Genomic DNA, 102,943 nt, shown 5'->3' on the forward strand with positions numbered 1-102,943 from the left:
ACGCGCAGTCTTGGAAATATGGTGATTGTCGCCGTTGATGACGACCTCACCCTCAGGAGCGGCGAAACTGACACCACCAGCAGCATCCTGAATATCCGCCACCGCAAACGAATCAGCCTTCTCGACCGTGTTCTTCCACAGGTACACCGACGTGTAGGCGGCTTCCATCGGGTCCGAGGTGGGCTTGTCGGCACCGTACTTGGCCTTGTAGTCCGCCACGAACTTGGTGTTCTCGGGGGAATCGACCGTCTGGTAGTAGTTCCACGAGGTCAGCTGACCCGCGATGTTCTGAGCGCCGATGCCGGCGACCTCTTCCTCGGCAATGGACACCGACATCACCGGCATGTCGGCAGCTTTGAGGCCGGCATTGGTGTACTCGCGGAAGAAGGCGACGTTGGAATCGCCGTTGAGGGTGTTGAACACCGCATCGGCATTGGCGGTGCGGACCTTGTTGACGATGGTGGAGAAGTCCGTCGAACCCAGCGGGGTGTAATCCTCACCGAGAATCTCGATACCGTTCGCGGCCGCGTAGGCCTTGATCTCTCGGTTCGCGGTCTGCGGGAACACGTAGTCGCTACCGACCAGGTAGAGGGACTTCACGCCCTGCTCCTTGAGATAATCCAGAGCCGGGACGATCTGCTGGTTGGTGGTGGCACCGGTGTAGAAGATGTTCTTCGAAGCCTCGAGGCCCTCGTACTGGACGGGGTAATAGAGCAGCGCGTCGTTGTCCTCGAACACCGGCAGCATGGCTTTGCGGCTCGACGAGGTCCAACCGCCGAAAACGGCTGCGACACAGTCGCTGCTGATCAGCTTCTCGGCCTTCTCCGCGAACACGGTCGGCTCGGACGCCCCGTCCTCGGCGACGATCTCGATCTGCTTGCCGTTGACTCCGCCTGCCGCATTGATCTCTTCGACGGCCAGTGCGATCGAATCACGCACCGTCACCTCGCTGATCGCCATGGTGCCGGACAGGGAGTTGAGCGAGCCGACCTTGATGGTGTCACCCGAGGTGTCCACACACGAGGTGGTAGAGCCGCCGCCGTCGGCAGAGGTGGTGTCGCCGGCCTTGCTGCCGCAGGCAGTGGCCACCAGGCTCAATGCAGCCAGCGCGGCGGGAACGACCATCAGGCGTCTGGCTGATTTGCTCTTCGAGACAACAGGCATCTACGACCCTTTCGGAGTTTTGTATACGGAGCTGTATTCGCGATTGCGAACAGTAAAGGGCAGTTATTGCGTAGGTATGTTGCCCGGTGACGAGTCTGTTTCCCGCGTTACGCCGACGTAAATGCACGGAAATGACAATCCTGCTTGACATCTAATGACAAGTGGAGTTGACTTTTCCTCATGCCGGGATCCAACAACGTTCGCGAGCATCGCAAACGGGCGCGCATAACCCAGGCCGAACTCGGCACCATCTGCGGGGTCAGCAGACAGAGCATCGTCTCGGTCGAAGGTGGCGACTATGCACCCAGCGTCTATCTGGCGCTGCGATTGGCCCGCGCACTCGACACAACGGTGGAAACACTGTTCGGAGACCAAGGAGAGTCCGCACCATGAGCGCATTCGTCAAAGCTGCCCGGTTCGTCGGAGACCTCGACGACGAGTTCTACGCCGACGAGCTGCAACGCGACATCTGGAACGAGGCCTCGGCCGTCGGATTCCAGGCACTGCTGTGGATCGGATTGATCACCGGTGCGATCCTGCCTTTCGCGGCGGGTGTCACCGGGGCCTGGGTGGCGCTGGGTATCTACTTGGCGATCTTCGCCTGTGCCTATGTCGCGATCGGGTACGCCCGGGCCCGGGGGGTCGACGCCCATGCGGTTCAGGAGTGGCGACGCCCGAGGGCTGCGGTGTTGGCCGTTGTGTATCTGCTGGGTGCGGGCGGGACGTTGGTTCGATTGGTTGCCACGTACCTCGGGGGTAGCACCTCGATGTGGGTTTCGATGGCTGTTGCGGCGGTTGTAGGAGCTGCAGCCGCTGCGGTGGGCGTCAACGCCAAGAAGCGGAAACTGCGCGAGACCGAGCGCGCTGCGGAAGAGGCCGAGGCACTCGGCTTCGAGTCGAACGAATGAACTGCGCGCCGAATGCGGGTAGTGCCATTTACAGCGTGTGAGAATACGTAACGGTCTCGGTTCCATCAGTTGGTTCGCAGATTCGGACCTCGGGAGGTATGTTCTGACCGGTGACATCGAGATCGTGCGGTGTCTGTGCTGTTGGCGGGCAGTTCGGACGCGTGGTTCGTAACGCGACCGACGATGCGCCCGAAGAAGAGAGAGGCTCGGTTCGAGGCCGATGACGACGTGCATCACCAATCCGTCCACCGTCGTGCCACGAAGTACAACTGAGACCACGTCGGGCGTTCACCTCAGGGTGGAGCAAGCTAACAGGGAAGTCGAGGCCGTGCGCAGAGACAAGAGTTACCTCAGACTCGTCGGGTCGAGCACGCCGGAACCTACCATCGAGGTTGTCGGCGGACCCAAGACCATCACCGTTCACGTCGACAACGTTCTGCCAGGTCAGACATGCGAGATTCTGCACAACGGCATGCTGTCGCTGAGCCACCGCATCGTCGTCGGCGACAACACCTCGAGCATCGATATCATCACCTTCGCCCTCAAGCCCGGTGAGTACCACGTGTCGTTGCGGCTCGACGGCCGAGTCGAGTGTGTCACCGAGGCACAGACCGTCACCGTCGGAGAGCAGCTCGAAGTTCGGCGTAGCTCCTAGAGCCCAGCAAGCACCGTCAGCCGAGCTTCAGAGCCGACGGTTGATGCTGGGTGATGCAGTGGATGCCACCGCCCCGCTCGAAGAGCGGCCTCGCGTCCACCGTGACCACTTTTCGGCCCGGGTAGGCGTCGCGCAAAATGGCTGTCGCCTCCTCGTCCATCGGGTCGCCATAGCTGCAGGCGATCACGCCGCCGTTGACGACGAGATGATTGATGTAGCTGTAATCGACGAATCCGTCGTCATCGCGCAGGGTCTGTGGAGCCGGCACCTCGACGATGTTCCAGTCGCCACCCGAGCCGTTGTGGCTGGCGCGGAAAGTGTCGATGATCAGCGCGCTGACCTCGTGATCGGGGTGAGACGCATCACGTTGTCGGTGCACCAGAACAGTTCCGGGTGACGGTATTGCCGCCACGATGTCCACGTGGCCGCGCGTGCCGAACCGCATCGAATCTCGAGTCAGCCCCCGCGGAAGCCAGATGACGTGCTGTGCACCGATGGTCCGCGTCAGCTCTGCCTCGATGTCGGCCTTCGACAGGGTCGGGTTGCGGCCGGGATCGAGTTGCACGGTCTCGGTGACCAGCACGGTGCCCGCGCCGTCGACCGCGATGCCGCCGCCCTCGTTGACGATGGGGGACGTAATCCGCTGTACTGCAGCCTGATCGGCGACGAATTCACCGATCTTGCAGTCCCTGTCCCATTGCGCCCAGTCCTGCGCGCCCCAACCGTTGAAGATCCAGTCGACGGCAGCGATCGAGCCGTCCTCTGCGTGAACGAAGGTGGGGCCGATATCGCGCATCCAGGCGTCGTTCAGCGGTGCCTCCACGACGTCGATGTCGCGCGAGAGGTACGTCGCTGCGATGCCGCGCTCGGCTGGATCGACGACGACGGTCACCGGCTCGAACTCGGCGACTGCATGCGCGACGGCTGCCCAGGTGGAGCGGGCCTCGTGCTTGGCCTGTTCGCTCACGCCGAGTGAATACCCCTCACAGGGAAATGCCATCCACACCTTGTCCTGCGGAGCCGTCTCTGACGGCATCGTCAATGCCGTTGCTGCCGTGCTCATTTGATCACCGGCGTCGCCGCATGTCCGTCACCGTACGGAGCGTCTGTGCGCACCGGCTCGGTCAGGCGGGCATAGGTGTCCGGTCTGCGGGTGAGCAGAAACGGGAACAGCTCCAACCACTCCCGCCGCTGATCGAGGTCGAGATCGGCGACGAGGACGGCTGGTTCGTCTCGGGGTGCCTGAACCAGGATGCGGCCGTAGGGATCGGAGATGAACGATGAGCCGTAGAAGGTGATCTCACCTTCGTTGCCGCAGCGGTTGGGTACCACCATGAACAGGCCATTCGAGATGCCATGGCCGACGATGACGTGCTGCCAGAGCGGTTGGGTGTCGAATGCCGGGAACGAGGGTTCGGAGCCGATGGCCGTCGGGTAGGCGAGAATCTCTGCACCGCCGAGTGCATAGCTGCGCGCGACCTCCGGGAACCACTCGTCCCAGCACGTGGGCAGCCCCACCCGGGCACCGCCGAGGTGCTCCGGTGCGTAGACGGGATATGGGTCGTCGGCGGGGCCGGCGCGGAAGTAGGTGTCCTCGTAGTAACCCGCCGAAATGGGGATGTGCAGTTTGCGGGTTCTGGCCAGCAGTTCGCCGGACGGGGAGACCATGATGGCGCTGTTGTAGCCCAATCCGTCTGCCGCCTCGGACTTCTCGTAGAGGGAGGCATGAACGACGATGCCGTTCGCGGTCGCTGCCTCCGCGGCGAGGGCGAATGTGGGCCCGGTCAGCAAGTCCTCCGCTTCGCTGCCCGGGTTCTCCCCGGCGCGGGTGTCGGCGGGGTAGCGCAGTAGGGCGATCTCGGGCAGGAAGACGACCTGCGCCCCCTGTTCGGCCGCAATGGAGATGGCCCCCTGCAGCTCGGCTTTCAGTGCGGCGGCATCGGGATTCCAACGATGTTGCACCAGTGCGACACGCAGGGGAGTGCGGGCGCTCGGATCGACCCGCAGTGGCGCAGTGGGGGCGGTGAGGCTGGTGATCGTCAGCATGGGACCTCCGTTAAAACGAATGTGATTCGTTAAGTATTGTCGATGACGATCGGAACCGCAAGAGGATGAGGAGTGCGCACCGTGGGGAGACCGTCCGCGCCACTGTTGGACACCGGGAGGATCACCACAGCCGCCCTCGCGCTGGTGGGTGATTCCGGCGGCTTCACCATCCCGCTTCTGGCCAAGAAACTCGGTGTCAGTCCGTCGTCCCTGTACAACCACGTGTCCGGTCGCGACGAGATAGTCGAATTGTTGCGCGAGCGCGCCATGTCCGAGGTCGAGCTCCCTCCACACGGGCTCGACTGGCGCGAAACCGTCGCGCAGATCGCCCGTGCCTACCGCGACAGCTATGCCCGCTACCCACGTCTGATTCCACTGCTCACCGAGCACGCGGTGAACAGTGCACATGCGTTCGGGATGTACAACGCGCTCGCAGATGCGCTGTCGGAGGCCGATTTCGGCCCCACGGACGTGCTCAACATCATCACCGTTCTCGACAGCTTCGTGCTTGGCTCGGCGCTGGACCTGGCGGCACCCGAGGCCCCATGGCGTCCCAGCGTGGAGGTCGGCACCGCCCTCCGCGCCGCCCTGGACACCGCATCCTCTAAGGCTTCTCGATCCGACGAGGCCTTCGAGTACGGACTGCGCGCACTACTGGCCGGATTCGATCCTCTGCTCGATCGCTGACCTGTCAGCAGAAGAATCTGCAGCACAGACGAATTCGACGTGGTAGGGCCACCGGTCTCGATTCGGCCTTGACCTTGACGCAACGTCAATCGCGATCATCGAACCATGAATCGCATCCGTGTTGCTGTCCCTCTGTACATCGGTGGCGCGTCGTTCTCGCTGTTCGGCAACTCGGCCATCACCATCGTCCTGCCATGGTTGGTGCTGGCCACGACCGGAAGCCTGGCGTCGGCAGGTCTGATCGCTGCGGCAGCAGGCATCGCAGCGGTGCCGGCAACCTTCGCCGGTGGTCGACTGATCGACCGATTCGGGGCACGCACCGTGGCCGTCGTCTCCGATCTCGGTAGCGCGACTGCGGTATTCGGCCTGATCGTGGTGAGTGCGACCGTGGGGTTGTCGGTGCCATGGTTCGTGGTATTGGGAGTGGCAGGCGCCGTCTTCGACGTGCCGGGGATGACGGCTCGTCAGGCGATGCTCGCCGACGTCGCGTCGATCTCGGGGACGTCGGTCACGGCTGTGGCCGGTCTCTTTCAGACCGGTTTCTCGCTGGCGTTCCTGGCCGGACCGGCTCTGGCGGGTCTGCTGTTGAGCATGTTCGATCCGATCGAGGTCGTTGCCGTTACCGCCGCCTCGTCGGCGGCCGCTGCGGTGCTGACGGCGTTGGTTCCGGTCGTGGGGCAGGCGTTCGCGTCCGGTGCCGCGGGGTCGGGGAGTGCGCTGGATCTGATCCGTCGCACGCCCGCGCTGCGCGCGATGTTGCTGTTCGCGTTCCTCGCGAGCCTGGTCACCCCGCCGATGATCAGCCTGCTGCTGCCCGGCCACTTCAACGAGATCGGCGAACCCGGACAGCTCGGGCTTGCCATGTCGGCGTTTGCACTCGGTGCCCTGGCGGGGTCGGCACTGTTTGCTGTGGTGGCCGCCCGATCGCGACGAGCCACCTTCGTGACGGGAATGGCAGCGATGACGATCGGGATCTGGCTGTTCGCACAGCTCCACGGGTTCTGGATCGTCGCGGCCGGGATGCTGGTGATGGGTCTCGGATCCGGGCTGTTCGGTCCGATCTGGAATGTCTACGTGGCCGAACAGGTCCCGGCGGATGTTCGGGGGCGCGTCCTCGGCTGGCTGAACATGAGCGGGCTCGTGGCCGGTCCAATGGGGTTGGGACTGATGTCGGTGGTGCTCCTCGGCGGCGATCTCGGTCTCGGGGCCGTCGTGATGGGAGTCGGATGGACCGCTGTCGCTGCCTACGCAGTGCTGAGTCCGGGTGCGCGTGAACTGACCGAATCGGTGCCGCACACTGCCGGAGTGGACGGTTGATCGGCAAGAATGGTCGCCATGCTGCGTATCGGTGAGCTGGCTTCCTATGTGGGAGTGACGACCCGAACCGTGCGGTTCTACCACCAGCAGGGGCTGTTGGACGAGCCACGGCGCGACACGTCGGGCTACCGTCTCTACGACGGGGAGGCCGTGTTGCGGCTGTCACGTGTAGTTGCTCTTGCCTCGGCCGGTGTGCCACTGGCGCGCGTCCACGAGCTGCTCGACGCCTCGCAGGAAACACTCGACCGTGCCTTGGTCGAGATCCATGCCGACCTGAACAGCAGGATCGAACGTCTGGAGAAGGATCGCGACAGACTCGGACTGTTGCGTGCAGGCGACGCGTTGGTCCTGCCCGAGGTGATCGTCGGCCTGATCGAGCATTTGCGCGAAGCGGGTATCGACTCCGGACTGGTCGATCACTATCGCGACGCCTGGGTACTGACGTATGCCGTCTACCGGTCGCGGCTCGATCCCTGGCTGGAAACGGTAGGCGGCGGCATGCTCGGAGACCCGGGCTATCTGGCACTGATGGTGCGCTCTTTTCGAGCAGCCGAGCTCGAACCGGACGACCCACAGCTCCAGGAGATCGCCGACGACACGGTCGAATGGATGATCGACACCTGGGCCGGTGACGCCCGCGAGTGGTCCTTCGAGCGCGGTCTCGACGACCCTGCGGCCAACGAACTGCTCGCGGAGCAGTGGGCCGACCGGCCTGCCTGGGTGCGCGTCACCGAGCTGATCATGCAAGGCCTGCAGGAGCGCGGTATCGAGCATGCCCCACCCTGACGAAGGCCAGAGGATCGTCAGTCTTCGACGATCAGCGGCGGAGTATCGCGGCGAAGGATGTCGCCCTTGAAGAACTCGGGCTTGCGCAGCGCCACCACCAACATGATCACGAGACCGAGAGCGATGATGCCGACTCCGATGAGAAACACCATTCCGATGCCGAAAAGTGATGAGCCACTACCGAACTCGGGATCCCAGGCGTCGATCGAAGTTTGGATGAACACCACGGCCATGCCGACACCGCCGAGCAGCGGCGCGAGGAACTTGAAAAAGAAGTTGCGGGTGCTGGTGAACAAATCCTCGCGGAAGTACCAGACGCAGGCGAAGGCGGTGATGCCGTAGTAGAAGCAGATCATCAGGCCCAGCGCGGCGATGGTGTCGGTGAGTACGTTGTCGCTCACCACCCGCATCACGGCGTAGAAGGCTGCCGAGGACCCGCCTGCCACCAGCGTCGCGAAGCCTGGGGTGCTGAATCGCGGTGTGATGGAGGCGAACCGCGTCGGAAGCGCTTGGTAGTGGCCCATGGCCAACAAGGTGCGCGCCGGTGAGATGAACGTGGCCTGCAGTGAACTGGCCGAACTGCTCAGCACAGCGAGGGAGAGCAGAATCGCGAACGGTCCCATCACCGGACCGGCCAGTGCGGCGAACACATTGTCGGTGGTGTCGGGATTCTGCAGCCCGTTGCCGGTATCGCCGGTGCCGGCGAACAGCAGCGTGGCCACGGCAGTGAGCAAGTACAGAACGATGATGCAGAACACCGTGACCAGAGCGGCCCTGCCGGGAATCTTGGCGCTGCCCGCAGTCTCCTCGTTGACCGTCAGGCACACGTCCCAGCCCCAGTACATGAAGATCGACAGCGACAGGCCTGCAGTGAAGGCGGAGAACGTGGGAATGCCGAAGGGATCGAACCAATCCAGGCTGAAGGAGATGCCCTCGGCACCCTCACCGGCACCGACCTTGACGAATGCAGCAACGATGAACCATGCCATCACCAGCAATTGGAACGTGAGCATCGTGTACTGGACGCGCTTGGTCTCCTGCATTCCCCGGTAACACAGCCACGCGGAGAGCGCCATGAACACCAGGCAGGTCACGATGTTGAGAGGCTTGTCGGCGGTCAGATCAGCCAGCGAGTCGTTGCCGGTGACCTGTGCGAGAAAGAGATAGAAGAAGTCGACGGCCACTCCCGCCAGGTTGGAGAGCACGATGATGGTGGCCGCGATCAGGCCCCATCCGCCCATCCAGCCGACATACGGACCGAATGCTTTCGACGCCCACGTGAACGACGTGCCGCTGTCGGGTTCGGCGGCATTGAGCTCTCGATAGCCCAACGCCACCAACAACATCGGAATGAAGCCGACGATGAAGATCGCGGGCAGATGCACACCGACCTCGGTGACCGTCGGCCCCAACGAGGCCGTCAGCGCATAGGCGGGCGCGATGGTCGAGATGCCGAGCACCACGCTCGCGAGAAGCCCGAGTTGGCCGGCCGACAGGCCCTTGGACTCGACATCCACTGCCGCACGCTCGTTCATTTACCGGCCTCTCTCGGAACAACGATCATCGGAACGGGTACGACCCGAAGCATCTTTGCGGCAACCGATCCCAGAAACAGGCGGTGAGGTTGCGCGAGTCGGGACGAACCCACCATCAACACATCACCGGAGTGCCAGTCCAGTGAGGACGCGGCCTTCTCGATGCCCGAGCCCTCGGCCACCTGCAACTGCACGTCCGATCCCGCGGGCAGTTCCGCCTTGACGGTGCGCAGCACGTCCTCGGCCTTGGCGAGACCGTTCGACCCCGGGGCCTGTATGGATTCCGCTTCGGCGGAGACGAGGGAGAGCAAGCGCAGCGGCAACTCGGCCGACGTGGAGAGGTCGGTGGCTGCCTCGACGAGTTCGGCAGCTCCCGGACGGCTTCCGATGGCGCAGGTGAGTTCGCGAATGCGCTGCGGGGGAGAGTGCCGATACCCGCGCGGTGCCAGGGCGACGGGTACGTGTGCCACGTGCAACAGATCGCTGGTGACGGTCCCGATCGAGTGGCGTCCGAGCAGACCGTCTCCGGCAGCGCCGACGACGATCATGTAGGCATCGCAGTGCTCTGCACAGTCGATCAGACCTCGAGCGAACGACTCGTCGAACAGCAGATGAGTGCGCGCCTCGACATCCTCCGGCACCAGCGTCAGTGCCTCGGTCAGCCAGTCGGCGGCCTGATCGACCAGAATATCGTCGTATCCGGCCTCGACGGGTGCTTTGGACGGCACCGGACGCTCCCGAGGCAGAACAAGGCAGATGTCCAGCGAGGCCTGCAACGAGCGGGCGAGGGTTGCGCCCAGGGCGATTCCGTCCGCGCCACTCGGTGTTGCCTGGTATCCGACGATCAGACGCATGGGCGGACCTTCCCTGAAGTTGGTCGAATCAATGACAGGTACTGCCGGGCTCTGTGTGGCACGAACTCGACTCCGACGCCGCAACGTCGAGGGCGGGGTTACGGTCGAAGAATCCGAACGGCTCGAGCCGGAACGAGACCGTGTCCGCGGGCATCACCGGCCAGTCCTCCGGCCGAGTGATGTGGTGGATACCGAACGTGTACCAGACGACGACATCGGTGTTCTCGATGCTGCGATCCGCCTCGGTCCACTCGGGAAGCCCATGGTCGATACCGCTCTGGTTGACGAACTCGCCACTGGGCCAACGCTCGTCGGGCGAGTTGGGGGTGACCCACACGGTGTGACCGATCACCTGGGCCCGTTGGAAGATCGGCGAAGCAGGATCGAACATCGACGGGATCGCCGCTCCCGGCACCAACTTGTATGCAGGACGGGTGCCGAGACCGTTGGTGACGTTGTCGTTGACGACTTTCCACGCTCTCTGGGTGTTCCAGTCGTAATCCTGCTTGCCCTCCGACTCGGTGGTGAGCGGGGTGTTGACCTGAGTCAGCGCAAGACCGTAAGGATTGTTCGGGCCCATCGGAACACGTTGCGTCTCACTGGCGTACACCGTGTTCTCGGTGCCGTCGATGTCGAGATCGAGCCGGGCGACGAGGAAGTGCTGGTGATAGGGCGCGTAGGTGCGATTGTCGACGAGTGTGCCCGACGGGTGCGTGCCGCCCTCGGCGAGGTGGGTGACCACCATGATCCCGGTCGCGCGGACCTCGCACTCGATGTTGCCGTCCTGGTAGAACCGCCAGTAGACGAGATACTCGTAGTTCGCCACGGTGGCATGGAAGCTGACCGTGAGGCGACGCATGCGCCGTACCTCGGCTCCGGCGTCGTGATCGACGTGCTTCCACAGCACGGCGTTGTCTTCCTCGTGGATGCAGATCGCGTTCGTGATGGTGTACGGCTCGCCCTTGCTGTTGTGCAACACAGCGTCCAGGTAGCGGATCTCACCGAGACAATCGCAACCGAGTTCGAGTGAGGTGGTCATGAATCCCAGGCCCCACTCGCCTATATCGAACGCAGTACGTCGGTAGTGATCCTCGGTGTGATCACGGTACGGAACGACCATCTCCGCGAACGACATTCGGTTCGCGATCGACCGCACGTTCCCGTTGTCGTCGTACGTCACCGCGTGCAGCGTCATGCCCTCGCGGTAGTTGAACCCGACCCGCAGTGACCAGTTCTGCCACGTCAACTTGTTGCCGTCGAGCTGGAACGACGGACCGGACGGTTGAGTGATCTCGAGCGGCTTCAGCGGCGGACGGCTGCTGGCGGAACGGATACGCTCTGGAATGTGACGGGGGACGTACTCGCCCATGATCTCCGGACGCTCGACCCGGTACGTGTCCTCGATCTCGAGCAGTTCCATCGTATTGACGTCGATGACGCAGTGGAATCCGCCGACCGGCCCGGCGTACGGATTGGCACCCTCGGCAGCCTTGACCCACGTGTCCGACCAGCCGAGGCGTCGACCCTTGTACTTCTCCGGCGTCACCGCATCGCCGTAGGTCCAGGTGTCCATGAACACCAGATCCAGATCGGTGATACCGCGATCGGCAAGGGCAGCAATCACATCGGGATAGGCACGCAGGGCGGCGTCGGCCTCTTCCCACTCGTCGACCGTGAAATTCGGCTGCACACCCGGTACGTGCGTCCACGATTCGGTGGTGCGATCGTCCAAGGAGACAACGGCCTTGAAGGTGGTGTTCTCGGCACGGTTGAGCACCACCGACACGGCCCGACGCGCAGGCACGGTACCGGCTGCATCGAACGCGACGATCTCGGCCTTGGTCGGTTCGATCATCTCGATGGAGGCGTAGCGCCAGCCGTCGCCGACGCCGTGATCGCGGCCGAGGACCTCGGCCACGGTGGCGAATTCCGCCTCGGAGAGGGGATCGAGAGGATGGAATGTCATCCGATGGACTCCGTCGAGCTCATGACGTGCTTGATGCGGGTGTAGTCCTCGACGCCGTAGGCCGAGAGGTCCTTGCCGTAGCCCGAGTACTTGAAGCCGCCATGCGGCATCTCGGCCACCAGTGGGATGTGGCAGTTGACCCAGACGGCACCGAAGTCGAGAGCAGCCGAGATGCGCAGTGTTCGAGCATGATCGGAGGTCCAGACGCTCGACGCGAGACCGAAGTCGACATCGTTGGCGAGCGCGATCGCCTCCGCTTCGTCGGTGAACTTCTGCACGGTGAGTACCGGGCCGAACGTCTCTTCCTGCACGATCGGATCGGACTGCCGGACACCGGTGACGACGGTCGGCTCGTAGAAGAAGCCCTTGTCGCCGATGCGCTTGCCGCCGGTGACGATGGTGGCGTGCGCGCCGATGCCGTCGACCTTGGCGCTGACCTGTCCGAAGTGGTTGACGTTGTTCAGCGGCCCGAGGAAGGTATCGGGATCGTCTGGTAGGCCGACTTTCAACGTCTTCGCCTTGGCGACCAGGGCATCGACGAGAGTGTCGTGCACCGATTCGTGTACCAGAACGCGGGTGACGGCCGTGCAGTCCTGGCCTGCGTTGAAGAACGCGGCCTCGGCGATACCGTCGGCGGCCTTACTGATGTCTACGTCGCCGAAGACGATTGCCGGCGCTTTCCCACCGAGTTCGAGGTGTGCCCGCTTGAGTTGCTTGGCGGCGGCCACGGCGACAGCGATGCCTGCGCGAACGGATCCGGTGATCGACACCAGACCGGGAGTCTTGTGCTCCACGATGGCCGCGCCGGTACCGCCGTTGCCGAGAACGATATTGAGCACGCCGTCCGGAACGATGCCCTTCGACAGCTTCGCCAGCACCAGCGTGCTCTCGGGAGTGGTGTCACTGGGCTTGAGCACGATGGTGTTTCCGGCGGCCAACGCAGGACCGATCTTCCAGATCGCCATCATGAACGGGTAGTTCCACGGCGTCACCTGCCCGACGACACCGATCGGTTCGCGTCGAACGTACGAGGTGAAGCCATCCATGTACTCGCCTGCCGACTTGCCCTCGAGCATGCGAGCAGCGCCGGCGAAGAATCGAATCTGATCTGCACCGACGGTCACTTCCTCGGCGGCGATGGTGGCTTTGGGCTGACCGGTATTGCGACTCTGTGCCTCGACGATCTCGTCGCTGTGCGCTTCGATCGCGTCCGCGAGCTTGAGCAGTACCTTCTGTCGTTCGCCCGGCGTCGTCTTGCCCCAGGTCTCGAAAGCCTTGGCGGCGGCAGACATTGCAGTGTTGATGTCGGCCGCGTCGGAGATGGGAGAGTGGGCGACGATCGACTCGGTCACCGGATCGACCACATCGAGCATCTCGGTGCCCGAGGGCGTCACGAACGCCCCGTCGATGTAGTTCTGCAGGACAGGCACCGTCATCACTCAACCCCTAGCGTCGTCACTGTTGCGGTTCTGCAAAGCCTGCACCTCCGGACGAGACTTCGCCACCCGACAAGATGTCCAATGTCTTGGTTCGGATCAGGACGAAATGTCGGTCTCTCCGGCCAAGGCTCTGACGCCCGCGACGAACGTGTCGAGACCGAGCTTCTCGAATGCCGCTCGAGTCGAGGCATCGCCCAGATGTGGGGCGGCAGCGAGGATGTTCGGGAACTCCTCGGGATCGAGGGATTCCATCGTGGACGCCACCTCGTGCTCGACGTGCGCCCGGCGCTCCGGCTCGACATCGACACCGGTGAACAGTGGCTCCGTGATCAGCGAAATGGCGACCCGAACGCCCTGGCGGGCGAGCTGGGTGGCGTCGGGAAGGGAGAACCCGGCCTGACGCAGAAGTTTCAGGGTCAGCTCCATCGCAGCTCTGCTGTTGGCGGAGAACAGCATTCGTGGCACCACGATGGTCGCGGCTCCTGGGTGTTTCCGCAGGGCGCGCATGAAGTCCTCGAGTACGGTGCGTAGTTGCTCCCACCATTCCGCGGTGGGATCGACGGTGACCTCGAGTTGTTCGCAGACGCGATCGCCCATGGCGTCGAGAAGCTCGTCCTTGTTCTTCACATGCCAGTAGATCGCCATCGGGGAGACGCCCAGTTCGCCGGCGATCTTGCGGATGGTGAGCGAATCCAGGCCGTGGTGATATGCGACGTCGAGGGCGGCGTCGACGACGGCGGTCCTGGTCAGGCGAGGCATCGACCGAACTATACACGCGTACGAGTCGGTGCTAGCGTTGGTTGTACTTAGTACGAGAAGGGGTGGATAGATGGACGACGTCATCCTCGTCGGCGGCGGAATCATGAGTGCGACGCTCGGTACGCTGCTGCACCGGCTGGAACCGACCTGGTCGATTCGGGTGCTCGAGCGACTACCGCGCGTGGCCGCAGAAGCATCCGATGGCTGGAACAATGCGGGAACGGGCCACGCTGGTTTGTGCGAAACCAATTACACGACAATGCGATCCGACGGTTCGGTGGACATTGCCCGAGCCGTGGGGGTCGCCCAGCAGTTCGCGACGACCCGCCGCTTCTGGTCCACCTTGCCCACCTCCGATTTCCTGCGCCCGGTGCCGCACATGACGTTCGTCCGAGGTGCCGACAACGTCGCGTTTCTGCGAGCGCGGCACCGGGCACTGAGTGCTCACCCTCTGTTCGAGGCGATGGAGTACACCGAAGACCCTGCGGTGTTGCAACGATGGGCACCGCTGGTCGGCGAGGGTCGCACCGGCAGCTGGGCGGCCACGCGGGATGCGACGGGCACCGATGTCGACTTCGGAGCGGCGACTCGACACATGTTCGACGCCATGGCGCGCACCGGTGCGAGCGTGGAGACGGGCCGGGAAGTGCGTGGGCTCTCGCAGGCTCGGGACGGATCCTGGCGACTTGAGGTGCGAGGCGGCCGGCCGGTGGAGCACGCTCGATTCGTCTTCCTCGGAGCCGGCGGCTGGGCGTTGAAGTTGTTGCGGCAAGCGGGGATTCCGGAGGCGCGTGGCTACGGGCTGCTGCCGATCAGTGGACAGTTCCTGCGGTGTGACCGACATGAGGTTGTCGATCGACACGATGCCAAGGTCTACGGGACACCTCCTGTCGGTGCACCGCCGATGTCGGTGCCGCACCTGGACACCCGCATCGTCGGCGGGCAACGCTCCATATTGTTCGGGCCGTACGCAGGCACGAATCCCAGGTTCATGAAACACGGATCGCTGCTGGACCTGCCGCGATCGATCAGGCGAGACAACATCGGTTCGTTGCTGACGATGGCCCGAAACAACACACCGCTGATCGCACTGCTGCTCTCCGAACTGACAGCCACGCGTGCTACGAAGACAGCCGCGCTGCGTCAGTTCGTCCCGCACGCTGCGTCTGCGGATTGGGCCATCGTCGGTGCCGGTCAGCGTGCGCAGATCGTCAAAGCCGGCGAACTGCGGTTCGGCACCGAAGTGGTTGCCTCGCAGGACGGTACCATCGCGTCGGTGCTCGGAGCATCACCCGGCGCGTCCACGGCCGTTCCGATCATGATCGAGGTACTCCGCCGATGCTTCCCCGGGCGCGAATTGGACCAGCGGGTGCGCGAGATGCTGTCCGCCTAGTCCGATGCGTCGAGCGCGGGCGGCTCATCAAGGATCAGAAGCGCCAGTGCCCCGAACAGGGCCATCGAGTGGTCCTAGCGGCTCGCATCGAACTCTGTCGTCAACGAGGCCGCGGCCTCGAACACGCTGTTCAGATCGGAACGATCTGCGGAGGGCTCGAGCACCACAGTTGTTGCCCCGGCGTCGATCCAACGTTGCACAGCGTGCGTGGAGGCGTCGGAATCGGAATCGACCGACACGTAGACGATCACCTCGTGCCGAGGCCCGCCGTCGATGTGCTCGATGGCGGTGCGCGCCTGTTCCGGGGTCGTCTCGCTGGTGAGGATCGTTCCCGTGCTGCTGCGACCGCTCAGGGCCAGTGTCTTCGGGCCCGTCGCACCGACGAGCAGCGGCGGTGGTTGCGGCGGTGGCCAATTCAACTTCACCTCGTCGAGCGAGACGTATCGTCCCTGCACCGTGACCATGTCACCCGCCAGCAGGCTCGTCAGCGCCGCCATTTGCTCGCGCAGCAGGGTCAGGGGAGACTGCACTCGGCCACCGATCTGACCCATCCAGGATTGAACGCCGTGGCCGAGCCCGACGCGTAGCCGTCCCGGATGTACTCGGGCGATGGTCGCGATCTCCATCGCCGTCGACGCCACGTTGCGCATCGCGGTGGGGAGCACTCCGATTCCGACGTTCACCCGATCGGTGTGCGCGAGAACAAGTGCCGCAGTGGACAGCCCGCCGGAGAAGAAGCAGTCTTCCCACAGCCACACCTCGTCGACGCCTGCGGCGTCAGCTGTGCGCGCCGCCTCGATCAGTGCTTCGGGAGCAATCTCGGGTCGAAGTACAACGCCTATTCGCGTCATCGGAGTTCCTCTCGAGGCCGATTTCTCATCCGATCAGTGAACGTACCTGGACTCGAGCGGTGAGCGCATCACCTGCGGGGCTCGGGACGAACTACGTGGGACAGACGCTCACACTGTGTTGTGTGGGCGGAGTTCGAGATGTTCGGGCGCGAGTGCGTCGATGACGGCCCGGTCGTGGCTGACCACAGCGAGCCCGGCACCGTCTGCGGCGAGTGCAGAAAGCAGTCGCATCACGGCGCGGGTGGCGATCGGATCGAGCATGGACGTCGGCTCGTCGCACAGGATGTAGATCGGCCGTTGCACCAGGATGCGCGCAAGGCAGGCGCGTTGGAGTTGCCCGTCGCTCACCTGGGCCGGGAATCGCCGTAGGAGAGCGGTATCGAGGCCGACGCGCTCGCAGACGGTGTCGAGGTCGATGGTCTCCCGGCGAATCGCTGCAGGCTCGGACACGATCGAACCGAGGGTCCACCGCGGATTGCACACCAGTCTCGGATGCTGCGCGAGCAGAGCGATGGATCCGCGCGGGGGCCGGGCCTGCCCATCCCAGGTAACGGTGCCTGCATGCGGCTGTATCGAACCGGCCAGCACCCCGAGCAGCGTGGTTTTGCCGACGCCGGACGGGCCGGTGATGCCGGTTGTAGCGCCGCGGGCAACGGTCACCGAGACGTGTTGTAGGACAACGCTATCGCCGAACTCCACGGCGACATTGCGAGCTTCGATCATACTGTCGCCCCATCGAAGAGAGCACCGATGTAGTCGTCCTCGTGCGCGAGTACCTCCGCCGGTGTGGCCTGGAGTACCGTCGCCCCCGCCTTCATCACCGCGATGGATCCACAGGTGCCCGAGCGCATCATCGAGGTCAGATCATGAGTGACGACGAGAACGGCTCGACCTTCGGCCGCCACATCGTTCAGTAGTGCCCAGACCTGTTCTGCCAGAGCAGAATCGAGTGCCGACGTGGGCTCGTCCGCAATCACCAGATCCGGTGATCCGGCGAGCGCCGCGGCAATCGCGGCGCGCTGCGCCATTCCACCGGACAGTTCGTGTGGGAACAGTTGCGCGGCCGATGACGGGAGTGCGACGCGGTCGAGCAACTCCGTCACACTCTGTGCGCTTCCGAGGGTTCGTGCGATCTCGGCGAGTTGGGATCCGAGGGTGCGCACGGGTGTGAACGAGGTAGCGGGCGACTGGGGGATCAGCCCGATACCGTGCCCGCGGAGGCGTCGCCAGTCGGCCTCGGTCTGCACTGCATGTCCGGCTATTTCAAGGGTTCCGGTCGTGTGTGACCCTGGGGGGAGCAACCCGCACAGTGCGAGTGCGACGAGGGACTTTCCGCATCCCGATTCGCCGACGAGGGCGGTGACCCGGCCGGAGGCGACGTCGAGATCGACGGAGTTCAGCGTGCTCACCACCGTGCCTCCCCGGCTACGGGAGTCGATGTCCACGCTGTATCCGCAGAGCCTGGCTGCGCTCACCACACCGAACCTCCGGGGGGCGTGAGTCGGCGTCGCAGCATCGACAGTCCAAGGGTGAACGCGAGTGCCGTCACCACCAGCGCCGTGGCCGGAACGGCGAGCGTCCACCAAGCGCCGAGCATCACGTCACCTCGGGCCTGCCCGAGCAGTGTGCCCAGGCTCGCCCGATCGGGTGAGAGGCCGACACCGAGGAACGACAATGTGGATTCGTGCCAGATGGCGTGCGGAATCAGCATCGCCAGCGCCACCAGGATCTGCCCGCCCACCGACGGTGCGAGATGTCGGTGGGCAACGAACCATCGGGACGCGCCGGCCAGGCGAGAAGTACGAACCCACCCGGAATTGGCTGTTGCCAAGACCTCGGCCCGCACGATCCGGGCGACAGAGGGCCAGTGCGTCAACGAGATCGACGCCACCACGGCCAGCGGCTCGCCTCGCCACAGCGCCGCGATGACGATGCCCAGTACCAGGTGGGGGAGGGCGTTGACCGTATCGACCGTGCGCATGACGACGGCGTCGAACCATCCACCAGCAGCGGCCGACGCGACCCCGATGACTACTCCGAGTGCGCACGCGATCACCGCGCAGAGAGCCGCGATCTGCAGCGAGATCCGTAGCCCCTCCGCTGTTCTGACGAGCATGTCGTAGCCGGAGTGATCGGTGCCGAGCAGGTTCGAGGTACTCGGCGGCAGCAGCGCTGCCGAAAAATCAGCGGTTTGCCGACCGGCGATCATCGGGATCAGCAGTGCGATGAGTGCGATCGCGAGGACGAGGAACCACGGCGCGTCGGGTATGTATCGACGCCGAGCATCGAGTTCGTGGTCGCGGGCGGTCATGCGGCGATCCGTACTCGTGGATCGATCGCGGCGGTCGCGGCATCGGACAGTGCCGAGCCGAGCAGAACTGCCAATGCCGCGGCGGTCGTCGTCGCCGCCATCAGCGAGAAGTCCAGTGCTGCAGCCGATTGCACCAGCGCGTTCGCCATCCCGGGCCAGCCGAACACGGTCTCGACGATGGCCGCACCCGCGATGAGTTCGGGTAACCGCGTGCCCAGCAGTGCCAACGTCGGAGCCACCGACGTCGGCAGCACGTGCCCACGCAACAGCGCCCATCCGTAGATCCCGCGGGACCGCGCCGCGCGCACCGCATCGGACTCGGTCGAGTCGACCACCGCAGCCCGCATGGCTAGCAGTAGCCAGGGGATCTGCGAGACGGTGAGCGCGATGAGCGGAAGCACGGCGTGCGCGGCGATCCCGGCGGCCGAGTACGTGGTGCCCGGTGCCCGTGCCCCCGAGGTGGGAAACCACCGGAGGGTCACTGCGAACACCGAGACCAGGACGAGCGACACCACGAACGGGGGCACGGCCGCGAAGGTCGCGGACAGAACCGAGCATGCCCGGTCGAGCAGTCCGCCGCGGCGCATCCCGGCCGACGAACCCAGTACGACGGCGGTCGCAGTGGCCAGAATCAGTGCGAGACCCGACAGTCCGAGAGTGAAGGGCAGACGTTCGGCAAGAACCGTCGAGACCGGGAGGGATTGGGTGGACGACCACCCGAGGTCGCCGTGCAGCAGATCGGTCAGCCAGGTCCACCATGCGGTGTACCAGGGTTGCTCCGTTCCGTACGCGTCTCGAAGTTGCTGCCGCTGCGACAGAGTCGCACTCTGGTAGCTGTCACCGAGGTACGCCGCGAGCGGGTCGAGAGGCGACGCCGACGCCAGAGCGAACATGGCAGCCGAGACCGCGACGACCGTCGGGATCGCGATACCCGCACGGACGGCGAGGATCCGCCCCGCTGTGCCGGCCCGTGTCCTACTGCGCACGTGTCCACGCCGCCAGGTGCCACCACGGACCCCACGAGACACCGTGCGAGTGCGGTTCGAGTATCGGAGGGCTCTGGTTCCAGCCGAGATCGCGATACGCGTAGGCATGGTCGAGAAACGCGAGGAACACCGAGGACGGCTGCTCGACGTAGAGCTGTTGGATCCGCCGGTATCGAGCGTCGTTCTCGGGTCCGGACGCGGAATCGCGTGCCTGCTGCAACAAGTCGTCCATACCCGGCGCGGTGAAGTTGCCGGGGTTGGCATAGGGCGAGGAGTCCGCCACGCGGGTGTGCAAGGTGTCGAACACCTGGGAGTCGATGCGGTACGGGGTGTCGCCGCCGCCGAGCAGCACTGCCGAGTCGCCGAGGCGGGTCTCGATCTCGTCCCACCCTGTGCCGCGGGGCCGCACCTCGATACCCACCGGTTGCATGGCGGCGGCGAAGGCCACCGCGAGATCCCGTCGCACGGAATCCTGGGCATTGTAGAGAAGCTCGAACGACGCAGTGGCACCGTCCTTCTCGCGGACGCCGCCTGCGCCGGCGCGCCACCCTGCGGCATCGAGGACGGACTCGGCGGCGGACAGGTCGAACGGGAACACTGCTGTCGGCTCGTAGGCCTCGCCGTAGACCGCGGCCACCGGTGTGCTCGCGGGGCGTCCGTATCCACCGAGAACATCGTCGACCATGCCGCTGCGATCGACGGCGAGGTTCATCGCTATCCGGGCCTGCGGGTCGGATGTGAACGCATTGCCCGCCGGGAGCGAGACCCCGCGCCAGTCAGCAGATTTCACCCCGACCGTTCTGACGTCGTCGCGTCCGTCGAGCGCTGCGACGGCAGTGGGAGGCAGTGAAGTGCCGGAGACCTCGCCCGTGGCGACGCGCTGCACGCGGGTGTTGTCGTCCGGGGTGTAGGTGATCACCAGTCGTCTCACCTGCGGGGCCTCGCCCCAATAGTCCTCACGTGCGGTGAAGACGGCCTGATCCGCACGCAGGCTGTCCAGAATGTACGGTCCGGTTCCGACGGGTTCGGTGTTCAGCGCCCAGTCGGCCGCGGGTGCCTGCTCGATGCGCTCCGACGGAGCGATGCCGAGCAGAAGGTACGGCGAGGGATCTGCGTCGGTGTTCATCGTGACCACGACGGCATCGGATCCATCGGCGACGACTTCGGTGATCGGATCGAAGTCCGTCGAGATCTCGGATGCGACGATCGGATTTTTCACGGCCTCGTAGGTGCTCACCACGTCCGCGGAGTCGAACGCGGTACCGTCCGAGAAAGCGACGTCCGCGCGCAAGGCCACTCGCCACTGTCGCGGCGCGATCTGGATCGGGGCCGAGTCCGCTAGGGACGGAACGAGATCGGGAAGTGCGGAGTCGGAATCGGCATCGGGGCGCAGTAATCCCTCGTAGATCGGGGAGACGCCGAGTGCTCCGTATCCGGACACCGGACTGAACCCGCCGAGTTCCTGGCTGTCGGCCAACACGATCGCCTCGCCGGCGTCGTCCTCGGAGGCTGATGCGCATCCTGCGGCGGTGAGGGCGAGAGCAACGGCGAGGCCCAGAACTCGGGCGATGGACGGTTTCACGGACTACTCCACGGTGCGGGCTCGATCAGGATATGTGTCCAAGTGGACACATATTGTGTGCCGTAGCGTAACAGCAGTATTCGAAACCAGCAGCGCGGGAGAATCGATGAGCGACAGCGACGACATCGAACAATGGTCGGCACGCTTTGCCGTGCTGTCCGATCCGACACGGTTGCGTCTGATCAGCTACATGCACGAGAAATCCGGTGCCACTGTCGCGGAACTCGCTGCCGCCGTGGGGGTCACCGAGAACGCGGCATCGCAATCGCTCCGCGCACTCAGAGCCCGCGGGTGGGTCGACACCACGAAGTCGGGCCGCACGGTGCACTATCGGGTGGTCGCCGACGCCATCGTGCACCGCATCCTGCACGACATCATGGGCGCGAAGCACCGGCACGGCTGATCCGTCGGAACCGCCAAGATCCCCATGTTCTCCGAGTCCGATGGTGTCGAGACCGGTGCAGAGCGGTGCACGCGCAGTGTGGTTGTCCCTCAGCGAACGAGGTACGGCGATACCGAACTTCGGTGCTCGTCGATGTCGAGATCCTTGCCCAGCGGCGGGAAAGCGCGTTGCGGGCAATTCGCCCGCTCGCACACCCGGCAACCTGCGCCGATCGGTGTCGCGGCCGCAGAACCCTGCACGTCCAGACCGTCGGCGTACACCAGCCTGCCTGCGTGGCGTAGCTCGCAACCGAGACCGATGGCGAAGGTCTTGCCGGGCTGACCGTATCGCGCGGCGCGACGCTCGACGGTGCGCGCGATCCACAGATAGTTGCGGCCGTCGGGCATCTCGGCGATCTGGGTCATGATCTTGCCCGGGTAGGCGAAGGTTTCGTACACATTCCACAGCGGACAGGTTCCGCCACTCGACGAGAAATGAAAACCTGTGGCGGACTGCCGTTTCGACATGTTTCCAGCGCGGTCGACTCGGACGAACGAGAACGGCACACCCCGCAACTCAGGTCTCTGCAACGTGGAGAGTCGGTGACAGATGGTCTCGTAGCTGACCGAGAAGAACGCCGAAAGCCGCTCGATGTCGTACCGGAAATCCTCGGCTACATCGTGAAACTGGTGATACGGCAACACCGTTGCGGCAGCGAAGTAGTTGGCGAAGCCGAGCACCGCCAACTTCTTCGAGGACTCGCTGGAGAAGTTCCCCTCCTCGGCCATCCGCTCGAGCAGGTCTCCGCATTCGAGGTACGCCAACTCGGCGGCGAACCGGAACACCTTCTGACCACCGGACAGGTGTGGTGATATCTCGAGTACGCGCGTCTGCTGATCGAATCGGTGTAGTACGTTCTCGCCGAGGTCGATGCGATTGACGATCTGTACATCGTGCACGGTCCGTAGTCGCTTGGCGATCTCGCCGCCCAGGTCCGCGCGATGGAAGCGAATCCTCGACGTGAGCGCCTCCGCGGCGGTGTCCAGATCGTGTAGGTAGTTCTGCCGCTGGTAGAAGTAGTCGCGCACTTCCTCGTGCGGCTTGCTGATCGAACCACTGCCACTGCCATCGGAGAAGCGCTCCTCGGTAGCGGCGAGCAGCTGAGCCGTCGTATTGCGGTATCGGCGATGCATGTTGACCATCGCCCGCGCCAACTGCGGGTGCGAGCTGACCATCTGGGCGATCTCATGGGCGTCGGCGTCGATACCCATGTCTTGATCGAGCGCCACCTCGCGGAGTTCGGCGACCAATCTGGTGTCGTCCTCGGAGGAGAAGAACGAGGTGTCGACGCCGAAGACCTCGGAGATGCGGAGCAGTACCGGCACCGTCAGCGGACGCACATCGTGTTCGATCTGGTTGAGATAGCTGGCCGAGATGCCGAGCTTCTGGGCCAACGACACCTGGCTCATGCTGCGTTCGCTGCGAAGCTGCCGAAGCCGCACGCCGACGAAGGTTTTCGACATATCGCCAGGCTACGCCTGCGAAGAAATAAGTTAGCACCGTTGGCAAATGCTGTTGGGTCACAATTGGGTGTTCATCGGGAACATTTGCCGAAGTAAAGGCGTATACCGGTATACGGGTTATTCGCACAGCACCTCGAGGAGCGGTCATGTCCAAGCATCAACGCACATGGGAAATCGTCAGGGACGTCGTCGTATTCATCACCGGAGCTGTTCTCGTCGGGTCCACCGTCTGGCTCCCGGTGCAGGGAGTTCAGGAGGTCACCGGAGCGATCCTGGTCCTCGGGATTCTCGCCGCATCGACCGCGCTGTGGGCCATCGGATCCTCGTCGAGGCAGAGCCACTGGGCTCACGTCGGTCTCGGTCTGCTTCTTGTGCTCTCGCCTGCACTGATGGTGTTCCCGTCCGGGGTACTGGCCGCAGACCTGTTCGCCATCATCGGCGGGCTGGTGATCGCCGCCATGGGAGCCCTCGGTGTGCTCGCAACGCGTCGTGCACCGACCACCTCGCGCGTAGTGGCCTCCAGCGACGATAGAACCAGTATTCGCATCTGATTCGTTCCAACACCCTTCATGCTCCACCTCCGGGGCGTGCGCGACGATGGTCGTCCACAGCCCCGGGGAGTGGAGCATTGTTGTTTCGGTGCAGCTCGGGGCCGTGTCATCGATGCTTCGCCCGTCGGAGTGCGTCCATATCCTGAGACGATACAAGTGTGATCTCCATCACATGTACGTCGAATTCTGACTCGATTCAGACGTCCCCATCAAACCGTACGAGCGTCCGGTAAGAGATTTCGTGCATTGTGTTCACCAACTGGGGTTTCGTCGCTACTGACGAGTAACCGAGCTGTCCGATCGGCGAGGTTTGTAGCAGTCAAAAATTCGCAACATTAGCAAGGTGTTCGGGAAAGCTAGCCAAGATTGGCACTAACAACTGGTAGACGCATGTTTTGGGGTGTGCCATTGTTTTGGAGTACACCAGAAGGGCCTGGCAACGATGTGAAGATTTGTCTCGAGGCAGGCCGAGAATGCAGAAGAGACTGGAGCTGAAGATGTCGACCACCGGCACCCCGAAGACCACCGCCGAGATCCAGCAGGATTGGGACACCAACCCGCGCTGGAAGGGCGTCACACGCAACTTCACCGCACAGCAGGTCTCCGACCTCCAGGGCACTGTGGTCGAAGAGGCTACGCTGGCGCGCCGCGGCTCCGAGATCCTCTGGGATCTCGTCAACAACGAGGACTACATCAACTCGCTCGGTGCCCTGACCGGCAACCAGGCCGTGCAGCAGGTTCGCGCCGGCCTCCAGGCGATCTACCTCTCCGGCTGGCAGGTCGCAGGCGACGCCAACCTCTCGGGCCACACCTACCCGGACCAGAGCCTCTACCCGGCCAACTCGGTGCCGTCGGTGGTCCGCCGGATCAACAACGCCCTCCTGCGCGCAGACGAGATCGCCAAGGTCGAGGGCGACACCGCCGTCAAGAATTGGGTTGCCCCCATCGTGGCCGACGCCGAAGCCGGCTTCGGTGGCGCACTGAACGCGTACGAGCTGCAGAAGGCCATGATCGCAGCCGGTGCCGCCGGAGTGCACTGGGAGGACCAGCTCGCATCGGAGAAGAAGTGCGGCCACCTCGGTGGCAAGGTGCTCATCCCCACCCAGCAGCACATCCGCACCCTGACCTCTGCGCGTCTGGCCTCTGACGTCGCCGACGTGCCTTCGGTCATCATCGCCCGTACGGACGCCGAGGCAGCCACGCTGATCACCTCTGATGTCGACGAGCGTGACCGCGAATTCCTGGACGGAACCCGCACCGCCGAAGGCTTCTTCGGTGTGAAGAACGGCATCGAGCCCTGCATCGCTCGTGCCAAGGCCTACGCACCGTACGCAGACCTGATCTGGATGGAGACCGGCGTGCCGGATCTCGAGGTCGCCAAGAAGTTCTCCGAGTCGGTTCGCAGTGAATTCCCCGACCAGCTTCTCGCCTACAACTGCTCGCCTTCGTTCAACTGGAAGGCGCACCTGGACGACGCGACCATCGCGAAGTTCCAGAAGGAGCTCGGCGCAATGGGATTCAAGTTCCAGTTCATCACCCTCGCCGGCTTCCACTCGCTCAACTACGGCATGTTCGATCTGGCGCACGGCTACGCCCGCGAGGGCATGACCGCGTTCGTCGATCTGCAGGAGCGCGAGTTCAAGGCTGCCGAGGAGCGCGGCTTCACCGCCATCAAGCACCAGCGTGAGGTCGGCGCGGGCTACTTCGACCGCATCGCCACCACCGTCGACCCCAACACCTCGACGGCTGCACTGAAGGGCTCCACCGAAGAAGGACAGTTCCACTAAGCAGTTCCGCCTCCCCGGATCTTCAGCGCACCAGTCGGGCGGCCCGCAACTTTCGTTGCGGGCCGCCTGATTCGTATCGTCTGGGCTCTGGGTGCACCTGGCAAGAGTTACCCCCATCTCGCCTCTAGTTGTTGTAGCGCAGGTTATTTCGAAGGAGTTTGCTGTGACGGTCGAGCGGGTGGGGATCGTCGGGGCCGGACAGATGGGCGCGGGTATCGCAGAGGTCTGCGCACGCGCGCACGTCGACGTATTGGTCTACGACCAGACTCGGGAACTGACCACAGCCGGGCGGCAGCGCATCCTGCAGTCTCTCGATCGGGGTGTCAGTAGCGGCAAGATCACCGAGCGTGAACGAGAGAACGCGGCCTGCAGGCTGAGCTTCACCTGCGACCTTTCGGACTTCGCCGATCGCGAGTTGGTGGTCGAGGCGGTACCCGAGGACGAGATGACGAAATCAGGCATCTTCGCCGAGCTCGACGCCGCCGTAACAGATCCCGGCGCCGTGCTGGCCTCGAACACGTCCTCGATTCCCATCACGGCACTCGGGTCCGCGACCGCAGCGCCGGACCGCGTCGTGGGTTTGCACTTCTTCAATCCGGTGCCGGTGCTGCCGCTCGTCGAACTCGTCGTCACGGACTCGACCTCGGAGGCCGTTGCCGGCCGGGCCGAGAGATTTGCAGGCGATGTTCTCGGCAAGCAGGTGGTGCGGTCGGCAGACCGGCCGGGTTTCGTCGTCAACGCATTGCTCGTGCCCTACCTGCTGTCGGCGATTCGCATGGTCGAGTCGGGTTTTGCCAGCAAAGAGGACGTCGACAAGGCGACGATGCTCGGACTCGCACACCCGATGGGCCCGCTCGCCCTCACCGATCTGATCGGCCTCGACACGGTGAAAGCCATCGCAGATTCGATGTACTCGGAATTCGAGGAACCACTGTTCGCAGCCCCTGCTCTGCTGCTGCGCATGGTCGAGGCCGGGCAGGTGGGCAAGAAGGCCGGAATCGGTTTCTATCGCTACGAGAACGGTCGGGTGACAAAGTAGGGGCCGTCTCGGGCGGGTCGCCCCGCAGGATCGGACGGAGCGCTATTGTCGGTCTGCCAGTTCACACAAGTCGATCGCAGGGAGCGCATCAGTGAGCAAGTCCAAGAAGTCGAACAGTCTGGTTCCCAAGGCATTCGGAATCGGGTTGGCCGCAACCGGTGCCGCTCACTTCGTGGTTCCCGAGGCCTTCGAGGGAATCACCAAGCTTCCGTTCCCCAAGGACACTCGAACCTGGATCAGTCGTAACGGAGCGACCGAACTGGCCGTCGGTACCGCGATCGCGTACCCCAAGACTCGTCGGATCGGACTGGTCGGTCTGGGCGCGTACGTGCTGTGGCTCGGCGCCAATATCGCCAAGAACAGCTGACGTTACTGTTGCAAACGACTCGTCCGCGGCAGGAATAGCCTGGTCGAGGCGGTGGCCTGGTTGCACTCGCACAGATGCGTAGGTAGCAATGTAAATATGACTTCAGCTACCGCCTACCAGGCCACCGCTCCCGACGCTCCGCTCGAGAAGACGACCATCGAGCGACGCGCACTCGGGGCGAACGACATCCTCATCGACGTCAAGTTCGCCGGCATCTGTCACTCCGACATCCACACCGCTCGCAACGAGTGGGGTGGCACCACCTACCCGGTGGTTCCCGGCCACGAGATCGCGGGCATCGTTGCCGAGGTCGGCTCCGATGTCACCACCCGCAAGGTCGGCGACCGCGTCGGCGTGGGCTGCTTCGTCGACTCCTGCGGCGAATGCGCGGCCTGCAAGGACGGCGACGAGCAGTACTGCACCAAGGGCGTCGTCCAGACGTACAACTCCAAGACCTACGAGGGCGAGTTCACCCACGGTGGCTACTCCACCCAGATCGTCGTCACCGAGAAGTTCGTCCTCGGCATCCCCGAAGGCATCGAGCTCGACGTTGCCGCGCCCCTGCTCTGCGCAGGCATCACGCTGTACTCGCCGCTCAAGCACTGGGGAGCCGGACCGGGTAAGAAGGTCGCCATCATCGGAATGGGCGGCCTCGGCCACGTGGGCGTCAAGATCGCCCACGCCATGGGCGCGCACGTCACCGTGCTGAGCCAGACCGACAGCAAGGAAGCCGACGGCAAGGCCTACGGTGCCGACGAGTACTACGCCACCAAGGGCACCACCGCACTGAAGGATCTGCAGGGCTCGTTCGACCTCATCCTCAACACCGTGTCGGCCAACCTACCCATGGGCAAGTACCTGGGACTGCTGGCTCGTAACGGCACGCTCGTCGAGCTCGGCGTTCCCGAGAAGCCCCTCGAGGTGCCGGCATTCAACCTGCTGGCCAACCGTCGCTCGTTCGCAGGCTCGATGGTCGGCGGCATCGCCGAGACCCAGGAAATGTTGGACTTCTGCGCCGAGCACAAGATCGGTGCCGAGATCGAGCTCATCCCGGGCGACAAGATCAACGAGGCCTACGACCGCGTCGTCGAATCCGATGTGCGCTACCGCTTCGTGATCGACGCAGCGACGCTGTAACTGTCTCGTTGTACGCGTGAATGGTCCATTGACCTGCCCAGACGGGGGTCGATGGACCATCCACGCCTTCGAAGGGGGTTCAACTCTCGGCGAGCCGCTTCTTCTCGAGTTCGATGTCGAAATCTGCTGCAGGCCAATCGAGATCGAGCTTCTCCAAGGCATCGATCAAAATCTCCGTGACCGCGAGTCGGCTGTACCACTTGCGGTCGGCCGGTACGACGTACCACGGCGCATGATCGCGGTCCGTGCGATCGAGAACTCGCTGATACGCCTCGCGGTACTGCGGGAGGAAGCCGCGCTCGGTGACGTCACCCGGGTTGTACTTCCAATGCTTGTCCGGCCGATCCAGCCGCTCCTGTAGCCGCTCTTTCTGCTCGTCCGGCGAGACGAACAACGCGATCTTGACGATGACGGTCCCCTCCTCGGTCAGCTCCTTCTCGAAAGCGTTGATCTCGTCGAATCGCTTCTCCCACACCTGCCGTGGCACCAGATCATGCACCGCGACGACGAGAACGTCCTCGTAGTGGGAGCGGTCGAACACCCCGATCCGACCGGCCCGAGGTAGCGCGTTGCGGATGCGCCACAGGTAATGGTGCTGCTTTTCCAGCTGCGTCGGAACGCCGAACGACGCCAGGTCGACGCCCTGTGGATCGACCATCCCGATGACATGCTTGACCATGCCGCCCTTGCCCGCGGTATCCATGCCCTGCAGCACCAGCAAGACCGAACGGTCGCCGCCGGTGCGCCCGTGCGCGTAGAGCTTCTCCTGCAACTCGGCCAGGACTGCACCGCGCTGCTCGAGGATGTCGTTCCCGTGAGATTTGGACCCGTCGAAACCCGGAGTTGCGGTGAAGTCGATGTCTTCCACCCGGGGAGAGGCACTGGCGCGCAGCACATCGACGGGAGAGTGCGTCCACAGTTTCGACTTGTCGGCCATGACTGAGGAGACTACTTCTCTACGATGGAATGCATGGCACCTACGATCGCAAAAGCCGAATCCGTTTCGCGCGAACAGCTGCTCGAGTTCGTCTCGCCTCGGCACCGCCACACACTGATCACCCGCAAGCGCGACGATGGTCTGCAGGTCTCCCCGGTCTCTGCCGGTGTGGACTCGCAGGGCCGTATCGTCATCGCCACGTACCCCGAGCGCGCGAAGGTGCACAACATTCGCCGCAACGCCGCCGTGACCGTGTTGGTGCACAGTGACGACTGGGACGGTGACTACGTGCAGGTCGACGGGACGGCAGAGATCATCGATCTTCCCGACGCCGTCGAGCCTCTGGTGGAGTACTTCCGCAGTATCGCCGGCGAGCACTCGGACTGGGACGAATACCGCGCGGCGATGGTGAAGCAGGGAAAGTCGTTGATACGCATCGTGATCGACGCCTGGGGCCCGATCGCCGCGGGTGGCTTCCCACCAGGGAGAGTGTGACAAGCCCGCCAGGGAGAGTGTGACAAGCCCGCCGGGGAGAGTGTGACAAGCCCACCGGGGAGAGTGTGACAAGTCCTCAGGGGAGAGTGTGATCTAGCGCTTCAGCGGCGCCGCGAACAGTGGCACGGCGTTCTCCAACGCGTAGCGGGTTCCCGCAACCGAGGCTGCCGAGAATGCGTTGGAGAGGTTCTGATCCCCGAGTACCACCAGCCGACCGTCGCGGGCCGAGGCAAGTCCCTGAATCGATGGATTCTCGGTGATCACCTCGGGTCCGGTGCCGATGGGGAACATGACGGTCAGGTCCGCGTCGAGCGCTGCGATGTTCTCCTCGGACAGTTCGATGCTGAACTTGCCGGGTTCGGCGAGGTTCTGGACGGTCGGGGTGTTCGTCAGGCCGAGGGATTCGAGGAAGTCGACGCGGGTGTCGCCGCGGACGTAGGCACCGACCTGTCCGCTGTAGAGGGTGCCGACGGCGACGGTCTTGTCTGCGAACTCTGGATTGGCGGCGACGGTGTCGTCGAACATGGCCTCGGTGTCGTCGACGAGCTTCTTGCCCTCGTCGACTTTGCCGAGAGCCTGCGCGACGATCTCGGTCTGGCCGTCCCAGGTGGTGCCGTAGGCGGTCTCGGTTCCCGGCGGTGCCGCGATGGTCGGCGCGATTGCGGACAGGTCCTCGTAGACGGACTCGTCGTTGGTACTGCGGGTCCACAGGATCAGGTCCGGTGCCAGTGCCGCGATCGATTCGATGTCGACGTCGTAGGTGCCGAGGATGGTGGGATCGGTGTCGTAGGACTGCTCGACCCAGGGGCCGAGGCCGTCTCCGCCGACGCCGAGCCAATCGCTGGCACCGACGGGTTGCACGCCGAGTGCCAGGGCTGTTTCGGCGTCGGACCAGCCGAGCGCCACCACGCGCTGTGGATTCTTCGGAACCTCGACCTCGCCGAACATGTCGGTGACGACGACCCCGCCGGGCTCGGTCGAATCCGCGCTGGTGTCGCCGGAACTGCATGCGGTGAGGGTGAGAGCGAAGGCGAGAACTGCCGCAGGCAGAACCGACGAACGGGAAAAGTGCATAGGGCACGCTAACCTATCAAGCGCTGAAATTCTCCACGATCTTCGCGCAGAACGCCGGCAGATCGTCCGGGTTACGGCTCGAGATCAGGTTGCCGTCCACCACGACTTCCTCGTCGACGACGGTTCCACCCGCGTTGCGGATGTCGGTGCGGATGCTCGGGTAGGAGGTCAACGTGCGGCCTCTGAGGACGTCGGCCTCGACGAGTGTCCACGCTCCGTGGCAGATCACGCCGATGGGCTTGTGGGTCTGCATGAAGGCACGGACGAATTCGACTGCATCCGCGTCGACGCGGAGTTGATCGGGGTTGGTGGTTCCGCCGGGCAGAATCAGCGCGTCGAAGTCGTCCGTGGAGACCTCGGCGATGACGCGGTCCACCGTGAAGGTGTCGGCGGCATTGACATCACTTTCCATGGCTTGGATATCGCCGTGCACAAGTGAGACCAATGTGGCTGTGGCTCCTGCTTTCTCGACGGCTTCGCGCGGCTGAACCAGCTCGACTTGTTCGACGCCGTCGGTGGCGAGTATGGCAACGCGGCGTCCGGTCAAGGTATCGGTAGTCATGCCCGTTCGGATGTCCGACCGGGACGAATCTCAAACGGACGAGCGATGGTACGAATGGAGACATGAGCGAGAAACCCATCGAAACCCCGACCGAGGATCGAGCCTTGCAGAACACGCCGATCATGGACGAGCCCGAGGAGCCGACTGCGGTTGATCTGCCCATCGAGGCCGATGTCCGCGATGCGCTCGATCAGCGAGCCGAAGTGCCCCTGGACGAGGACCGCGACGAGCGTTAGGGCGCGGTCGGCTTGTCGTCGACGACCAACGGGTGCGGCTGCGATTTGAATTTCGCGGGCGAACCGTCGGCCATCGCGACACCGTGAATGCCACCCCACATCATCATGCAGAGGTAATCGATCAGGTCGTCCGCGGACATGGATTTGTTCGAAATCCACCAGTGCGTCGCCAGCTGGACCGCGCCGACGATGGCGAAAGCCCACGGCACCGAACCGCCGGAATCCATTTCACGCTGCCGTAGCCGCTCTCCCAGGACGGTGGAGAGCAACTCGGCGATCATCCGCTCGGACTCGGCGACGACGTCTCGGTTGTTGCCCGCGTTGTTCGCCATGACGTAGAGGTAGACCTCGGGATCGGTGGCGACGGTCTCGACGTACGCGGTCACGACGACACGAGTGAGCTCGTACTCGTCGAGTTCGTTCGAGATCGCGGCGTAGATCCTGGGGGCGAGCGTCGTCTCGACGTACCGCGACATGGTTGCATTCGTCAGATCGTTCTTGTCGGTGAAGTACCGGTAGAGCACCGTCTTGGATATACCGATCTCCGACGCGATCTCGTCCATGCCGATCTCGCGGCCACGGGTGCGGATCGCGGCCAGCGTGCCGTCCACCAGTTCTTCGCGTCGAGCGATCTTGTGCTCGCGCCACCGCCGTTTGCGGCCGTCCGGCTTCTCGGCCTTGGATTGACCCGCGTCGGGTCGTTCTCGCGTCTCCCCGGCCTCGTCCGACTGCGCTACCGTCGTATTTCTCACCACAACTCCACCCTATGCGCCTGCTCCGACACCATTGCAGCCTGCGTCCGGTTGATCGGTCACATTTCTGGGCACAATGGCGGTTGTGCAGCTGATGAACTTCGACGACGAGACCAAGCGCCGCGACCTCCGCAAGATGAAGACAGTCGCGACGGGCTTTCTCGTCTTCGCATCGGTGGTCTATCTGTTCTGCCGGTGGCAGGAGTCGAAGGGGGCGGGCGCATGGGTGGGATACGTGCGCGCTGCGTCCGAAGCGGGCATGGTGGGCGCACTCGCGGACTGGTTCGCGGTGACCGCGTTGTTCAAGCATCCGCTGGGCATTCCGATTCCGCACACGGCACTGATCAAGAAGAAGAAGGACCAGCTGGGCGCAAGCCTGAGTTCGTTCGTCGGCAGTAATTTCCTCGCACCCGAGGTGGTGTCGGAGAAAGTGGCGTCGGCGCAGATTCCGTTGCGGTTGGGTACCTGGCTCGCCCAGCCCGACAACGCCGAGCGCGTGGCAGCCGAGGCGGCAACGGTTTTGCACGGTGTGGTCGATGTGCTCAACGACGAGGACATCACCGCTGTGATCGACAGCACCATCGTGCGCCGACTCGCCGATCCGCAGTGGGGACCGCCCATCGGCCGCATCCTCGAGGAGCTGATCCGCGAAAACCGTCAGCTGCCGCTCATCGAGATGCTCGCCGAACGGGCCCATCAGTGGGCTCTGGGCAGCCAGGACATGATCGATCGCGTCGTCGCTCGGGATTCTCCGAACTGGTCGCCGAAATTCGTCGACACCCTGCTGGGGGAGAAGGTCTACAAGGAACTCGTCGAGTTCACCTGGAAGATTCGGTCCAACCCCGAGCACGAGGTGCGTCTGGCTGCGAACAAATTTCTCGTCGACTACGCCAACGATCTGCAGCACGACCCGGTGACCATCGACAAAGCCGAGAAGCTCAAGGCGCAGATCATGGGACGTGAGGAGATCACCGGGCTGGCTGCGGCCACCTGGAAGGTGGCCAAGCGGCTGATCACGGAGTCGGTCGACGACCCGACGAGCACCTTGCGCACCAAGATCAAGGAGAACACCGCCAACCTCGGGGTGCGGTTGCGCGACGACGAGGAACTGCGCGGGAAGGTCGACGGTTGGTTGCTCGGGGGAGCGAGCTACGTCGCGGAGAACTACGCCGACGAGATCACCACGATCATCGGAGACACTGTCGCTCGCTGGGATGCAGAGGAAGCCAGCAAGAAGATCGAGCTGCAGGTCGGACGCGATCTGCAGTTCATCCGGATCAACGGCACCGTCGTCGGTTCCATTGCCGGACTCGCCATCTACACGGTCTCGGATCTGATCTTCGGGCACTAGTGCTAGCAGAGTGCTTGCAATAGTTAGCACCCACGGGTACCGTCGTGGACGAACACCGAATCCAGGAGGCCGACAATGGCCGAGAACGAGGGAGATCTGGTCGCCAAAGCGACCGAAGCGACGCAGGTCGTCGCCGAGGCAGGCGACATGGTCGCCGCAGTGGTGACAACGGCAGCTCAGGACATAGGTAGCTACATCCGGTCGCAGCGAGAAGCCGCGCAGGTTTCCATGCGACAGCTCGCAAGCCGCGCCGGAGTGAGCAATCCGTACCTGAGTCAGATCGAACGCGGACTGCGTAATCCGTCCGCAGAGGTGCTCGCGCAGATAGCCAAGGGTCTGCGCGTCTCCTCCGAAGTGTTGTACGTCCGGGCCGGGATCTTGGAAGCGCGTCCCCACGGTCCGGTGCGCGAAGCTCTGCTCGGCGATGAACACATCACCGAACGGCAGAAGCAAGTGCTGATCGAGATCTACGACTCGTTCCGTGGTGAGAACGAGTCGACGCAACATCCAGAATCCGACGAACAGGAGACACCAGATGTCTGATCCCAAGAACTTCGAAAGCGTCAGGACGCCCATCTTCGCCGCCGTCGGTGCAGGCGATGCCGTCGTCCAGGCCGTCGCCGATGTCGTAGCGCAGGTCCGCTCGCGCGCCGAGAGTCGTACCAGCGAGGTCAACGCTCGCTTCGCCGACCTGTCCGAGGACGTCACCGAGGGTGTCGAGAGCCTGCGGGAGCGGCTGACGAATCTGCCCGCGGAGCTGCCCGACGAGATCGCCGAGTTGCGTGAGCGCTTCACCCCCGAGGAGCTGCGCAAGGTCGCCGAGGCATACCTGAAGGTTGCCTCCGACCTGTACACCTCGCTCGCCGAGCGCGGCGAAGAGACCGTCGAGCGCATTCGCCGCACCCCTGCCGTCGAAGAGGGGCTCGGCCGCGCCAACTCCGCCGCCAACGACGTCGTCGACCTCACCGAGCAGGCCCTCGGGACCGTCGCATCGCAGACCCGCGCAGTCGGCGAGCGGGCAGCCGCCCTCGCCGGCATCGCATCGGACAAGGTCCGTGAAGGTGCCGAGGAACTCGCCGACGACATCGACGAGGCAGGCAGCGAGGCCAAGGACAAGGCAGTCGACGCATCGCAGAAGGTCAGCGGAGCAGCGGGCAAGGTCGAGGCCAAGACTCGCAGCGGTGCCAACGCGCCGGTCAAGAAGACTTCGGCTCCGGCCAAGAAGACCACGTCGGCACCGGCAGCCAAGAAGTCTGCACCGGCTCCGGCCAAGAAGGCTCCGGCGAAGAAGTCCACTCGCTAAAGCACTCGTAAAGAAACGACCCCGGCGCCGAGCGGTGCCGGGGTCGCTTCTCGTACACTGGCGAACGTGATTGCGAGCAGCTTCTCTCAGACGATTTTCCTGATCCTGCAAATCATCTCTATTGCCGGAGCAGCATTCGCGATCTTCCACGCGCTTCGCCAACGTCCCGACGCCTTTCCCGCCGCAGGCAAGCTGACCAAGAACGCCTGGCTGGGCATCCTGGCCGTCGGGCTGCTCCTGACGTTGATCGGCCCCATGGTCATCATGTTCTGGATCATCGGCATCGTTGCCATCGCGGTATACCTCGTTGACGTTCGACCGAAAATCGACGGCATTCAGCGCGGACCGCGCTGGTAGAGGTACACCTTTCGGCGCCCAGGCTGTCGTGGGCGTAGCCTCTACCGAACCACACGGGGGTCACAGGTAGGGGGATTGTTCAGTGGTTTCACGCAAGGTAGTCGAACGCGCGCTGTTCGGAGTCGGAGGGCTGGCAGCGGTAGCCGCGGTCGGAGCATTTGCCGTTCGGCGCCGTAGGTTGCATTCGTTCACCAGGACAACCGACGTACGGCCCGACGAGCTGCTCCAGCCGCCGACGTTCGAGCCACAGGTCACCGAGGTCGTCACCGATGACGGTGCCCATCTGCACGTCCGTAGCTACGGCGATGCCGATGCCGAACCGATCGTCTTCAGTCATGGCTGGACCTGCTCCGCCGATTACTGGTTTCCACAGGTCAATGCCCTTGCTGGGCGCTATCGCGTCATCGCGTACGACCAGCGTGGGCACGGACGCAGCGATGTCGGAACGCGACCGCTGAGCCCCGACGTGCTGGCCGACGACCTGGCGGCAGTACTGGCCGCGACGGTCACCGAGGACAACAAAGCAGTACTCGTGGGCCACAGCATGGGCGGCATGTCGATCATGGCCTGGGCCGGTAACTACCCCGAACAGGTCGACCGACTCGTCAGCGCAGTGCTGCTCGCCAGTACCGCAACCGACTCCCTGGTGCGGGAAACCACCGTCATCCCCCTGCCTCAGCACTTCCCGCGGGTTCCGGCTCCGGTGGGGCGCGCGGTACTGAGCTCGGCCCTTCCCCTGCGGCCGTCACCTGTCACTCGCCAAGCCATCAAGTACATCTCGATGGCACCGGGAGCGACTCCTGCCGAGGTGTCGTTCTGCGAGAAGATCGTGCTCGAATGTGCCCCACACACCCGCGGAATCTGGGGCGCAGCACTGAGCGATCTCGATATCCGCGAGGCACTGGAGAACATGTCCGTCCCCACCAGCGTCCTCGTCGGCTCGGCCGACCGCCTGACCCCACCGGTGCACGCTCGCAAACTCGCGCGTGCACTCGACGACCACAACCATTTGAGCAGGCTGATCGTCATCCCCGGTGTCGGACACATGAGCTCGGTGGAAGCAATCGACGAATTCAACACCGAAGTGGTGCGGCTCCGGAACCTCTAGGGGCTGCTAACTGAAGACGACGGTCTTGCTGCCGTGCACCAGGACACGATCTTCGAGATGCCACCGCAGGCCGCGGGAGAGCACGAGCTTCTCGATGTCGCGGCCCTGACGCACCATGTCGGCGACCTCGTCGGAATGGTCGACGCGGATGACGTCCTGCTCGATGATCGGACCGGCATCGAGCTCGGCCGTCACGTAATGGCACGTCGCACCGATCAGCTTGACGCCACGGGCGAAGGCTTGGTGGTACGGGCGAGCGCCGACGAACGACGGTAGGAAGCTGTGGTGAATGTTGATCGCCCGGCCGGCCCAATGCGCGCACAGTGACTGGGGGAGTACCTGCATGAAACGAGCCAGCACCACCGCGTGCGGATCGTAGGAATCGACGAGAGTGCGCACCTCCTCGAACGCGGGACCGCGCTCGGCGGGGTCTTTCGCGAATTCGACATGATGAAACGGTGTGCCGTGCGCAGCGGCGATCGGCTCGAGCGACTTGTGATTACCGATCACCGCGGAGATCTGTGCCGGGAGCTCGCCGCCGGCAGCGCGTCCGAGCAGATCGTGCAGGCAGTGCGCTTCCTTGCTGACGAGCAGTACCACCCGCTTGGGCTCGCCCGAATCATGCAGTGCCCATTCGGTTTCCGGGCCGAGCTCGTCGGCCACCTGAGCGAAACGCGCACGGAGATCCTCGATGCTCATATCCACCGACGAGGCCCGAACGGCCTGCCGGGTGAAGAACCAACCGGTATCGGGATCCGCGTGATAGGCGGCTTCGACGATCCAACCACCGACTTCGGCGAGGAAGGTCGAGATGCGGGCGACGATGCCCGTCTTGTCGGGGCAACCGAGGGAGAGAACGAAGCGGCGATCCTCGGATACGGAAGAACTCATGCCGACGATTGTCTCAGGGCGTGCGGACCCCGGTTGCCACCAGTGTCCCCAGATCGATCGAATCGATCCCCCGCTCGGTCAGCAGCGCCGAGAACTCGGCACGGATCTGCGCCCGGGTCGCCTCGTCGAACGCAGCGAGTGCGCCCCGCATCGCGCTGCCCAGCACCAGATCCCAGACGAACGACTCCGTTGCGGGAACATGGTTGGACAGCTCCACGACCTCGACATCGGTGGTTCCGGCCGCGGTGAGCCACGCAGACAGCAGTTCCGCCGTCTCCATCCGCCGGATCGGGTGCATGTCGTAACCGTCCTGCGCGAGTGACCCGTTGTGCTCGCTCGGCGGCGAGTGCGCGCCGATCACCTCGACGTAGGTACTCGCGAACGCCTCGATCGCACCCTTGCGCCACACCGTCACCCCGACGCGCCCGCCCGGACGAACTACAGACACCAGCCGAGCGAAGTCCGCCTCGGGATCGGGCAGGAAGAAGATGCCGTACGAACAGGCCAGCGCGTCGTATCCGGCATCGGGGACCGTCGACGGCGGCTCCCACTCGGTGGCGTCGGCGGCGACGAAGTCGATGTTGCGCAGAGCGCGTTCGGTGGCCTTCACCCGCCCCACCTCCAACAGCTCGTCGGCCAGATCGATCGCGTGCACGATGCCGTCCGGTCCGACGGCGGCAGCGGCAGGAATCGCCGACGCCCCTGTGCCCGAGCACACGTCCAGAACCGTCTCGCCCGATGCCAACCCGAGCGCGAAGACCAGAGACTGCCCGGCCGGACCCCAGACCTGTGGCGTCAGAGCATCGAACTTCGGGCTCGTGGCATTGAAGGTGGCGGCGAGCGAGGCTGCGGTCATGAACGAAAATCGTAGACCGACAAGGCTACGAAATGCGGAGCTGTGAAAAGCTGGGATGCATGACACTCACCCGAGCCGACCTCGCCGCAATGGTCGACCACACGCTGCTCAAGCCCGAGGCCACCGCGGCCGACGTGGCCGCACTGATCGAGGAGGGCCGTGAGCTCGGTGTGCTCGCCGTCTGCGTTTCGCCGTCCATGCTGCCGATTCGCGCGGAGGGAATGCTCACCGCCGTCGTCGCCGGATTCCCGTCGGGCAAGCACCATTCGTTGATCAAGGGATCCGAGGCGCGTCTGGCGGTGCAGCAGGGTGCGGACGAGGTCGACATGGTGATCGACGTCGGCGCGGCGATCGCAGGGGACTACAACGCAGTGCTGGCCGATATCGTGACCGTCCGTGAAGGCATCGGCAATGCCGTGCTCAAGGTGATCATCGAATCGGCAGCGCTGTCCGACGAGGCGATCGTCGAAGTATGCCGCGCTGCGGAAACCGCGGGGGCGAATTTCGTCAAGACCTCCACCGGTTTCCACCCGGCGGGCGGTGCGAGTGTCGAAGCCGTGCGGTTGATGGCGCAGACCGTCGGCGGGCGACTGGGCGTCAAGGCCAGTGGCGGCATCCGTACCACGGACGCCGCCCTGGCGATGATCGACGCGGGTGCAACGCGACTGGGGCTCTCGGGTACCCGTGCGGTGCTCGACGGGCTGAGCTGACCGCTCCCGCGTACCTGGGTTACGCGACCAGCGAGCAACCCTCGGGGGTCTGCTGATTCTGGTTCTGCTGCGTGGCCGGAATGGTGTACTGCCCACCTTCGAGGGTGAGTTCGATGCCGGAGTCGGTGACGGTCAGCGATGTCGGAGTCATGTCCAACGGGTACGTCTGCAGGCTGTCGGTGAGCACGCCGACCACGGAGTCGACCAGATCGGTGGGAAGGCCGAGACCCAGAATCGAGGCGTCGACGGTCTTGACCTCGACCTTGCCGTCGACGACCTGAGGCTTGACGGTCAGCTTGGCCAGCGCGCCGACAGCGAACTCGAGTGTTCCGGCCGAGGCGTCCGAGGTGACGCCCGAGACGAGCGCGCCGATGCCCTGGCTCTGCAGGGTGCGCGTGATGCCGTCGGTCGACCACGAGATGTCGGCACTGGAGCTGCCGATGGTGCCGCCGGAATCGGCAGTCTGGTTCAGATTCAGATCGTGTGCTTCGGCGTGGACGACCATGCCTTCGGCGGGGCCGAAGCGGGCGTCGTCGCTGTCCACGGTCACCGACGAAACCTTCTTGTCCACCAGGGACAGCAGCACCGGCTTGAAGCCGAGCCCTACCTCGACCTGGCTACCGAGTTCGGACTCGAGCTGGCCGGCCAGGCACGACTTGATCTGCTGGCGGACGAACAGCTCTCCACCGATGAGGGCGACGAGGAGGACGACAACGACCGAGACTGCAATCAGCGGCACTGTGCTGCGCTTGGCTGTGGATGACATTCCTGGCAGTCTTCCCGATGTTTCTGAGCAAGCTCTGTGAAACTGACGAACCCTTGTTTACGATGCCAAATTTTGTGATGTATAACACATTCTGACGTACGCTTGCGACATGAGTACGACAGGTCCGAGTGTGCAAGAACTGCACTCGCTCGCCACTCGTCAGGACGGCTACTTCACCGCCGAGCAAGCCGGCGAGCTCGGGTTCGATGCGGCAATGGTGCGCGTCAACCTGGCCACCGATACGTGGACCCGCGTCGAGCGCAACCTGTTTCGGCTCGGCCAGTGGCCGCACAGCGAACTCGAGGTGTTCGCGATGTGGTGTGCCTGGTTCGGCGGCGAGGCGGTGATCTCGCACCAGAGTGCTGCCGAGTTGCACGGATTCGGGCACCTGCACCCACAATTCGTGCATCTGTGCGCCTTCGGCGACCTACGCCTGAGCGATACCCGTCTCGCCGTTCACCGTTTGCGACTCGAACCTCGCGACGTCGAGTCGGCAGGCACGTTCAACATCACCACACCGGTGCGGACGGTGCTCGATCTCGCCGCCGGAGGCATCTCGCAGATCACGCTCGACGAGGTGGTGTGCGACGCCGTGGCGATCGGTCGCGTCGACCCGCAGGCCCTGTATGCCGAGGCCGCAGGCAACACCGACCGCGTGGCCGAACGGGTCGAGCTGGCACTGTCGGCCTGCACCTAGCGACGAGAAAATCGGGTGCAGTAAACCGCGCTGACCGCGGCCTACTGCACCCGATTTCACTCGTCCTCGGAGCGAGGGGCGACCGCCGACCAGGGCACCGTGAGCACGTTGTCTCGCATCCGCCTGCGGGGGATCGTGACTGGAAGTCCTTGTTCGGCAAGTATCTTCAGGGCCGCGCGCCAACGCAGGCGGGGGCCGAAGGTGGCAAGCGGGGCCGCGACCGACCACGCCCGATCGGCGCGCTGCAGCAGATCGTGAATACGCTCGCCCTCGATGTTGCGATGTATCAACACCTTCGGGAGACGCTGGGCGATATCCGACGGCGTCTCGACATCGAACGGATCCCAGGCCAACGTCAACGACCGCGGACCCTGGGCATCGAGCAGGACCCACGCGCAGCGGCGACCCAGCTCATCGCAGGTGCCGTCCACCAGCAGCCCACCGGGTGCCAATCGGGACTGGATCCGGCTCCAGGCCGCCGGAACCGCATCCTCGGGATACTGGCGCAGAACGTTGAACGCCCGCACCAGATCGGGTCGAAGCCCGGCCAACTCGAAACCGCCGCGGGCGAACTCCACACCGTCTTTGCCCGGGACGACGCGGGCGGGGTCGATCTCGAGGCCCGTGACGCGAACATCGGCCCTGATGGTGCGCAACCTGCCTGCGAGCTCGAGAGTCGTATTCGGCATCGCCCCGTAGCCGAGGTCCACGACCAGCGGATCCGGGGATGCGAGCAGGACGCGTCGAACGTCGGGGTTGTGCATCAGCGACCGATCGCTGCGACGCAACCGATTGATGCCGGTGGTGCCGCGGGTGATGACGCCTTCAGGCCCCTTCAGTGGGCTAGGCGTTCTTGTCGAGCCAGTCGGCGGTCACTTCGCCCTCACCGCGCCACAGGTCGACGAGGTTGACGAGCATCAGTTGCTCGAGTTTGCCGCCGATGAACGGCAGGAAGACCTTGGCCTCGGACGAGGTGCGCAGCGTCGAACCGCCGTTGGTGGGAAAGAGCGAGGTGGTGCCCTTCAACGAACCCGGGCCCGCCGGGATCGACGCGTCGTAGTGACCTGCGGTGACTTCCTCGTACGCATCGAAATGCACGTTCCGGGTGATGATCATGTCCTTCTTCATCACCGTCTGTGCGATGTCGGGCAGTTCGGTGCGGGGAATGACGTGGTGCATGACGATGTCGATTCCGGCCTCGGACACCTCGAAGCTCTTCAGCTCGTTCTCCGAGTACTTGCGCATCTCTTCGATACGCGCGTCCCAGTGATCGCGGCTGGACAACGCGGCATACACCTGCTGCGTCGAGTGGGTGAACCGGGCGGAGTAGTTCATTCGGCGAGCCATAACGGAAGACGATACTTATTGTGACGTCTCGGTAATCCAGTTGCCCGTGAAGTCCTGCTCGTTGTCGATCAGTGAGAGCACCTGCTCGCTGATCATCGCCTCGATCTTTCCGCCGAAGATGGGGACCTTGACCTCGGTGGTTCCCGCCAGTGCGATGACCGTCGTATCGCCGACACCGTCGAGCGTCGTGGTGCCGGTGATGCGAGCCGGCGCACCCTCGACGGTGGCTCCGAACATCCCGTCGGCGTGGGTGCCGTCGAACGGCCCCCAGCTCTCGGTGCGTTCGATGATGAGATCGCCCTTCTTGAAGGCAGTCACCGCGGAGGGCAGCTCTTCTTCGGGAACGGACTGGATCATGACGACGTCGATGGTGCCCTCGCCGACGGTGACGCTCTTCAAGCTCGCACCGGGGCCGCCGATCTGTTCGATGCGGTCCTTCCAATACTGCTCGGAGGTCAGTGCAGCGTGAACCTGGTCGGCGGAGGCGGGCACAGTCGAGCTGTGCTCAATGGGGCGAGGCATTGACGCAGATTACCGGTGGATCCTCACACTACGAATGAGCGGTACCCTCGTCTACCGTGGCTACTGCAATTTCCGAGCTCACCACTATGCGACTCGGCGGTCCGGCTCGTGAGTTCGCCGTTGCGACCACCTCCGATGAGCTGGTCTCTCTTGTTCGCGACGCGGACGAGTCAGGAACTCCGGTACTTCTTGTCGGGGGCGGTTCAAATCTTGTCGTGGGTGACCAGGGGTTCGACGGTCTCGTCGTCAAGGTCGAGACCGCCGGACTCGAAGTTTCACACGACAAGCTAAGGGTTGATGCGGGCGTCGAATGGGACCGAGTGGTGTTGACCTCGCTCGACGCAGGACTCGCGGGCTTGGAGACTTTGTCGGGTGTGCCGGGTTCCACCGGTGCCACGCCGATCCAGAACGTCGGCGCGTACGGCACTCTCACTTCCGACCTACTCTCTGAATTGACGGTGTACGACCGCGAAACCCGGGTGACCAGGTCTTGGCTGCCCCAAGAATGCGGCTTCGGAAGTCACCGGCAGTCGGTCTTCAAACACAGCGACCGTTACGTCATCCTCGACGTGACCTTCGCTCTGGATGTGTCGACCACGTCCAAGCCCATCAGGTATTCGGGTCTGGCAGATCGGCTCGGAATCGACGTCGATGGTCTAGCGCCGGTCTCAGAGGTGCGTGAGGCTGTTCTGCAATTGCGCGGCGAGCGTGGCATGGTTCTCGATTCGGACGATCACGACACCTGGAGTGTCGGGTCTTTCTTCATCAACCCTGTCCTGACGCAGATACCTGACAAGGCGAGCGAGTCGCCGACGTATCCGGATCCGCTGGGAACCAAGCTTCCTGCGGCCTGGCTTATTCAGAACGCCGGCTTTGGACGCGGGTACGGGAAAGAGTGGGGCACCGGCTCCGTCGCGTTGTCGTCCAAGCATGTCCTGGCCGTTACCAACCGCGGCGGTGCCACCACCGCTCATGTCATGGCCTTTGCAGCGCATATCCGGGAGGGCGTCGAAAAGGCTTTCGATATCTCACTGGGTCCGGAGTGTGACCTTGTCAACTGCCGATTTGGATAGATATCGGCCGAATCCACGCTGGCGGACGCCTACCATCAGAAGTTCGCAAGTACGTCAGGAGGACGACAAGTGCAGGTCACAAGCGTCGGACACGCAGGTTTCCATATCAAGACCAGCTCAGGCACCATTCTGTGCGACCCGTGGGTGAATCCGGCCTTCTACGCGTCGTGGTTCCCATTCCCGGATAATTCTGAACTGGACTGGGACGCGCTCGGCGATTGCGATTACCTCTACGTCTCGCACCTGCACAAGGACCACTTCGACCCGAAGAACCTGGCCGAGCACGTCAACAAGGACGCCACGGTTCTGCTGCCGGACTACCCGGTGCTCGATCTCAAGCACGAGCTCGAGAAGCTCGGGTTCCACAAGTTCTACGAGACGACGGACTCGGTCAAACACACGATCGCAGGGCCCAAAGGTGATCTCGACATCATGATCATCGCGTTGCGTGCACCCGCCGACGGTCCAATCGGAGACTCGGGTCTGGTCGTCTCGGACGGCAAGACCGTGGCGTTCAACATGAACGACGCGAGGCCGGTTGACCTGGACGTCATGACCGAGAATTTCGGTCCCGTGGACGTGCACATGCTGCAGTACTCGGGTGCGATCTGGTACCCGATGGTCTACGACATGGTCTCGCGCGCGAAGAAGAACTTCGGCATCCAGAAGCGTCAGCGGCAGATGGATCGCGCCCGCCAGTACATCGAGCAGGTCGGCTCAACGTGGGTCGTCCCGTCGGCAGGCCCGCCGTGTTTCCTCGACGACGAGCTGCGCACGCTCAACGATGTCCACGGCGACCCTGCCAATATCTTCCCGGACCAGATGGTGTTTCTCGAGCAAATGCGACTGCACGGGCACGATAAAGGCCTGCTTATGATGCCGGGCACCGCTGCGACGTTCGACGGTTCCGAGTTGCTCTCGCACGAGCACCCGATCCCGACGGCCGAGGTCGAGGCCATCTTCACCACCGGCAAGGCCGACTACATCGAGGCCTACGCCCAGCGTCAGGCGTCGGTAATCGCCGCGGAGAAGGCAGCCTGGACCCCGGACGAGGGCGAGCCACTGCTCGAGCCGATGCGGGGCCTGTTCGAGCCGATCATGGCGCAGACCGATCTGATCTGTGACGGCATCGGCTACCCCGTCGGAATCACGATGGGCGACGAAACCGTTGTACTCGACTTCCCGAAACGAATCGTGCGCGAACCGATCTCGAACGAGAAGTTCCGCTACAGCTTCACCATCCCGCCGGAGCTGGTACGCACCGCGATACGTGACCAGGAGCCGGACTGGGTCAACTCGATCTTCCTGTCCACCCGCTTCCGCGCCCGACGCGTCGGCGGCTACAACGAATTCCTCTACACGTTCTTCAAATGCCTCACCGACGAGCGCATCGCCTACGCCGACGGCTGGTTCTCCGAGGCGCACGACGACACCGCCACCATCGAAGTTGCCGGCTACGAGATCCAGCGTCGCTGCCCGCACCTCAAGGCCGACCTCACCAAGTTCGGCGTCGTCGAAGGAAACAAGCTGACCTGCAACCTCCACGGGTGGGACTGGAACCTCGACACCGGTCGCTGCTTGACATCCAAGGGTCACGAACTGCGGACCGAGAAGGTCGAGTAGTCGGACCCGCGGCAGGCTGGTAGACAACCAGCCATGAACATCCCCAACTCCGGATTCCTCGCCGGAGTAAAGGAGTCCGTTCCGTCATTCCAGAGCTCTCAGCTCTAGGCCTCGAAGGCGACGAGCTGTCGCTGTGCGATCACCTGTGCGTGCGCGCCAACTCGGCCGAGGCGTACCTGTAGTCGGTGAAGCAGATCTCCGCGTCCGCCCACGTAATCGACACCTCGGAGGTCAATGGGCGTGCGATCACCACTCTGGAGTTCGACACACCCCTCGTAGCTGCCGGATTTTCGGTTCCGTGGGTCGAAGTCGCGGAACCCAAAGCTGGATCTCTCTATCCATCGGGGCTCGAGCACGCCTAGGCACAGGGATCTGCCATTCGATCTGAAAGCGTGGTCCAAGCCGATCAATCCCGACGCGCGTCTGCCCCCGATGCCGGGTCGGTCAGATTCCATGATGTCTCCCTGGGCGCATCCGTCAGAATTGCAGCGGCTGTCGCAGGTAACGCGCCGGCACCTGACACCGGGGGACCGGTGTTCCTCTCGACACAGTGCAGGATTCGAGAGAGGGACACCATGACGAACGCAGGATCGCGGAGGTTCGGGGCAACATTGCTCGGGCTCGCCGCCGCAGTAGCAATTCTGTCGGGGTGCGGTACATCGATCGGTCACCAGGAAGCGACCGTCGGAGAGGTGACGGTCCCCGCCGCCGGGGCGGTTGTCGTTGTAGCAGGGACGCATGCCAACGCCCCCATTCCGAGTCTGGGGGTGCTCGGCAGGGCAGTAGTGGACGAGACCGTCCGAGCCGGCGGTCCTGTCGACGTCGTTCACGTGGCCGCGACCCCAACCCTCGACCAAGACCTGAAACTCAAGCCGGTGGAAGGTACCGAAGCCGGCAAGAATGCAGTGGTGGAGAAGAACCTCCATCGCGTCGACGAGGCATTGCATCGCGCATCCGATGGCAACGGCAGTGACCTGCTCGAGTCCGTTGCCATGGCCGTGGGGCGACTGCGGTCTGTGGACGCAGAGTCCCCGGCCTTGATCGTCGCCGACCCAGGGCTTGCCGATTCGGGGCGCCTGCAGCTCACCACCGAGGGAATGCTCGAGGCCGACCCTGAAGACGTGGCTCATTACCTCAACGCGACCGGTTCTCTTCCGGATCTGACTGGCACTACAACCTATCTGGTGGGATTCGGCTATACCGCGAGTCCGCAGTCCCCACTGGATGCTCCGTTGCGAGCCAGGGTATCCGCGTTGTGGACCGCGGTTTTCGAAGCCGCGGGGGCAACAGTGCGGGTCGACTCGGCACCGAACACGAATGAAGCCCTCGAGACGACGTTCTCGGTACGGACGGTCGATCTGCCCGCTGCACCCGCGCAACCACCGGTGTGCACGTCGGACGAAATCGTGTTCGGTGGTCGGTCGGATGTGTCTTTCGTTGCAGAAAGTGACTCGTTCGTCGATGCCGAGCGTGCGAGGGCCGCGCTGCTACCTATTGCACAGTGGCTCGTCGCCGATTCCCGGCGGACCGCGTCGATTCAGGGAACCACAGCGGACGACGGTTCGGCTCGCGAGCGATTGCAGGCGCTCGGTCTGCGACGAGCGAGTGCTGTGGTTGCGGAGCTGAGAAACGCCGGTGCGTCCGAATTATCAACGACGGCAATGGGAGTGGGTTCGGAATTCCCCGAGTACGTTCGACCGGACCGCGACACGATGACCGGTGAGCTTCTTCCCGGCCCGGCGGCACTCAACCGATCGGTTCGCATCCTGCTCGACGATCCCTGCTGAACCGTCCCAACGAGTTTCGACCCGAACCCCGCAGGCGCGCATGCCTGCGGGGGTTCGGTGTCTTCCCTGTGCGCCGGAACTTGCCTGCGCATTCCTTGCACGCCACACGAGAGGCCAATCGATGTTCGGTAATAGAAATACCCGAGGTGCGGCAGACGACGACGGCTACACACGAGTCGACGTTGCACCGATGACAGCAGCAGATGCGGTGTTCCCGCGTGCGGTGCCCGCACTGCAGAGGATGCCCGAGCCTATACTGCGGTACGACAAACGAATTGCCTTCGGTGACTGGTGGGCAGGCCGGGTCGACCGCCCACTGGTCCGCGAATTGGCCGGTGTCGATTCGCGACCCGCAGATCCGCCGCTGCGAACCCATCGGCTGCAAACACTTCAACATTGCTTCTTGCACCAGGTCGAGCGTGAACGGTTGTCGACTGTGGCGATGATCGCGTCGATCGACGACCGATTGTCCTCGTTGTACCGCGAGCTCGAGATCCGTGCCACGGAGATCGTCAGGGCGCAGGACCGGGTGGCGCAACTCGGAGGTGAGACGCCGACTGCCTCGCCGCGGTCGACGGCGGAGAACTTCGAGAGTGAAGCAGAACGCATGGCCCGGCGACTGCGCGAGCACGATCGCACCCTCGCCGCAGCAGACGGGCAGTTGGCTTCGCACCGGAGCGCCGAGGGCGATGTCCACCGCGAAATCGCAGTACTGCACACCGATCGAACAGCGCACTGGTCTGCACTCCTGGTGCGCGTGCAGCACAGCTGCGAGTTCTACAACCGGCGTGCCAATACCTATCTACGGGCCGCGTTCGCCCGCTCGGTGGCAGCTACGCGGTCGGTCGAGACGAGTTCGATCTCGCCGCCTTCCTGGGCGAACGCGCAGTCCATCCCCGCGGCCCCCGCCGCGAGTGACCGCGCCGGGGGACCGGTGCAGTAGTTACCGGATCGGCCGGCACCCGCGACGAGAACAGGACCACCGATGAAAATCTTCCCGCATCTGCCCACGAACACGCGAGACAGAATCCGAACGTTGTTCAACCGTCACCCCGTCACTCCAATCGTCAACTGGGATGCGCGCGAACCTATCCCGCAACCAGTTCCCGATCTCGATGCCGCCGTCGCGACCGTCGAAGCGATGATCGACGATCATGCCGATGCCGGAAGCGTCGATAGTGCGCATGCCGATGTGTTGGACCGACTTATCGCATCGGTGACCGATCAGTGGCGAGATGCCGCGAAGCTGCACTTTCTCAACCAGGCCACCGCACTCGCGTCCTTACGAGCCCAAGGAGTGCAGCACCTGACGCGGGTCGGTACCGACCTCGCAGAGATCCGGCGTGAGCACGGCCGCCACCAGAGTTTCTACGAGGGGCGATGGAAGGCCTTGACGGACGAGTCCGAACGGCTGGAGCTGCAGGTGGCGGACCCGGCAACAACACGCGGTTCGCTACCCGAGTTGCAGCAGCATCCGCTCAACGAGTTGTCCATCAGTCGGGTGTATGCGCCGTTCACGCCTGTACTACTCCCAGGTGGAGCGGCCGACACCGACACCGACGCCGACACCGACAAGGCGGTCTGAGCATGCCCGACGTGAAAGACGCCGACACTTCAGGAGTACGAGACATGACTGCACCGACACAAGACCAGAAGGCGCAGGGTAGCGGCACAAAGCCCACCGGAAAGGCCAAGCCGGCACCGAAGTCAGGGCCGTATATGCCTACATGGCCTCTCGTGCTGCTGATCGCGGGCGTGGTGTGCATGTCGGTGGACACTCTGCTCGCCAAAGCGACCTTCGACGTACTCGTCAACGAGAACGAGACTGTGTCGTGGCTCGTCGCGATCGCTATCTCCGGCATTTCCGCGCTGAGTGCGATGGGGATCGGCTCGGCATACGTCTCAGGACACAGGAACGTTGCAATTCTGTTCGCCGTCATCTGGACCAGCATCGGGATCGCTCTCGCTGCTGTCCGGTTTTTCAGCGGATTGATCACCGGTGACGGCGAGAACGACCCGGCCGATATGGTGTTGGCCGGTCTAATGCTTGCGCTTTATCTCGCCGCCGGATTCGACGTGGCCTACCAGACGACGAAGATCTGGCGCCCCGAGTATTTCGAGCTGGTTGCCGCCGATCGGCGGCGGTGCCGAGCACAGCGTCGGCTGTCGGACACCGAGAGCGAGTACGCCCGAATCCAGCACGAGATTGTCGAGGTCGACAACCACGGAAAGCGGATGGAGCACGGACTCGACGTCGTGCTCGAGCGTATCGATCACATGGAGCGTCAGCTGTACTCAACCGCTCGAAACCGGCTTGCGTTGCGCCTCGCCGACCCCGGTCAGACATCGCTGTACCGGACCCCTGCCGCTAAGAGTTCGAAATGAGCGCCCTTGCAACACCATCCGATGGTGAGGCAAGATTCATGACCGAGGCACTCGACATCATCGTCGTCAGTACCACCGCATTGGGCGGCGAATCTGTTGCCGCTCTATTCCGTACCTTCGGCTACCGGGTGCGCGCGCAGATGCCCACTTGCGTGGCCCTGGCCGCCGACCTCGTGGTCTTCGTGTCGGCTGTTGCACTCGAACAGCATCGCAGCGTACATTCCACCCACGATCGAACAGTCTGCGTCGTCGGTGTGCCGAAGCAACAGGGACCGGGAGGCGTCGACCACTACCTGGACCCGAGGATCGACGTCGCCAGAGCACGAGCGTTGCTGACATCGATTCTCGGTGCCCCCGAGCATCATTCGGCCACCGAGTTGTCCGCGCGTGAAGCGACGATCGTCGCAGGCTACGTAAAGGGTAAGACCAGGGGCGAACTTGCGCGAGAGTACTACCTCGCGGATGCTACCGTCTCGACACATCTCAGCCGAGCACGGGAGAAGTACCGCGCGCACGGCCGTCAGGTTCGCAGCAAGGTCGACCTCGCCTACCGTGCCATCGAGGACGGGCTCATCGAATGCCCGTGTACTCACCGGCGACCTCGTCCGATTCGGAGTCCTGAGTAGAGCATGAACCGGACGAGAGCACCACCTCGGCCAGTTGCCATCCGTCAGTACCTATCGACCACATGAACCAACCACAGGAGTAGAGAACATGATCAGGATCTACCGAGCACTGCGCGAAGCGAAGAAATGCGCCAACTGCGGCGCGAACAACAACGTCAAGAACAGCACATGCATTGGGTGTGGCACAGCGTTGTGAGCTCGGGGCCGACCACTCGGTGAAACAAAAAAGGGCTCATGCTCTCAGCGAAATGCTGAGAGCATGAGCCCTTTTCGTCGTTGTAGAGGGGTCAGCGGGCTGCCTCGTCGGAACCGTGTTCGGCCAGGGCCTCTAGCGACCCATCCGCCGTGCCTGCCACGAGCTCGATCGCGCTGCGCAGAGATTCGCCAGTCGCGCCGGCGAAGGACACGGCACTGCGGACCAGCAAGTGAGGACCGGACAAGGCGATTCCAATTCCGACGTACCTGTACGCAGCCGTCAGCGCCGTATGGACGTCGGGGACGTCCAGGTTCTTACCGACGACCGCTTCGAGCTGAATCCATTTGTCGTTCGGGGCGTTGACCAGGACCGTCCTGGTTCTACCGGGGCCATTCTTCAGCGTGATCATCAAGTTGTCGTCGCGCCGGGCCACGTCGGCGTATCTCTCACTGACGTACGCTTCGACGGCAGGCCAGTCGCGTAGGGCGGTGTTCTCGTCGTTCTCGTTGCCTTCGACCGGGCTTTCGGTTTCGCTCGCACCGGAGCGGGCGCGAACGATGCGCAACGTCTCGGCCAGGACCGCGTCGCGGATTCGCATCACGGTGCGTGGGTAGTCGGGTCGGTTGCACTCGAGCCACGCGTTGATGCCCTGGTCGTTCCCTGCGTCGACCAGGGCTTCGAACTCTGCGAGCTGATCGCCGTCGAGGCCTTCGCTGAGTTGCTGGCCGACCTGAAGCTCGATCTCCCCGATCACGTGCTCGGCAAGTGAGTGCAATTCGTCGGATTCGAGATCGGGAAACTGTTCGCGCAGAGTCGTCGAGATGAGGATGAGGTGGTCCATGACATGTCCTTCGGTTTGCTGGGGCGCGGGTGTGTCCCGCTGCCCAGGAAACCGATCCCCCCAGCCCGAAAAGGCTTGCGTCAGGCGTCAGGCGTCAGGCGTCCGCGAGCGAGCAGGCGCGAACGTGTGCGTGATCGATGCCCAGACGACGGGCGAGTGCACAAGGGCCCCTGTCATACGCCATCGCTCGAGCTGTTGTCGTTGCCATGCGGCCCATTCGACGACCGGATTGTCGGTTTCGTGAGCGGAGTCGACTGCGAGGGCAAGGTCGGTCGTCGGCGTGGCAGGCGATCCGGTGTCGGTCGGCGCTTCGACGAAAACTTCGTCGGAGGGCAACGTCCACCTTGTGGTCGTGACCAGCTCAGCACCGGAATCGATGATGGCCATCACCAAGCCGAACGTCTCGGCGGAACGGTAGTCCACGCCGCCCTCGCACGCGATTAGCGCGACCCTGGCAGGCATCGGCCACAGCTGGTGGCCGAGCGCGCTTGCGTCGGCTCCGAATTGCCTCCACGCCAAAGGGTCTTGACTTTGCGACGTGCCGAGCAGTAGGTCCAGGGCGGAGAACGGACGGTGATCGTCGGGATGCGGAGAAGCCGGTGTTCCGTCGGCGGCGATCCGCGTCAAGGGCGCGGCCATGCCCCACACACTGGACATGGTCTCCGACAGGTGGATCGAGGCCGATCCCGGCTCGTGCCTGGCTGCTGACACGTGCCCGAAGTAGAAGAAGCGTGATCGCGGCACCATCGTGAGTGCCCGGTGCAGCAGATTCCTGGTCACGTCTCTGCCGATTGGCCAGAACGTCTCGTCTTCGGCGTACCGGGCTCGACCGGAGTCAGCGAGAAGTTCTATTCGTGCGGCAAACCGTCTTCTGGCTTCGAGACCGAGAGTCTGAGACAGCCCATGGTCTGCGGCGCGGAGAGGTAGACGCGGATCGATCGCGAACAGCGCGGGTAGCCCTCGCGCGCCGGACCATCGTGGAGCGGACACGCTGCGCTGGGCATGAACCGTCGCAGGTGGGTCGTATCGAACCGAGGCGATCTCGATCAGTCGAAGGTCGTCGCTGTCGACGAGCAACAGCTCCCACGGAATCCTGGCCAGTTGCGGGCTCGGAGTGACTCGCACGACGAACTGTCGACCGGAGCGACCGTGCTGCCGCAACTCTTTCAGCAACGCCTCCGGCAGTACAGCACTGGTCAGCGTCGCTGCCATCCGTCTTTCGATCGTGCGATCGCCGAACCCGCCGGCTGTGAGTGCACGCCGTATCGCGTCGGGGGTCTTCTCGCCGGTGATCGGGTCCAGGGCGTGGTCGAGTAGGTCGAGTGCAGCGGCCAGATGCGCCGGGTTCAGCTGCTTCGCGTTGGGGGTGAACGGTGGCCGATGCCAGGTCCAAGACAGATAGGTGGCCCCGGCGTCGGCGCACCTGATCAACAATTGATCCGGTGCGCCGACGTCCTCGGTCACAATTCGTCCCAAGGTTCCGCACGCAGCATCTCCGCCAGCAGCGGATGGGTTCCATCCGGTGCCGCGGGCTTCGTGCGCAACGTCGCAACGTACTTGCTGATCGCCGTAAGACGCTCTTGCAGAGCATCTTCCAGTTCAGAATTGGCGTACTGACCTCTGGCGATGATGTCGTCGAGAATCGAGCGCGCCGATGCAGCGCTTTCGCGCGCCGAACCGAACAGCATGTTCGACGATTCCGTTGCCACGTCGACGCGGTCACCGTCGTGTACGTCCACCGAGCTTTGCACCGCCAACGCAGCCCGATGAAAGTTCCAGGACTCCAGCATCAGCCGGTCGACCTCGACCAGAGTTCGTCCCAGTTCGGTCGCACGTACGTCGGCAGGCTTACGGTCGGCGTAGAACACCCCGTATACCGCGTTGTTCCGGTCTGCGGCTGCGATCGACAACTCGCCCACCAACGTTCGATCTCGGACGGTCAGGCGTGTGACTACGAGAACTTCGCCGGTAGCACGGTCCGCGGCGTATCCTAGGAACCTGCTCGCCTCCGCGCAGAACGGGTCGACGTCGCCTGCCAACAGCACACTCATCTCGACGGCGCTGTCATCGTCGCGCAGTTCAATGGTCAGCTCTGGCGTCCGGGATCCGCTCCATGCGAGGATGCGCGACGGGACCAGGTGCGGATCGACCGCCGCTCGCTCCGTGGTGAGTCCGGCTTCGGTGTCTGTCTCGCCGAGATGGCCTGCGAGTTGGCCATTTTCTTCGTACTCGAATTGGGCCAACCAGTCGAACAAATCGGAGTCGTCGAAGGTGGTGACTCGATCGAGTTCGCGGGAGAGTTCGGCCACCTCCGAACCCCACACCGTGTCCGATACCGCTCGTGCAGCGGAGGAAGTGAGCGCTGCCAGTTCGGTCGCGGCGCCGCCGCCGAGGTCACCGTCGATGCAGCGTTGTCCGAGCGCGGTGAAAGACGGCGACGCCAATGCCACCAATCGGCTTGCGCTCGACCGGTTGCCGATGCCCTCGGCAGCGGCTGCGCGATCGAGCAGGAGGGCTCCATTGTGCAGAGCAGCAGTCGACCATCGAGCGACCGATGCCGTCAACGCCTGCCTGGCCCACACGGACACGAATCGGTAGGGGCCGCTGTGCACCGTCGATCCCGAACGTGCCTGCGCGACAGTTCGTTCGAGATCGGGGTCACCCACAGCCGCGGCCAACAGGCCTGCGTCGGCATCGGCGGTGATCGCCCAGTTCAACGGTGTCGATGGATCGGCGACATCGACGGTCACTCGGATTCCGCGGGCAACGTCGACGAAGACCTCCGCTACCGCAGGCGCAGGAGCCCCGAACCACATAACAGTGCCCCGGCTGTCGACCTCGAGGTCACCGGACCGATCAGCGGTGCTCATTTGCTCTCCGTTCGAGTAAGTGCGTCGTGGCTGTGAGCCAATTGTCGGGTTAGGACATTCGTTCTTTGCGACCATGTTTGGTTCAACGGTTTTCCGAACTGAACATCGCCTGACTCGATGTCGTCGGCAGTCAGAACGCCCGCGATGCCGATCCGTAGAAGCTGGATGACCATCTTGGCACTGGCCGAGGGGGAACTCTTCATGGCGTCGGTCGGCGTGTCGATCTCGTGCATGGCGACGATGAGCTTGGTGATCGAAGCCGCATCGAGAGTCAGAGGAGTCGTATTGGTCGCTCCTGCACGTAGAAACTTGATCGCTGTCCGTCTTTCCCAGCACACGCCGTCCACGACGTCCGGATCCCGGTGTGCGTACATCTCCCCGACCGATGAATCCTCGAGGTAGGACGCTGCGTCGGCGAACACGGTGCGTAGTTCGACTCGATCGTTTTCGACCTGGTAGCTGTGAGTCTCACTACGCGATGCCGTTGCCGACGAAAAGGTTTCGGCATCGGAGCTGTCGGCTACCCAGTGCGTACGGTCGATGATCCTCAGTTCCCGCCGACGCAAGTCGAAGATCGTCCACTTGAGTTTGAGTAAAAACGTTTTTTCGGGCTGCAGGGGATCGCCCTCGATCAGGTTCTTGAGCAGATACTTGCGCGCACGCACCCAAGCGTCGCCCACCACGTCGTCCTCGGTGGCCACCGAACTGGTGAAACCGGAGAGCATCTTTCCTTTTCGGCGGACAAGCGCGGGGTTGTCCGTGATCACCCGGTTCAGCTCGGCCTCGACGATGTCGATTTCTTCCTGCGTCGGCTTACGCAGAAGCGCATCCGGTTCGCCGTAAGTCTCCGACAGATGATCGATCTTGGAATACAGAACTTCGAGGATGTCGGGGTCCGCCGCTCCGTCGGATGACTCCTCCAGTTTGTCCACCCACTTCATCAGCCCGCGGGCGAATCCGCGCATCGCTGCCGCGTCCACCTGAGCGCCTGCGCGCGTCGGCTCCGCGAGGAACTGATCCGCGGACGCCTTCGTCAAGGTGATTTGTCCGCAGTCTTCCGACAGAATCAAGGCACGCCGCGCGGCACCGCACGTGTCGGAAAGGTACAGCTGACGCAACGGCTCGTTCAGCGCGGCCGGAAGACCAACTGGGCGTCGCTCTTTTGCCGACTGCTGATACGACGAGCTGATTCGGATCAACGGATCGACATAGTCTGCGAATGCTTCTGTGGCGTTGTTCCACACCTCGACGTCGTACCGGAGAGCTGTCGTGTCGCTCCAAAGGGCGGCAGCGCATGCTTTGGTGTACAGCTGCTCTATCCACGCCCTATGACCGAGATCGCTGATCCACCCCTTCGTCTCGTCACGCAGCAGCGAGATGTTGGGCTTCGGCCGAGCCATGGCGTCCGTCCACAGCTTGATGAATCTGTCGCGCGAGATCTCTCGGAACCCCCGGTTGGGGCGCACCCACCATTCCGGGGTTGCCCAACTCAGGCTGTCTTCGCGTGGTGGCATCGAATCTCCTTGACAATCAGTGCGTCGGCGATTGGATTATGACGGTTCATGTGGCACAGGGGGATGCCCGAGCACCCGGTGTCGTTCGACCGAACGACACCGGGAACAACGGTGCGAGAACGTCACACCGCGACGGCCTCGGCATCGCTGCGCGAGGCCGAATGGGATGCCGACCGCGCCGCCGACTTGGCAAGTCGATCGGCAGCCTCGTTCAACTCATGGCCGACATGCCCCTTGATCCACGTGACGGTTACCGGTCGTCGGCCCATGGCGTACCGGATCCGGTTGATCACGGCTGCGGTGGCCTTGTCGTGTGATGTCGGATCGGCCAGCAGAGCGCACAGAGCAGGCCTGCTGTCGCTCAGTATCTGTACCGGGCGTCCCTTGTATGAGCGGAGAGCGAGATGAATTGCCTCCAGTTCGGCGAGCTTGACATTGTGTGTTCGGAGGCTGGACACGGCTGATGTTTCATCGGCTGCGACGCAAGCGATTCCGGCGACCCTCTTGTCGATCAGAACCGAAGCGTCCGACGCGATCACCGTGACAGCGACCCCGTCGCGAACGATTCCGTTGCTGAATTCGTAGCTGCGTTCGACCGGGCACTTGTCACCGAGTCCAGCGTCGAGGTGCGCCGAGACGTGGTGGGACAAGCGTGTCGCGCGGCTGTCGGACTTGTCGACCAGCCGAATCGATGGGAACGATTCGGTGCACTGCGCCAGCTCACGAAACAGCGCCGCCGACTTCACGATCACAACGGTGGGCACGGCGTAGTCTTCCGCGAGTGCATACAGGTCGGCGAACGCATCGAGGAGCAGGACGTGATGTGCGGTAGAGGAATCGACCGTCGCCACGCGGCTGATGACGACCGCATCGGAGTTCGGTTTCTGCCACGCCGCAACGACACAGACCGTGTCTTCGAGGCCGATCTTGAATCGCACCACACCGATCGGTGCGGACGAGGTTGAAGGATTGGAACACGCGGACGTGACCCGAGTGATGCCAATGGTGTCCGCGGCGGCGTCGGGATTGGCTCCTCGGCCGCGGACGGAAGACCAGAGGGCCGCGAAGAATCGAAGTACAGTCGAGACGAGGTGTCGAGAGAGGATCATCGGTGCTCCCAGCGCTTACGCGTCCGGTTCGTTCGGACGCTGACACTGGGAGTACCGCTCCCCCGCGAACCTCCGTCGAGGTCGCAACCAGTAGGGGATCTAGTCAGGTGGCCTGCGATTCGGCTTGCTCGGACGTCGCCGTGGTCGCCTTGGCTTTCGCGCGCTTGTCCAGCCACTCGTCGAGGAACGAGGGAGCGGATGACGGACATCGCGGCACCGGCCGTTGTTCCTGCTCGTCCTTCGTCGTCGCAGTCACTGCCGATGCGCCGTCGCGAGCGGGGATCGTGTCCAACAGGTACGGCGCAGCCAGTTCCATGTCGGTTGTGTAGTGCAGGTGATCGACGAATCGGGTCAACGCGCTGCCACTGCGCGAGTGCGCATGGTCGTTGTGGTCGACGGTCAAGGTGTGTGGCCGGGCAGGAGCGCCGGACGCGGCACGGAGCGTAATGGCCGTCAATTCCGGCAGCGTGGTCATCACTGCGGGGGTGATGGTGTCTCCGAACCTCGCACACATGGCGCGGGCGTCGCCGACGGCCGCACGAAACGCCACCGTCGTTCCGACGTTGCCGTCGACAGCGGGTCGGAGGTCGGAGTCGAGTTGATCCAAATACTGGTGAGCCATCACCACGGACAGGCCGAATTTACGGCCCTCGGACAACATCGACGTCAGTGAACCCGAAATGACGGAGTGTGCTTCGTCGACCATGACGGTGAAAGGACTCTTCGACGTTCGGCGCAGCGCGGCTTCCCAGGTGCGCTGCAAGTGCAAGTAGCCGAGTAGTCGCGAAGCCGGCTCTCCGAGTAACGCTTTGGAGAGGTCGATGAGTACGATCCGGTTCTCGTCGATCGCCCGGCCCATGTCGAACGAGTCCACGCCCGATCCGAGCACACCTCGGATCGACGCCGTCGAACTGAACGCCTCGAACTTGGAATTTACCCATGAGACAACTTCACCGTGTTCGCTCGACCGCCCGCTCGCCCGGTCGTTCTTCCACCACGCTGTGAGGCGGGCGTCCCCAGCAATGGCACAGGCTTTGCGCATGAACGCCTCGTCGGCGAGCGCCGCCGGAACATCCAGGATGCTGGCTCGGGCACCGTGCACAGCGGCGAGGGCCCGCATTCCCATCGCGACGCGCTCGCGAAAACGCGGCCCGACGATTCCGTCGCCTTTGCGATCGAAAAGATACTGGAACATCTGCCCGACCTGATCGATCGCGATGTCTCTAGCGACGGCATCGTCGGTTGCCAGCGGGTTGAGCGGGATCGGCATCTCCAGGTTCCCGCTGCGAATCACCCACGTGCGAGCTGCAGCGGCTGCCGGAAGCTCCGATAGAATTCGGTCAACGAGGGTGCCGTGTGGGTCGATGACCAGCATGCCCTCCCCCGCCTCAGCGATTCCGCGAGCCATACCGGCCAGAAGCGAGGACTTCCCGGTGCCGGTCTGACCGAGTACGTGCAGGTGGCGTAGGCGCTCGGTTGCGCTGAGGGAGACGTCGATCCGTGCACCCGGTGTGTGCGCTGCACCGATTCGCAGCCGGTCGATCGGGTCGTTCACCCGCCCGGCCGGTTGGACATAAATGGGCGCAGCTGCGCCGGAAACCGTTCCTGGCAGCGGAACAGTGCCGGCGATCGGTACGGCGAAGATGGCAGGAATGTCGACGGTTCTGGTCCGAAGTAGTACCGGAGTCTGTGTGGGCTCGTCGGCGACCGTCAGACCGTGCCAGTGCTGGCGGACTGTTGCTCGCAGCCTGAACGACGGTGTCGAGAGCTCGGGAAGCACCACCTCGACATGCGTGATCCAGGTTGAATCGTCGAGCGCGCTGGCGTCTCGGCCGATCGTCATCCGAATGCCGCAGCCCGGTGTCGACGCCACGAGGTCCGCGAGCGGCCAGCTCTCGATGGCGTTCTTCATCGTAGGCTCGGTCGATTGCCACGATTTAGTCACGTGACCGTCGCCGTAACCGATCACCGCCTGCCGTCGAGTGGTCAACGGCCACAGGCGTACTGGACCGTCGGCTCGCTCCGTTGGAAGCAGAATGTGTTCGACCTCGGCCACCGGTGCCAGTACTGCGGCGAACTCGTCGAGCATCTCGCCCTGGATCGCGGGTTCCACTCCGTCGACCACAACCGTGGTTTCGACGAGCCCGTGCTCGGCGGCCGACGCGTCGAGGCGGATGCGGCATCCCGCTACCTCGGCGGCGATGCGGGCCATGAGGGTGGGGATATCACGTCTGAGTCGACTTGCCTTCTCGTCTTCGAGCGGACGAAGAGCGACGAGACGAACTGCTTCGGTCGGGTACCTCGGTGCGCTGGTCATACCCACCGCACCGATCCCCCCGGCAGCTTGTGCCGGCTAGCCGCTATTGGAGGACTTTGGCCATCACGCTGTCGGCCTTGAGCAGAAGATAACGAACGCCGTCGACGTGTAGATCCACGGCAGAATCGGCCTTGAAGACGACGGTGTCCGCGACGGCGAAACCCTTCACATCCGGTCCGAGAGCTTCGATCTTCCCGAACGAAGGCTGGGTGAGGGTGTCGGGCAGTACCAAGCCTGATCCTGTCGATGTGACCGATGCCTCGGTTGCCACCAAATAGGTTGTCATTGGTTCCAGCCGCACCGTCTTCGTTCCGGTGGCGTCGGTCATCAGCGCTGTCCTCTCGGGCTGCGTTCTCGCAGTTGACCCTTCGGATCACCGCCGAACGGCCGTAGTATGCCACGGAACTCGCCGCCTATCGGGTGTGACGACGAGCGATCCAGCACAGGAGGTGGTTCGTGGCAGTCGAACGAGGGATGGGACCGCTGGAATTCGTCAAGGACCTGCCCCGCCATCCGGTGGGCGATTTCGTGGAGTTTGCTTGCGCGGATGCCGACCGGCATTATCGGCATCGCACTACCTCTCTTCGTGTTGTCCCGAGAGATGTCTCCGAGTTTTGCTGTCGCGGTCTTCGCTGCTTACAAGATCGTTCAAGCTGCGACGAGCCCGCTATGGGGACGGATCTCCGACGGTGTCCCGATGGGAATGCTTCTGAGTGTCGTGTGTTTTTCGTATGGTGCGGTGTCCATCGGACTTGCCGTCCTGCCGCTCGGCGCAGAGGGCCTCCTCGTCGGTGCAGCGATCCTCGGTTCGGTGACGCTTCCGTTCACAGCCGTCATGCGCGTGTTCTGGAATCGGGTTTCTCTGCGCCGAAGAGCATCGGCAGGCCGCCAACGCGTTAGAGTCGTCGATGTCGGAGGGTGTGCTCCTCGTAGGTCGGGTCGTGGTCGCTGTAACGGCCCTGTGGGTGCCGCTGTGGGTGATAGTTCTGGCTCGAGGGGTCGTTGCAACCGGTGCAGGCGTCGCGCTCTCCTTCACGAAGCTGGTGCGCCCGGCCGTCCCCGTCGGTGGTGCTTGCGGGCGTCGCGGGGTGGACGTGTTCTTCGGAGCACTCTGGCTGTATGTGTCGCTGCTGCTGATCTCGGGATCGCTCGGCGCGTTCTCCTTCGCTCTCGTCGTTCTGTTCGCCGACTCCGACGGTGGCCCGACGGCTACCGCGCTGTGTGTAGGGCTGTGGGGCCTGGGCAGTTTCGTGGGACTGGCCTTCCTCCGCCTCGATGTGGTCGCCCGATCGGGATCACACCGAGGGCTGTACGCATTGCTCGTGGCGATTGCCCGTGTTTCAGGCGGCTGTAATGATCGACGACGGAGTCGTCGTCTTCGTGGTCTCGTTGCTGGCAGGGCTTCCGATCTCCGCTGTCATCACTGGTGCGTACGACTTGCTCACCGAGGTCGTGCCCGAAGGTTCACAGGGCGAATACTTCGCGTGGGCGACCACGATGATCTTCGTAGGCGACGCAGTCGGTGCCGCGGTATGCGGCGTCGTGGCGGACAGGATCGGGTTCGCAGCGGGACCCGTGTTGGCGTCGGCCTGTGCTGTTGCAGCCGTAGTTGCGATCGGGTGGCATCGAAGTCGAGCGGAAGAGACCGTCTGACGATGGACAGGGATGCCGCTATCAATCGAAACAGGGAGTGCCCGCCGTAGTTTCGGCACCGGAATGGACCCAGACGTCGGGGGAGCGGTGCGGACTGTACGAGGTCGGTGCAGCCCGCGCCGACCGACGCCTCAGGAGAAGTCATGACGACCACGACCACCGTCGGTGCCGCTTCCGCCCGACTCAGCTACGCCAGGCCTGTCAGTTCTCGTCGACCGAAGCCGGGGCGTCATCGTTCGCACCGGGCTCGCACACTGCACTTGTTGGATCTGGAAAATCTGGTGGACGGCTATGTCGCGTACGAGTCCGTCGTGTCCGTATGGAACGAGTACCGCCAGGTCACTGGAATGTTGGCAGACGAGCAAGCGATCGTTTCGGTCGCCAAGCGCAACGCGAAAGCCGCGTTTTTCGCCCTCCCCTCCGGGGTGAGGCGTGTGCTCGGTTCGGATGGTCCCAATGGTGCCGACGCAGCGTTGATCGATTCGATCGATGCGAAGTGGGTCGCTGCGAACTTCGGACAAGTGATGCTCGCGTCCGGTGATCACATCTTCACACCTACCGTGCAACAGTTCCTGAATTTCGGCGTGCCGGTTGTGCAGGTAATCGGGGGTGGGTTCAGTGCTTACGAGCTCTATGCGGCGTGTACGTCGCAGCTGTACCTGGCGGAAGCACGGCGTAGTGCCTTAGGGCGCAGGAAGTCGGCCGCAGGCTGACCGATGAGGGTAGTTCGTTCGACTGACAGTCGAACGAACTACCCTCATCGGTGTCGGCCAATTCATCGAGGTGCGTTCTCGCAGTTGATCCTTCGCCGCGACCAGGTCCGCAGTACTATCGCATCGACGTGCGGTCGTGTGCGTCATGGACAAGGGGAAGCATGGGCAAGCTGGAAGAGATATCCCGGCTCTACGGCGTCGAGAGCGGGAGTCCGTACCGGCATCTGGCTTCGGACCACGGCATGGCCTTGACCCTGTCGAGCGACTACTACGATCTGGCTCACCAGGCTTACCAAGTCCGTCGGTCGTCGAAGGTACGACGACAGGTGTTCGCAGACCGTCTCGTCACCAAGCTTATGAATGGGGCGAAATGGGATGAGAGTCGAGTCCACGAGGCCGAAGCTCTACACCTGGTCAGCGTCCCACTTGCCGGGGAGGTCCCGCCGCTCGAACTCGTGCAGCTTCTTGCGCCGCCGATAGAACGACTCAAGGACATGCGACGGGAGAACCAGGAGCTGTGGCGATACAGCGGGTTGCTCATTCGCACGGTCTCCATGGCGGCGAGCAAGCTCGATCGATACACGGCTGCATACCATTTCATCAATCAGGCGCATGGTGCACTCGCTACTTCGACTGAGGACCAGGACAACATGACCAAGGCGGAGGCAATCCAGCAACTATTGCTGCAGGAGTGTGGGCAATTGACGCGGAACGTCGAGGCGGGGCTCGTCGAACACGACAAGGTCAGACGAAAGGTGAACTGGGACGGCAACCCTCCCGAGAGGTCGTTGCAGATCGAGGAAGAACTGGTACCGATGCGGGTGTTGGCTCGGGCGGCGGCCGAGTCTGGCCGGCAAGGGTGCCTCCGTATCGAGCGCATCATCGAGCGGTGTGGACTTCCTGACGAGCCCGACCCTGAGGATCGGCGGCTCGCCGCGAGTTCCTGGTTTCTTACCAGCAACATCATGTATCTGCGGTCGCTGATGTCCGCTGCGACCGTCGAGCTGCTCGCGCGGAATCAGGACTCGACGTATTCGATCGAGGCGCAACGGGTGTATGCGTCGATCATCGAGTGGACTCGAACGCCGCTGCAGCAGTCACACAAGTTGGACCTGACGCGTGCCGCGCTTCACTGGGCATTTCTCAACGATGGCAATCACCCGTACCTTCAGCGGCCACTTCTTGTCCCGATACGGAAGGACGTTCCGAGGTACCTTGCGTTCTCGGTCGACGGCAAACTGGATGTGGACAAGTGTTCTGCCGAGCTGTTTGCCCACGACCACAACGCGGGTGTCCTCGACAACATCGCTCATGCCCAGACCTACCAAATCCTTTCGGAACGAGGAGGAGTCGGCCGGCTCGGGTATCTCTCCTGGCTCGACCGTCGTCGCAGGATGGTCAAATCACAGGTGACCGACGACGACATCGAAGAGCAGGTAAGGAGCAGCAAGACCACAACGACGGTCATGCTGAGCAACGCTGCCAGGATGGTGGTGCGTAGTGGCCGCTACCGCTATGTCTTACAGGGTCTATGACCGACCCGGGGGCTATCCGATCGGAAGCCGAGGACGAGATGGAGCGCGCGGGGGCCCTCGAGCGCGAGTTCGACCACCTGAAGGCGGCCGAGGCGTATCGAAACGCCTCACGCCTGTACCGCGAGCTCGGTGAAAGACCGTTCGATTGGGCTGCGCCCGAGTTTCACTACGCCAAGCAGCTCTCGCTTGCCCGTCGTTTCGAGCAGTCGGTCGTCGCTTTCGATGTCGCGGCCGAATCGTTCCGACCCCTCGGACCGCGTAGGGTCGCGGACTGTCGTGCAGGTGCAGGTGCCGCTTTGGCCAGGCTGGGGCGGTACGAGGAGGCCACCAACCGGTTGACCGAGGCGCTGGTCGTGTACACCGAAAGTCAGCGTAACCATCTGTGCTCGACGAAGATCGATCTTGCCTACGTCTATCTCCAGATCGGTCGCTACAAAGACGCTGTCGACGAATTGGCGTCGGCCAGACCGCTCTGCATTACGCCACTTCAGGCAGTGGGCGTGGAGCTGATCGAGGCGGACATCGAAACAGCCCGGAGTAAATACGCGAACGCCGAAGCGTGCATCGACCGGGCGTGGCGCCTCTCGGGAGATACGGATCCGATGATCTCGGCGCGGCTACATGCAAGCAGGGCGCTGGTGAAGTCCAACGCAGGTGACATCGACAGAGCGCGAGAGTTGTACCAGCGCGCGATCGAGTCGTACTCCCAGATCGATACCTTGGCCGTCCGAGAGCAACTGGCCGTGTGCACGATGAACCTGGGGGCTGTTCTCGGAGCCGAGGGACGCCATTCCGACGCACTCGATCGGTATCGTGACGCGCTGGAAATCTTCGAGCAGACGCCGCCGGTTCTCGATCGAATCGCCGACTGTCGGATGAACATTGGAGTCGAGTACTTGATGCTCGGTGACTTTGTCAACGCCCGTGCCGCCCTGGAAGACGCAAGGGATCAATACGACGCCCTACCCGGTCTGGTGCGGCAATCCTCCGGGTGCGCGATGAACTTGGCCAAGTTGCACACCTTCGGTGGCGATTTCGACGCTGCACGATCCGAGTACGACCTCGCTCGTGCGGGATTCGGGACATTGGGACTGCCGGAGTGGTCAGCGAGATGCACGGTCAACTCGGTACTCGGCCGCGCCGAATTCAGCGAGGGGAAATCAGCTGCGTTGCTTGCGGAATTGTTGCCTGCCATGGTGTATCTCGACTCCATCCGCTTTCAATTTCCTACCGCAGCTTCCCGCACTGCGTGGCGAACGACAGTAGAGGACGCTACGAGGACAGCGTTCGCCTTGGCGCGCGATGATCCCGCAACTCTGACCGAGCTGATCGAATGGGCGATCAACAGCGGCGTGCACAGTGCAGGTAGTTCGCCCGCGAAGCCTTTGTCCGTGGTCGAGGACGCGAGCGCTGCTGGGCTGCAGGACAAACTTTACTCCTTCGGTGCATCATCACCTGCGGATGCTTCAGGAAAAGGTGCGTCGGCGTACGCATCGAAAGGATCGGGTACGACGCGGCTGATCGCAGGTGCCGCGTTGCCGATGAGCCCGCCGCCTGCTTTGTTGATGCCAGGCGGTGATATTGCGTTGGGTAGGTTTTACGATGCTGCGAGACGGGAGTACTCGGACTCGACGGAGTCGCGGGTCGAGATAGCTGTTTACGACTAGTTGTCTGAATTCTGACCTGCCGCATAGTGAATGAATGTTACTACGACGATGTCAGACTTTCTGTCGTCCAGCTGAAGTGGAACCCAACCGCCTACACGGACCGATCCTAGGGGTTCAGTCGCTAACGGTCATCCTAAATGTGTGGTCAGCACCATGGCGCTGGCATCAAAAGACGCAGTACTGTGCCAGTAGGGCTCATGGGGGATTTCACGAAGCTGGTCAATTGCAGCCCTTATCATGGCAGAGCTGTGTTGCATAACTGCAACGGAAATTTCCATAATATGCTGAGTTGAGCTTGCCTCATATTGAAACTTAAAACCGCAAACCAGTGACCAATTGTGCTTATCGGAACCTTCTGCAAGCCAGTAATGACCAAAATTCATCAATCTGTTCAGATCGGACGTGATTCCCACCACGCTCGTCATGGCCGTCAAGCCCGATGCAATACCGAAACCAAGCTTGCCAACCTGTTCCCCTGCAATGCCAAGTACGCCGTCATTGGTGTAGTGAATGAAACCTGCGAGGTTACCCGAGCCGTGAGGCGAATGAGAGAAGACGCTTTCGACGACTCTTCCGAATTCGGACTGATCCATCTAAGAACCTCGCTATCGTCAGGCAGTCTGCTGAAGACGTGAATTTAGCAGTAAATGCAGAAAGTCGTGGTGTGGGTAAAAATCCATCCGTGCAAAATCGTGAACTCCAAGCCGCCGTCTAGTTGCATGGATGACTCGCAATGTGGACAGTGGGTGCTGTTCTACATCAGGTGATCTTCAGTAGAGCCGATGTGGGTAGTGGAAAGCTCCGGTCGAGAATCATTAATCCTCGACCGGAGTCATTTCGGGAGTGAGCCTCAGCTGCAACTGCCGTACTGGCAGTTGTGGCGACTGGTCGGGATATTGTGGGCCAGGGCTTCCTTGCACCACTGGCATTTTCCGTTCGAGTTGTTTGCGCATGCACAGGCCATGTCGGTCTCCCTAGTTGTCTATTATGCTGTGGGCCAGGATCTCCGGCTCGCATGCAAAGTATCGCATGTATAGGTGAAAAAGAAATCCGCCATTCGTACGACACGGCTGTTAGCCGCCGAGCTGTTCAAGATGCGATATGTAGGAAACCGCAGATACTCTGGTTCGGTCCAAGCTCTCGATCGACTGCTCCAATTCACTGTCCGATCGCCGAAGAACCTGGAGAAGTTCTCCAACGTCACCGCCACCTGCTTCGCCGAGGATTCTTTCCAGATGAATGGTATTGGCGATCAACTGCTGACGTAGCAGATCGACGGACCTCTTCGACCGCTCAGACTCCGCTGCAAGTCGCCGGGTTGATTCTACTAGCTCCCGCATTGTCATCAGAGTCGTTCCCCTATTTCACGGGCCTTAGTCGCCGCTAATCCGACGCGCCCTGCGGTGGCACCGACAAGGTCAGCAGATACGTCCAACCTCTGGATCATGTCGCGGTCAAGCTTGGTAGCGGTATTTCCCAGTTCCGTTTGGACATCAGCGGACAAGCTGATCAGCATGTTGCGATGTTGTGCGAGCACGCGAACCAAGGCGTCGAGATTTGCTGCGGCCTGGCCTATCTGAACTCTCAGTTCGTCGACCGTCGACACGTAAGTACCTGCTTTCGAGAGAGTTGTTCACAGAGCAATTATCAACGTGATGCAAAATATGGCCACTGCAATCGCGATGCTCAAGTAGACGACCTTCTTTTTCTGGGGAATGTGCGTCGATGGAAGAGCTTGTACGCGGGGGACCACGGCCATCTTCGGCTGCGCATTGTTCCGGGCAGCACGTTCTGCACGTGCAGCAGAACGTCTTGCGCTCGACTCGACGAGCAGTGCCTGCTCGAGCGCACGGCGAAGGTCTGCGACTTCCCGTTCCGCGACTCTGAGGCTTTGGATATCGCGAATCGAAGACATGGACATCTGTCGGCCGATGGCGGAGAGTGCATCCTGTACTTCGGTGTGCAGGGTTCGCTCATGGTTCTCGAACTGTTTGGATCGGGCTGTGATCTCGGCAAGGGTAGAGCGATAGTGCTCTTCGACCGCGGTTCGCTCGCTTCGCGCGAGCTTCTCGGCATTGCCGGTTTTGGCGCGCAGCTCCATCCACTTGCAGATCAACGCCTCGTATTGTGCAAACGCGTCGGTCGTCGTCATCTCTGCACCGCCGGACGTGCTGATGGATCAAAGGGCACGAGCGTCCGAGGCCGGTGAACACTCACCGAGTCGGTGTACGTAATACGTGGGAATCCCTCGGGAGGCTCGGTGTGCGGACCGAATGCGGCGGTATACTCCGCGGGCACTAATCCCGTTGAGACGGTGGCACCGAATCCGCGCAGTCTGGGCACAGTCGTCTGGGCTGCCCTCGCCGACGACCAGCATCCCACCACGAACGCTCCCCGATCCACGGACTCGGTGACATATCGAACGAACAGTTCCGATTTGGTCTTGAAGGTTCTCTCGTCTTGCTCGGACAGTTCTCGCAGTCGGTGCAGGTCGAGAAAGACGACGATTTGTCGGAATCTAGTGGCTCCGACAGGTTCTTCGAGGCCGTCCACAATCGTTGACATGGCACTGTTCTTCGGCACAACCTCGACCGAATAGCCCTGTTCGATCCACGATTCGGCCAGCGCCGATCCAAACGTATCTCCTGCGCAGTCGACAATCTGCACTGCTGCGCCGTCGAACAATGGGTGGATCAGCAGCGATAGAACGATCGAGTTCAGGACCGCGTGAGTGAGTTCCCTGCTCGAACCCAACAGTGCAATGTTCTGTTCGTCATCGAAGCTGACAGCCGGGCCTTCCGCGCCTGTCCGCACACCGATCGGAACGCCAAGGCACGCGAGTGCTGGGCCGCTGCGGTCTGCGGCAACGAGTAGTCGTGACGGCGAGTAGTTGCTGCTGACGAAGACCCGTGGTTCGACGCGGTCGACCGACATCCGCCAGAGGTCGTTCTTGAGTCGCTCGAGATACCGAGAATCTGCGTATGCCACGGACCCGACCACGTTGTCGGAGGGTTCGCCGAAATTGGAGTTCACCACGACATCGCCTCGCACTCGAAGGCTGGCAGCGGCAGTATTCCTGTCTCCGAGAACAGCCCGTGATTCATCGGCGGAGTTCTTGAGCGAGATGCGGTGAGGAATCTGAGCGAAAATCGCGTCCCCGCGCGTGGAGAAGCCAGGAATCCCGCGTATCGACTGCGAGGCGAGAACGACGTGGATACCGTACGCCCGACCTTTTCGCACCAGAGACTCGAGCTGATCCACGGCAGCTCGGCCCACCTCGTCGGATCTGCCGAATAGCACTTGGAACTCGTCGATGACGAGTAAGAGTCGCGGCATCGGTTCCGTCGAGACCGAGCGAAAAGCCGTGATGTCGCCGACTCCGGCGTTCTTGAATGCTGTGGATCTGATTTCGAATTGCTCGGTGAGGTGACTCAGAACGGCAAGCCCGAAGTCGCGATCACTTTCGAGCCCGAGAACGTCGACGTGAGGAAGCCATGCACCGTTGCGACCACTCGGGCCCAGCTGACTGAACTCGACGCCCTCCTTGAAGTCCAGCAAGAACATCCGAACATCGTCGGGGCTGTAGCGTGCTGCTACGCCGTAAATCAGTGTGAGAAGCAGATTGGATTTGCCCTGACCGACCGCTCCTCCGATCAATGCGTTAGGAAGCGGAGGGTTCGCATTCCTGAACTCGAGCCCGAGCACTGTCTCGCCTGCTCGGCCGAACGACGCCACCATAGCCGTGTCGGCCCCCTCGACCCAGGCATCTTCAATTGCGTTGACGATGTCCTCGAACGACGTGACGGGTGCGGTCGACTTCACAGCGACGTCAGACCACCATCCGACAGCATCGAGCCAGCGGGCGCGTCCGGCAGGGGTGTCGAGAGTATAGGGAGCGGGCACCGCGTTCCCGCTCAGAACGCCTCCCGATGCCGATGCGCGTGGTATTAGCGAGAGAAAGTCGGAGGTTTCGACACGGTCTGCGGGTCGCACGTGATCGTCCACGTGGACGATGAAGGAAACCCCCCGAGCCTTGGAGCCGTGTGCGAGCTGGACGAGACGCGCGTGGGTGTCCTCGGTGAACCCGGCGGGATAGCCGAGCAGGACGACGAAGACGTAGCGGGGACGACTATTGGCCTTGCCCAACTCGGCGAATGTCGAGGCACCGGATACTGCCATCGACTCGGCTGTGCTCGCTACCGTGGCGAGGTGCGCGAAAAGCCGCTCTCGCAGCAAGCGCTCGTCGTTGATGGACGGAGCGAAAGCGACAGTGTCCGATGCACGAAGCGCCGAAAATATCCCGAGTGAACCCGTCATGGTTGGGTCGAACACGCAGAATTCGAGCCGGCCCGGTGGCGTTGCCAGCGCGATTCGCAATGCCAGTTCGTGCACTAGAGCGGCCGCATCGGCACCGTCGACTGCAACACCAGCACTGTCGGTGACTTTCAAAAGTCCAGGCAGATCGCTACCGCTGAGATGACCCACTCTAACTGCAGCCGGAAGTCCGGTTGAGATTGACTTCGGTGACCATTCGTTCGACACTTGGCCTGCAATCCCAGGTGCTGCGGTGGCCACGGCGAGGGCCAACTTGTCTTCTAGTGCGCGACGGCGTTGTTCTCCGATCAAAGACGAACTATCCGCGTTTTGCTCCGTCGCAGTCATGGCACGCTGTCGAACCTGTTCTGCCACTGAGCGCTCGGACGCAAGCTCAATGGTGCGTAAGGCGGACAACCTGAGAATCGTGTTGTGGAGCGCACCAGCCAACCGAGAGATGTCTGCACGGGCGTTTTCGGCCACCGACTCGAAGTTGGTGCCGGGTGTGAGCTCATCCGGGTATTGGGCACCGCGCGGACCAGTGTTCATTCGCTCGGTTCGAGCCTGATAGCAGTGACGTGCGCAGGCCGTAAAACGGCGTTCTCGATGGTGAATCCACGGCGGATCAACTGTTCGACGACGAGATCACCGGAGCCACCTGAGACTGACTGCACAGCGTGCAAGCGCGGATCGACAACTCCTACCGCCTCGATCTGAACTACGCCCACGGTCAACAGGACGTCCAGTAGTTCCTCTACCACCGACCCGATAAACCCATCATCGGGTTCGGAATTGCTCTCGATCCGATCGATGACGCCGATAATTCCGAGCGCCAGCGGTCGCACCACCATGGTGCTCAGACCCGCGCGCGCAAACTTGATCTCGGTCCGAAGTTCCTCGAATGCAGCAGCTTTCACTCGGTCCTCGGCAAGTCGTCGTCGAAACAAATCGGTAAGCTGATCGAGACGCAGGCCGATGTCCGCGAGTCCTGCTTGCTCGCTAATGCTCGGGTCAGCATCGTCGACTGTCACTGCACCGCTGCCGATGCCGTCTCGCGGGTCAGATCCGAGACTTCGGCGTCCGACAGCGTCGCGGTACGGAGTATCTCCATTTCGCCCACGTAACTGTTGTCCGCGAGATCGGTGACTTCGACGTGGAGGACACCATCGATGTCGCACGAGAAGACGACGCGGATGGGCGAACCGGCCGGCCGCGGCTGACTCAACTTGAGCAGGGAGGTCCCGAGGATGTTTGTGTACCGGAGGTCGCAACCGTCCTCGTCGCTTTCGGTGATCTGAACGTTGAGCTCGGATTGGCCGTCGGCGACGGTACCGAAATCGTCAACAGCGATCTGGCAGGGGATGGTCGTATTCGGTTTGATGAGAAGGTAATTCACCATGGTGCCCGCCGAGCTTTGGATCGCGACGCCCAGTCCATGTGAGACGACGTCGGAAATGCGAACCGTCTTGCCGTCGGCGAGTTCAGTATCACGTTTCTGCGAGTGTGCAGTCCGAACCTCTGCCGCAATCGCAGCACCGAGGGCTACGGCTTCGTCGGGATGGACAGTGGTATCAGGTTCACGACCGGTTACCCGAGCGACGAGAGAGCGCACCATGGGCATGCGAGTCGAACCGCCAACGAGCAGAACTTTGTCGATGTCGGCGAACCGAAGGCCCGCTGCCTCGACGACGTTTTCGAGAATGTACTCAGTCCTGAGCATCAGATCGATGGTCGCTGATTCGAATTGCTCCCTCGTGATGACGATTTTCTCGGTCACACCGTCGGACGAGACGAACACGGGGGCCGACGCCGAGGTCGACAGCCGAAGTTTGGCAGCCTCGACCCTCTCTCTGAGGCCGGCAAGGATGGCGGTGTCCGTGATCGGTTGTCCTCCTCGCCCAACAAATTCTTTGAGCACCAACTCGATCAGGACGTTGTCGAAGTCGAAACCGCCGAGGTTCCGATCACCCTCTGTGGACACGATGTCCACCACACCGCGGCCAGACTTCATGACCGTTACGTCGAATGTGCCGCCGCCCAGGTCGTAGACCAGGACGGTACCCTCGAATCCTGTGTCGATGCCGTAGCTGACAGCTGCGGCAGTAGGTTCGTTGAGCACACCGAGGACGTTCAGCCCCGCAATGACGCCGGCCTGTTTGGTCGCGTTGCGCTGACCCTCGTCGAAGTAAGCAGGAACGGTTATCAACGCGTCGGTGACCGGTTCTCCGAGAGCCTCCGACGCGCCATCCACTAGGTACTTCAAAATGAACGCAGAGATATGTTCGGGCCCGTATGAGCCATCGCTGCTGTCCGGCATGAACACGTAGTCGCGTGATCCCATGTGTCGCTTGACATAGCTGACGATATCGCCGGACGACGAGGCGATTTGATTTTTCGCTGCCTCGCCGACCAGGATGTCGTCACCGTCGAAGAGCACAACCGAGGGCGTTGTGTTCTTTCCATCGCGGTTGTGGACGATTTCGGCGCGTCCGTCCGCTGACATTGCCGCGACTGCCGAGAATGTCGTACCAAGGTCAATTCCGACCACTCGACCCATAATGCCTGCTCTCTCGTCAATGTCTACTTGCTTACCTACCTGGAATTGCCGCTTTCCAACGGGGTACCCAACACTTGTTGTAGACCAGATAGCCTGCACCGAAGGATGCGAGAATGAGCAGGAATCCGATGCTGTCGATCAATACGATTCCAATTACGAACAACATCAACGGAATTCCGATTGCCCACAGAACGGAGTTGTTGAACAACGACGGGACGTGCCACGTCTTTGCTTCCATCCGATCTAGATAGCCGCGCATCTGCACTATCGCTGCCTTGATGTCCGGATCCGTTGTCAACGAATCGGACTCGGAGGCCAGACCACGCATCTTTTCGATTTCGTCGGAACTGGTGACGACATAGCTGTGGCCGGCCTGGCGTGCGGGGGTCTCCTCGGCTTTCTCGAACAACGCAGCAGCTAGGTAGTTCTTGACGATCTGCTCGCTGGGATGCGCGGCGAGGATACGGCGGAGTATGCTGATTCCTTCGTCGGTGTGACCGTTTTGCAGGAACACAGACGCTTCTGCAAGAGGGTACAGAAAGTTGGATCCGTCCAGCTTTGCTGCGGTGCGGTATTCGACAAGAGCCTGGTCCCATCGTTCCAGCGTCTCAAGCAGTGAACCGGTGTGGAAACGATATTCGGGGTTCTTGGCGTCGATGGTGGTTGCCTGTTTGGCTTCGTACAACGCGTCCTGCACTTCGCCAAGGCCAGCGTTGGCCCTGGACCGCAGGATCCACGACTCGGCCGAGTTACCGATCGTGTGGGTTGCCTCGCGGGCGGCGTAGGCGGCGGAGTGATAGTCACCGTGCGACAGGAAATCCCGGGCCTGCGAGACCCAGTCGGAAGTTCCATTCTGGGCGGGGACGGTAGCTGGCGTAGGCGTCGATACACCCTGGGACAACTTTGCGTCGTACTTCGAGCGTGCGTCGTCCGTTGTCAACAGAGCCTGCCTGGCCTCTGCAAGCCAGCGTACCCAGGTTTCGGCCTCGTGCCGCTGGCTCTGGTCACTCGCCATCTGGCGCTTGGACCAAAGCTTCGTCTTCGTGCGATGAGCCGCCCGAATTTCGTCGGACGAGGCGCTTCTGGCCACCTCGAGCTTTTCGTAGAAGTCGACTTCGACCATCAAACGCTCCCTAGCTCTCTAACGTACTTTGATATCGATGAAAGTTACTGACGGACAGTGTTGCTGAACAGTCGTGCGTTCGTACGACACAGGTGCAGCCTCTGTATCTACAGAAAATCTCGCGGCTTGAACGCGTCCAGCTGCGTGGGTGGGCGCGTTGTCCTTCGGTCGAACGATGGCGGCTCGTCGGCGGCAGCCCTAACATCTTCCACCGGTGAAGTCGGCTCAGTGTTCACCAATATCGACGTGGCGAGTCGAAGACAATCGGAGGTGCGTTGCGAGATGAGCGATGCCTTGAACTTTTTTCGCGAAGGTGATTCGGGGCCTACGTTCGGTGCGCGTGATACCGGCTCACCCAGGCTCACAACACTTCGTGTACGGCTCAGGTATGCGACTCCAGATGCTGTTCACCGGACGCAGCCTCCCACCGAGGTAGCGCGGGCGGACTCGGTCGATCGCACAAGCGGGTCCGGTGGAGCTCGATCCACGGACCTCGGATTCGCGGAACGCATGCGGCGTGCGCTGAGCAACCTGTTTCACATTCGCTACAACGTCGGTTACCCATGACAGGACCACTCGACTGGCTACGCAACGGCCGACCGACATAAGGCGAGATGCATCCAGTACCGGAGACCGCTGGATCGCTTGGGACTGCCCCGAGTTCGGTTGATTGTCGGGGTTGAGTGGCTCGTGCCGCGTGTGCGGCCTGGTTGATTGTCTCAAACTCGATAGGGGTGAGTTTGCCGAGGCGTCGTTGGCGGCGTTTGCGGTGATTGGTCTTCTCGATCCAGGTCACGATTGCCAGCCGTAGTTGCTCGCGGATCGACCATCGTTGACGATCGAGGATGTTCTTCTGCAGGAGGGCGAAGAACGACTCCATCCCCACGTTGTTTCCGCATGCCCCAACCCGGCCCATCGATCCGCGTAATCCATTGTGGGACAGGGCGTACACGAAGTTCTTGGATCGGAACTGGGTGAGCCGCGATCCGAGTGAACGATCGTCCCCGCCGAGCCTCTCTGCGCCACAGCATTATCCAACGCGGACACCGCCAACGAGGCCTTCATTCAGGAGTTGATCGAGTAGCCGACGATCCGGTTCGACCACACGTCCTTGAACGCGCAGAGATACAGTTTGCCCTCGTCGGTGCGATGTCAGGTGACGAAAGGTCAGCCACAGCTGGTCCGCGGCGTGTGCGGTGAACTGACGATCCACAAGGTCATCGTGGACCGGCGGGCCGGCCTTCCTGTTCAGGCCGCGATTCTTCGAGAACACCGACCAGATGCTCTCTTGTGATCACAACCGCGCGACCTGGTTCTCGCTAGCGGTCATGCCGCGGTCGGGTAGCTCGTCTGCGATGAAGTGGTAGCCGCATGCGGGGTCGTCGGCGTGGATCTCACGAGCAATGTTGATCAGATGTGCATCATTCCAATCTCGTTGCGTGACTCGCTGTTTCTTTCATTTATAGAACGATTGTGTGGAGAAACCGAGAACCCGGTGGGTCACTGTGACGGGGACTCCGTCGCCAGCAAGGTCGAGGACCAGCGGTGGGGGCACCTCCCGCTTGCAGGGAAGATCATTTTGGGAGTATGTCTCGACTCAGATAGGCCGCAGCTCGCCGCAGAACGTCGTTCTCCTGCTTGAGCAGCCGGTTGAGCTTCTTCAACTCCCGCAGCTCAGCGGACTCGTCACCAGGGTTCTGCCGGGTCACGGGCAACGCCGTCTTCACGATCGGCAAACTTGAGCCAGCGATGCAAACATCCTTCGGAGATTCCGAAATCCTTTGCGATTTGACGCAGGGGGCCTCGCCTTTGCGTAGGACGGCGATCACGTCGCGGCGGAACTCCTCGGGAAATGCTGTCGGCATGGTGAACACCCTTCCACCGTGAGGAGCGATCCTCACAGAACAGACGTCAACCAAAGCCGGGGCAGTCCCCAGCACGCGATCCGGAACGTCGGGGGATCGGTGGAGTCAGGGCGAGGCCAAGAGAGCCTTGCCCTACGAAAGGCTCCGCATGTCTCTGTTCGCCCCGATTTGCACCGACCCCGCCTCCGGTGCCGCAGGAGCTATGGCTGTTTACTCGACCGCTGTTGCCCGTATCCCTGCCTATCAAGAGTTCCTGCGTGAGCAGGGATTCGATCCCGAGACCGTTCGCGCCCTGGAAGACTTCGCGCGAATACCGGTGATGACCAAGAAGAACTACATAGGTGCGTACGCGCTCAATCTACGAATGATAAACGGCGACATCAACGGCGCTCAGATTATTTCGTCGAGTTCGGGGTCGTCGAGTGAGCCGACCTTCTACGCACGAGGGCCGCTCTCGATCGCGGAGAGCGTGGAGTTGCACCGACGAATACTGGCAGGATTCAACCTCGGCGGGGGCAATACGCTCATCGTCGTTGCGCTCGCAATGGGTAACTGGATCGGCGGCACGTATACAACGGAAGCCGCCGAGAAGCTCAGTGAGCTGGGGCATCGCGTTGTGGTGGTGGCACCGGGTGTAGACAAGCAGTCGGTTTTGGAGACGGTCAAAACCCTCGGGCCGATGTTCCACAATGTCGTGCTCGTCGGATACCCGCCGTTCCTCGTAGACGTCGTCGATGAGGCTGACGATGAGATCCTGGCGCAGAACATCAAGCTGATCTTGGCAGGGGAAGCGATCGGTGAGGACCGGCGTGACAGCCTGCTGAGCGCGCTGGGTAAGCCGGGGTGCGTCGAAGACATTTGCGTTGTCTACGGGACTGCGGATGCAGGGATGATTGGGCACGAGACGCCGTCGTCGATCGCGATCAAGCGATCGGCGCTTTCGCACCCCGCACTTGACGAGGCGCTATTTGGCGGTGATGCCGAGACATCGACGTTCGTCGAATACGACCCCAACATCCGTTTCATCGAGACTGAGGAGGATGGGCACCTGCTGTTCACCGTCGAGTCGAGCAACCTTCTGCGTTACCGAATCAACGATGTGGGAGCTGTCTGGGACGGCGACGAAGTCCGCCGAATCATGGCCGAAAACGGTTACCAACTCGAGGTGGCGACGTCGACCGCCGGTGCCGGGTTCGTTGTTCTGAAGCGGCGTTCCGACGTCGCCGTGTCGTTTTATGCGATCAACATCTATCCGGAACCGATTCGTGCATCGCTGGCAGATCCGCTACTGAGGGGCGTGCTAACGGGGAGGTTCAAGATCGGACGCGTGCCGGGCGCAGGCATGGGTTCGGACACCCTCGGGCTCGACGTCGAGATGCGCGAAAGGATCGATCCGTCGACAGGTCTGGACGAGGACTTTGCTCAGACGGTGAAAGAAATCGTGAGCGACGGGCTCATCCGGTCCAACAGTGAGTACCGCGAGTTGCTGCGCCAGGAGGGGGAACGTGTCGAGCCACGAATAACGCTGCACAGCTTCGGTTCTCTGCCTTCTCGTATAGGTATCAGACAGCCGACTATCAAGGACAATGAGGTGCAGAAGTGATCGAAATACTGAACCCGCGCGACGATGCAGGACGGATCTCGACGTTAACCGCACCTGGGTCGGGCTACCGGTTCGTAGACGGCTGGGAGTCGGCGCGCGAGGAGTTGATGGCAATCGACTCCTTCGACCCGAACGTCCGGTGGGATTGGGGAGACGCTGATGTGGTGGCTGATGCGAGCCGGTTTATCGTCTATCCCTGGCGCTCGACGATGGTTCGGCTGCCTGATCGTGAGCACTTTCACCGGTTGCGTACCGCGCGCAACCGGTTCCTGCTCGACGACAAGGAGCAAGACGACTGGAGCGGGGCACTGATCGGTGTCGCGGGTCTGAGCGTCGGGTCGTCGGTTGCTTCGGTGTGCTCGTTGACAGGTGCGCGACGGTTCCGGCTTGCGGATCCGGACACCTTGGGTCCGAGCAATCTCAATCGTCTGCTCGGATCGGTGTGTGACTTGGGAGAGTCGAAAGTGACTCTGGCGCAGCGTCGACTCCTCGAGACGGATCCGTACACAGAGGTGACTCCGTTCGCGGACGGGTACACCGAGGGCACGTCGGAGGCGTTCCTGGGTGGGCGTAGGACTGAGCGGCTCGCGGTTCTGATGGAGGAGATGGACAACCTTGCGATGAAAGTGGCGATTCGTCTGCGCGCCCGTGAGCGCGGAATTCCCGTGATCATGGCGACCGATAACGGGGACAACGTGATTCTCGACGTGGAGCGCTACGACCTCGAACCCGACTACGAGCTCTTTCACGGTCGGGCGGGGGAGCTGTCTGCGATGACAAACGAAGAGTTGAACGCGCCGACTCGACGACTCCAGATTGCAAACGCAATCGTCGGAAGTGGGGTAACGCCGAGGACACGATTCTCGCTGACTCAGGTCGGTGTTCGGTTGCCTTCTTGGCCTCAACTCGGTACCGCTGCGACTGTGGCGGGTTCTATCGCTGCCCTCGCCGCTCGTTTGTTGGTGTGCGGTGCTGACTTGCGCTCGGGGCGCTACCGCGTTGACCTCGACCGGACGTTGCTGGGGGAGTCGGCAGGCCTTGCAATGCGGTGGAATGAACTCGACGAGGACGAATTCATGGACGTCATTTCGCGAAGGTGAACCTCACGCCTGCCGGTCCGTATGGGCGATGACGATTCTCACCACCATCGACAACGGCAACGACCTTTCCGCGATTCCGTTCTCGCCACGGCGTCTGAGGTGATGAGGGTGTTCGACCCCAGTGTCGCGCGTGCGCTCGACAGAGGCACCGCACCGAGGAGTCTGGAACCACGTGACCACACTCCCCGTAAGCACGCCAACCACCTCCACCAATGCCCGTTCGAGCCGGGGAAGGATCGCCGCGGCCGCGCGGTGGCTCGCCCTCTCGCTTGCCGTCCTGGCCGTCACGCTGGGTCTGACGGTGACGGCCCCCAGCCAGGCCGACGCTGACCGTGACCAACTGCGGCGGCGGGCGATGCACGGTGTACCTGTCGAAGTCCGAGACACGGGCACTGGGTCAGGGACGCATTCCGGCGCCGCCCGCCTCGCCCTGGTGGCAGGCCAAGGCCGGCTACTACGCCCTGGCGCAGGGGCACCGTTGGTTCGCTCAGCAGTACGCCAACCGCGGCCAGTGCTCCGCGTTCACCATCTCGATCAACCCAGCGGGCACCCAGGGGTACTACGGATACTCCTGCAACTGGAACTGATCACCAACACCGAAGCCCCCGAGCGCCTCAGGCGCTCGGGGGCTTTCGTGTGTGATCGGCCCGAGCGGCCGACCGGACGCACACCCTCGACAGGTTAGGGTGATTTCCGTGTCTGACAAAGTCTCCCGCGCGAGGAACGTCGTCGACGAAATCGAATCATGGGTGGACAGCGAGGCGTTGGCCACCTTGTTGGCACTCATCCATGCGGAAGGGCAGCCCGACGACGTCGACGACTCGCCATGGCTCCATCTGAACGAGCAACTGCCGGAGTGGCTGCTGGAACTCCTCGCCGAGGGTTCGGTACCTGCAGACCAGGATCCATCCCTGCAGCTACTCAACCGACTGATCAACCTCGAGAAGAGGGCGGCAGACGACTTCAACTTCCGAGGGCGAGCCGGCCAGGTCTATAAGGAACGTTCCGAAGCCGCCACCGCCGACTTCGATCCCGATACTCGTGCACGGGTACTCGATCTGACGACGCAGTTGGGTCTCGTCGAACCGACTCCGCCGAAACATCAGGCGTACGACATGACGCTGGTGCTTGGCGGCGGATTCAATTCGCCCCTCCTTCGGAGCAAGTACGCGGCATCGCTTGAAGCACGAGGAATCGACCTCGGCGAGTTGTATTTTCTCGGCAGCCCGCGGTTCTTGATCACCGGAGACACCCCGGAGGAGCCCGTCACATCGCTGTACGCCCCCGGCGCGACGGACGAGTTCGGGCTCCTGCAAGCGGCTGCTGAGTCGGAGTTCGGCTTCTCCTCGGCCCCTGTCGACCTCCTGTGTGGATGCTCCTCGACGTCGGCTATCTGTCCTCGGTGGCGACATGATGTCGTCGACGGCAATACCGCAGATGTGCCACCCGAGTACACACACGAGAGATCCGCGGAACTGGCGTCGGCCGACGGCCGGCATCGGGGATCGGTCATCTCGGCGAGTACGAGTCGACCTCCCTACCGACCCGACACATCGGACACATACGCGCTGTGGGCGAAGTATGCAAATCCACACAACGGCCAGAAGGTCCTCACGGTCACCACTCAGGTATTCGTCCCATTCCAGCGATTCGACGGACTTCGGCGCCTCTACCTCACCCGTGGTCTCGACCTGGACGCAGTCGGATTCGGTGCCGAGTGGGGAGACCGTCCCCAAACCGCCGAATATCTGCTGCAGGAGACCTTGTCCGCGATTAGGTCTGCACGACGGTTGCTGGTCGATGCCGTCGAAGTTGTCGTGGGCGGTTGACTAAATACTGTGCGAACTGGCCGGATAAGCCCGTGAATACGGTGTGAATCTACGCGCACCACAGCTTTCGATGGTGGTTCACGTATTTGACCCAGGTACGTTGGATAACGTGCATGAGCAGGTAGAACAGACAAAACGGACGCGCGCGGTGTGGTTGGTCGCCGTGCTCGTCGCCTTGGTGGCACTCGTGGCGGGGTGCACCATCGGATCGGGCGAGGGCGGCTCGGGTAGCTCGGCCCCCACCACCGAGGCACCGCCCGTCGCGCAGGTGACCGAGAACCCGGTCGCCGGTGCCGACGACGTCAGTCCCATCGCACCGATCTCGGTGACCGTGACGAGCGGAACGCTCACCGAGGTCGCTCTCACCAACCCCAACGGCAAGGTCGTCGAAGGCGCGCTCTCGCCCGACAAGACCTCGTACGCCATCACCGAACCTCTCGGCTACGGCGTGAAATACACCTGGTCCGGCTCTGCCGTCGGCTCGGACAACAAGACCGTGCCCGTCGAGGGCAGCTTCACCACCGTCGAGCCGGACAGTCGAACCGCGGTGAGCACCAACATCGGCGACGGCCAGGAGGTGGGCATCGCTGCGCCGATCATTCTGCAGTTCGATTCGTCCATCGCGGACAAGGCCGCCGTCGAGAAAGCACTGACGGTGACCACCAATCCGCCGACTCCGGGCGCCTGGGCCTGGTTCCCGGACGACAACGGCTCACGCATCCACTGGCGACCGACCAACTACTGGGCTCCCGGCACCACCGTGTCGGTGGACGCGAAGCTGTACGGCGTGAACTACGGCGACGGTGCCTACGGTGCCGCCGACCTCACCTTGAACTTCAGTATCGGACGCAGTCAGATCGTCGTCGCCGACGCGACCAGCCACCGCATGCAGGTGGTACGCGACGGCCAGACCATCATGGACATTCCCGTCAGCTACGGCGAGGGCAACGAGGACCGCAACGTCACCCGCAGCGGTATCCACGTCGTCACCGAGAAGCACGAGGATTTTCTGATGTCCAACCCGCCGTTCTACGAGAACGTGCGCGAGCGGTGGGCGGTGCGTATCTCCAACAACGGCGAGTTCATCCACGCCAATCCGCTGACCACAGGGGTGCAAGGTGCATCGAACGTCACCAACGGCTGTATCAACCTTTCCACCGAGGATGCGCAGCAGTACTTCGGCACGGCGATGTACGGCGACCCCGTCGAGGTGACCGGAACCCGCATCGACCTCTCGGCGGCCGACGGCGATCTGTACGACTGGACCATCGATTGGCCGACCTGGCAGTCGATGTCGGCTCTTCCTGCCGGCGGTGCGAGCGCAACCACGACACCTGCGACATCGCCTGCACCCGCGCCCGCCGGCTGAGTGCGTCGCGCGCTCAGTCGCGGGCGAAGCGCCCCGGACCGGCCTGATCGCGCGGCTTGATGATGATCTGGTCGATGTCGACGTGTGACGGCCTCGAGGCGACGAAGCCGATGACCTCGGCGATATCGCTCGCGACCAGCGGCGTGATTCCCCGGTACACGGCGTCCGCCTTGGCGGCGTCGCCGTCGAAGCGGACGAGAGAGAACTCGGTTTCCACCGCGCCCGGTGCCACCTCGGTCAACCGCACCGGCTTCCCGAGCAGTTCGCCGCGCAGGGTGCGATGCAGCACGGCCTGAGCATGTTTGGCGGAGGTGTAGCCCGAACCGTTGTCGTAGGCCTCGAACGCTGCAACCGAGGTGATCGTGACGATCAGGCCGTCGCCGGAATCGATCAGCTTGGGCAGCAGGGACTTCGTGATCCGGAGCGTGCCGAGGACGTTCGTCTCCCACATCCAGCGCCAGTCGTCGAGGTCGGCGTCGATCACCGGAGCCAATCCCTTGGCACCGCCTGCATTGTTGATCAGCACGTCGACGCGGGGAATCACCGAGGTGAATGCGGCCACCGAATCCTCGTCCGTGACATCGAGTTCCAGTGCGGTACCGCCGATTTCCGAGGCCAACTCCTCGAGTCGGTCCAGTCGGCGGGCGCCGATGACGACGTGGAACCCGTCGGCTGCGAGCTGGCGTGCGGTGGCCGCGCCGATGCCGGAGCTTGCTCCGGTGACGACGGCGATTCGGGAATCGGGTGCGATGTGTTCGGACGAGGTCATGGCTCGATTCTATGCCGGTCGACCACGACGCCGATGCGGCGGCGATTGGCCAACGAGCGTGCAGGTGCTAATTTTGCAGGCATGTCGGCGTCCGAGACCACCGCGATGCGGGTCACGTATGCGACGGCGTCCCTCGGTGCTCGCTTGCCGCTTCCTCGTGAACTGTGTTGTCTCGGCGCAGGAACCTGTCTCTAGCCGTTCGAGCTACAGACAGTCGATTGGATGCGGTCGCCCTTCGTGGCCGACGCATCGACCCCTGACCTGCATCGCTTCGCCCTGTCGGCGCTGTCGTCCCGCGCCGAACAGGCACAACTGCTGAGGACCGTCGACGGATGTCTGTCACCACCGCGCATCGCCGTACTCGCCCCGCCGCCGCGCACCCATCGGTGCGACTGGTCGCGCCCGATCTGAGGATTGCCGGCGGCCCGGCCTCGTCCGTGCTTCGAGTCGCCTGTTCGGTGGGCCCGATCACGCGCGACAGTGCCGCTCGCGCAACAGGGTTGAGCGTCGCCACCGTCAATCGTCAAGTATCGGCCCTGCTCGGGGCCGGGCTGCTGCGCGAGCGCGCAGACCTGACGGTGCCGGGAGCGACAGGGCGGCCCCGCGTGCCATTCGAGGTGGACCACGAACCGTTCTCGACGATCGGCATCCACATCGGTGCCGTCAGCACCAGCATCGTCATGAGCGATCTTCGCGGTCGCGTTCTCGCTGCTGTCGAAATCCCCACCCCCGGTGGATCTTCCGAGGCAGCGCTGATGTCCATCACGCGCAGTGCCTGCGCCTTCGCTGCACGCTGGCATCGCCGCACCCTGCTGTGGGTCGGGGTGGCGACCGGCGGACGCGTCGACACGGCGCGCGGCACCGTCGATCATCCTCGACTGGGTTGGCGTGACGGACGAGTTGCCGCCATCGTCGGCAGCGGACTCGGGGTCCCCGTCTCGGTGTCCGGGCACGTCGAAGCAATGGCCGCCGCGGAACTACTTCTCGCCCCGCCGCCGTCGAACACCATTGCAGCGCAGGACGGAACGTCCCTGTACGTCTACGCACGCGAGACCGCTGGAATGGCCCTGACGATCGACGGCCGCGTCCACACGCCGGCGAGCGGGCCCGGTTCCATCGCGCACCTGCCCACCGGATCCTCGGCGCTGTGCGGCTGCGGTGCTCGCGGATGCCTGGAAGCCTCCGTCGGTGACAGGGCAGTGGTCGCCGCTGCGGTGAACCGCGCAATCGTTGCCCCGCACACCCGTCCGAGTATTGCCGCGGTGTACGGCGCAGCGCAGGGCGGTTCGGAAGCAGCGCGGGAACTGCTCACCGAACGGGCCCGGATCCTGGGGCGGACGGTGGCGCTGCTGCGAGACATGTTCAATCCGGATCGCGTCGTACTCGGGGGACAGGCATTCACTGCATATCCAGCCGCGATCGCTCATGTGCGAGAGGCATTCGTGCAGCATTCGACCCTGGCACCCGGGAATGTTCGAGTGACCGGATTCGGCGACCGGGTACAGCAGTACGCCGCGACGGTGGTCTCACTGAGCGCCCTGTACTCCGATCCGCTCGCCGCGATGCGCACAGTCGCCGCGTAGGTTGCCCGATATGAGCATCGGGACAGCAGGACCAGTTCGCCAGGCCACCGGAATCGACGGGACCAACATCGTCTACCGCGTCAGTGGTGACCCCGCGTCCCGGCCGTTGATTCTGCTGCACGGGTGGGCGCAGAGCTCGGCGTGCTGGGGATCGGGATTACTGGCCGATTTCGCGGCGCGGTACCGCGTTGTCGCCGTGGACCTGCGCGGTCACGGTTACTCCGACGCGCCGACATCGGGATACGAGGACTCGAAGAACTGGGCCGGAGACGTCGCCGCGGTGCTCGCTGCAGAGGGCATCACCGCAGACGCAGTGCTGCTGGGCTGGTCCTACGGCGGGCTGGTGATCTGCGACTACCTCGCCGAACACGGATCCGACGCGGTGGCGGGCATCGTGCTCGTCGGGGCGATCACCAGCATCGGTCGCGGACAAGCAGGCGGCCGCGTCGGGACCGCGATGCGGGCAGCGATCCCCGGTGCCATGGCGGAGGAGCCCAGGGTCGCCATCAAGGCACTCGGAAGTTTCGGCCATGCCCTGACCGGGCCCACCGAAGGAAAAGGAACCGAGGCACAGGCGTTGTTCGGGCTGACGCTCGCGACCCCGCCTCGGGTGCGCGCTGCCCTGTTCGATCGCACGGTCGAACACGACGACCTGCTGCGGAGCCTCGGTATCCCGGCGTTCGTGCTGCACGGAACCGAGGACACCGTCGTCGATGTCTCGGCGGGCCGGCACGCCGAGGAGCTGATTCCCACGGCGGTGGCGTCGTACTGGGATGGCGTCGACCACGGCCCGTTCGTAGCCGATCCGCAGCGATTCCTGACCGAGGTGGCCGGGTTCGTGGACGGTCTGGGTACGGCATGAACGAACAGTCCGGATCACGCGCGGGGTCATTCCGGCCCGGCCGTCGGAAGGGGTAGTTCTCGAGACGTAATGTGGAGGAGTGCACACTGAAGACGTGACGGGACACCAGCTCAGCAGGGTCGCTGTGTTGTCGTTGCATACTTCCCCGCTGGCGCAGCCCGGCACCGGCGATGCGGGCGGGATGAACGTCTACGTACTGCAGAGTGCGAAAGAGCTGGCCAAGCGGGGCGTCGAGGTCGAGATCTTCACTCGGGCCACGGCCTCGTCCGATGCCCCGGTCGTCGAGGCTGCGCCCGGCGTGCTCGTCCGCAACATCGTCGCTGGACCGTTCGAGGGCCTGGACAAGCACGACCTGCCCACCCAGCTCTGCGCGTTCGCGGCCGGGGTGCTGCGTGAGGAAGCTCGCCACGAGCCCGGCTACTACGACCTGGTGCACTCCCACTACTGGCTCTCGGGCCAGGTCGGTTGGCTGGCGCGCGACCGTTGGGGAGTGCCGCTGGTGCATACCGCGCACACACTCGCCGCAGTCAAGAACGCGTCCCTGGCTCGGGGCGATTCGCCCGAGCCCGCCGCGCGCCAGATCGGCGAGCAGCAAGTGGTCGCCGAGGCGGACCGGCTGATCGCCAACACCTCCGAGGAGGCGAAGTCCCTCGTCGAGATCTACGGGGCAGCGCAGGAATCGATCGATGTGGTTGCGCCGGGAGCCGATCTGACGCAATACAATCCGGGCGACAAACGGGCAGCTCGCGTCGCGCTCGGCCTCGATCCGGACGAAGCGATCGTCGCCTTCGTCGGACGCATCCAGCCACTGAAGGCACCCGATGTGCTCATCGCTGCGGCTGCGGAAGTGCTGCAACGAGATTCGGCGATGCCACTGCGCATTCTGATCGTCGGCGGGCCGTCCGGCAGCGGGTTGGACCGGCCCGGCAGCCTGATCGATCTGGCCGAAAGTCTCGGCATCTCGGCCAAGGTGACCTTCATTCCGCCACAACCGTCCTCGCGCCTGGTGCAGGTCTACCGGGCAGCCGACATCGTCGCCGTGCCGAGTTACAACGAGTCCTTCGGCCTGGTGGCCATCGAGGCGCAGGCCTGCGGAACTCCCGTGCTGGCAGCCGATGTCGGCGGGTTGGGTGTGGCCGTGCGGTCGGGCGAGACCGGTCGGCTGGTGCAGGGGCACCGCACCGCGGACTGGGCCGATGCGCTCTCGTCCATGCTCTCGGACTCGGCAGCATTGGCCGAGATGTCGATCGCAGCGCCGCTGCACGCGCGCAACTTCTCGTGGGAGCACACCGCGGAAGGACTCATCGAGAGCTACCGGCAGGCCAGGTTCCATTTCGATCGTGGTGAGGCACCGAGCGAGTTCTCGCCGCGCCGGGTCCGAGGATTGTCGAAACTACGCAGATCAGGAGCTGTGACTGCATGAGCGAGACCGCCGACCTGATCGACCGGGCACTGAAAGACCGCGAACTGGACTACACGCGTCGCGGTGAGGTGTTCACCGTCGAACTGCCCGGGGAACGCAAGCTGAAGACCACGACGATGTTGACCGTCGGGCATCACGGGGTACGTATCGAAGCATTCGTCTGCCGCAAGCCCGACGAGAACTTCGAGGGCGTCTACAAATACCTGCTGCGACGTAACCGCCGCCTGTACGGGGTGCATTACACGATCGACAAGGTCGGCGACATCTACCTGGTCGGCCGAATCTCGCTGCACGCGGTCAACGGCGACGAACTCGATCGGATTCTCGGCCAGACTCTCGAAGCCGCGGACGGCGACTTCAACACGCTCCTCGAACTGGGGTTCGCGGAGTCCATCAAACGTGAGTGGGCATGGCGGGTCTCGCGCGGGGAGTCGTTGGCGAACTTGAAGGCATTCGAGCATTTGGTCGACGAAGATGCAGCCGCGCAACCGTAACTCGCCCGAAATGGCACGGAGCCGTCGCCCGTAACGTCCGGTTCTTAGCCTGACATTCATGACCAGGCCAGAGGATGCGCGCCCGCCGGTGTTGCAGATGTTCGGTTACGGTATGCAGCACATCCTTTCGATGTTCGGTGGCGTGATCGCCGTGCCCATCATCGTCGGTGGTGCGGCCGGGCTGTCCGGGGCCGATCAAGCCCTGTTGATCTCGTGCGCCCTGTTCGTCAGTGGGGTCGCGACCGTGCTGCAGACTATCGGGATTCCCTTCTTCGGCTCGCAATTGCCACTGGTGCAGGGCATTTCGTTCGCATCGGTCTCGACGATCCTGACCATCATCGGCAGTGCCGAGGACGGACGAACCGGCCTGCGCACCGTGCTCGGTGCCGTACTGGTGGCCGCGCTCATCGGTTTGGCGATCGCGCCGTTCTTCTCCAAGGTCATTCGCTTCTTCCCGCCACTGGTCACCGGAAGCATCATCACCGTCATCGGACTCTCGCTGATGCCGGTGGCCGCGCGCTGGATCACCGGTCAGGAGACGGTGGGAGGTGCACCCAATCCGAACTACCTCGACCCGGGAAACATCGGACTGGCGATGTTCACCCTCCTCGCAGTGTTGGTGATCACCAAAATCCCCGGATTGTCACGGCTGTCGATTCTGCTGGGCCTCGTGGTCGGCACCATCGCGGCGCTGATCGTCGGAAAGACGGACTTCGACGGCGTCGGCGACGCCTCCGTGGTGGCCGTGCCCACTCCCTTCGCATTCGGGTCACCGATCTTCGCGGTCGGCGCGATCGTGTCGATGACCATCGTGATCCTGGTGATCATGGTCGAGACCACCGCAGACATCCTCGCCGTCGGCGAGGTCGTCGGAACCGACGTCGACACCAGACGCGTCGGCGACGGGTTGCGCGCCGACATGGTGTCCTCTGCCGTGGCACCGATCTTCAACACCTTCCCGGCCACAGCCTTCGCGCAGAACGTCGGACTGGTAGCGATGACCGGTATCAAGAGTCGCTTCGTCGTCGCAGTGGGCGGTGGGGTACTGGCACTGCTCGGTCTGTCTCCGGTTCTCGCCGCCGTCGTCGGTGTGGTCCCGCTTCCCGTCCTCGGTGGCGCGGGCATCGCACTGTTCGGCACCGTCGCCGCCAGCGGGATCCGCACCCTCGGCAAGGTGAACTACGACAACAATTCCAATGTGGTCATCGTGGCGGTGACCTTGGCATTCGGCCTCATTCCCGTTGTCGCCGACGACTTCTGGGACGAGTTCCCGGACTGGTTCGTCACCATCTTCCACTCCGGTATCAGTGCCGCCAGCATCGTGGCAGTGGTACTCAACGTATTCTTCAACGTGATCAAGCCCGGTACTCCACCGAACCCCTCGGTGGTGGCAGCGGGCCCGGCCGTGATGGTTCGTGAGGACGAAGCGAGAACACTCCGCGAAGGCGGCAGTCTCCCCGAAGATCGGGCGTCGAACAAGGATGCCTGAGCGAAATCCTGCGCACCCTCGCCCGCACGAGTAGCGTCCCGAAACAATAGAAGTACATCTGAACTGGAGGACATCTTGTCAATCGTCACCCGCACGAGTACGCGAAAGGCAGCGCTCGGCGGCGTCGCGTCGCTCGGTGCCATCGCCCTGATCGCAGCTTGTGGATCTGCTCCCGAGAACGAAGGATCGGGCGGGGGCGGATCGAGTGACTTCCTGCCGTGCATGGTCTCCGACAGTGGTGGCTTCGACGACAAGTCGTTCAACCAGCTCGGATACGAGGGCCTGACCGAGGCGGCCTCGACGCTCGGTGTCGAGCCCCGCACCGTGGAATCGGCGTCGCCGACCGATTACGCACCCAACATCAACAACCTCGTCGATCAGGGCTGCAATCTCATCGTCACCGTCGGATTCGACCTCGCCGATGCCACCAAGGTCGCAGCGGAGGCCAACTCCGACATCGACTTCGCCATCATCGACGACTCCTCGATCGACCTGCCGAACGTCAAGCCACTGACCTACGACGCGTCGCAGTCCGCCTTCCTGGCCGGCTATGCGGCCGCGAGCTACAGCACCACCGGCGTGGTCGGCACGTTCGGCGGCGCGCAATTGCCGACCGTGACCATCTTCATGGACGGTTTCGCAGACGGTGTGAACTACTTCAACGAGCAGAAGGGTGCGGCAGTCCGAGTCATCGGCTGGGATGTCGCCTCCCAGAACGGCTCGTTCACCGGCGGATTCGCCGCGAACGAGGTAGCGAAGAACACCGCCCAGGGGCTGATCGACCAGAACGCGGACGTCATCTTCCCGGTCGGTGGACCCATCTACCAGAGTGCGGCGCAGGCAATCCGGGACTCCTCACGTCCGGTGGCCCTGATCGGTGCCGACGCCGACGTCTTCGAATCCGACCCGTCGGTAGGCGATCTGTTGCTCACCTCGGTGACGAAGGGCCTCAAGACCAGCGTCGACGAGGTGGTCGCCAACTCGGGTGCCGATTCGTTCGACAACACCCCGTACGTCGGCACACTCGAGAACGGTGGCGTCGGTATCGCGCCGTTCCACGACTTCGAGTCGAAGGTCGATCCCGCACTGCAGGGCGAGCTGGATACGATCGAGGCCGGGATCATCGACGGTTCCATCACCGTCGTGTCGCCATCCGCACCCAAGTAGTACCACCGAGTACTCCACGGTCACATCACTCACTGGTTGCGGGGACATGAAGCTCGAACTTCGCGGTATCACCAAACGATTCGGCTCGTTGATCGCAAACGACCACATCGATCTGAGCGTCGAATCCGGCGAGATCCATTGCCTTCTCGGTGAGAACGGTGCAGGCAAGTCCACGTTGATGAACGTGCTCAGCGGACTGTACCGAGCCGAGGAAGGCCAGATTCTGCTCGACGGCGTCGAGCAGAACTTCGCCGGACCCGGCGAGGCCATGGCCGCCGGGATCGGCATGGTGCATCAGCACTTCATGCTGATCCCGGTGTTCACCGTTGCCGAAAACATCGTGCTCGGCAACGAAACCACCTCGCTCGGTGGACGACTGGACCTCGTGGCAGCGAGAAAACTGGTACGAGAGATATCAGCGAGATTCGGCTTCGATCTCGACCCCGATGCTCTCGTCGGTGACCTACCCGTCGGCGTGCAGCAGCGGGTGGAGATCGTCAAAGCGCTCTCCCGCGAGGCCGAGGTACTCGTCTTCGACGAGCCGACGGCCGTCCTGACCCCGCAGGAAACCGACGATCTGATGCGGATCATGCGCGAACTCGCGGCCTCGGGCACCACCATCGTCTTCATCACCCACAAACTGCGCGAAGTGCGCGAAGTGGCAGACAAGATCACCGTCATCCGGCTCGGCAAGGTCGTCGGCGAAGCAGAGCCGACCGCCGACAACACCGAACTCGCGGCCTTGATGGTGGGACGCGATGTGCAGCTGACCGTTTCGAAAGATCCGGCGACACCCGGGGACGCTGCGCTGGTCATCGAGAACCTGTCGGTGTTCGATGCCCAGGGCAACAAGACCGTCGACGACGTCAGCTTCGAGGTCGCGGCGGGAGAGATCCTGGCCGTCGCCGGGGTGCAGGGCAACGGCCAGACCGAGCTCGTCGAAGCGATACTCGGGCTGCAGAACAACGTATCCGGGAAGATCAGCCTCGACGGCCGCTCACTCGTCGGATCCTCGGTGCAGCACGTGCTCGACGCAGGGGTCGGCTTCGTGCCCGAGGATCGCACCGTCGACGGTTTGGTCGGGGAGTTCACGATCGCAGAGAACCTGATGCTCGATCGCTCGAACAGCATGCCGTTCGTTCGGCGTGGTGCGGTGCAACGCGACTACTTGCAGAGCTTCGCGTCGGAGAAGCTGAGCGAATTCGACGTTCGGGCACCGGGAATCAGCACTCCGGTCGCGCGGCTGTCGGGAGGAAACCAGCAGAAAGTGGTGCTCGCCCGCGAGCTGAGCCGAGATCTGCGCCTGTTCGTCGCAGCCCAGCCGACGCGTGGAATCGACGTCGGGTCCATCGAATTCGTGCACAAGCGCATCGTCGCCACTCGGGACTCGGGGATCCCGGTCATCGTGGTGTCGAGCGAATTGGACGAGGTCGCCGCTCTGGCCGACCGCATCGCCGTCATGTACCGAGGAGCAATCGTGGGAATCGTCCCCGGGGATACGTCCCGTGAAACACTCGGATTGATGATGGGCGGTGAGCGTGGTGAGTGACGCCGGGCAGCCCTCGACATCCCAGGAGCCTTCCACCTCGCATCGCGTACTGCGGCAGATCTTCACCGGCAGTGCCATCATCTCGGTCCTCGCGGTACTTCTCGCGCTGATCGTCGGTGCCGTTCTCATCGCCGCCACCAACTCGGCCGTCCAGGAATCGGCCGGGTACTTCTTCTCGCGTCCCACCGACATGCTCAATGCGATCTGGGATTCCGTTGCCGGAGCGTACTCCTCGCTGTTCCAAGGTTCGGTGTACAACTTTCGGCGTCCCGGATTCGAGAACGGCATCCGGCCACTGACAGAGACGTTGACCTTCGCCACTCCGCTGATCGTCGCGGGACTCGGTGTGGCGCTTGCTTTCCGGGTCGGCATGTTCAACATCGGTGGCCGCGGCCAGATGCTCATCGCCGCGGCCTGCGCCGGATGGATCGGGTTCAGCGTGAACCTGCCTGCCGGTATCCACCTGCTGGTGGCCGTCGTAGCCGGAGTGGTCGGCGGCGCGGTGTGGGGCGGTATCGCCGGATTCCTCAAGGCGCGCACCGGTGCTCACGAGGTCATCGTCACCATCATGCTCAACTACATCGGGTTCTACCTCGTCGCCTACCTGCTGCGCACGCCAGGAGCGCTGCAGGCGCCAGGATCGAACAATCCCAAGTCCGCGCCCATCGCGTCCACCGCGGTGTTCCCCAAACTGTTCGGTGACCGCTACAGTCTGCACCTCGGATTCGTGCTGGTGATCCTCGTGACCGTCGCGGTGTGGTGGTTGCTCGAGCGATCGAGTCTCGGATTCCGCTTCCGTGCGGTGGGCGAGAATCCGCACGCCTCCCGGGTGGCGGGCATGAACGTCGACCGCATCTACCTCTACGCGATGATCCTGTCGGGGGCCCTGGTCGGCCTGGCCGGAGTTGCGCAGGTACTGGGAACCGTGACCACAGGTTTCAGCGCCGACATCGACGCCGGAATCGGATTCGACGCCATCACCGTCGCGCTGCTCGGCCGATCGAAACCCTGGGGCGTCTTCTTCGCCGGAATCCTGTTCGGCGCGTTCAAAGCCGGTGGCTTCGCGATGCAGGCGGCCGAGGGCGTGCCGATCGACATCGTGCTCGTCGTGCAGTCGGTGATCGTGCTGTTCATCGCCGCGCCGCCGCTGGTGCGAGCAGTGTTCCGATTGCCGGAACAGCGAGCAGGCAAGGCCAACGGGGCAGCGACCGCAAAGGTGGGTGCACTGTGACCCCCGCTCTCGGCACCGTCGACAGCCCGGCAGGGACTGCGCTGGGCCGCAATTGGAAGGTCCCGTCCATCCTCGGAGTCGTGACGCTCCTGGCGTTGGTGCTGTTCGTGCTCCGAAAAGGCTCGGGGAACAGTACATTCGCGTTGTCATCGGACGGCGACTTCTTCGCACTGCCCGCTGTGAGCGTGCCCTCGTACGGCACCGGCCTGGTCGTCGTCGTCCTGCTGGCCGTCATCACCGCATATGTCTCGCTGCTGGTGTGGCGGTCGCGTGCTACACCGCGATGGTTACCTGCACTGTTCGCAGTACTGTTCGTGTTCGGATTCCTCGCCTGGGCCGCGGACGGGGAGACCATCCCGGTCCCCGGATTGCTCATCGGCGCAGTCGCTCTGAGTACACCGCTGATCTTCGGTGCGATGGGTGGAGTGATCTCCGAACGCGTCGGGGTCATCAACATCGCCATCGAAGGGCAGTTGCTCGCAGGTGCCTTCGTCAGCGCCGTCGTCGCCTCGATCACCGGATCGACCTATGTCGCGCTGTTGGCGGCCCTGGTGGCCGGAGCACTCACCGCGTCCTTGCTGGCGGTGTTCTCCATCCGCTACTTCGTCAATCAGGTCATCGTGGGTGTGGTGCTCAACGTTCTGGTCGTCGGGTTGACCAGCTTCCTGTATTCGGTGGTACTGACGAAGAACGCCGAAACACTCAACTCGCCGCCGCGCTTCCCGCGCCTCGACATTCCCGTGCTCTCCCAGATCCCGATTCTCGGACCGGTGCTGTTTCAGCAGACGCTGATCGTGTACCTGATGTATGTCGCAGTGGCTGTCGTGTTCTTCGGACTGTTCCACACCAAGTGGGGACTTCGCCTGCGGGCCGTCGGCGAGCACCCGCAAGCTGCCGATACCGTCGGCATCGACGTCGCCCGAACCCGATTCTGGAACGTCTGCCTCGCCGGTTCCATCGCCGGGCTCGGCGGTGCCTACTTCACTCTCGGTTCCGTCGGCTCCTTCGGCAAGGAGATGACCGCAGGCGCAGGCTACATCGCACTGGCCGCGGTGATCTTCGGTCGCTGGGATCCGGTGCGCGCGACTCTGGCGGCACTGCTGTTCGGTTTCGCATCCAATCTGCAGAACGTGCTCGGCATCATCGGTTCCCCCGTGCCCAGCGAATTCATGCTGATGCTTCCCTACGTGGTGACCATCTTCGCCGTCGCTGGACTGGTGGGTCACGTCCGAGGGCCTGCCGCAGCCGGCAAACCGTATGCCTCGCGAAATTAGCGCATGCCATACCTGACTCGGCGGTAGGGTCGCTGTCCGTTGTGACCGCTTTCACTGTAGGGTTCGATCATTGTTGTCGCAGTTCTTCGAAGGAGAGCCATGAGCTTCCGCAGTCCCTTCCCCGACGTCGAGATCCCGAATCTGAACGTCTACGACTTCCTGTTCGGCTCCATCGCCGAGTCCGACCTCGACAAGCCTGCGCTCATCGACGGTACGTCGGGTGACGTCACCACCTACAAGACTCTGATCGGCCAGATCGACGCCATTGCAGGTGCTTTGGCCGCCCGCGGACTCGAGGTCGGCGACGTCGTCGGCCTGCATTCGCCGAACGTTCCCGCATTCGCCTCCGTGCTGCACGGCATTCTCCGCGCGGGCGGAACCGCGACGACGATCAACGCGTTGTACACGGCCGAGGACATCGCAAAGCAGCTCACCGGTTCGGGCGCGAAGTTCCTGTTCACCGTCTCGCCGCTGTATCCGCAGGCCAAGGCTGCCGCGGAGCAGGTCGGTCTCGATGCCGACCACGTGATCGTCCTCGACGGTGCTGAGGGCCACCCGAACCTGCGGGACCTGCTCACCCAGGGCGCCCCTGCCCCCGAGGTCTCCTTCGATCCGGCCACGCACGTGGCCGTTCTGCCGTACTCCTCGGGCACGACGGGCGTGCCGAAGGGCGTCATTCTCACCCACCGCAACCTCGTCGCGAACGTCGCGCAGATGGAACCACGCGTCGGTATCGACAGCAACGACGCCATTTTGGCGTTGCTGCCGTTCTTCCACATCTACGGACTGACGGTATTGCTCAACATCGCCCTCAAGCTGCGCGCGCATCTGGTGACGATGCCGAAGTTCGATCTCGTCGAATTCCTGCGGATCATCCAGGACCAGAAGCTGACGTACCTGTTCATCGCCCCGCCGGTGGCCGTCGCGCTCGCCAAGCACCCGATGATCGATCAGTACGACCTGTCGAGCGTGCACACCATCTTCTCGGGTGCAGCACCGCTGGACGAGGAGCTGGGCAAGGCCGTCGCCAGGCGACTGAACACGCGCGTGCGTCAGGGCTACGGCATGAGCGAGCTCAGCCCCGTCAGTCACGCTATTCCCTTCGACCGCGACGACATGCCGCTCAGCTCGGTCGGACAGCCGCTGGCCAACACCGAGAACAAGCTCGTCGACCCGGGAACGGGCAACGAGATCGACCTTCCCACAGAGGGATTGAGCGCGCAGGGTGAGCTGTGGGTCAAGGGCCCGAACGTGATGGCGGGATACCTCAACAATCCCACCGCGACGGCTGAGACCCTCGACTCGGACGGTTACCTGCACACCGGTGATATTGCCGTCGTCGATCCCGAGGGTGTCGTCTACATCGTCGATCGACTCAAGGAACTGATCAAGTACAAGGGCTATCAGGTACCGCCGGCCGAGCTCGAGGCGCTGCTGCTCACGCACGAGCAGATCGCCGACGCGGCCGTGATCGGTGTTCTCGACGACGAGGGCGAGGAAATCCCCAAGGCATTCGTCGTCCGCCAGCAGGGTGCCACCATCGACGAGGAGGCCGTCATCGCCTTCGTCGCCGAGCGTGTGTCGCCGCACAAGAAGGTACGCCGCGTCGAGTTCATCGACATCGTGCCGAAGTCGGCAGCGGGCAAGATTCTGCGCAAGGATCTGCGCGCAGCCGAGGCAGCAGACAAGTAGCTCCGGCAGTACCGCCCCCTCCATCGAGCTCCACGGTGGAGGGGGCATTGCTGTCAGAGGGGGGCGCTCATCGAAGGGCGTCGATGTCCACGAACGTAATCGTCCAGCGTGATCAGCGGCGGGCGATCGAGCGTCGAGACCGGCGCGACACTCATCGACAGCTGGCCTTCGGCGGCCGCGAACGTGGTGAAACCGGCACCCGAGTCGCGCAGGCCAAGGCGCGGGAGCATCGTCGCGATGATCTGGCGACTCATCACAGCCAACTCCGAGGTCGGCCTGTTTCGGTGCCGCCGTGTGCCCAGTCCGACCTGTCCGATCGGGCCCGCACCCAGCCGGTGATACGTGTCGAGCAGAAGGCCGATCTCGACACCGTAGCCAGGGGCGAACGGGAGCGATTCGAGCAGTTGCCGAGTTGCGGCGTATTCGCCGCCCAGCGGCTGGAAGACGCCGGCCAGTTCGGGCCGCAGTGCCGTCAACAGTGGCCGCACCGTCAGCTGCGTGACGCGTCCCCCGCCGTCCTGGTCCGTGGTGTCACCGATCCTCAGCGGCCGCCGATAGAAGCCCTTGACCAGTTCGAGGTTCTCGACCATCAGCAGGGGACCGACGAGGGAGGGGACGAAGTGCGCACCCGGTTCGAGAAGATCGGAATCGACGAACACGACGATCTCGCCCGAGGTGGCCGCGACGCCACGCCACAGAACCTCTCCCTTGCCGTGGACGACGGGTGTTCCCGGTAGTACTTGCTCTCTGGGCACCACCGTGGCACCGGCAGCGCGGGCCCGAGATGCCGTGCGGTCGGTGGAGCCGGAGTCCAGCACCACCAGTTCGTCGACGAGAGTTCCCAGGTACGGGACTATCGAGGCGATGACATCGGCGACGGTGTCCTCCTCGTCGAGCGCGGGAAGTACAACCGAGACCGTCCGACCCTGTTTGGCGGCGATGATGTCGGCGAGCGGCCAAGGCGAGCGGGCCCACGTGGCAGCAAGGGCAGGAGTGCCAACGGCACCGTTTCGGCTCATCGAGTTTCCTTCGTCATCGCTGAAACATCACGGCTCAGGACGGGCCGGTCGGCAGCCCCAACGACGGAGCGATCACCGACCACGAGTCGTGTAGGTCTTCCTGCCAGTAGGCCCAGGAGTGGGTTCCGTTGGGTCGAAAGTTGTAGGTCGCCGGAATGTCGAGCTCCTGCAGCCGCTGTTGCATCTGATGCGAGCACGCATCGGTGGTCGCCTCGATCACGGCACCGACGGCGACCTGCTGGGCGAGCTTGCTGTAGTCGCTTCCGATTCCGGGGCCGCCGGGGACATCGAACGGGCCCGGCGCGCCGGTTCCCGCCGAAATGTAGATCTCGATGCCGCGCAGACCTTCGGCATTGACGTAGGGATCGTTGTCGACCCAGGCAGCAGAACCGGGCGGCCCCCACATGTTCATGGTGGAGCCGCCTCCGCGAGCTTCCACAACCGATCTGACGTACATCGCACCCACCGGATCGCTGGTACGAGCGCATCCGCTGTACGCCGCGACGGACCGGTACACCGAGGGGTGCGCGATCGCCAATTGCAGCACCGACGTACCGGCCATGGAGATGCCGGCGATCGAATTGACTCCGTTGCCGCCGAGCTCGGCGTCCATCAACGGCGGCAGTTCGATGCCGAGGAAGGTGGACCACTTGTTCCGACCCAGCACCGGGTCGTCGTGCAGCCAGTCGGTGTAGTAGCTCGCCGCGCCGCCGCGCGGAACCACCACGTTGACGTTCTTGTCTCCGAAGAAGCCGACGATGTCGGTCTGATCGAACCAACTGCTGCCACCGTCTCCGCCTGCGGCACCGTTGAGCAGGTAGACGGTGGGGGCACCGGGGTGCTTCGCCCGGAAGATGTCGACGGTGATGTCGCGGTCCATCGATGCCGAATACACGTGCACGATATCGCGGCGTTCCGCGATGTTCTCGACTCCGACGATCTTCGATGCATCCTCGGCGGTCGCCACAGCTGCTGTGCCCGACATGAGAACGACGACGGTTGCGAGCACGCAGAGAGTCGAAACAATCGCCTCACGCAGGCGGTATCGGTCGATCATCCACCGTTCCTGACGTCGTGGGGGCAGCGCAATGCCTGAGCTTCGGCCGGCGCGGTACTCCCAGGACGTTAGGTCGCGCCCAACTATGTCTCTACACTTCTGACGATTTTTCAGTTTTGACACAGATTCAGATCAGAACTTTGTCGATTCCCCACAAATCCGCTCGGGGGGTGTTCACCGATGCGCGTCAGTGATGCACTGGCTGCTCCGACGCACTCCTTGCGTTGCGCCCGTACCGCTCCTCTTCGAAAGGTTGTGCCGTGGTTGCATTCGGACTCATCGACGAGTGGACGCCCACTCCCGGCTCGCTCACCACGTGGTCGCCTTCCGAGGCCTCACGCGCCGCCGCGGCAGCAGCACCTGTTCATCCGGCCCGGCCGTCACACATCCAGCAGGCGTACCTCGAGGCTGCGTACCGCAACCGAGGATCGTCCTTTCGCTTCTCCAGGCTGTGCCTCGTCACGTTCCGCATCGAAGGAAAGCTGGACGTCGCGGCGATGGGCCGAGCGTTCACTGCGTTCGTCAAACGTCACGACTCGTTCTCGAGCTGGTTCGAGGTGACGGCAGAAAGCTCGGTGCGCCACCGCGTCGACGTCGAGGACATCGTGCTCGAGGCAACCCCCTTCGGCATGCCGTCGGACTCGGCGGCTATCCGCAGGCACGTGCAGGACAGCACCCCCGGGCCCGACAGCTGGGACTGCTTCTCCTTCGGCACGATCGAGCACGAGGACCATTTCGTGGTGTATGCGGCGGTCGATCATCTCGACACCGACGGAATCTCGCAGGCATTGACGTACTACGAGCTCCGACAGCTCTACCGCAACGCGGTGACGGGGGAGTCCGACGAGTTGTTCACCCCCGGTAGCTACCTCGAGTACTGCGAGCGCGAGCGCGCCGAGAGCGACGCCACGACCCTCGAGACCCCAGCTGTGCAGACGTGGATCGACCTCGTGGTGGGCAACGGCGGTGATCTACCGACCTTCCCACTCCCGTTGGGGCGCAACAGTGCCGACTACACCAGGACATCGCACAACTCGTTCCCGCTTTTCGACGGTGCGCAGGCCAGGGCGGTCGACGAGGCATGTGCAAGCGTGGGGGCGAAGTTCATCGGCGGAATCTTCGCAGCGGCAGCACTGGCCGAATACGAACTGGCGGGCAGAGACAGCTATCTGGCCCTGACGCCCAAGAGCACTCGATCTCTGCCGGGCGAATTCGCCTCGATCGGATGGTATTCCAGTCTGATCCCCTTGCGCTTCGAGGTGGGTTCGTCGCCGACCTTCCGCACCCTCGCCGTCCGTGCTCAGCACGCGTTCGACGCCGGAAAGCTGCTGGCGAACACCTCGTATCACCGGGTACTGGAATTGGTCGGTCCCGAACACGGAATCACTACCAAGCCGGGTTGGACCGCCCCGATGATCTCGTACGTCGACGTCCGCAAACTGCCCGGTGAAGCCGAACTCGACGCCGCAGGGGCCGGGTTGTACGGAAACCGAGGCAGCTCGGAGGAAGTCTTCATGTGGGTCAACCGATTCGAAGACCACACCGGCGTCGAATTTCTGTACCCGGGCACGGACGAGGCCGATCGCTCGATCGACCTGTACTTCTCCAAGATCTTCGAGATCTTCTCCGCCGTCGTCGAATTCGGAGACTACGCCCCGCAGCTTCCCGACGCGAGCACGTTCGCGCGCGAGATCGCGGACGTCAGCAGGGTATGACGCACCGACGCAGCGGCTCGTGGCTGACGCTGTGCGCCTGTCTGCTGGCAGTGACGATGCAGATGATCGACGTCACCGCCGTCACCGTTGCGTTGCCGACGATCGCTCAGGACCTCGGTGGGCAAGGCGCACAGCAAGTCTGGGTTCCGGCGGCGTATCTGCTCGCCTTCGCGTGCGCGCTCCTGACAATGGCGAGAACAGGTGAGGTCTTCGGACGAAGAAACACATTCGTCGTCGGCACCGCGATGTTCGCATCGACATCGGTGCTGTGTGCGTACGCGCCGACGATCGAGATGCTGATCCTCGGTCGAGTCCTGCAAGGTCTGGCGGGTGCGGCCATGTCGGCTCAGACCGTGGCCATCGTGACCGCAACCTACGCCGGGGCGCGGCGTACCACCGCGTTCGCACTGTACGGAGCCGTCGCCGGCCTCGCTGGTCTGGCAGGACCCGCCGTCGGCGCGGTTCTGCTCGAACTCGACATCCTCGGAACCGGTTGGCGTGCAATCTTTCTGATCAACGTCCCGATCGCAATGATCGCAATTGCGATCGGCCGCCGATACATCGCCGTGGGTTCGCAGTACGTGCAGTCCGGTACCGGTGGGCGCTTCGATCCGGTCGGGGTCCTGCTGTGGTCGACCGGCGCTCTGCTGATCGTCTACCCGATCATGACGAGTTCGAGCCCGACCACCGCGGTACCGGCAATGGGCATCGGACTGGGGCTACTGGCCGTGTTCGCGATGTGGGAACGGCGTCGAAGGGCAGCCGGCGCACACGTCATGGTCGACACGAGCGTGTTCGCCGAGCGAGGATTCTCCTACGGCTGCGCCGTCTCGGCTCTCGTGTACGGCACCTTCACCGGCTTCGTGCTGACGATGTCGGTGACACTGCAGACCGGTCTCGGCGACAGCGCCTCGATGGTGGGGGCGATCACGGTGCCCTTTGCTCTGGGCGCCATCGCAGCATCCTTGGTCGCACCGATGGCGTTCGAGCGCTGGGACTCTCGGTCGGTGGCTGCCGGTGCGGCGATCATGGGGGTGTCGCTGTCGATGCTCGGCCTAGCGACCGCGCAGCTCGGACAACCCGGCTTCGCCTGGTGGCTGGTGGTTCCACTCGCTCTGATCGGGGTCGGTCTGGGTTCGGTGATCGCGCCACTGCAGAGCACCATCGTCGCCGGGGTCAGGCCGGAGGCCATCGGCTCCGCCACGGGCATCATGCCGACGGTCCAGCAGATCGGGTCTGCAGTGGGGACCGCAGTCACCGGTGTCGTGTACTTCGCACTGCTTCCCGCCCAACCGATCGCATCGGACTATCTGGCCTCGCAGCAGAAGGTTCTGTTCGGGCTGGCGGTGAGCATGGCTGCGGCCACCGCCGTGTCGGTCGCGCTGCCGCGCCGAGACCGAAAAACAGGCGGCGAGGCACGAGCGCCCGCGATGGCACCGCACAGATCTCCCTGACCCAGAACGCCCCGAGCGAAACACAACGATCCGCAACACAATCCGAGGAACCCGGGCCTCGAGGACCGGCCGGGCCGAACGAAATCGAGAAGAGTTACCTCATGCGCCGCACCCTGACTGCCCTGACGATCGCCGTCGGGCTGATGTCGATGCTGTTCGTCTCAGCACCTGTCGCATCGGCCGGGCCCGACGATCCGGTACCGCCCCCCGGCACCATGTACGCATCGCCTGTGGACCTGACCGGCAAGAACAACGGCGATGTTCTCGACAGCAGGCGCTTCACCAGCCCGCTGTATCCCGGAGCCGACATCTGGCAGCTTCGGTATCGGTCCTCCGACTCGAGGGGAGACGCGATCGCTGCCGTGACGACGGTCCTCGCGCCGGCCGATCGTGCTCCCGGCGGCCCGCTGCTGTCCTACCAGCCTTTCGTCAACGCGCTCGGGTTGCAGTGCGCGCCATCGGAATCGTTGTTCGGTGCCGACCTGACCACCGGCGTGCAGGAACGCGAATTTCTGAACCTGGCACTGGTACGGGGATGGACCGTCGCTGTCCCGGATCATCTCGGACCCAAGAGTGCCTACGGTGCGGCGAAATTGGGCGGGCAGATCACCCTCGACGGGGTGCGGGCCGCGCAGCGGGTACCCGAACTCGGGCTCGCGGCCAGTCCGGTGGGGATGGCGGGGTACTCCGGTGGCGGAATGGCCACGGCCTGGGCTGCGGCCCTTGCTCCCACCTACGCACCGGAGCTGAACATCGTCGGTGCCGCCGCAGGCGGTGTGCCCGCCGATCTGGACAACATCGCCCGCGCGCTCGGCTTCCAGCCCCACCAGGCCTTCGGTCTCGCGTTCGCGGCGGCCCTCGGGCTCGAGCGGGAATACCCGGACCGGCTGCCGATCTCAGCGCAACTCAACGACACTGGTCTCGCCTTGAAGGAGCAGGTCGCCAATGCCTGCACGCCGGTGATTCTGGCTGCCGGTGCATTCAAGAGTGCGCTGGCCGTCTCGACCAACACCTCGCTGGTGGACAGCCCCGAGGCGCAGCGGATCATCGACGAGAACAGTCTGGTCAAGTACGCCGGTGTGCCGACTGCCCCGACGCTGCTCTGGGCCAGCGACAACGACCCGCTGATTCCGATCGCCGCCCTACGCGATACCGCCGGTCGGTACTGCGCAAACGGGGCGACGCTGCAGTTCGACATCGTTCATGCGCCGCAGCACATTCAGGCGGCATTCGAAGGGCTTCCGGCTGCGCTCACATTCCTGGACAACAGGTTTCGGGGTGTCGCTCCGCCTACCAACTGCCTCCGATGAAGCGGCTCGCAACTGCGGTCGCGGCAACGACACTGGCGTTGGTCGCGGCGTCCGTTCCGGCGCACGCCGCAGATCTGCCGGTGTTGGCGCCCCAGTCGTTCGGTGAATTCTCGGTGCAGACTCGATATTTCGACATCGCCGTCGGACCCGCGCGCGACCAGCACTGCACAGTAGTGGGCGACATCTATGTTCCGGATGGGCTCGGCCCCGACAATCGAGCACCGGCCATCCTGACGAGCAATGGTTTCGGCGGATCCAAGGACGACCAAGCGGGAGCCGCCGCGAGGTTCGCAACCCACGGCTACGTGGTGCTGTCGTACTCGGCGCTCGGATTCGGAGGTTCGACCTGCAAGATCTACTTCGCCGATCCCGACTACGACGGTGCGGTGGGATCGGCCCTCATCGGCTATCTCGCAGGCGCGCGCGACGGTGTGTTCGCCGATGCGGCGAGAACTGTGCCGGCACCGGCGCTCGACGTGGTGCGGCTCGACGAACCAGGAGATCCGCGCGTCGGCTATCTGGGCGGGTCCTACGCCGGCGCAACAGGGTTGGCGACGGCGTCGGTGGATCCGCGACTGGACACGGTGGCATCGATGATCACGTGGAACGATCTGGCCCACTCGCTGGCACCGGAAGCAACCGGCCGGAGGCCGGTGGGGCCGATCAAGAGCGTGTTCGGCACGGCCTTTCTTGCAGCCGGTGCCATCCTCACCGGGCCGGTCGGGTACGCAGTCGATCCGGATCGAGCCGACGGGTGCCCCAACTATGCGCAGTGGGTGTGCAATGCCGCATCCGCCTTCGCTGCCAATCGCGAACCCGAGCCGGAAACCCTGGCGGCGATGCGCCACGTCTCACCCGCGGACTATCTCGATCGCGTCGATGTCCCGGTTCTGCTCACACAGGGCCAGAAGGATTCACTGTTCAGCCTCGACGAGGCGGCCGCCACCTTCGAGGCGCTGCGGGCGCGGGGAGTGGAAACGTCCATGATCTGGCACTCGTGGGGCCACAACGATCGCACTGGCTACCCGGGAGAATTCGACATCAAAGCACCCGATCCGTTCACTCAGCACGAAGCGGCTCTGGTGGGCAACTGGCTCGACCGACACCTCAAAGACCGCGACGTCGACCCCGGGCCTGCCTTCACCTACTTCCGCGACTGGGTTCCCTACAACGATGTGGCATCGCCTGCCTATGCGGAGTCGAGTACATTTCCCGTCGGCAACAGGCGCACCTATCACCTGGCCGATGGCGCATTGGTGGACAGCGCCGGCCCGAATGCTCCATGGGCGCAGACGATTCGGGATGCCGGGTCGCCGACGCACACCACGCTGGGGCTGCCGAACATCGCAGCAGAAGTTCCGGTACCGCGATTCTCCCTGCCCGGTTCTGCTGCGACCTGGACGACCCCGCTACTCACCGAAGCAGTCGATGTCGTGGGTGCGCCCGTCTTGTCCATCAGCCCGCGAACGACCGGACCGGCCACGGTGTACGTCAGTGTGCTCGACGTGGCACCGAACGGAGTCGCAACCGCGATCCACGGACTGGTGGCCCCGGCTGTTCTGACCGGAACCGCGGAGCCGGTGACCATCTCGCTGCCCAGCATCGTTCACCGATTCGATCGCGGACACCGCATCGCCGTCGAGATCACCGCATCCGATCCATCGTTCGCCGGTGGGCCCGGACCGGCGGAGGTGACCGTCGCGTCGACGGATTCGATCAACGAATTCTCCTTACCCGTAGTGCCGCAATGATCTACCTGAGAAACACCGAAAGGCTCGCCTTGACCAGAAAACTCGTTGCCCTGAGTTCCATCCTCGTGGCACTGTGCGCATCTCTGTTGGTCTCGGGGACAACAGCTTCGGCTACCCCTGCCCCGACGATTCCCGATCCGGACGTGTTCTACGCGGCACCCGCCGATATCGCCGATCACGCCCCGGGCGACATCCTGGCCAGCCGTCGTGCGGACGCGTGGATGTACCCCAACACCGACATCTGGCAGCTCAAGTATCGGTCGACCAACTCCGCGGGTGCGCCGGTCGCCGCGGTGACCACCGTGCTGATGCCCCGAGGCAGAGGTGAGGGGACGCCGTTGGTGTCCTACCAGGCGGTGATCAACGCTTTGGGCGTCAAATGTGCACCCTCGCATGGTCTGTTCACCTACGAGATCGGTGAAGCTCCGAGCCTGTACCTCGGTATGGTCACTCGCGGTTGGGCGGTCGCTGTGCCGGACTACCTGGGGCCGACCGGTGCTTACGGGGCGGCGGAGTACGAAGGTCGGTTGACGCTCGACGGCGTTCGGGCCGTGCAGAACTTCGAGCAGTTGCCGCTGAAGGACAGCCCTGTCGCTCTGCTGGGCTACTCCGGCGGCGCGTTGGCGACATCGTGGGCCGGTGCGATGGCACCCACCTACGCCCCCGAGTTGAACATCGTGGCCAGCGTGCACGGCGGAACCCCTGCCGATCTGGGATTGATCGCACAGAATCTCGGCTACAGCCCCATTCCGCACCCCGCCTTCGGAATGGCACTCGCCGCGTCACTGGGGCTGGAGCGCGAGTACCCGACCGAATTCCCCGTCTCGGAGAACCTCAATGCCGCGGGCTTGGCACTGCGGGATCAGGTGAGTAACGAGTGCAGGCGACCCATCATCATCGGCGGAGCATTCAAGAGCGCGCGAGATCTGTCGAACGTCGACATCGCATCGCTGCCGTCGGCCCAGGCAGTGTTGAGGAAGAACAGTCTGGTCGACTACGAGGGCGTGCCGAAGGCCCCGGTGTACATCTGGCACGGGATCAACGACTTCATCACCCCGTTCGCGCCGGTGAAGGAAACCGTCGACCGCTACTGCGCCGCCGGAGCAACAGTGCAGTTCAGGGCGTATCCACTGGCGGAGCACTTCAGCGGATCGCTGGTCGGACTACCCGAGGCGTACGCCTACGTGGATGCACGATTCCGAGGTGAGCCGGCGCCGTCGAACTGCGCCTGATCTGCGCTCGGGGGAGTCAGTCCGCAACCTCACACCTTTTCTCTCGACCTCACACCCCTGCTGTGGCCTGAACCGTTCTTTGCCAGGATGATCGTGAGACACGTCCTGGCCTGGGCGTGGGGAATCGAGATGCTTGTGATCGACATCGAGATCGGACGAACCACTACTGGCGGCCGGACGTTTCCGGTTGCGTTTCGGATCGCGTTCGTCGAGC

At 63.4% G+C, this 102,943-nt stretch carries 97 protein-coding genes and 1 pseudogene; 55 read left to right on the forward strand and 43 right to left on the reverse strand.

Going from position 1 to position 102,943, the window contains the following annotated elements:
- A partial coding sequence (gene urtA, locus ACOQFP_RS15975; RefSeq protein WP_421584871.1) for an urea ABC transporter substrate-binding protein occupies positions 1–1,164 on the reverse strand: 1,164 nt, incomplete at its 3' end.
- A 180-nt stretch (positions 1,165–1,344) separates the two neighbouring features.
- On the opposite strand from urtA, the gene ACOQFP_RS15980 reads away from it, so the two are divergent.
- The 3 genes from ACOQFP_RS15980 to ACOQFP_RS15990 all read left to right on the forward strand — a co-directional run bounded on the left by ACOQFP_RS15980 (position 1,345) and on the right by ACOQFP_RS15990 (position 2,727).
- Positions 1,345–1,557, forward strand: a complete 213-nt coding sequence (locus ACOQFP_RS15980; protein ID WP_206488944.1) for a helix-turn-helix transcriptional regulator — start codon at positions 1,345–1,347, stop codon at positions 1,555–1,557.
- Complete coding sequence (locus ACOQFP_RS15985) at positions 1,554–2,072, forward strand: hypothetical protein (protein WP_421584872.1); 519 nt, start codon at positions 1,554–1,556, stop codon at positions 2,070–2,072. The genes ACOQFP_RS15980 and ACOQFP_RS15985 overlap by 4 nt, the downstream gene beginning before the upstream one ends.
- Before the next feature lie 328 nt (positions 2,073–2,400).
- The gene (locus tag ACOQFP_RS15990; protein ID WP_206488946.1) at positions 2,401–2,727 is read left to right on the forward strand and encodes a hypothetical protein; all 327 of its coding nucleotides are present in this window, start codon (positions 2,401–2,403) and stop codon (positions 2,725–2,727) included.
- Positions 2,728–2,743: 16 nt separating this feature from the next.
- Here the strand turns inward: ACOQFP_RS15990 and ACOQFP_RS15995 are convergent, their stop codons facing one another.
- Complete coding sequence (locus ACOQFP_RS15995) at positions 2,744–3,790, reverse strand: agmatine deiminase family protein (RefSeq protein ID WP_421584873.1); 1,047 nt, start codon at positions 3,788–3,790, stop codon at positions 2,744–2,746.
- Positions 3,787–4,773, reverse strand: coding sequence for a nitrilase-related carbon-nitrogen hydrolase (locus tag ACOQFP_RS16000; RefSeq protein ID WP_421584874.1), 987 nt, complete (start codon positions 4,771–4,773; stop codon positions 3,787–3,789). The genes ACOQFP_RS15995 and ACOQFP_RS16000 overlap by 4 nt, the downstream gene beginning before the upstream one ends.
- Before the next feature lie 81 nt (positions 4,774–4,854).
- Here ACOQFP_RS16000 and ACOQFP_RS16005 point away from each other — a divergent pair, with 81 nt between their 5' ends.
- From ACOQFP_RS16005 to ACOQFP_RS16015, 3 genes are all read left to right on the forward strand, one after another.
- Complete coding sequence (locus ACOQFP_RS16005) at positions 4,855–5,460, forward strand: TetR/AcrR family transcriptional regulator (RefSeq protein ID WP_421584875.1); 606 nt, start codon at positions 4,855–4,857, stop codon at positions 5,458–5,460.
- Positions 5,461–5,565: 105 nt separating this feature from the next.
- Positions 5,566–6,777, forward strand: a complete 1,212-nt coding sequence (locus tag ACOQFP_RS16010; RefSeq protein WP_421584876.1) for an MFS transporter — start codon at positions 5,566–5,568, stop codon at positions 6,775–6,777.
- A gap of 18 nt (positions 6,778–6,795) precedes the next feature.
- Complete coding sequence (locus ACOQFP_RS16015) at positions 6,796–7,563, forward strand: MerR family transcriptional regulator (protein ID WP_421584877.1); 768 nt, start codon at positions 6,796–6,798, stop codon at positions 7,561–7,563.
- Positions 7,564–7,580: 17 nt separating this feature from the next.
- Here ACOQFP_RS16015 and ACOQFP_RS16020 read toward each other — a convergent pair whose 3' ends face one another.
- The 5 genes from ACOQFP_RS16020 to ACOQFP_RS16040 form a co-directional block, all read right to left on the reverse strand.
- A complete protein-coding gene (locus ACOQFP_RS16020; RefSeq protein WP_206488950.1) occupies positions 7,581–9,098 on the reverse strand; it encodes an APC family permease in 1,518 nt (505 codons plus the stop codon).
- Entirely contained in the window at positions 9,095–9,952 is an 858-nt protein-coding gene (locus ACOQFP_RS16025; RefSeq protein ID WP_421584878.1) for a universal stress protein, read from the reverse strand. Before ACOQFP_RS16025 ends, ACOQFP_RS16020 begins: the two co-directional genes overlap by 4 nt.
- A gap of 28 nt (positions 9,953–9,980) precedes the next feature.
- A complete protein-coding gene (locus ACOQFP_RS16030; protein ID WP_421584879.1) occupies positions 9,981–11,918 on the reverse strand; it encodes a primary-amine oxidase in 1,938 nt (645 codons plus the stop codon).
- Positions 11,915–13,354 carry a gamma-aminobutyraldehyde dehydrogenase gene (locus tag ACOQFP_RS16035; protein WP_421584880.1) on the reverse strand — a complete coding sequence of 480 codons (1,440 nt, stop codon included), beginning with the start codon at positions 13,352–13,354 and terminating at the stop codon, positions 11,915–11,917. Before ACOQFP_RS16035 ends, ACOQFP_RS16030 begins: the two co-directional genes overlap by 4 nt.
- Positions 13,355–13,453: 99 nt before the next feature.
- Positions 13,454–14,116: a TetR family transcriptional regulator gene (locus ACOQFP_RS16040; RefSeq protein ID WP_341244228.1), complete on the reverse strand. Its 663-nt coding sequence runs from the start codon at positions 14,114–14,116 to the stop codon at positions 13,454–13,456.
- Between the two features lie 70 nt (positions 14,117–14,186).
- Here ACOQFP_RS16040 and mqo point away from each other — a divergent pair, with 70 nt between their 5' ends.
- Positions 14,187–15,509, forward strand: coding sequence for a malate dehydrogenase (quinone) (gene mqo, locus ACOQFP_RS16045; RefSeq protein ID WP_341244227.1), 1,323 nt, complete (start codon positions 14,187–14,189; stop codon positions 15,507–15,509).
- A gap of 74 nt (positions 15,510–15,583) precedes the next feature.
- On the opposite strand, the gene ACOQFP_RS16050 is transcribed toward mqo, so the two are convergent.
- The 6 genes from ACOQFP_RS16050 to ACOQFP_RS16075 all read right to left on the reverse strand — a co-directional run bounded on the left by ACOQFP_RS16050 (position 15,584) and on the right by ACOQFP_RS16075 (position 21,239).
- The gene (locus ACOQFP_RS16050) at positions 15,584–16,360 is read right to left on the reverse strand and encodes an LLM class flavin-dependent oxidoreductase (protein WP_421584881.1); all 777 of its coding nucleotides are present in this window, start codon (positions 16,358–16,360) and stop codon (positions 15,584–15,586) included.
- A 108-nt stretch (positions 16,361–16,468) separates the two neighbouring features.
- Positions 16,469–17,083 (reverse strand): ABC transporter ATP-binding protein, encoded by a 615-nt coding sequence (locus tag ACOQFP_RS16055; protein ID WP_421584882.1) that lies wholly within the window; start codon positions 17,081–17,083, stop codon positions 16,469–16,471.
- Positions 17,080–17,835 carry an ATP-binding cassette domain-containing protein gene (locus tag ACOQFP_RS16060; RefSeq protein ID WP_421584883.1) on the reverse strand — a complete coding sequence of 252 codons (756 nt, stop codon included), beginning with the start codon at positions 17,833–17,835 and terminating at the stop codon, positions 17,080–17,082. The genes ACOQFP_RS16055 and ACOQFP_RS16060 overlap by 4 nt, the downstream gene beginning before the upstream one ends.
- On the reverse strand, positions 17,832–18,671 hold the full coding sequence (locus ACOQFP_RS16065; protein WP_421584884.1) for an ABC transporter permease: 840 nt from the start codon (positions 18,669–18,671) through the stop codon (positions 17,832–17,834). The genes ACOQFP_RS16060 and ACOQFP_RS16065 overlap by 4 nt, the downstream gene beginning before the upstream one ends.
- A complete protein-coding gene (locus ACOQFP_RS16070) occupies positions 18,668–19,765 on the reverse strand; it encodes an ABC transporter permease (protein WP_421584885.1) in 1,098 nt (365 codons plus the stop codon). Before ACOQFP_RS16070 ends, ACOQFP_RS16065 begins: the two co-directional genes overlap by 4 nt.
- Positions 19,647–21,239, reverse strand: a complete 1,593-nt coding sequence (locus ACOQFP_RS16075; RefSeq protein ID WP_421584886.1) for an ABC transporter substrate-binding protein — start codon at positions 21,237–21,239, stop codon at positions 19,647–19,649. The genes ACOQFP_RS16070 and ACOQFP_RS16075 overlap by 119 nt, the downstream gene beginning before the upstream one ends.
- A gap of 106 nt (positions 21,240–21,345) precedes the next feature.
- On the opposite strand from ACOQFP_RS16075, the gene ACOQFP_RS16080 reads away from it, so the two are divergent.
- Complete coding sequence (locus tag ACOQFP_RS16080; RefSeq protein ID WP_206488961.1) at positions 21,346–21,642, forward strand: ArsR/SmtB family transcription factor; 297 nt, start codon at positions 21,346–21,348, stop codon at positions 21,640–21,642.
- 89 nt (positions 21,643–21,731) lie between these two features.
- On the opposite strand, the gene ramB is transcribed toward ACOQFP_RS16080, so the two are convergent.
- Positions 21,732–23,144 (reverse strand): acetate metabolism transcriptional regulator RamB, encoded by a 1,413-nt coding sequence (gene ramB, locus ACOQFP_RS16085; protein WP_206488962.1) that lies wholly within the window; start codon positions 23,142–23,144, stop codon positions 21,732–21,734.
- A 146-nt stretch (positions 23,145–23,290) separates the two neighbouring features.
- Here ramB and ACOQFP_RS16090 point away from each other — a divergent pair, with 146 nt between their 5' ends.
- The 5 genes from ACOQFP_RS16090 (at position 23,291) to ACOQFP_RS16110 (ending at position 28,025) form a co-directional block, all read left to right on the forward strand.
- Positions 23,291–23,695: an SPW repeat domain-containing protein gene (locus ACOQFP_RS16090; RefSeq protein WP_206488963.1), complete on the forward strand. Its 405-nt coding sequence runs from the start codon at positions 23,291–23,293 to the stop codon at positions 23,693–23,695.
- A 497-nt stretch (positions 23,696–24,192) separates the two neighbouring features.
- Entirely contained in the window at positions 24,193–25,482 is a 1,290-nt protein-coding gene (gene aceA / locus ACOQFP_RS16095) for an isocitrate lyase (RefSeq protein ID WP_206489097.1), read from the forward strand.
- A 163-nt stretch (positions 25,483–25,645) separates the two neighbouring features.
- Positions 25,646–26,521 carry a 3-hydroxybutyryl-CoA dehydrogenase gene (locus ACOQFP_RS16100; RefSeq protein ID WP_421584887.1) on the forward strand — a complete coding sequence of 292 codons (876 nt, stop codon included), beginning with the start codon at positions 25,646–25,648 and terminating at the stop codon, positions 26,519–26,521.
- Between the two features lie 91 nt (positions 26,522–26,612).
- Positions 26,613–26,888: a hypothetical protein gene (locus tag ACOQFP_RS16105; protein WP_206488965.1), complete on the forward strand. Its 276-nt coding sequence runs from the start codon at positions 26,613–26,615 to the stop codon at positions 26,886–26,888.
- Positions 26,889–26,984: 96 nt separating this feature from the next.
- Positions 26,985–28,025 (forward strand): NAD(P)-dependent alcohol dehydrogenase, encoded by a 1,041-nt coding sequence (locus ACOQFP_RS16110; protein ID WP_206488966.1) that lies wholly within the window; start codon positions 26,985–26,987, stop codon positions 28,023–28,025.
- Positions 28,026–28,104: 79 nt separating this feature from the next.
- On the opposite strand, the gene ACOQFP_RS16115 is transcribed toward ACOQFP_RS16110, so the two are convergent.
- Entirely contained in the window at positions 28,105–28,962 is an 858-nt protein-coding gene (locus tag ACOQFP_RS16115; protein WP_206488967.1) for a polyphosphate kinase 2 family protein, read from the reverse strand.
- Between the two features lie 33 nt (positions 28,963–28,995).
- Between ACOQFP_RS16115 and ACOQFP_RS16120 the strand changes: the two genes are divergently transcribed.
- Positions 28,996–29,457: a PPOX class F420-dependent oxidoreductase gene (locus ACOQFP_RS16120; RefSeq protein WP_206488968.1), complete on the forward strand. Its 462-nt coding sequence runs from the start codon at positions 28,996–28,998 to the stop codon at positions 29,455–29,457.
- A 93-nt stretch (positions 29,458–29,550) separates the two neighbouring features.
- On the opposite strand, the gene ACOQFP_RS16125 is transcribed toward ACOQFP_RS16120, so the two are convergent.
- Both ACOQFP_RS16125 and ACOQFP_RS16130 read right to left on the reverse strand, forming a co-directional pair.
- A complete protein-coding gene (locus ACOQFP_RS16125) occupies positions 29,551–30,531 on the reverse strand; it encodes an iron-siderophore ABC transporter substrate-binding protein (protein WP_421584888.1) in 981 nt (326 codons plus the stop codon).
- Positions 30,532–30,547: 16 nt separating this feature from the next.
- Positions 30,548–31,093, reverse strand: coding sequence for a type 1 glutamine amidotransferase domain-containing protein (locus tag ACOQFP_RS16130; RefSeq protein ID WP_206488970.1), 546 nt, complete (start codon positions 31,091–31,093; stop codon positions 30,548–30,550).
- A 62-nt stretch (positions 31,094–31,155) separates the two neighbouring features.
- Between ACOQFP_RS16130 and ACOQFP_RS16135 the strand changes: the two genes are divergently transcribed.
- On the forward strand, positions 31,156–31,329 hold the full coding sequence (locus ACOQFP_RS16135) for a hypothetical protein (RefSeq protein ID WP_206488971.1): 174 nt from the start codon (positions 31,156–31,158) through the stop codon (positions 31,327–31,329).
- On the opposite strand, the gene ACOQFP_RS16140 is transcribed toward ACOQFP_RS16135, so the two are convergent.
- Positions 31,326–32,084, reverse strand: coding sequence for a TetR/AcrR family transcriptional regulator (locus tag ACOQFP_RS16140; protein WP_206488972.1), 759 nt, complete (start codon positions 32,082–32,084; stop codon positions 31,326–31,328). The genes ACOQFP_RS16135 and ACOQFP_RS16140 overlap by 4 nt on opposite strands.
- 73 nt (positions 32,085–32,157) lie before the next feature.
- On the opposite strand from ACOQFP_RS16140, the gene ACOQFP_RS16145 reads away from it, so the two are divergent.
- The 5 genes from ACOQFP_RS16145 to ACOQFP_RS16165 all read left to right on the forward strand — a co-directional run bounded on the left by ACOQFP_RS16145 (position 32,158) and on the right by ACOQFP_RS16165 (position 36,200).
- Positions 32,158–33,432 carry a DUF445 family protein gene (locus ACOQFP_RS16145; protein WP_341244635.1) on the forward strand — a complete coding sequence of 425 codons (1,275 nt, stop codon included), beginning with the start codon at positions 32,158–32,160 and terminating at the stop codon, positions 33,430–33,432.
- Positions 33,433–33,507: 75 nt separating this feature from the next.
- On the forward strand, positions 33,508–33,975 hold the full coding sequence (locus ACOQFP_RS16150; RefSeq protein ID WP_274611095.1) for a helix-turn-helix domain-containing protein: 468 nt from the start codon (positions 33,508–33,510) through the stop codon (positions 33,973–33,975).
- Positions 33,968–34,735 (forward strand): heparin-binding hemagglutinin, encoded by a 768-nt coding sequence (locus ACOQFP_RS16155; protein WP_421584889.1) that lies wholly within the window; start codon positions 33,968–33,970, stop codon positions 34,733–34,735. The genes ACOQFP_RS16150 and ACOQFP_RS16155 overlap by 8 nt, the downstream gene beginning before the upstream one ends.
- A 66-nt stretch (positions 34,736–34,801) precedes the next feature.
- The gene (locus ACOQFP_RS16160) at positions 34,802–35,092 is read left to right on the forward strand and encodes a DUF2516 family protein (protein ID WP_206492453.1); all 291 of its coding nucleotides are present in this window, start codon (positions 34,802–34,804) and stop codon (positions 35,090–35,092) included.
- 82 nt (positions 35,093–35,174) lie between these two features.
- Positions 35,175–36,200, forward strand: coding sequence for an alpha/beta fold hydrolase (locus ACOQFP_RS16165; protein WP_421584890.1), 1,026 nt, complete (start codon positions 35,175–35,177; stop codon positions 36,198–36,200).
- A 6-nt stretch (positions 36,201–36,206) separates the two neighbouring features.
- Here ACOQFP_RS16165 and purU read toward each other — a convergent pair whose 3' ends face one another.
- Both purU and ACOQFP_RS16175 read right to left on the reverse strand, forming a co-directional pair.
- Positions 36,207–37,091, reverse strand: a complete 885-nt coding sequence (purU, locus tag ACOQFP_RS16170) for a formyltetrahydrofolate deformylase (protein ID WP_206492455.1) — start codon at positions 37,089–37,091, stop codon at positions 36,207–36,209.
- A gap of 13 nt (positions 37,092–37,104) precedes the next feature.
- The gene (locus ACOQFP_RS16175) at positions 37,105–37,947 is read right to left on the reverse strand and encodes a class I SAM-dependent methyltransferase (protein ID WP_421584891.1); all 843 of its coding nucleotides are present in this window, start codon (positions 37,945–37,947) and stop codon (positions 37,105–37,107) included.
- Positions 37,948–38,006: 59 nt separating this feature from the next.
- On the opposite strand from ACOQFP_RS16175, the gene deoC reads away from it, so the two are divergent.
- Positions 38,007–38,657, forward strand: a complete 651-nt coding sequence (gene deoC / locus ACOQFP_RS16180; protein ID WP_374222423.1) for a deoxyribose-phosphate aldolase — start codon at positions 38,007–38,009, stop codon at positions 38,655–38,657.
- A gap of 19 nt (positions 38,658–38,676) precedes the next feature.
- Here deoC and ACOQFP_RS16185 read toward each other — a convergent pair whose 3' ends face one another.
- Positions 38,677–39,423: a DUF2993 domain-containing protein gene (locus ACOQFP_RS16185; RefSeq protein WP_206492457.1), complete on the reverse strand. Its 747-nt coding sequence runs from the start codon at positions 39,421–39,423 to the stop codon at positions 38,677–38,679.
- Positions 39,424–39,532: 109 nt separating this feature from the next.
- Between ACOQFP_RS16185 and ACOQFP_RS16190 the strand changes: the two genes are divergently transcribed.
- On the forward strand, positions 39,533–40,120 hold the full coding sequence (locus ACOQFP_RS16190) for a type IV toxin-antitoxin system AbiEi family antitoxin domain-containing protein (protein ID WP_206492458.1): 588 nt from the start codon (positions 39,533–39,535) through the stop codon (positions 40,118–40,120).
- Between the two features lie 56 nt (positions 40,121–40,176).
- Here ACOQFP_RS16190 and ACOQFP_RS16195 read toward each other — a convergent pair whose 3' ends face one another.
- The 3 genes from ACOQFP_RS16195 to ACOQFP_RS16205 form a co-directional block, all read right to left on the reverse strand.
- A complete protein-coding gene (locus ACOQFP_RS16195; RefSeq protein ID WP_421584892.1) occupies positions 40,177–40,884 on the reverse strand; it encodes a class I SAM-dependent methyltransferase in 708 nt (235 codons plus the stop codon).
- 79 nt (positions 40,885–40,963) lie between these two features.
- The gene (locus ACOQFP_RS16200; RefSeq protein WP_206492459.1) at positions 40,964–41,467 is read right to left on the reverse strand and encodes a DUF2505 domain-containing protein; all 504 of its coding nucleotides are present in this window, start codon (positions 41,465–41,467) and stop codon (positions 40,964–40,966) included.
- A 15-nt stretch (positions 41,468–41,482) separates the two neighbouring features.
- Positions 41,483–41,989, reverse strand: a complete 507-nt coding sequence (locus ACOQFP_RS16205; RefSeq protein ID WP_341244636.1) for a DUF2505 domain-containing protein — start codon at positions 41,987–41,989, stop codon at positions 41,483–41,485.
- A gap of 56 nt (positions 41,990–42,045) precedes the next feature.
- On the opposite strand from ACOQFP_RS16205, the gene ACOQFP_RS16210 reads away from it, so the two are divergent.
- The 8 genes from ACOQFP_RS16210 (at position 42,046) to ACOQFP_RS16245 (ending at position 49,483) form a co-directional block, all read left to right on the forward strand.
- Positions 42,046–43,062, forward strand: a complete 1,017-nt coding sequence (locus tag ACOQFP_RS16210; RefSeq protein ID WP_421584893.1) for a UDP-N-acetylmuramate dehydrogenase — start codon at positions 42,046–42,048, stop codon at positions 43,060–43,062.
- 69 nt (positions 43,063–43,131) lie between these two features.
- Positions 43,132–44,685 carry a Rieske 2Fe-2S domain-containing protein gene (locus tag ACOQFP_RS16215; protein WP_421584894.1) on the forward strand — a complete coding sequence of 518 codons (1,554 nt, stop codon included), beginning with the start codon at positions 43,132–43,134 and terminating at the stop codon, positions 44,683–44,685.
- 185 nt (positions 44,686–44,870) lie between these two features.
- A complete protein-coding gene (locus ACOQFP_RS16220) occupies positions 44,871–45,047 on the forward strand; it encodes a VOC family protein (protein WP_421584895.1) in 177 nt (58 codons plus the stop codon).
- A gap of 213 nt (positions 45,048–45,260) precedes the next feature.
- Positions 45,261–46,472, forward strand: a complete 1,212-nt coding sequence (locus ACOQFP_RS16225; RefSeq protein WP_206492464.1) for a hypothetical protein — start codon at positions 45,261–45,263, stop codon at positions 46,470–46,472.
- Positions 46,473–46,662: 190 nt separating this feature from the next.
- Entirely contained in the window at positions 46,663–47,415 is a 753-nt protein-coding gene (locus tag ACOQFP_RS16230) for a hypothetical protein (RefSeq protein WP_206492465.1), read from the forward strand.
- Positions 47,416–47,457: 42 nt separating this feature from the next.
- On the forward strand, positions 47,458–48,057 hold the full coding sequence (locus ACOQFP_RS16235) for a hypothetical protein (RefSeq protein WP_421584896.1): 600 nt from the start codon (positions 47,458–47,460) through the stop codon (positions 48,055–48,057).
- A gap of 44 nt (positions 48,058–48,101) precedes the next feature.
- Positions 48,102–48,857 (forward strand): hypothetical protein, encoded by a 756-nt coding sequence (locus ACOQFP_RS16240; RefSeq protein ID WP_206492467.1) that lies wholly within the window; start codon positions 48,102–48,104, stop codon positions 48,855–48,857.
- 38 nt (positions 48,858–48,895) lie between these two features.
- Positions 48,896–49,483 (forward strand): response regulator transcription factor, encoded by a 588-nt coding sequence (locus tag ACOQFP_RS16245; RefSeq protein ID WP_421584897.1) that lies wholly within the window; start codon positions 48,896–48,898, stop codon positions 49,481–49,483.
- A 287-nt stretch (positions 49,484–49,770) separates the two neighbouring features.
- Here the strand turns inward: ACOQFP_RS16245 and ACOQFP_RS16250 are convergent, their stop codons facing one another.
- The 7 genes from ACOQFP_RS16250 to ACOQFP_RS16280 all read right to left on the reverse strand — a co-directional run bounded on the left by ACOQFP_RS16250 (position 49,771) and on the right by ACOQFP_RS16280 (position 58,658).
- Entirely contained in the window at positions 49,771–50,520 is a 750-nt protein-coding gene (locus ACOQFP_RS16250; RefSeq protein ID WP_206492469.1) for a DUF5663 domain-containing protein, read from the reverse strand.
- 87 nt (positions 50,521–50,607) lie between these two features.
- Positions 50,608–51,984 carry a CHAT domain-containing protein gene (locus tag ACOQFP_RS16255; protein WP_421584898.1) on the reverse strand — a complete coding sequence of 459 codons (1,377 nt, stop codon included), beginning with the start codon at positions 51,982–51,984 and terminating at the stop codon, positions 50,608–50,610.
- Positions 51,981–53,390, reverse strand: coding sequence for a hypothetical protein (locus ACOQFP_RS16260; protein ID WP_421584899.1), 1,410 nt, complete (start codon positions 53,388–53,390; stop codon positions 51,981–51,983). The genes ACOQFP_RS16255 and ACOQFP_RS16260 overlap by 4 nt, the downstream gene beginning before the upstream one ends.
- On the reverse strand, positions 53,387–54,904 hold the full coding sequence (locus ACOQFP_RS16265; RefSeq protein WP_421584900.1) for a hypothetical protein: 1,518 nt from the start codon (positions 54,902–54,904) through the stop codon (positions 53,387–53,389). Before ACOQFP_RS16265 ends, ACOQFP_RS16260 begins: the two co-directional genes overlap by 4 nt.
- Positions 54,905–55,026: 122 nt before the next feature.
- Positions 55,027–56,013, reverse strand: a complete 987-nt coding sequence (locus ACOQFP_RS16270; protein WP_206492473.1) for an RNase H family protein — start codon at positions 56,011–56,013, stop codon at positions 55,027–55,029.
- Positions 56,014–56,116: 103 nt separating this feature from the next.
- Positions 56,117–58,330, reverse strand: coding sequence for a type IV secretory system conjugative DNA transfer family protein (locus ACOQFP_RS16275; protein ID WP_206492474.1), 2,214 nt, complete (start codon positions 58,328–58,330; stop codon positions 56,117–56,119).
- Positions 58,331–58,373: 43 nt separating this feature from the next.
- The gene (locus tag ACOQFP_RS16280) at positions 58,374–58,658 is read right to left on the reverse strand and encodes a co-chaperone GroES family protein (protein ID WP_206492475.1); all 285 of its coding nucleotides are present in this window, start codon (positions 58,656–58,658) and stop codon (positions 58,374–58,376) included.
- Positions 58,659–59,683: 1,025 nt separating this feature from the next.
- Here ACOQFP_RS16280 and ACOQFP_RS16285 point away from each other — a divergent pair.
- The 4 genes from ACOQFP_RS16285 (at position 59,684) to ACOQFP_RS16300 (ending at position 63,898) form a co-directional block, all read left to right on the forward strand.
- Complete coding sequence (locus ACOQFP_RS16285; RefSeq protein ID WP_206492476.1) at positions 59,684–59,983, forward strand: hypothetical protein; 300 nt, start codon at positions 59,684–59,686, stop codon at positions 59,981–59,983.
- A 143-nt stretch (positions 59,984–60,126) separates the two neighbouring features.
- Positions 60,127–60,696 carry an NYN domain-containing protein gene (locus ACOQFP_RS16290; RefSeq protein ID WP_206492477.1) on the forward strand — a complete coding sequence of 190 codons (570 nt, stop codon included), beginning with the start codon at positions 60,127–60,129 and terminating at the stop codon, positions 60,694–60,696.
- A 161-nt stretch (positions 60,697–60,857) separates the two neighbouring features.
- Positions 60,858–62,231, forward strand: a complete 1,374-nt coding sequence (locus ACOQFP_RS16295) for a hypothetical protein (RefSeq protein ID WP_421584901.1) — start codon at positions 60,858–60,860, stop codon at positions 62,229–62,231.
- A complete protein-coding gene (locus ACOQFP_RS16300; RefSeq protein WP_206492479.1) occupies positions 62,228–63,898 on the forward strand; it encodes a tetratricopeptide repeat protein in 1,671 nt (556 codons plus the stop codon). Before ACOQFP_RS16295 ends, ACOQFP_RS16300 begins: the two co-directional genes overlap by 4 nt.
- A 128-nt stretch (positions 63,899–64,026) precedes the next feature.
- Here the strand turns inward: ACOQFP_RS16300 and ACOQFP_RS16305 are convergent, their stop codons facing one another.
- The gene (locus tag ACOQFP_RS16305; protein WP_421584902.1) at positions 64,027–64,491 is read right to left on the reverse strand and encodes a hypothetical protein; all 465 of its coding nucleotides are present in this window, start codon (positions 64,489–64,491) and stop codon (positions 64,027–64,029) included.
- A 444-nt stretch (positions 64,492–64,935) separates the two neighbouring features.
- On the opposite strand from ACOQFP_RS16305, the gene ACOQFP_RS16310 reads away from it, so the two are divergent.
- A complete protein-coding gene (locus tag ACOQFP_RS16310) occupies positions 64,936–65,166 on the forward strand; it encodes a hypothetical protein (RefSeq protein WP_421584903.1) in 231 nt (76 codons plus the stop codon).
- 77 nt (positions 65,167–65,243) lie between these two features.
- Here the strand turns inward: ACOQFP_RS16310 and ACOQFP_RS16315 are convergent, their stop codons facing one another.
- The 7 genes and pseudogenes from ACOQFP_RS16315 to ACOQFP_RS16345 all read right to left on the reverse strand — a co-directional run.
- Positions 65,244–65,504 (reverse strand): hypothetical protein, encoded by a 261-nt coding sequence (locus ACOQFP_RS16315; protein WP_206492482.1) that lies wholly within the window; start codon positions 65,502–65,504, stop codon positions 65,244–65,246.
- Positions 65,505–65,531: 27 nt separating this feature from the next.
- Positions 65,532–66,050 (reverse strand): hypothetical protein, encoded by a 519-nt coding sequence (locus ACOQFP_RS16320; protein WP_421584904.1) that lies wholly within the window; start codon positions 66,048–66,050, stop codon positions 65,532–65,534.
- Entirely contained in the window at positions 66,047–68,347 is a 2,301-nt protein-coding gene (locus ACOQFP_RS16325) for an FtsK/SpoIIIE domain-containing protein (RefSeq protein WP_421584905.1), read from the reverse strand. The genes ACOQFP_RS16320 and ACOQFP_RS16325 overlap by 4 nt, the downstream gene beginning before the upstream one ends.
- Positions 68,348–68,757: 410 nt before the next feature.
- Complete coding sequence (gene grpE, locus ACOQFP_RS16330; RefSeq protein WP_206492485.1) at positions 68,758–69,243, reverse strand: nucleotide exchange factor GrpE; 486 nt, start codon at positions 69,241–69,243, stop codon at positions 68,758–68,760.
- Positions 69,240–70,769, reverse strand: a complete 1,530-nt coding sequence (locus tag ACOQFP_RS16335) for an Hsp70 family protein (protein ID WP_206492486.1) — start codon at positions 70,767–70,769, stop codon at positions 69,240–69,242. The genes grpE and ACOQFP_RS16335 overlap by 4 nt, the downstream gene beginning before the upstream one ends.
- A gap of 31 nt (positions 70,770–70,800) precedes the next feature.
- Positions 70,801–71,892: a J domain-containing protein gene (locus tag ACOQFP_RS16340; RefSeq protein ID WP_421584906.1), complete on the reverse strand. Its 1,092-nt coding sequence runs from the start codon at positions 71,890–71,892 to the stop codon at positions 70,801–70,803.
- Positions 71,893–72,601: 709 nt separating this feature from the next.
- Positions 72,602–73,757, reverse strand: a pseudogene (locus ACOQFP_RS16345) (IS3 family transposase); the annotation flags it as partial.
- A 148-nt stretch (positions 73,758–73,905) separates the two neighbouring features.
- Here ACOQFP_RS16345 and ACOQFP_RS16350 point away from each other — a divergent pair.
- The 5 genes from ACOQFP_RS16350 to ACOQFP_RS16370 all read left to right on the forward strand — a co-directional run bounded on the left by ACOQFP_RS16350 (position 73,906) and on the right by ACOQFP_RS16370 (position 79,658).
- Complete coding sequence (locus ACOQFP_RS16350) at positions 73,906–75,360, forward strand: phenylacetate--CoA ligase family protein (protein ID WP_421584907.1); 1,455 nt, start codon at positions 73,906–73,908, stop codon at positions 75,358–75,360.
- A complete protein-coding gene (locus ACOQFP_RS16355; RefSeq protein ID WP_421584908.1) occupies positions 75,357–76,460 on the forward strand; it encodes a ThiF family adenylyltransferase in 1,104 nt (367 codons plus the stop codon). The genes ACOQFP_RS16350 and ACOQFP_RS16355 overlap by 4 nt, the downstream gene beginning before the upstream one ends.
- 332 nt (positions 76,461–76,792) lie before the next feature.
- Complete coding sequence (locus ACOQFP_RS16360) at positions 76,793–77,047, forward strand: hypothetical protein (RefSeq protein ID WP_206488975.1); 255 nt, start codon at positions 76,793–76,795, stop codon at positions 77,045–77,047.
- A gap of 108 nt (positions 77,048–77,155) precedes the next feature.
- Entirely contained in the window at positions 77,156–78,289 is a 1,134-nt protein-coding gene (locus tag ACOQFP_RS16365) for a hypothetical protein (protein WP_421584909.1), read from the forward strand.
- A 109-nt stretch (positions 78,290–78,398) separates the two neighbouring features.
- The gene (locus ACOQFP_RS16370; protein ID WP_421584910.1) at positions 78,399–79,658 is read left to right on the forward strand and encodes a L,D-transpeptidase; all 1,260 of its coding nucleotides are present in this window, start codon (positions 78,399–78,401) and stop codon (positions 79,656–79,658) included.
- Positions 79,659–79,671: 13 nt separating this feature from the next.
- On the opposite strand, the gene ACOQFP_RS16375 is transcribed toward ACOQFP_RS16370, so the two are convergent.
- On the reverse strand, positions 79,672–80,427 hold the full coding sequence (locus ACOQFP_RS16375; protein ID WP_206488978.1) for an SDR family NAD(P)-dependent oxidoreductase: 756 nt from the start codon (positions 80,425–80,427) through the stop codon (positions 79,672–79,674).
- A gap of 332 nt (positions 80,428–80,759) precedes the next feature.
- Between ACOQFP_RS16375 and ACOQFP_RS16380 the strand changes: the two genes are divergently transcribed.
- From ACOQFP_RS16380 to ACOQFP_RS16425, 10 genes are all read left to right on the forward strand, one after another.
- Entirely contained in the window at positions 80,760–82,010 is a 1,251-nt protein-coding gene (locus ACOQFP_RS16380) for an ROK family protein (RefSeq protein ID WP_421584911.1), read from the forward strand.
- Between the two features lie 10 nt (positions 82,011–82,020).
- Positions 82,021–82,872, forward strand: a complete 852-nt coding sequence (locus ACOQFP_RS16385) for an alpha/beta fold hydrolase (RefSeq protein ID WP_421584912.1) — start codon at positions 82,021–82,023, stop codon at positions 82,870–82,872.
- Positions 82,873–82,966: 94 nt separating this feature from the next.
- A complete protein-coding gene (gene mshA, locus ACOQFP_RS16390) occupies positions 82,967–84,295 on the forward strand; it encodes a D-inositol-3-phosphate glycosyltransferase (protein ID WP_421584913.1) in 1,329 nt (442 codons plus the stop codon).
- Positions 84,292–84,789, forward strand: a complete 498-nt coding sequence (locus ACOQFP_RS16395; protein ID WP_206488982.1) for a YbjN domain-containing protein — start codon at positions 84,292–84,294, stop codon at positions 84,787–84,789. Before mshA ends, ACOQFP_RS16395 begins: the two co-directional genes overlap by 4 nt.
- A gap of 58 nt (positions 84,790–84,847) precedes the next feature.
- On the forward strand, positions 84,848–86,278 hold the full coding sequence (locus tag ACOQFP_RS16400) for a nucleobase:cation symporter-2 family protein (RefSeq protein WP_421584914.1): 1,431 nt from the start codon (positions 84,848–84,850) through the stop codon (positions 86,276–86,278).
- 75 nt (positions 86,279–86,353) lie between these two features.
- A complete protein-coding gene (locus ACOQFP_RS16405; RefSeq protein WP_241256540.1) occupies positions 86,354–87,445 on the forward strand; it encodes a BMP family lipoprotein in 1,092 nt (363 codons plus the stop codon).
- Between the two features lie 46 nt (positions 87,446–87,491).
- The gene (locus tag ACOQFP_RS16410; RefSeq protein WP_341244172.1) at positions 87,492–88,994 is read left to right on the forward strand and encodes an ABC transporter ATP-binding protein; all 1,503 of its coding nucleotides are present in this window, start codon (positions 87,492–87,494) and stop codon (positions 88,992–88,994) included.
- Positions 88,978–90,225 (forward strand): ABC transporter permease, encoded by a 1,248-nt coding sequence (locus ACOQFP_RS16415; RefSeq protein WP_421584915.1) that lies wholly within the window; start codon positions 88,978–88,980, stop codon positions 90,223–90,225. Before ACOQFP_RS16410 ends, ACOQFP_RS16415 begins: the two co-directional genes overlap by 17 nt.
- Entirely contained in the window at positions 90,222–91,499 is a 1,278-nt protein-coding gene (locus ACOQFP_RS16420; protein WP_421584916.1) for an ABC transporter permease, read from the forward strand. The genes ACOQFP_RS16415 and ACOQFP_RS16420 overlap by 4 nt, the downstream gene beginning before the upstream one ends.
- 99 nt (positions 91,500–91,598) lie before the next feature.
- On the forward strand, positions 91,599–93,191 hold the full coding sequence (locus ACOQFP_RS16425) for an AMP-binding protein (protein WP_341244175.1): 1,593 nt from the start codon (positions 91,599–91,601) through the stop codon (positions 93,189–93,191).
- Positions 93,192–93,244: 53 nt separating this feature from the next.
- Here ACOQFP_RS16425 and ACOQFP_RS16430 read toward each other — a convergent pair whose 3' ends face one another.
- Both ACOQFP_RS16430 and ACOQFP_RS16435 read right to left on the reverse strand, forming a co-directional pair.
- Positions 93,245–94,210 carry a glucosyl-3-phosphoglycerate synthase gene (locus ACOQFP_RS16430; RefSeq protein ID WP_341244176.1) on the reverse strand — a complete coding sequence of 322 codons (966 nt, stop codon included), beginning with the start codon at positions 94,208–94,210 and terminating at the stop codon, positions 93,245–93,247.
- A gap of 34 nt (positions 94,211–94,244) precedes the next feature.
- A complete protein-coding gene (locus ACOQFP_RS16435; protein ID WP_421584917.1) occupies positions 94,245–95,267 on the reverse strand; it encodes an alpha/beta hydrolase in 1,023 nt (340 codons plus the stop codon).
- A gap of 260 nt (positions 95,268–95,527) precedes the next feature.
- Here ACOQFP_RS16435 and ACOQFP_RS16440 point away from each other — a divergent pair, with 260 nt between their 5' ends.
- The 5 genes from ACOQFP_RS16440 to ACOQFP_RS16460 all read left to right on the forward strand — a co-directional run bounded on the left by ACOQFP_RS16440 (position 95,528) and on the right by ACOQFP_RS16460 (position 102,729).
- The gene (locus ACOQFP_RS16440) at positions 95,528–96,982 is read left to right on the forward strand and encodes a condensation domain-containing protein (RefSeq protein ID WP_341244178.1); all 1,455 of its coding nucleotides are present in this window, start codon (positions 95,528–95,530) and stop codon (positions 96,980–96,982) included.
- Entirely contained in the window at positions 96,979–98,436 is a 1,458-nt protein-coding gene (locus ACOQFP_RS16445) for an MFS transporter (protein ID WP_421584918.1), read from the forward strand. Before ACOQFP_RS16440 ends, ACOQFP_RS16445 begins: the two co-directional genes overlap by 4 nt.
- Positions 98,437–98,537: 101 nt before the next feature.
- Positions 98,538–99,746 carry a lipase family protein gene (locus ACOQFP_RS16450; protein WP_341244180.1) on the forward strand — a complete coding sequence of 403 codons (1,209 nt, stop codon included), beginning with the start codon at positions 98,538–98,540 and terminating at the stop codon, positions 99,744–99,746.
- Entirely contained in the window at positions 99,743–101,497 is a 1,755-nt protein-coding gene (locus tag ACOQFP_RS16455; RefSeq protein ID WP_341244181.1) for a CocE/NonD family hydrolase, read from the forward strand. Before ACOQFP_RS16450 ends, ACOQFP_RS16455 begins: the two co-directional genes overlap by 4 nt.
- Positions 101,494–102,729 carry a lipase family protein gene (locus tag ACOQFP_RS16460; RefSeq protein ID WP_341244182.1) on the forward strand — a complete coding sequence of 412 codons (1,236 nt, stop codon included), beginning with the start codon at positions 101,494–101,496 and terminating at the stop codon, positions 102,727–102,729. Before ACOQFP_RS16455 ends, ACOQFP_RS16460 begins: the two co-directional genes overlap by 4 nt.
- Positions 102,730–102,943 lie beyond the last annotated feature (214 nt).

It is taken from the genome of Rhodococcus sp. MALMAid1271 (assembly GCF_049195265.1).
Classification (GTDB): domain Bacteria; phylum Actinomycetota; class Actinomycetes; order Mycobacteriales; family Mycobacteriaceae; genus Rhodococcoides.

Bases quoted from the DNA above. Each gene is read 5' to 3' on its own strand.
- ACOQFP_RS16450 (WP_341244180.1), top strand. From the start codon at position 98,538: ATGCGCCGCACCCTGACTGCCCTGACGATCGCCGTCGGGCTGATGTCG.
- ACOQFP_RS16135 (WP_206488971.1), top strand. From the start codon at position 31,156: ATGAGCGAGAAACCCATCGAAACCCCGACCGAGGATCGAGCCTTGCAG.
- ACOQFP_RS16205 (WP_341244636.1), bottom strand. From the start codon at position 41,989: ATGCCTCGCCCCATTGAGCACAGCTCGACTGTGCCCGCCTCCGCCGAC.
- ACOQFP_RS16155 (WP_421584889.1), top strand. From the start codon at position 33,968: ATGTCTGATCCCAAGAACTTCGAAAGCGTCAGGACGCCCATCTTCGCC.
- ACOQFP_RS16090 (WP_206488963.1), top strand. From the start codon at position 23,291: ATGTCCAAGCATCAACGCACATGGGAAATCGTCAGGGACGTCGTCGTA.
- ACOQFP_RS16275 (WP_206492474.1), bottom strand. From the start codon at position 58,330: ATGACCAGCGCACCGAGGTACCCGACCGAAGCAGTTCGTCTCGTCGCT.
- ACOQFP_RS16150 (WP_274611095.1), top strand. From the start codon at position 33,508: ATGGCCGAGAACGAGGGAGATCTGGTCGCCAAAGCGACCGAAGCGACG.
- ACOQFP_RS16035 (WP_421584880.1), bottom strand. From the start codon at position 13,354: ATGACGGTGCCTGTCCTGCAGAACTACATCGACGGGGCGTTCGTGACG.
- ACOQFP_RS16185 (WP_206492457.1), bottom strand. From the start codon at position 39,423: ATGTCATCCACAGCCAAGCGCAGCACAGTGCCGCTGATTGCAGTCTCG.
- ACOQFP_RS16175 (WP_421584891.1), bottom strand. From the start codon at position 37,947: ATGACCGCAGCCTCGCTCGCCGCCACCTTCAATGCCACGAGCCCGAAG.
- ACOQFP_RS16015 (WP_421584877.1), top strand. From the start codon at position 6,796: ATGCTGCGTATCGGTGAGCTGGCTTCCTATGTGGGAGTGACGACCCGA.
- ACOQFP_RS16380 (WP_421584911.1), top strand. From the start codon at position 80,760: ATGTCTGTCACCACCGCGCATCGCCGTACTCGCCCCGCCGCCGCGCAC.
- ACOQFP_RS16320 (WP_421584904.1), bottom strand. From the start codon at position 66,050: ATGACGACGACCGACGCGTTTGCACAATACGAGGCGTTGATCTGCAAG.
- ACOQFP_RS16385 (WP_421584912.1), top strand. From the start codon at position 82,021: ATGAGCATCGGGACAGCAGGACCAGTTCGCCAGGCCACCGGAATCGAC.
- ACOQFP_RS16240 (WP_206492467.1), top strand. From the start codon at position 48,102: ATGACTGCACCGACACAAGACCAGAAGGCGCAGGGTAGCGGCACAAAG.
- ACOQFP_RS16250 (WP_206492469.1), bottom strand. From the start codon at position 50,520: ATGGACCACCTCATCCTCATCTCGACGACTCTGCGCGAACAGTTTCCC.
- ACOQFP_RS16110 (WP_206488966.1), top strand. From the start codon at position 26,985: ATGACTTCAGCTACCGCCTACCAGGCCACCGCTCCCGACGCTCCGCTC.
- ACOQFP_RS16055 (WP_421584882.1), bottom strand. From the start codon at position 17,083: ATGATCGAAGCTCGCAATGTCGCCGTGGAGTTCGGCGATAGCGTTGTC.
- ACOQFP_RS16445 (WP_421584918.1), top strand. From the start codon at position 96,979: ATGACGCACCGACGCAGCGGCTCGTGGCTGACGCTGTGCGCCTGTCTG.
- ACOQFP_RS16410 (WP_341244172.1), top strand. From the start codon at position 87,492: ATGAAGCTCGAACTTCGCGGTATCACCAAACGATTCGGCTCGTTGATC.
- ACOQFP_RS16270 (WP_206492473.1), bottom strand. From the start codon at position 56,013: ATGATCCTCTCTCGACACCTCGTCTCGACTGTACTTCGATTCTTCGCG.
- deoC (WP_374222423.1), top strand. From the start codon at position 38,007: ATGACACTCACCCGAGCCGACCTCGCCGCAATGGTCGACCACACGCTG.
- aceA (WP_206489097.1), top strand. From the start codon at position 24,193: ATGTCGACCACCGGCACCCCGAAGACCACCGCCGAGATCCAGCAGGAT.
- ACOQFP_RS16285 (WP_206492476.1), top strand. From the start codon at position 59,684: ATGATCGACGACGGAGTCGTCGTCTTCGTGGTCTCGTTGCTGGCAGGG.
- ACOQFP_RS16455 (WP_341244181.1), top strand. From the start codon at position 99,743: ATGAAGCGGCTCGCAACTGCGGTCGCGGCAACGACACTGGCGTTGGTC.
- ACOQFP_RS16435 (WP_421584917.1), bottom strand. From the start codon at position 95,267: ATGATCGACCGATACCGCCTGCGTGAGGCGATTGTTTCGACTCTCTGC.
- ACOQFP_RS16460 (WP_341244182.1), top strand. From the start codon at position 101,494: ATGATCTACCTGAGAAACACCGAAAGGCTCGCCTTGACCAGAAAACTC.
- ACOQFP_RS16340 (WP_421584906.1), bottom strand. From the start codon at position 71,892: ATGGTCGAAGTCGACTTCTACGAAAAGCTCGAGGTGGCCAGAAGCGCC.
- ACOQFP_RS16030 (WP_421584879.1), bottom strand. From the start codon at position 11,918: ATGACATTCCATCCTCTCGATCCCCTCTCCGAGGCGGAATTCGCCACC.
- ACOQFP_RS16020 (WP_206488950.1), bottom strand. From the start codon at position 9,098: ATGAACGAGCGTGCGGCAGTGGATGTCGAGTCCAAGGGCCTGTCGGCC.
- ACOQFP_RS16305 (WP_421584902.1), bottom strand. From the start codon at position 64,491: ATGGATCAGTCCGAATTCGGAAGAGTCGTCGAAAGCGTCTTCTCTCAT.
- ACOQFP_RS16050 (WP_421584881.1), bottom strand. From the start codon at position 16,360: ATGACGCGAATAGGCGTTGTACTTCGACCCGAGATTGCTCCCGAAGCA.
- ACOQFP_RS16130 (WP_206488970.1), bottom strand. From the start codon at position 31,093: ATGACTACCGATACCTTGACCGGACGCCGCGTTGCCATACTCGCCACC.
- ACOQFP_RS15985 (WP_421584872.1), top strand. From the start codon at position 1,554: ATGAGCGCATTCGTCAAAGCTGCCCGGTTCGTCGGAGACCTCGACGAC.
- ACOQFP_RS16400 (WP_421584914.1), top strand. From the start codon at position 84,848: ATGACCAGGCCAGAGGATGCGCGCCCGCCGGTGTTGCAGATGTTCGGT.
- ACOQFP_RS16025 (WP_421584878.1), bottom strand. From the start codon at position 9,952: ATGCGTCTGATCGTCGGATACCAGGCAACACCGAGTGGCGCGGACGGA.
- ACOQFP_RS16430 (WP_341244176.1), bottom strand. From the start codon at position 94,210: ATGAGCCGAAACGGTGCCGTTGGCACTCCTGCCCTTGCTGCCACGTGG.
- ACOQFP_RS16195 (WP_421584892.1), bottom strand. From the start codon at position 40,884: ATGCACAACCCCGACGTTCGACGCGTCCTGCTCGCATCCCCGGATCCG.
- ACOQFP_RS16120 (WP_206488968.1), top strand. From the start codon at position 28,996: ATGGCACCTACGATCGCAAAAGCCGAATCCGTTTCGCGCGAACAGCTG.
- ACOQFP_RS16290 (WP_206492477.1), top strand. From the start codon at position 60,127: ATGACGACCACGACCACCGTCGGTGCCGCTTCCGCCCGACTCAGCTAC.
- ACOQFP_RS16375 (WP_206488978.1), bottom strand. From the start codon at position 80,427: ATGACCTCGTCCGAACACATCGCACCCGATTCCCGAATCGCCGTCGTC.
- mqo (WP_341244227.1), top strand. From the start codon at position 14,187: ATGGACGACGTCATCCTCGTCGGCGGCGGAATCATGAGTGCGACGCTC.
- ACOQFP_RS16395 (WP_206488982.1), top strand. From the start codon at position 84,292: ATGAGCGAGACCGCCGACCTGATCGACCGGGCACTGAAAGACCGCGAA.
- ACOQFP_RS16425 (WP_341244175.1), top strand. From the start codon at position 91,599: ATGAGCTTCCGCAGTCCCTTCCCCGACGTCGAGATCCCGAATCTGAAC.
- ramB (WP_206488962.1), bottom strand. From the start codon at position 23,144: ATGTCGAAAACCTTCGTCGGCGTGCGGCTTCGGCAGCTTCGCAGCGAA.
- ACOQFP_RS16230 (WP_206492465.1), top strand. From the start codon at position 46,663: ATGACAGCAGCAGATGCGGTGTTCCCGCGTGCGGTGCCCGCACTGCAG.
- ACOQFP_RS16335 (WP_206492486.1), bottom strand. From the start codon at position 70,769: ATGGGTCGAGTGGTCGGAATTGACCTTGGTACGACATTCTCGGCAGTC.
- ACOQFP_RS15995 (WP_421584873.1), bottom strand. From the start codon at position 3,790: ATGAGCACGGCAGCAACGGCATTGACGATGCCGTCAGAGACGGCTCCG.
- ACOQFP_RS16235 (WP_421584896.1), top strand. From the start codon at position 47,458: ATGAAAATCTTCCCGCATCTGCCCACGAACACGCGAGACAGAATCCGA.
- ACOQFP_RS16125 (WP_421584888.1), bottom strand. From the start codon at position 30,531: ATGCACTTTTCCCGTTCGTCGGTTCTGCCTGCGGCAGTTCTCGCCTTC.
- ACOQFP_RS16260 (WP_421584899.1), bottom strand. From the start codon at position 53,390: ATGAGCACCGCTGATCGGTCCGGTGACCTCGAGGTCGACAGCCGGGGC.
- ACOQFP_RS16280 (WP_206492475.1), bottom strand. From the start codon at position 58,658: ATGACCGACGCCACCGGAACGAAGACGGTGCGGCTGGAACCAATGACA.
- ACOQFP_RS15980 (WP_206488944.1), top strand. From the start codon at position 1,345: ATGCCGGGATCCAACAACGTTCGCGAGCATCGCAAACGGGCGCGCATA.
- ACOQFP_RS16350 (WP_421584907.1), top strand. From the start codon at position 73,906: ATGTCTCTGTTCGCCCCGATTTGCACCGACCCCGCCTCCGGTGCCGCA.
- ACOQFP_RS16300 (WP_206492479.1), top strand. From the start codon at position 62,228: ATGACCGACCCGGGGGCTATCCGATCGGAAGCCGAGGACGAGATGGAG.
- purU (WP_206492455.1), bottom strand. From the start codon at position 37,091: ATGAGTTCTTCCGTATCCGAGGATCGCCGCTTCGTTCTCTCCCTCGGT.
- ACOQFP_RS16265 (WP_421584900.1), bottom strand. From the start codon at position 54,904: ATGCCACCACGCGAAGACAGCCTGAGTTGGGCAACCCCGGAATGGTGG.
- ACOQFP_RS16200 (WP_206492459.1), bottom strand. From the start codon at position 41,467: ATGGCTCGCCGAATGAACTACTCCGCCCGGTTCACCCACTCGACGCAG.
- ACOQFP_RS16010 (WP_421584876.1), top strand. From the start codon at position 5,566: ATGAATCGCATCCGTGTTGCTGTCCCTCTGTACATCGGTGGCGCGTCG.
- ACOQFP_RS16115 (WP_206488967.1), bottom strand. From the start codon at position 28,962: ATGGCCGACAAGTCGAAACTGTGGACGCACTCTCCCGTCGATGTGCTG.
- ACOQFP_RS16080 (WP_206488961.1), top strand. From the start codon at position 21,346: ATGAGCGACAGCGACGACATCGAACAATGGTCGGCACGCTTTGCCGTG.
- ACOQFP_RS16000 (WP_421584874.1), bottom strand. From the start codon at position 4,773: ATGCTGACGATCACCAGCCTCACCGCCCCCACTGCGCCACTGCGGGTC.
- ACOQFP_RS16065 (WP_421584884.1), bottom strand. From the start codon at position 18,671: ATGACCGCCCGCGACCACGAACTCGATGCTCGGCGTCGATACATACCC.
- ACOQFP_RS16040 (WP_341244228.1), bottom strand. From the start codon at position 14,116: ATGCCTCGCCTGACCAGGACCGCCGTCGTCGACGCCGCCCTCGACGTC.
- ACOQFP_RS16190 (WP_206492458.1), top strand. From the start codon at position 39,533: ATGAGTACGACAGGTCCGAGTGTGCAAGAACTGCACTCGCTCGCCACT.
- ACOQFP_RS16070 (WP_421584885.1), bottom strand. From the start codon at position 19,765: ATGCCTACGCGTATCGCGATCTCGGCTGGAACCAGAGCCCTCCGATAC.
- ACOQFP_RS16295 (WP_421584901.1), top strand. From the start codon at position 60,858: ATGGGCAAGCTGGAAGAGATATCCCGGCTCTACGGCGTCGAGAGCGGG.
- ACOQFP_RS16145 (WP_341244635.1), top strand. From the start codon at position 32,158: ATGGCGGTTGTGCAGCTGATGAACTTCGACGACGAGACCAAGCGCCGC.
- ACOQFP_RS16225 (WP_206492464.1), top strand. From the start codon at position 45,261: ATGACGAACGCAGGATCGCGGAGGTTCGGGGCAACATTGCTCGGGCTC.
- ACOQFP_RS16245 (WP_421584897.1), top strand. From the start codon at position 48,896: ATGACCGAGGCACTCGACATCATCGTCGTCAGTACCACCGCATTGGGC.